Source organism: Bacillus sp. AR8-1 (genome assembly GCF_008042345.1).
Taxonomy (GTDB): domain Bacteria; phylum Bacillota; class Bacilli; order Bacillales; family Bacillaceae_G; genus Bacillus_A; species Bacillus_A cereus.
The window spans coordinates 200,947-316,289 of record NZ_QNUB01000017.1; the positions used below are offsets into that span (position 1 = coordinate 200,947).

Genomic DNA, 115,343 nt, shown 5'->3' on the forward strand with positions numbered 1-115,343 from the left:
GCTTCATGCATTTTTACAAGAAACGCAAAAGAATGTAACAGGTACAGTGCGTGTGAAATTATTTAAAGGTCATGCGATTGTAGAAGGACGTAAATCTGAATACTCTTTATACGATGAAAAATTAGCAACATATACTGCTCAAGATGAATTTAATCATGATGCAGCAGTTGGATTCATTTCATTATTCGGTTTACCGACGAAAGTATACAGCCAAGTGAATCAAAAGAAGGTGGAAGCGTGAGCAAACTTTGGGGCGGACGTTTTACAAAAGAAGCGGAAGCATGGGTTGAAGAGTTCGGAGCATCCATCTCCTTCGATCAACAATTAGTAAATCAAGATATAAAAGGAAGTATTGCGCACGTCACGATGCTAGCAAAGCAGGGCATCGTGACGAAAGAAGAAGCAGAGAAAATAAAGATAGGTCTTCAATATTTATTAGAAGAAGTGAAACAAAATAAATTACATTTTTCGGTTGAAGCTGAAGATATTCATTTAAATATTGAAAAGATGTTAATTGAAAAAATCGGTGAAGTAGGAGGGAAACTTCATACAGGCCGAAGTCGTAACGATCAAGTGGCGACAGATATGCATTTGTATTTAAAAGAAAAGGTAGAACATATTATAAAAGCTACAAAACAATTGCAAACTGTTCTTGTTCAACAAGCAGAAAATAATATTGAAACCATTATGCCGGGCTATACGCACTTGCAGCGTGCCCAGCCGATTTCATTTGCTCATCATATTCTTGCTTACTTTTGGATGTTAGAGCGTGATGTGAATCGTTATGAAGATTCATTAAAGCGTATTAATATCTCCCCATTAGGAGCAGGAGCGCTAGCTGGGACGACATTCCCGATCGACCGAGAATATAGTGCGGAACTTCTTGGGTTTAATGGAATCTATGAAAATAGTTTAGATGCAGTAAGTGATCGTGATTTCATACTGGAGTTTTTAAGTAACTCATCTATACTTATGATGCACTTATCACGCTTTTGTGAAGAACTTATTTTATGGAGTAGCCAAGAGTTTCAATTTATTGAAATGAGCGATCAATACGCGACAGGAAGTAGCATTATGCCGCAAAAGAAAAATCCGGATATGGCGGAACTAATCCGTGGTAAAACAGGCAGAGTATACGGTAATTTATTCAGTTTACTTACAGTAATGAAAGGATTACCACTCGCTTACAATAAAGACTTACAAGAAGATAAAGAAGGAATGTTTGATACAGTCAAAACAGTAGAAGGATGCCTTCATATTATGGCGGGCATGCTTGAAACGATGACTGTAAACAAAGAAAAAATGGGGCAAGCTGTGACGCAAGATTTCTCCAACGCAACAGAAATTGCCGACTACTTAGCAAACAAAGGACTACCATTCCGTCAAGCTCATGAAATTGTTGGGAAGTTAGTGCTACATTGCACACAAAAAGGAATTTATTTATTAGATGTCCCGCTTGAAACATATCAAGAAATGAGCTCTTTATTTGAAGAAGATTTGTATGAAGTTCTTTCACCATATGCGGCTGTAAAGCGTCGTAACAGTGCTGGTGGGACAGGGTTTGAACAAATCAAAAACGCTTTGGAGAAGGCGAAGGGGTTAGTTGGAGAGTTTGTTAGAAGTTGATTGATTTTATAGGGAAGAAGGTACGCTAATCTTGATGGAGAGAAGCTTACCTTCTTTTTTTTATAGCCCAAAATTAATCATACTTATGTCGATCTTCCGTAATTCGAATATACTCAATATCCATCAAATCACGAAGCAATGCCCCATTACTTAGTTCAACGCCATGTTTCTCTTTAAAATGAGTGCGAATCGTATCTAGCATTTCAATTTCTTTTCCGTTCACGTCTAAAATAATGCGTTCAGAATCATCCATATAGCATCCTCCTTTTTTACACATATATATTTTGTCCGTCTATTTCTAAAAAATGTATGTTAACGTAATGTTAGGAAATAAGAAAGGGATGAAAAATGAGACGTATTTATTTTATAGGGCTAATTTTGTACACGCTAATTGTATTGCATGTTGCATTCCCAAACGTATTTTCATTTGGAAATGTAGAAACAGTACATGTTGCGATATTTATCTTTTCTCTATTTGTAGTAGATTGCTTTATTTCTATATGGCTTTCGAAAAGAAAAGATATACAAGGTAAAAAAGAAATGGAATGGAAAAAGAGAAAACGTTCATTTTGGATGATGACGTACTGTTTGTCTTTAGTGCTTACTGCTGCTTTTTTTAGTGAGCATATTCCATTAGAAAGATTAAATATTGGATTTGGAGCGTTCGTATTCGCATACTATTTTTTTATGCACTTTCTTCCTTATATGAAAGAAAAGCGAGGAGAAGAGGAAGACCCACTTGTAGAAGAAGCGAGAGAACAAGAGTATAAGAGAATAGAAGGGGATATAAAGAAACTTGGAGAACAAAAATGGTATTTAAAATCAAAAATCATATATGTTCTTTGTTTCATTACGCCGCCAATTGGCTATTTGTACGTCTTCTTACTTCGTAAAAAAATGACAGAAGATGCAAAGCAAACGTATTTAACAGTTGCGACAATCATGATGGCATTATGGTCTTTGAAGTTTCTGCCGCCTTATGTATTGGCAATTACCGTTGTTGTCGTAGCATGTCTTGTGTTTATAGTGAAGTTGATAAAATGAAAAACACCAAGCCTATGTGGACTTGGTGTTTTATCTGTAAATTAAAGATCACCTTGCTCCTCATCACCACGAACAACAAGGACATCGCATTTCGCATAGCGAATAATATGTTCAGAGACGCTACCGATTAGGAAGCGTTCAACAGCATTTAAACCAGTCGCACCACACATAATTAAATCTACTTTATGGTTTGGAGCGATTTCTTTTGAAATTTTAGATTTAGGATTACCAAATTCTAATACAGTTTCAATTTTTTCAAGACCAGCTTCAAGCGCAGTTTTTTTGTAGTCTTCTAATAAGTCTTCTGCAAATAGATTTGCACGTTCAGCAATTGCACGGCTATAAGCCTCTACTGCTGAGTACGCTTTTACATCAACGATATGAGCGATTGTTAATGTTGCATTGTTGCGCTTTGCGACTTGAATTGCTTTTTTAAAGGCTTTTTCTGCTTCTTTAGAACCATCCACCGCGATTAAAATATTTGTATATGTATTATTCATAGTAAATTCCTCCCAATCTGTTTTATAACTGTTTACAACTTAATTATAAAACAAATTTTGGTAACGTGCTTGCCAGAAACGTTACAGAATTTTGAAAACTCTGTTTCAATTCATTTTAGTTGTAATTGGAGCGAGAACTTGTTACATATGAAGTATAGCAATTTAAAAGGGGGCAGTTTTGTGAGACATGCGCTCATTACAGCCGGTACGAAAGGTTTAGGAAAGCAAGTAACAGAAAAGTTATTGGCTAAAGGCTATTCAGTAACAGTAACGTACCATAGCGATATCACCGCTATGGAAACGATGAAAGAAACATATAAAGATGTGGAAGAGCGTCTACAATTCGTGCAAGCAGATGTCACGAAGAAGGAAGATTTACATAAAATAGTAGAAGAAGCGATGAGCCGTTTTGGCAAAATTGACTTTTTAATTAATAATGCTGGTCCATATGTATTTGAACGAAAAAAGTTAGTTGATTATGAAGAAGATGAATGGAATGAAATGATTCAGGGAAATTTAACAGCGGTATTTCATTTATTAAAACTTGTCGTTCCGGTCATGAGAAAACAGAACTTTGGCCGTATTATTAATTACGGATTTCAAGGGGCGGATAGTGCACCGGGATGGATTTATCGTTCAGCTTTTGCAGCGGCGAAAGTAGGACTTGTTTCATTAACGAAAACAGTTGCTTATGAAGAAGCGGAGTATGGTATTACTGCGAACATGGTATGTCCTGGTGATATTATTGGCGATATGAAAGAGGCGACTATTCAAGAAGCACGTCAGCTAAAAGAGCATAACACACCGATTGGTAGATCTGGAACAGGTGAAGATATTGCAAGAACCATTTCGTTTTTATGTGAGGACGATTCCGATATGATTACCGGTACAATTATTGAAGTGACTGGTGCAGTGGATGTTATTCATAGACATCGATAGAATAAAATAAGATGAAGTTTCAAATAATTGGACAGTTTATCCATTGTGCTGAGAGGTGCGGATAATACTGTCTTTTAATATAAAATTAAATCTATCGGAAAACTTGTATTATTTTTTGTCAAATATTGAGATATTATGTTAAAATATATGAGCGTAGAAAGCGCTTTAAAAAATGATTCAGGGGTCATTTCATAACTCAAGGGGGAACTAATCATGCGTATCGGTATTCCAACAGAAATTAAAAACAATGAAAACCGTGTGGCAATGACGCCAGCGGGAGCAGTACATTTAGTACAAAATGGTCATGAAGTTTTTGTTCAAAAAGGAGCAGGTTTAGGATCTGGTTTTACGGATGAAGAATACGTACAAGCTGGTGCGAAACTTGTAGAAACTGCTGAAGAAGCATGGAATCAAGATATGGTTATGAAGGTAAAAGAGCCAGTAGCAAGTGAATACGGCTATTTCCGTGAAGGTTTAATTTTATTCACATACTTACACTTAGCTCCAGAACCAGAATTAACGAAAGCATTAATCGATAACAAAGTTGCATCAATTGCATACGAAACAGTACAATTAGACAATCGTTCTTTACCATTACTTGCACCTATGAGTGAAGTAGCTGGTCGTATGTCTGCACAAATCGGTGCACAATTCCTTGAGAAAAACAAAGGCGGTAAAGGTATTTTACTTGCAGGCGTTCCAGGGGTAAAACGCGGCAAAGTAACAATCATCGGCGGTGGTCAAGCTGGTACAAATGCAGCTAAGATTGCAGTAGGTTTAGGTGCAGATGTAACAATCATTGACTTAAGTGCAGAACGTCTTCGTCAATTAGATGATATTTTCGGTAACCAAGTAAAAACATTAATGTCTAATCCATACAACATTGCAGAAGCTGTTAAAGAATCTGACCTTGTTATTGGAGCAGTATTAATTCCAGGTGCAAAAGCGCCAAAACTTGTAACTGAAGAAATGATTCAATCAATGGAACAAGGTTCTGTCGTTGTAGATATTGCGATTGACCAAGGTGGTATTTTCGAAACAACTGATCGTATTACAACTCATGACAACCCAACTTACGAAAAACATGGCGTTGTTCATTATGCAGTTGCTAATATGCCAGGTGCGGTTCCACGTACGTCAACTCTTGCATTAACAAACGTAACAGTACCATATGCAGTACAAATTGCTAACAAAGGCTATAAAGATGCTTGCCTAGGCAACTCTGCATTATTAAAAGGTATTAACACATTAGATGGATATGTAACATTCGAAGCAGTTGCAGAAGCTCACGGCTTACAATACGCTGATGCGAAAGAGTTACTTGAAAAAGCTCCTGCTTTATCATAATAGAAATACATTTGAGACCTTCCTTTTCATAAGGAGGGTCTTTTTTATATGGGGAAATAACATGTGAATAATTGTTATTTATTGGTGTAAATCGATTTTTATTATGATAATTTAGAATTATATAATAAAAGAGGGGATTCAATGGGGAGTAAAAAAAGGAAGCAAAAGCAAGCTAAAAGACAAAAGTACATAAAGAAAAAACAGAAACAGAACATACCTTTTTCACAAAAAGTAGTCATTATGATAGAAAAAACATTCCGGTATATTTGTATGGCTCTGTATGTAATTTTGTGTATGTATTCATTTGGAGTGTTTTACAGTTTTGGGATAACTCCCAATATTATTGAGAGCATTCTAGAATTTATACTTGTTGTAATAGAATTAGCCTTATTCGTTATACTCTTTGCTACAGTATGGCCTAGTCATGAAAGTAAAAAAGATAGAAAAAGAAGCAAAAAATCTTCATACACTTCAAGCACATCAAGTGGATTCGGTCACTACAGTAGTAGTGATTGTAGTAGCTCAAGTGATGGTGGAGGTTAAGTTAATTTTTCAGAAGAACGACTAACGAAAGGATGGGATGAAATATGGAAACTGTGAACTTAATAGAATTAACAAAAGACATTCAAGATCAACATAAAAACTTCGTCGTTTCAAATATAAACAGTCATTGTTTACGAATCGCTGTATTTACTGGTGAATATGATTGGCACTATCATTCTAATTCGGATGAATTATTTATTGTGCTAGAGGGAGAATTACTTATTGATTTTGAAGATGGAGAAACAGCGGTTTTAAAGCCAAAGGATTCTATTTTAATTCCAGCATGTACGATTCATAGAACGAGAGCATTAAAGAGAACGGTAAATCTTTGTTTTGAACATATAGAGGCTGATACGATTAAAGTGGAGCAATTATGAAAAAATTATCTGTAGCCGATTATAGAAAAGTTCTTCCGGTTTTAGAAGGTAATACAAGAACGACGACGTTTGCTTATGCGGTATGTGATCAAATGATAGATGGTGAGGTTTTTATAAACGGGCAATTAACAGCAGGATTAATTATTACAGCTAATGGTATCTATTATTTATTTGGTGATACGGATGATCAAAATTATAACGAAGAGTTATTTTCATATTTAAAAACGGCTATTGAAAAAACAGAGAAGAGATTTACACTGTTCACTTCGAGTGAAGAGTGGGAAATGATGATAGAAGAGCGTTTTAGTAATGTACTTCGGAACATCCCGCGAATGAAATTTCAAAGCGTAACCTTTGAAGAGAGTCAACGAGATTTTAACAAAAATACATATGAAGTGAAGCGTATTGATAGAAGAGATATAGAGCGCAGCAGTGAATTTAAAGAGGAGTACTACAAAGAGTATTGGGGATCAAAAGAAACGTTTTTGAACAGTGGTTTTGGATTTTGTATAGAACAAGATGGGATAATTGTAGCTGAATGTGTCTCAATATTTAGCGGGAATGGTTTTGCTGAAATAGATATTGCAACACATGAAGCGCATCAAGGGAAAGGATTAGCTCAAGCTGTTGCGACAAGGTTCATTGAACATTGCATGCAAAATGACATTATACCGAGCTGGGATTGTTATGTAGACAATATTCCTTCGCGAAAATTAGCTAGTAAATTAAGTTTTTATCATCCAATAGAATATAGTTTGTTTGTACGTAAGAAAACGGGGGAATAAAAATGAATGTAGAATTAACAAGATTTAAAGTTAAGCCTGGTAAGAGTCATCGAGTAGATGAATGGATGCAGCTTCTTAATGACAATTTGAAAGAAGTGCTTTTGACATTAAACGACGAAAAAATGTACGTTGAGACAATTTTCCGGGAAATAAGAGATGGAGAAGAGTACTTATATTGGTATTCTGTGCAAGGAGAAGGTGGTATTTTTGTCGAAAATTCGCATCATGAAATTGATAAAAAGCACTTAGCATTTTGGTATGAATGTATCGATGAAGAAGCACCGTCTATTGATATGAAAACAGAAGTTGTTATGATTCAAGATGTTGTGAAGGAAGCGATGAAATAATAGAATAGTATTTCAGAGAAGCGCATCAAAATGGATGTGCTTTTTATTATGAAACAATTTATAAAAGCTGCATTTGGATGTCTTTAAGTGAAAATAAAGAGGGATACTGAGAATATTTTAGGATAAACTATAAAGTGAAACTTTAATCAGTGTGGGGTTCATCCCCCATCTAACTTCTTGCTTCCGCTGAATTTTGATGTGAGGTCTTACTGCCCGTTAATGCGGGATAAAGAAATAAAAAACACCAAACCCAAAGACCTACCAATATACGGTATAGTCGTAACAGGAAAAACAGAGGATTTACAAAGTTTACAAGGGTCACCGTATATTAAGGCTGCTGTAAGAGGTGTAACAGTTGAGAAATATTGATTACAAGTAATTAATGTGAATAATCAGAAAATTTATGTTATAATATGGGAAAAGGAGGTTTATATGAGGCAAATACATGGAGCAATTTATATTTACATAACAATGTTTTTCGTGGCGATATCCTATGGGTTGGGGCACGTGTATTCGCATCCTATACTAACTTTTTTAAGTGGAGCATGTATGGCGTTTGCGCTTCTTGTCCACCTTTTCTCAGTTTGGATCGTGAAATTTCAATTAAATATTAGTGAAATAGAAGAAGGCACTTTTTGAGTGGCCTTCTTTTTTAATAATATTTTGGAAGCTCTTGTAGCAATTTTTCAATTTCGAATTCGGTTTCTTCACATATAGAAAGTGTGCGTAGTCTGAAAAATAAGCTACGTAAGAAAGATTTTGTATTTCCATATAAAAACTCGTACGATTCAATAGGTAGTGCTTGTTTTTGGACCAGTAATTGAGCTACTAAGTCACGAAGGGCTAATATGAGTATTTCTTCTTTTAGGCCATTTTGCAGCATTGCGACAATCGGATAAACGAGACGCTCGTCTTCTTCATATTTGTAGTAAATAGAATGGACACAAACTTTGTTTAACAAAGTTTTTAATATCTCTTCGTAATGTAAAGTTTCTAGTTTAGGACTATGAACAAGCGCCTCAAATGTATCGGAAGCATGTGCGATACTATGTGCCCAGCCGTGGTCTTGCACATATCCGCGGAAATCATGTTCATTGTTCATATATAGAATTAATTGATCTTTTACAGTTAAAATATCATTCTGTGATAAGAAATTATGAGTTGTATCTGCATCTATAATGAGCGCAATTAATAAGGTCGTAAATGCACGAGTAAATACAGCATCTTCATCATCTGAATGAATCTTATACAATAAATATTTTTCACCGATGCTTTCTAATAATAGTTTCTGTAATTGTGTGTGTGAAAGGTAGCGATTTTTGATGAGATGATAAAAAGTAGAGTAGATGAGTTTGTCCCTTAAGTAGCTATCAGTAACACCGATATGTTCAAGCATACTGGAACTTAAAGAATCAATATGAAGTGTGTTATCTATGATGTAATTATTATTACGAATTTTTTCTAACTGTTGTTGTAACATATAAACCCCCTGTTTTAGAAAATTCTGTATTTTTATAATATAATAAGAGGAAGAAATAGACAATAAATAAGTGCATTTGAATGGAGGGGGCATTATGAAGAGAGCATTATTCTTTTTTATTAGTATTTTCTTTTTAGGAAGCTGTTCCATTTCGTATGTTAATTTTTCTAGCGAGAGCAAAAGTTGGACTGGACAATATAAAGGGCGTATTAAGGATGACAGTGAAGATGGAAAGACAGAATTTAAAAACTTAGAGATTGCTATTAATGGAGCCTTTAGTACAATGACACAAACGTCAGAAGTTCATAAAGGAGCAAGGGTTGAAATAAAATCTTCTTGTGTAAGTTGTGCACCTCTATCTAAAGATGAACCGATAGAAGTTGTAATTAAATGGGATGATAAGTATGAGGAGAAGATGGTGTTAAATTTGAAATAGCCTAAAGTAAGGAGTTAAAAATGAATAGGCATGTGAAAATTGTTATGTTTTTAAGTGTATTTCTAGTCATATTATCAGCTTGTACTACAAAACAAGTAGAGCAGGTAACGGTAAAAGAAGTCCCTAAAGAAGGGTATATCATATTAAGAAATGACACGGTATTTTTTGCCGATGATAAAACGTTTGAAACAAAAGTAGAGTTGCAAAATTATATAGAACAACAAATGAATAAAGAGCATCCATCGCATATAGTCTTGAGCTTTAAGGACAAAGACGCATATAAACAGTTAAAAACAGGGGATAAAATAAAAGTATGGTTTTCTCAAATACTTGAAAGCTATCCAGCAAGAATGATTGTAGAGAAATTTGAAATAGTAGAGGAATAAAAAAAGGCAGCATTCACGCTGCCTTTTTATTATTTTACAAATTGTAATTCTTTCGGGAATTTCGTTAAAATTTCTGATCCGTCTTTTGTAATGTAAATATCATCTTCAATACGAACGCCACCTACGTTTGGTACGTAAATACCAGGTTCGATTGTGAAGACCATACCTTCTTTTAATGGAGACTCGTTACCAGCTTTTACATCTGGATATTCGTGTACGCTAATTCCAAGTCCATGACCAAGTCGGTGCGGGAAGAAGTCTCCGTAACCTGCATCTGCGATAACAGAACGAGCAGCGTTATCGATTGCGCCAAGTGTAACACCTGGTTTACATGCTTCAACTGCTTGTAGTTGTCCAGCAAGTACAGTGTTGTAAATGCGAGTTTGCTCTTCAGAAATCTCACCGAATGCTACTGTACGTGTAATATCAGAGCAATAACCTTCAATGATTACACCTAAATCAAATAGTACGAAATCACCGCGCTTCATTTTGTTTGCGCCAGGAATACCGTGTGGAAGAGCAGAGTTTGCACCCGCTAATACCATCGTATCAAATGACATCTTATGTATGCCTTTTGTTTTTAATTCGTGTTCAATAATTGCTAATACTTCTAGCTCGCTACGGTTTTCTTTAATTGCATTTACACCAACTTCAACAGCGTAGTCCGCCATTTTAGCTGCTTCGCGTAAAATAGAAAGTTCTTTTTCATCTTTAATTAAACGAAGTTCGCGAACTTTCTCCTCAGCTGATTTGAAAGCTGCATTTGGGAATAATTTCGTTAATTCTTCGTAGCGCTCTACGTTTAAATGTTCTTTTTCAATTGCAACTGCATTTGCATTGATGCCGCGGTCTTTAATTGCTTTTGCAATCATATCCCATGGTCTGTCAGTATCAGTAAATCCGATAATTTCATGTGCCCAGCCAGCGTTACGTGCTTGACCTTCTTCCATTTTAGGACAAATTAAAATAGGTTCTTTTTCTTGGAATACAAACATACCAAGTAATCTTTCATGCGGTTCACAGTGGAAGTTCGTCATGTAGAAGACGTTCGGTGTAGAAGTTAAGAACGCAGCTTCTACGTTTTTTTCTTTTAGCCATTGCATTAAATTTTCTAATCTAGCATTCATCGATTGGCACCCCCGAGATATTTAATTACAAATATAACTTTAACTCGGAAGAAAGCGTTATGACAAGTAAATAGATGTTAGAAAAGACAGGGAATTGAAAAATCATGTAGAATAAAAAGTGAGAATGTGAATAGGGGAGGAATGTAATAATGAAAGTATCTTATCATGGGCATTCAGTTGTGAAAATTGAGGCGAATGGAAAAGTTATTTTAATTGACCCGTTTTTAACAGGTAATCCGAAAACAGATTTAAAAGCTGAAGATGTAAAAGTGGATGCAATCCTTTTATCGCATGGACACGGTGATCATGTTGGAGATACAGTAGAACTTGCGAAGAAAAATAATGCAGTTGTTGTAGCGCCATTTGAACTAGCAACATTTTTAAGTTGGCAAGGTGTAAATACACATCCGATGCATATTGGTGGTTCACATGAATTTGACTTCGGAAAAGTGAAGTTTACACAAGCATTCCACGGCTCTAGTTATATTGATGAAGCAAATAAGACGATTACATATACAGGTATGCCAGCAGGTATTTTATTTACAGCAGAAGAGAAAACAGTGTACCACGCAGGAGATACTGCACTATTCTCTGATATGAAGTTAATTGGGGAATTAAATAAAGTTGATCTAGCATTTTTACCAATTGGTGATAATTTCACAATGGGACCAGAAGATGCTGTACTAGCGGCAAAATGGATTAATGCGAAAACTGTTGTACCGATGCATTACAATACGTTCCCAGTTATTGAACAAGATCCATATCAATTTGTAGAAAAGCTACAAAATTGTACAGGGAAAGTATTAGAAGCTGGAGAAAGTATTACACTATAGAAAAGAAACCCTTCATTTGAAAAGAAAAGTGAAGGGTTTTTACGTGTGTAGAACAGCTTTTAATGCTTGTATTTGTTTTGGTGATTCTTTTCTTTTGGTACGTGGTTGTTCAGGTGTTTCATTCAATTCCATTGCAACTTTTTTCCCATCTACGAAAGCTAAAAATACAGCACCTACAACCTCTAAAAATTTTTTCATCATGTGTCCGCTCCTTTGTTTTATTTCTTGTCTTCATTGTATAGGGAATCAAGTGGGCGAACTATCGAATGAGATGACAATAGCATTACATTGTTGTAATAGAATGACTGGTGGAATGTAAGAGTCATTTTGTTATAAAAAAAATAGTACAGGTATGCAAAGAGAGAGTGTAACAGTTTTGAAAATATAGTATACTGAAAGTACAACACATGAAGAATTTAGGGAAAAGAAAGTATGGTGAAACCATTTGGCTACCAAGCATAACCAAATTTTAGAACATATTAATAGCCTGCCAGTAGGCCATAAAATTTCTGTAAGACAAATTGCGAAAGATTTGAGTGTAAGTGAAGGGACAGCTTACCGTGCAATTAAAGATGCAGAAAATAAAGGGTATGTTAGTACAATTGAACGTGTCGGAACAATTCGAATTGAACAAAAGAAGAAAGAAAATATCGAAAAACTGACATATGCAGAAGTCGTTAACATTGTCGACGGTCAAGTACTTGGGGGCAGAGAAGGACTACATAAAACATTAAATAAATTTGTAATCGGAGCTATGAAATTAGAAGCGATGATGCGCTATACAGAAGCTGGGAATTTACTCATTATTGGTAACCGTACGAATGCACATCAATTAGCGCTAGAAACTGGAGCCGCTGTATTAATTACGGGTGGATTTGATACGGAAGATCATGTGAAGAAATTAGCAGACGAATTAAAGCTGCCGATTATTTCAAGTAGCTACGATACATTTACGGTCGCAACGTTAATTAACCGTGCAATTTATGATCAACTGATTAAGAAAGAAATTGTACTTGTTGAGGATATTTTAACACCAATTGAAGAAACGTTATATTTAAAGCCACATGATACAGTACAGCAATGGCATGCATATAATGAAGAGACAATGCACGGAAGATATCCAATTGTCGATGAAAATAAAAAAGTGCTAGGAATCGTAACTTCAAAAGACATGATCGGTGTAGCGAAAGAAACACCAATTGATAAAGTAATGACAAAACACCCAATTACAGTGAATGGTAAAATGTCTGTCGCAGCTGCGGCACGTATGATGGTGTGGGAAGGAATTGAATTACTTCCTGTCGTTGAGGAAGGAAATAAACTGCAAGGTATCATTAGCCGTCAAGATGTACTTCAGGCACTGCAAATGATTCAACGTCAGCCACAAGTTGGAGAAACAATTGATGATATTGTAACGAATCAATTTATGACGCCAAAAGAAGCGAAAAATGAGCATCTATATCAATTTTCAGTGACGCCGCAAATGACAAACTCAATCGGAACGTTATCGTACGGTGTATTTGCAACAATTGTGACAGAAGCGACAAATCGCGTCATTCGTGCGCAAAAGAAAAGCGATTTAATTGTTGAAAACTTAACGATTTATTTCGTAAAGCCGGTTCAAATTGATAATGTTGTGTCCGTTCATCCGAAAGTATTAGAAATTGGGCGTAAATTTGGTAAGGTTGATGTAGAGGTGCATCATGAGGGCAATGTCGTTGGAAAAGCATTACTTATGGTTCAGTTAATTGATAAATAAAAAGATGGAACAAATCGTTTTGATTTGTTCCATCTTTTTTGTTGTTTTAAATTTGAAAGGCATGATTTTAGATGAGAGTTTTAGTGAAATATGTATGGGGTGGAGTGGAAAAGTAACGCAATAAAAGACAGAATAGTAATTTAATTTGGTTGTATATTGTGTTATGATTATATTGTAAGAAAATGGATTTGTGAAAGGTGGTATACATTATGTCGTCAGCCGTACTCTTTTTTGGTAGTATCGCACTATTTTACTTTCTTGTAATGATACCGATCCAATATTTATATTTACAAGGTTTACATGAAAAAAAGGAAAAGACAGGATTATCTCAGCGAGAGCTATATGAAAAAATGTCTTTTGGAGAAGAACAATTACATTTTCACGTACAAGGTAACCCATTTAATATACCATCTGCGTTTGTCGCATATATGATTTTAAAAGTTAGAGGACGTAAAAAAGCATCACAATTTTGATGCTTTTTTACGTTGTTTCATAGACTTCTGCTTCTTTAACTGCTAATGGTAAGAAATGTTTGTATTGGCGAAATCCATTAAATACACTTGCACTACCAAATAGAACGAATAAGATACCAACGATAATACGAGCGGTTGAAAGTTCTAAAAAGAATTGGTTTATCCCGAAGAATAAGACGAATGAACCGAGTGCCATTGCGGATTTTCCAGAGAGCCAACCTTTCTCCATTGGGCGGTTTGTACGAAAGTATTTTGTTTTGTAGAAGAGATACAACATAAATGAGACGATAATACAGAAGACTAATACTGGCATAATGAACACTCCCATCGTTTTATGAAAAAAATAGTGGAGAAAAAAGAAAAATCTAAACTTTCTAACTTTTATTATAAAGCAATTGTTCGCATGTATGAAATACTTTCCGTTATAATGAGAGATAAAGTGAAGAAGTTGATTAAAAAGGAGATTATACATATGCATGAGCAAATTTTAGGAGCAATTAAAGAGTTTGATACAATTATTATTCATCGCCATGTGCGTCCGGATCCAGATGCATTAGGTTCACAGGGTGGCCTTGGTACAATTCTAAAAGAATCGTTTCCAGAGAAAAATATTTATACGGTTGGGTACAATGAACCGTCGTTAGCATACTTACGAGTAATGGATGATATTGAAGATAGTGTATACGAAAATGCGCTTGTTATTGTTTGTGATACTGCGAATCAAGAACGTGTTGACGATCAACGCTATACAAAAGGGAAGATGTTAATTAAAATTGATCATCATCCAAATGAAGATCCATATGGAGATATTACGTGGGTAGATACGACAGCGAGTTCGACAAGTGAAATGATTTATGAGTTTTATAACTATGGAAAAGATAAAGGATTAAAAATAACAAAAGAAGCAGCCCGCCTTATTTTAGCAGGAATTGTTGGAGATACAGGTCGTTTCTTATTCCCAAATACGACAGCAAAAACACTTCGTTACGTAAGTGAGCTTGTTGACATGGGTGTGAAATTCACAGATTTATACAATGAAATGTATAAGACAAAAGAAAAAATTGCTCGTTTAAACGGTTATATTTTACAAAACTTTACGATGGTAGAAGAAGGAGCAGCTTACATTAAATTAACGAAAGAAGTATTAGAAGAATTTGATGTACTTCCTTCTGAAGCATCTGGTGTTGTTGGAGCGCTTGGCAATATTGATGGATTAAAGGCGTGGGTTCTATTTTTAGAGGAAGACGACGTAATTCGTGTTCGTCTTCGTTCAAAAGGACCAGTTATAAACAAATTGGCAATGCAATATAACGGCGGAGGACATCCGATGGCTTCTGGTGCCAAGGCATCTTCTTGGGAAGAAGCGGATCGTCTTTTTGCTGATTTACGTGAGATTTGTAAATAAGGGACTATATGTTAGAACGAAAAGAAGGAGCGGCGCTAAAGCCCTCCTTCTTTATTTTTCCTTTTCTATAGTAATGCTAATTTCAAGCACTGTATCAAAAGATATTGTATCGACTTTAAAACGGTATAGTCGATCGTAATGTTTGTACGTTTTGTTTTCGATTACCTTTTTGAGTAGGTCTTTATTTTTTGCGATACTTTGAATGTTTTTCGTTAAAAGATGCTGGAGATCATTATGGATAGATGTAGTCATATTTTCGAGTGTAAGATTGTCTAAATCGTATTTTTCTCGATTGATAAGTTTTATTTTAATCTCTTGAATGGTTAAGAGCCGTTTGTTTTCAGTGTTCAATTTTTCTTGATCTTCGAGAAGGACGTGGAGCTTTGCTTCTTGTTTTTCTATAATTTCTCTTTGTTCTGCTATTTTACTAGCTTGTTCTTCTTGAAAAACACCGTATATGTACAAAAAAATAAACCAGCTCAACACGCCTCCAACAGCAGCACCAGCTAATACTAAGTACCATCTTTTTGCTGTATTGGCACTTGGTACTCTCATACATGTTCCTGCGTTAGCCATTTAATAATAATGAGACCTGTTTGCATACCACCAGTTGCGAAAAAAATAAGGAGAATTTGTTTTACGATATCTTTCATATCTCCGCCAAAGAAACTTCTTTCAAAGCTATAAAAGGTATCGAATGTTCCACCAATTGCTGCAACGAGTGCCCAAATTCTTAAATTTTGGGCGAATTGATTAATGTAAGTTAGAGCTGGTTTTCCGATGAGAAACGCACCAAATCCACCAATTAATGAACCGCCAAGTATAACCCCAAAGGCAATAAAATAACTAATAATAAGCAGAGAGAAAAAAGTATGTTCTCTTACATCCATCGTCATTCCCCTTTCTTCTTCATATATATGGACAAAGTATAAGAAGTATGTTTTGATTTCCGCTTTCCTCATCACCTATAATAAAAGTAGTCAAATAGGTAAAGAGAGGGTACAACAGTGAAGTTTGTGCATTTACAATGTCAAACCGTTTTTAGTTTATTAAAAAGTGCTTGTAAAATTGATGAGCTTGTAGTCAGGGCGAAAGAACTTGGTTTTTCATCGCTGGCTATTACGGATGAAAATGTTATGTATGGCGTTATTCCGTTTTATAAAGCATGTAAGAAACATGGTATACAGCCTGTTATTGGATTAACCGCTTCTATTTTTAGTGAAGAAGAAGAAAGGTCTTATCCACTTGTATTACTTGCTGAGAATGAAATAGGCTACCAAAATTTATTAAAGATTTCTAGCAGTATTATGACAAAATCCAAAGACGGTATTCCTAAGAAGTGGCTTGCGCATTATGCGAAAGGATTAATTGCTATTTCACCAGGTAAAGATGGCGAAATTGAGCAATTATTACTAGAAGACAATGAGAGTCAGGCTGAAGAAGTAGCTCGCACATATCAAAATATGTTCGGCCATTTTTATATGAGTTTGCAGCATCATGCGATTCAAGATGAGTTGCTTTTACAAGAGAAAATACCTGAATTTATTAGTAGGGTTAATATTCCAGTCGTTGCAACAAACGATGTGCGCTATATCAATCAAAGTGACGCACTTGTTCACGAATGTTTACTATCTGTTGAAAGTGGAACGAAAATGACTGATCCAGATAGGCCGAGGCTGAAAACAGATCAATATTATTTAAAGTCATCGGATGAAATGGAAGCACTATTTTCCCATGCGCCGGAAGCAATCCAAAATACAATGAAAATTGCAGAGCGTTGCCAAGTAGAAATACCGTTCCATGTAAATCAACTTCCGAAGTTTCCTGTTTCGTCTAATGAAACGAGTGATATATACTTGCGTCGTGTTTGTGAAGAAGGTTTACGGAAACGATATGGTGCGCCGAAAGAAGTGCATATAAAGCGTTTAAATCATGAATTAAATGTTATTTCTCGTATGGGATTTAGTGATTATTTCCTCATCGTATGGGATTTTATGAAGTATGCACATGAAAATCATATTTTAACAGGACCAGGTCGTGGATCGGCAGCTGGTTCACTCGTCTCATACGTATTAGAAATTACAGATATTGATCCGATTGAATACGATCTATTATTTGAAAGGTTTTTAAATCCTGAACGTGTGACGCTTCCCGATATTGATATTGATTTTCCAGACGTAAGACGTGATGAGATGATTCGCTATGTGAAAGATAAATACGGTCAGCTCCGTGTTGCGCAAATTGTAACGTTTGGTACGCTTGCAGCAAAAGCGGCAATTAGAGACATTGCCCGCGTAATGGGGCTTCCGCCGCGAGATATTGATATATTTTCAAAACTTATCCCATCAAAGCTTGGTATAACGTTAAAAGATGCATATGAAGAATCACAATCACTTCGTGAGTTTATACAAGGGAATCTTCTGCATGAGCGTGTGTTTGAAATCGCAAAACGTGTAGAAGGTTTACCACGTCATACGTCTATTCATGCGGCTGGCGTTATTATGAGTCAAGAACCGCTAACAGGCAGTGTAGCAATTCAAGAAGGACATAACGATGTTTATGTTACGCAATATCCAGCCGATGCGCTAGAAGAACTTGGGTTGCTTAAGATGGACTTTTTAGGATTACGTAATTTAACGTTACTTGAAAATATTATAAAATTTATCGCGAACAAAACAGGGAAAGAAATCGATATAAGAAACTTACCTCTTCAAGATGAAAAGACGTTCCAATTATTAGGGAGAGGGGATACAACAGGTGTATTCCAGCTTGAGTCAGGTGGTATGCGAAATGTACTTCGCGGGTTAAAACCGAATGAGTTTGAAGATATCGTAGCTGTTAACTCATTATACAGACCGGGACCGATGGAACAGATACCGACCTTTATTGAATCGAAACATGGAAAAAGAAAAATTGAATATTTACATCCGGATTTAAAGCCAATTTTAGAAAGAACATACGGCGTCATTGTATACCAAGAACAAATTATGCAAATTGCATCGAAGTTAGCAGGGTTTTCGCTTGGTGAAGCAGATTTACTGCGCCGTGCAGTGAGTAAAAAGAATCGTGATATTTTAGATCAGGAACGTAAGCATTTTGTCCAAGGTTGTTTGCAAAACGGTTACGATGAGACGTCTGCTGAGAAAATTTATGATTTAATTGTAAGATTTGCGAATTACGGTTTTAACCGAAGTCACGCTGTAGCTTACAGTATGATCGGATATCAGCTTGCCTACTTAAAAGCGAACTATACGCTGGAATTTATGACGGCACTATTATCAAGTGCAATTGGAAATGAAGATAAAATTGTACAGTATATACGAGAAACGAAGCGAAAGGGTTTTCATGTTTTGCCGCCGTCTCTTCAAAAAAGTGGTTACAACTTCCAAATAGAGGGGAATGCGATACGTTACAGTTTACTTTCGATTCGAAATATTGGAATGGCTACAGTGACGGCATTATTAGAAGAACGAGAGAAAAAAATGTTCGAAGATTTATTTGAATTTTGTCTCCGTATGCCGTCAAAGTTTGTAACAGAGCGCAATTTAGAAGCTTTCGTCTGGTCGGGATGTTTTGATGATTTTGGTGTTTCGAGAACAAATTTATGGAAAAGTCTTAAAGGGGCGTTGGAGTACGCAAATCTCGCGCGTGATTTAGGGGATGCTGTTCCAAAATCAAAATACGTACAAGGAGAAGAGCTATCTTTTATTGAACAACTAAATAAAGAGAAAGAAGCACTTGGCTTTTATTTATCAAGTTATCCGACTGCGCATTATGTAAAGTTATCAAAAGAATTAGAAATTCCATCTCTCGCTCAGGCGATGCGACACAAGAAAAAAGTACAAAGAGCTATTGTGTATATAACAAGTGTGAGAGTGATTCGTACGAAAAAGTTTCAAAAGATGGCATTTATTACATTCTGTGATCAAAATGATGAAATGGAAGCGGTCCTCTTCCCGGAAACGTATATACATTTCTCGGATAAGTTACAAGAAGGAGCAATTGTTTTAGTTGACGGCATGATTGAGCTAAGAAATCATAAGCTGCAATGGATTGTAAATGGACTATATCCGCTAGAGGAAATGGATGTTTATGAAGAAAAGAAAGATGCATCTGTTTACGTGAAATTGCCGTCTCAGTATGAGAAAAAGCTTTTAAATCAGGTTACGAAAATATTGTTCGACTATTCAGGTTTTGCGAAAGTACTAATTTATTATGAAAAGGAACATAAAATGGTACAATTATCTCGAAGTTTATCGATTCATCCAAGTGAAGAATGTTTAGGAGCACTTCGTAAAATTGTCGGGGAAGAAAATGTAGTTGTGAAAATATAATGGACAATTTCCCTACACTTCGATTATTATAGTAGTAGTGTTCGTGGTCAGACCACTTGGAGAAATTGATATCAGCAAGAATAATTTGAGGAGAGTGGATAGTTTGTCAACACTTCGTGAAGAAGCACTTCACATGCATAAAGTGCATCAAGGAAAATTAGAAACTGTATCAAAAGTAAAAGTAGAAAATGCAAAAGATTTAAGTCTTGCATATTCTCCAGGGGTTGCAGAACCTTGTAAAGAAATTTATGACGATAAAAGTAAGGTATATGAATATACGATGAAGGGAAATATGGTAGCAGTTGTGACAGATGGAACAGCTGTACTTGGTCTTGGTAACATTGGACCTGAAGCATCTCTTCCAGTAATGGAAGGTAAAGCTGTATTATTCAAGAGCTTTGCTGGTGTAGATGCATTCCCAATTGCCTTAAATACAAACGATGTAGATAAAATTGTTGAAACTGTAAAATTAATGGAGCCAACTTTTGGCGGCGTTAACTTAGAAGATATCGCAGCACCAAACTGCTTCATTATTGAAGAGCGTTTGAAAAAAGAAACAAATATTCCTATCTTCCATGATGATCAACACGGAACAGCTATCGTAACAGTAGCAGGTCTTGTAAATGCACTGAAATTAGTTGGAAAGAAAATGTCTGACATTAAAGTTGTCGCAAATGGCGCAGGTGCAGCAGGTATTGCAATTATTAAACTTTTATATCGCTATGGTGTACGCGACATTATTATGTGTGACCGTAAAGGGGCAATCTATGATGGTCGTCCTACAGGTATGAATCCGGTGAAGGATGAAGTTGCAAAATATACAAATAAGAATCGTATAGAAGGTTCTTTAGCTGATGTTGTACAAGGTGCGGACGTATTCATTGGTGTATCTGCAGAAGGTGCATTAACGGAAGAGATGGTTCGTACAATGAATGACAATGCGATTATTTTTGCAATGGCAAATCCAGTTCCAGAAATTATGCCAGAATTGGCAAAAGCAGCGGGCGCAGCTGTTGTTGGAACAGGTCGTTCTGACTTCCCGAACCAAGTAAATAATGTACTGGCGTTCCCTGGTATTTTCCGCGGTGCACTTGACGTACATGCGACACAAATTAACGAAGAAATGAAGATGGCAGCTGTACAGGCTATTGCTGAGCTTGTAGCAGAAGACGAGTTAAATGCAGACTATATCATTCCGGCACCATTTGACGCGCGTGTAGCGCCTCAAGTAGCAGCTTACGTTGCAAAAGCAGCAATGGAGACAGGAGTAGCTCGCCGTCAAGTAGATCCAAATGAGATCGCTGAAAAAACAAAACAATTAGCGCTGATTGGTAAAGAATAAGCGAGGAATTTCCATTGACATCATCAAATACAAAAGTATATCTCGAAATTGTAAAAAAAATTCGTTCCATTATGGAAGAGGATGGATTGGTAGCGGGGGATCGTTTGCCGTCTGAGCGCGAGTTAAGTTCACGTTTAAACGTAGGACGTTCCTCTGTAAGAGAAGCATTGCGTGCTTTAGAACTGGTAGGATTGATTGAAACGAGACGTGGTGAAGGGACGTTTATTCGAAACTTTTATGATAACGGTCTTGTACAATTAATTGCTCCGTTCTTACTGCAAGATGAGAAAACAATTCGTGATTTATTACAAACAAAACGATTGCTTGAGAAAGATATGATTCGAATTGTATGTAATTTACCGAAAGAAACGTTTTCTAAAGTACTAAGTAGATTACACCAAGTACTTGAAGAAAATGAAAGCTCAATCCCAACGCTTCATCAAACGTTCTTTAAAACACTTATTGAACAAGTCGATAATTATTTACTATATCGCATTTGGATGATCGTAAATGATTACGTAGCAACTCTTTCTTGTAAAGTTTCAAGAGATTCTATCGATATGTATAGAAAGCTTTATGCTACTTTGGAAGAAAAACAAGAAAATGATGCACTAAAAATTTACGATGAATTAGTAGAGAATATACAGTTTCACTCGTAATGTATAAAATTTGTCGAAATGACCATGACACGTTATGACAAACATTCTACCGCGTAGCGGTTAAAGTTAAACGTAAAGAGTGAGGTTATTAGACAGATTGAGAAGATAAGGCTAACATCAAACTTTGGTGTTAGCCCCATTTTCTTCTTACGCTAACCTTAGCTCTCAACGAAGGGGGTCAAATTGTGCTAAGAGATTTATTCGTGAAAAAGAAAAAGTACGCTGCAATACCTTCAGAACAAGTACGAAAAGATGTGCCAGATGGCGTTATGACAAAATGTCCGGAATGTAAAAAAATCATGTATACGAAAGAACTTCTAAAAAATTTAAAAGTATGTGTGAATTGTGGATATCATCATCCTATGAATGCATGGGAACGTCTTGATAGTATATTGGACGAAGGGTCATTCCGTGAGTATGACAAAGAAATGGTTTCATTAAATCCACTCGAGTTTCCAGGTTATGAAGAGAAACTAGAGAGCGATCGTAAGAAGACTGAATTGAACGAAGCGGTTGTAACTGGTGAAGGAACAATTGATGACATGCTTGTTGTTGTTGCAGTAATGGATTCTCGTTTTCGAATGGGGAGCATGGGCTCTGTAGTAGGAGAAAAAATCGCCCGTGCGGTTGAAAAGGCGTACGACTTACAAGTTCCATTTATTATCTTTACTGCTTCGGGTGGTGCCCGTATGCAAGAAGGGATATTAAGTTTAATGCAAATGGCAAAAACAAGCGTAGCTTTGAAAAAGCATAGTAATGCAGGAGGTTTATTTATTTCTGTTATGACTCACCCAACGACGGGCGGGGTTTCAGCGAGTTTCGCTTCACTTGGTGATTATAATCTTGCAGAACCAGGTGCACTTATCGGATTTGCTGGTAGACGTGTAATTGAACAAACGGTGCGTGAGAAACTACCGGAAGATTTCCAAACGGCAGAATTCTTACTAGATCATGGTCAATTAGATGCGGTGGTGCATCGTGATGATATGAGAGAATCGCTTCGCAAGATTTTAGAAGTTCATCAAGGAGGGGAAATGGCTGTATGGCAGAGCTAGAATTTGAAAAACCAGTTGTTGAGCTAAGAAATAAGATTCGTGAACTGAAAGACTATACGAAAAACAGCCAGATGGACTTCAGTGAGGAGATTCGTATTTTGGAAGAAAAGCTAGAAAATTTAGAGGAAGATATATACGGCAATCTAAAAGTATGGGACCGTGTTCAAATTGCTCGTCATGCAGAACGACCGACAACGCTCGATTATATTGAGCACTTATTTACTGATTTTTTCGAATGTCATGGAGATCGTCTATTTGGCGATGATGCAGCGATTGTCGGCGGCATTGCGAAATATAAAGGGATGCCTGTAACTGTAATTGGGCATCAGCGCGGAAAAGATACGAAAGAAAATATTCGCCGTAACTTTGGAATGCCTCATCCAGAAGGATATCGAAAAGCACTGCGTCTCATGAAACAAGCGGAAAAGTTTAATCGTCCTATTATTTGTTTCATCGATACGAAGGGAGCTTATCCTGGTAAAGCAGCTGAAGAACGTGGACAAAGTGAAGCTATTGCCCGCAACCTATTTGAGATGGCAGGTTTAACGGTACCAGTTATTTGTATCGTTATCGGTGAAGGCGGTAGTGGTGGTGCGCTAGGTCTTGGAGTAGGAGATTACATTCATATGCTAGAAAATTCCACTTATTCTGTTATTACACCAGAGGGTGCAGCGGCAATTCTTTGGAAAGATGCAGGAAAAGCAAAGGAAGCTGCAGAAGCAATGAAAATTACAGCAGCAGATTTGAAAGAATTAGGTGTAATTGATGAAATTATTCCAGAGGCAAAAGGTGGAGCTCACCGTAATCTTTTAAAACAGTCAGAAAATATAGACTTAATGATTAGAAAAACTTTTGAACAATTAAACGGAATTTCGAAAGATGAATTAATCGAAAAACGTTATGAAAAATATATGAAAATTGGGCAAGTTTCGTTTTCAAACGCTTCCATTGGGATAAAATAAGAAAAGCGTGCGTTCCTCTTCGCGAATGCACGTTTTTATTATGAAAAGACACATCTTCTCCATTGTGTTTTTATATTTTTTCGTGTTATTTTATTATAAGGCAAATAATCTTTATGAGGTGAGTACAAATGAAACGTATTGGTGTATTAACAAGTGGTGGAGATTCACCTGGTATGAATGCTGCCATTCGTGCAGTTGTTCGTAAAGCGATTTTCCATGATATTGAAGTATATGGTATTTACCATGGATACGCTGGATTAATTTCTGGTCACATTGAAAAATTAGAACTTGGTTCTGTTGGCGATATTATCCACCGCGGTGGTACGAAATTATATACAGCAAGATGTCCTGAGTTTAAAGACCCAGAAGTACGACTAAAAGGTATCGAGCAATTAAAGAAACATGGTATCGAAGGACTTGTTGTTATTGGTGGAGATGGTTCTTACCAAGGCGCTAAAAAATTAACTGAACAAGGATTCCCATGTGTTGGTGTACCAGGTACAATCGACAATGATATCCCTGGAACAGACTTCACAATTGGTTTCGATACAGCTTTAAACACTGTTATTGATGCAATTGATAAAATCCGTGACACAGCTACATCTCATGAACGTACATATGTTATCGAAGTAATGGGACGTCACGCTGGTGATATCGCATTATGGGCTGGTTTAGCTGATGGTGCAGAAACAATCTTAATTCCAGAAGAAGAGTATGACATGGATGATGTTATCGCTCGTCTGAAGCGCGGTAGTGAACGTGGTAAAAAACACAGTATTATCGTTGTAGCTGAAGGTGTTGGAAGTGCAATTGACATCGGTAAGCACATTGAAGAAGCAACAAACTTTGATACTCGTGTAACTGTATTAGGTCACGTACAACGTGGCGGATCACCAAGTGCACAAGACCGTGTATTAGCAAGTCGTCTTGGCGCAAGAGCAGTTGAATTATTAATTGCTGGTAGAGGTGGACGTTGTGTAGGTATTCAAGATAACAAACTTGTTGATCATGATATTATCGAAGCGTTAGCTCAAAAGCATACAATCGATAAAGATATGTATCAATTATCTAAAGAATTATCCATCTAATCGGCGTAATGTCAGATATTTGGGAACGGTTTCATAATTTTCGGAGGTGCAATATGCGTAAAACTAAAATTGTATGTACTATAGGTCCTGCTAGTGAAAGTATTGAAAAATTAGAGCAATTAATCGAAGCAGGTATGAACGTTGCTCGTTTAAACTTCTCTCATGGTAGCCATGAAGAGCACGGAGCTCGTATTAAAAACATTCGTGAAGCTTCAAAGAAAACTGGTAAAACAGTTGGTATCTTACTTGATACAAAAGGTCCAGAAATCCGTACTCACGACTTCGTAGACGGACAAGCTGAGCTTGTAACAGGTGCAGAAGTAGTTCTTTCTACTGAGCAAGTATTAGGTACTGCAGAGAAGTTCTCTGTATCTTATGCTGGTCTTTATGACGATGTAGACCCAGGTTCTCGCATTCTAATCGATGACGGTCTTATCGAACTAGAAGTAATCGAAAAAGCTGATGGAAACATCCGTACAAAAGTTCTTAACAGCGGAACTGTAAAAAATAAAAAAGGTGTTAACGTACCAAACGTAAGCATTAAGCTTCCTGGTATCACTGAAAAAGACGTAAAAGATATCATCTTCGGTATCGAGCAAAAAGTTGATTTCATCGCAGCTTCATTCGTACGTAAAGCGTCTGACGTATTAGAAATCCGTGAATTATTAGAAGAGCATGGCGCTCAATACATCCAAATTGTACCGAAAATCGAAAACCAAGAAGGTATCGACAACATCGATTCAATCTTAGAAGTTTCTGACGGTTTAATGGTAGCTCGTGGTGATATGGGTGTAGAAATTCCACCAGAAGAAGTACCATTAGTACAAAAACGTCTAATCAAAAAATGTAACGTGTTAGGTAAACCAGTTATTACTGCGACACAAATGTTAGACTCTATGCAACGTAACCCACGTCCAACTCGTGCGGAAGCAAGTGACGTAGCTAACGCAATCTTCGATGGTACAGATGCAATCATGCTTTCAGGTGAAACAGCTGCTGGTCAATATCCGGTAGAAGCAGTAACAATGATGGCTAACATTGCAGTACGTGTTGAAAAATCATTACAATACGAAGATATGTTCAAAAAACGTATTAAAGAGTTCACTCCAACAATTACAGATGCAATTAGCCAATCTGTTGCGCATACAGCACTTGCTCTTGATGTAGCTGCAATCGTAGCTCCAACAGAAAGTGGACATACTGCGAAAATGATCTCTAAATACCGTCCAAAATCTCCAATCGTAGCTGTAACATCTGACGAGCAAGTAGGACGTCGTCTTGCACTTGTTTGGGGTGTACAAGCATTTATGGCTGAGAAGCGCGCAGCTTCAACTGACGAAATGTTAGATACAGCAATTCAAACAGGTATGGATGCAGGTCTAATCGGCCTTGGAGATACTGTAGTAATTACTGCTGGTGTTCCAGTTGCTGAAACTGGTACAACAAACTTAATGAAAATCCACGTTGTTGGTGAAGAAGTTGCTAAAGGACAAGGAATCGGTCGTAAAGCTGCAAAAGGTAAAGTAGTTGTAGCAAAAACAGCTGCTGAAGCTGTAGCGAACGTAAACGAAGGTGATATCCTTGTTACAACAAGCACTGATAAAGATATGATTCCTGCAATCGAAAAAGCTGCTGCTTTAGTTGTAGAAGAAGGTGGCTTAACAAGCCATGCTGCTGTTGTAGGCGTATCAATCGGTATTCCTGTTATCGTTGGTGTAAACGGCGTAACAGCAACTTTAAAAAATGGCCAAGAAGTAACAGTTGATGCAGCACGCGGAATTGTTTATAATGGACATGCGGAAGTGCTATAAGTAATACGGAGAGAAGGATCGGAGTCCTTCTCTTTTTTTTACACAAAAACGAGATAGAGTTAGCTTAAAACGCCTAGAATTGCTTTTAAAAGCTGTTTGTTATGGGTTTTAATATGAAAGGGTATTATATTTCATATGATGTATATAGGCGTTGTGAGGGCGTTAAAAGTGAGTTGTGAGAGAGGTGTAGAACTATGAAGTGGTTACTATTCTTGTTTATTTTAATACCGGCGATTGAGATTACGGTCTTAATCGGATCAAGTCATGTAATAGGTTTATGGTCTACGTTCGCTATGATTGTATTTACAGGTGTAGTAGGTGTGTATTTGGCGAAAAGACAAGGATTTAAAGTGCTTGGAGAGATTCAATCTAAGTTGAATAGAGGGGAAATGCCAGGTGAGGCAGTACTAGATGGTATTTTTGTATTTGTAGGAGGTATTCTCTTAGTGCTTCCTGGTTATGTGACAGATGTGCTAGGGTTTATCTGCGTGATCCCTATTACGAGAGCTTTATTGAAGCCGCTTGTTATGAAGTGGATGGAATGGAAGTTTAGAAAGAACTCTACTATTATCATTCAGAAGTAGCGCTTAGATTATAACGATCTAAGTGCTATTTTTTTGTCTTGTAAGAGGGGAGGAACTTTCTGATTGAAGCTTTGCTTTACCGCGTTATTTGTGGGGTGTGGAATTTCTATCTCAAAGCTGGGATGCTCGTAAGTGTTTGATGTGGGGGGATGAACAAAACGTCCGCTTATTATATTTGCTATATAATTTTCGTTTGAACTCTTGTTGTGCTTCGATTAAACGTGTGATTTTTTAGTGCTATTAATTTGGATGAATAAGATGGTGCGAAATGCAGCCAAATTAAAGTTTTGCTTTTGTATATAAAGGAGCGATTGGTGTAAAGAATTCATATAAAAGGTGGTGATTGTTAGTTGAAGCCCTATTTTATGCTATTTTGTATATTTATTCATTTACATAAAAAGTAATAAATGTAAGTAATAATTATAGGTAAAATAGAATAAAAATGTATTTTTAGCTAGAATATGTGTTTTTTTATGCAAAAAAACAAGAGGATTATCCTGTTTCTGGGTAATTCTCTTGTTGCGTGTGAGTAGTGTGGAAAATAGGTAAAAGGAATAATCAGTGGGAATTTCCCACTGATTATAGCTTGATTTTTTGTATGAATTAGAAACTGTTATTTTGAAGGTGAACCTTTAATATATTTCCACAAGTCATGGAAGACATTAGCTTTGTGTAATGTATTAAGTAGTACTAAGGTGACTGGACCGATGATTAATCCTAAAAAGCCAAAAAGCTTAAAGCCGACAAATAGAGCGACGAGTGTTGCTAATGGATCGAGACCGATGTTAGATGAAAGTACTTTCGGCTCCATAATTTGTCTTTGGACAATCACGACGATGTATAAAATGAGAAGGCCAATGGCGAATCCGGTATCGCCAGTGAAAAATACGTATATAACCCACGGAACGAAGACCGCGCCTGTTCCTAAATAGGGTAGTAAATCTACAACTCCTGTAATAATCGCAATAGTAATGGCGTATGGTACGCGTAATATTAAAAGTCCGATCAGTACAATGACGGTTGTCATAGATACGAGTGTAAGTTGTGCTTTCACAAAACCAAACAAAGCTTTTCTTAAATCGACAAAAATAGTTTTTCCGTATCCATGTACACGATTCGGTAGCAAATTTCTTGCTTTCTGAGCAAGACGGTGCCAATCGTAACTAATGAAGAAAGTGGCTAATAAAATGAATACAAGGACAGTTAACGTTGTTGGCAGTGCACTAATGAAATTCGTTAACCCGCTTATAATGGCGGTTAAAAGTTCTTTCATTTGTGTTGTTGCTTCTGTTCCTAAGTTTTGGATGTTTTGTGTAATTGTATAGCGCTGTGGTTCTCCAAGATGATTAAATTTAGAGATTAAATCATCGTAGAGAGGCATAATATGATTAAGTGCAAATTGCTGAGCGAATGTAACGATATCTGGAAACTTTACTGTAACAAGTTGTAGTAAGTATGTTGTGGCAGATATTGCTTCAGTCACAAGATATGTAACAAGTCCAACGATAGCTCCAAATACGAGAATTAAGCTAACGAGTACTGCTAGTGCGCGAGGAAATTGTAGTTTTTGATTAAGGAAATTGACGACAGGATTAATCAAATAAGCAAATGCAAAAGCGATAATAAAAGGATAGATAAGCCCTGACATGTATAGTAATACATAGAACCCAGCTACCGTTGCTACAATGACAAATATGAGTCGCAATATCATATATAGTAAGTTTCGGTTCAAAGATGTATACCTCCCATTCCAATTTGGATTATCCTAATTCGTTCAACTTATAACGAGTGTGCCCCACTGATTAAAGTTTCACTTTATGTTATAGTGGAATGATGGATTTTTCCTGCTTTTTCAGTATGTGAGTGACTGTGAAAGCTTGGTGTTGATGCTTCTACTATATGGTAAAAACTTCATTTTCTCTTCTTTTTATTTTACCTGTTTCTAATTAGAAAAGAAAGAAGAGACGCCTGTTTTTTAAAATGTATACATGCTTAAATTTTTATGGTGAAAGTCTCAATTTATCATTTTAAAATACATAAAAAATGAAGTGATTCATGTTGAATAGGCATCGATATATCATGTATAACGATAGGTTTAAAGGTATTTTTGTTTGGAAATGAGTTCATTATTTTCAGAAAGGAAGTGCAAACATGATTAGTCAGTCAACGTTATTTTTATTCATACTACTTATTATAGGACTTATTGCGAAAAACCAATCGCTTACTGTGGCTATTGGTGTGTTATTTTTATTGAAGTTTACGTTTTTAGGAGATAAGGTCTTTCCTTATCTACAAACGAAAGGAATTAACCTAGGTGTAACGGTCATTACAATAGCGGTGCTCGTACCGATTGCGACGGGGGAAATAGGTTTTAAACAACTTGGAGAAGCAGCAAAATCTTATTATGCGTGGATTGCTTTAGCTTCAGGTGTAGCGGTCGCTTTGTTAGCGAAAGGCGGCGTACAATTGTTGACAACGGATCCTCACATTACAACTGCACTTGTTTTTGGGACAATTATAGCGGTTGCGCTATTTAATGGGGTTGCTGTTGGTCCGTTAATTGGGGCTGGAATTGCCTATGCGGTTATGAGTATTATACAAATGTTTAAATAAGGAATTTTATAGTAATATAAAATTTTTGAATTCTTTCTGTTCACAAAAGTCAGATAATTGTTTATAATAGGATTAGAAACTTTGAAAAGTTACATAACAGCAGAGACTTTAAACCATATAAGATATTGTTTTATGTTGTTTTTATCATAAAACTCTTCGGAATGTATTTTCCTCACTAACTTGTTGTTTTGAGCGTGAGGATTCGGGGAGACATTCACGCTCATGCTTTCCATGTAAACAATGGACAATAAGAGGGGAACATCGCAACAAATTTGCATGATCGTGCATTTTGCTTGCCTAAAGAGTGAACGGGCGTTCATAATTCATAAGGGGAGCAAATAGATATAAGGAGCAAGGTTGGGAGAATTTTCAGGAAAAGGAGAGAATGTCATGACTGTTATTCGAGGTTTAGAAGGGGTAGTAGCAACAACATCATCTGTGAGCTCTATTATTGATGATACATTAACTTATGTTGGGTATAATATTGATGATTTAGCTGAGAATGCTACGTTTGAAGAAGTAGTGTACTTATTATGGCACCGCAAGCTTCCTAATGAAAAAGAACTAGCGGAATTTAATGAAATTGTATCTGAATACTATAAAGTTCCAGGTGAGATTTTAACATATTTGAAACAAGTAGATTTAAAAATTGCACATCCGATGTCTGTTTTACGAACTGCAATTTCCATGCTATCATTATACGATGAGAGCGCTGAAATTATGGATGAAAAGTCCAATTATTTGAAAGCGGTTAAATTACAGGCTCAAGTGGGAACTTTAGTTGCTGCTTACGCGAGAATCCGTAAAGGTTTAGATATTGTTGAGCCAAGAAAAGATTTATCATTAGCTGCAAACTTCTTGTACATGTTAAATGATCGCGAGCCAAATGAAGTTGAAATTGAAGCTTTTGATAAGGCACTTGTACTTCATGCAGATCATGAGTTAAACGCTTCTACATTTACTGCACGTGTTTGCGTAGCTACACTGTCAGATGTATATTCTGGTATTACAGCAGCAATCGGTGCATTAAAAGGTCCTCTTCACGGTGGGGCAAATGAAAATGTAATGAAGATGTTAACTGAAATTGGCGAAGAAGAAAATGTAGAGTCATATATTCATAATGCTCTTCAAAATAAAGTGAAAATCATGGGCTTTGGCCACCGTGTGTATGAGCAAGGTGATCCACGTGCAAAACACTTACGTGAAATGTCTAAGAGATTATGCGTGCTTTTAGGAGAAGACAAATGGTATAATATGTCTATCAAAATTGAAGACATTGTAACAAAAGAAAAAGGTCTTCCACCAAATGTCGATTTCTATTCAGCTTCTGTATACCATTGTTTAGGAATTGACCATGACTTATTTACACCTATTTTTACAATTAGCCGTATGTCAGGCTGGTTAGCTCATATTCTAGAACAATATGAAAACAACCGTTTAATCCGTCCGCGTGCTGATTATAATGGACCAACGCATCAAGTGTATGTTCCAATCGCACAAAGATAAGCGAAAAACACTATTTCGATAGTGAAAATACGCTTTCAAAAGTCTGATTTTTTCGGAAAGATGTAATGATTAGAATATTTTAATTTGACTAACGGTTTGAACTGAGGGGTTATTCCCTCAGTTTCATACATATGAAATTTCAAACATGGGGGTTATCACATTGACGACAGGTGAAAAAATTACTGTAACTAATGGTGTTATGAATGTACCAAACAATCCGATTATTCCATTTATTGAAGGAGATGGAATTGGTCCTGATATTTGGGCAGCTGCATCTCGCGTAATAGAAGCAGCAGTTGAAAAAGCTTATGATGGTGAGAAGAAAATCGTTTGGAAAGAAGTGCTTGCAGGGGAAAAAGCATTCAACCAAACAGGCGAGTGGTTACCAGAAGAAACTTTAAATTTAATTCGCGAATATTTAATCGCAATTAAAGGTCCACTTACAACTCCAGTTGGCGGTGGTATTCGTTCTCTAAACGTAGCACTTCGTCAAGAATTAGATCTATATGTATGTCTACGTCCAGTTCGTTATTTTGAAGGTGTTCCTTCACCTGTAAAACGTCCGGAAGATACTGATATGGTTATTTTCCGTGAAAATACAGAAGACATTTATGCTGGAATTGAATATGCACAAGGATCTCCAGAAGCAGAAAAAGTTCTTGCTTTCTTAAAAGAAGCAATGGGTGTTAATAAAATCCGCTTCCCAGAAACATCTGGTATTGGTATTAAACCAATCTCAGAAGAAGGGACAAAGCGTCTGGTTCGTGCTGCAATTCAATATGCAATTAATGAAAAACGCTCTTCTGTTACATTAGTTCATAAAGGAAACATTATGAAATTTACAGAAGGTGCTTTCAAAAACTGGGGTTACGAAGTAGCGGAACAAGAATTCGGCGACAAAGTATTTACTTGGGCTGAATATGATCGCATTGTTGAAAAAGATGGTAAAGATGCAGCAAATAAAGCGATGGCAGACGCTGAAGTGGCTGGAAAAATCATCGTAAAAGATTCTATTGCAGACATCTTCTTACAACAAATTTTAACTCGTCCACGTGAGTTCGATGTTGTTGCAACAATGAACTTAAATGGTGACTATATCTCTGATGCACTTGCTGCACAAGTAGGTGGAATTGGTATTGCACCTGGTGCAAACATTAACTATGTGACTGGACATGCTATCTTTGAAGCTACACACGGTACAGCTCCAAAATATGCAGGTTTAGATAAAGTAAACCCATCTTCAGTTCTTCTTTCAGGTGTATTATTATTAGAACACTTAGGATGGAATGAAGCAGCGAAATTAGTAACAGATTCAGTTGAGAAAACAATTGCATCAAAAGTAGTAACATATGACTTCGCTCGCCTAATGGAAGGCGCAACAGAAGTGAAGTGTTCTGAGTTTGCTAATGAGCTTATTAAAAACATGGATGTAGCGATAATCAAAAACGCATAATTAAAACGGGGGGTAAATTATGACAATCAAACGCAAGAAAGTTTCAGTCATCGGTGCAGGATTTACAGGAGCAACAACGGCATTCTTATTAGCACAAAAAGAACTTGCAGATGTTGTATTAGTGGACATTCCACAACTGGAAAATCCAACAAAAGGGAAAGCGTTAGATATGTTAGAAGCGAGCCCAGTACAAGGTTTTGATGCTAACATTATTGGAACATCTGATTACGCAGATACTGCTGATTCTGACGTTGTCGTTATTACAGCAGGTATTGCACGTAAGCCTGGTATGAGCCGTGATGACTTAGTAGCAACGAACTCTAAAATTATGAAAAGTATTACGCGCGACATTGCAAAACATTCACCAAATGCAATTATTGTTGTGTTAACAAATCCAGTTGATGCAATGACATATTCTGTATTTAAAGAAGCAGGATTCCCGAAAGAGCGTGTAATTGGCCAATCGGGCGTATTAGATACAGCTCGTTTCCGTACATTCATCGCACAAGAATTAAATCTTTCTGTGAAAGACATTACAGGATTTGTTCTTGGTGGACACGGTGACGACATGGTACCTCTTGTGCGTTATTCTTATGCAGGTGGTATTCCGTTAGAAACGTTAATTCCGAAAGAGCGTTTAGAAGCAATCGTAGAACGTACACGTAAAGGTGGCGGTGAGATTGTAGGCTTATTAGGAAACGGTAGTGCATATTACGCACCAGCAGCTTCTTTAGTTGAAATGACAGAAGCAATCTTAAAAGATCAACGCCGTGTATTACCAGCTATTGCGTACCTTGAAGGTGAGTATGGTTATAGTGACCTTTACTTAGGGGTACCAGTAATTCTAGGTGGTAACGGAATTGAAAAAATTATTGAATTAGAACTTCTTGCAGATGAAAAAGAAGCGTTAGATCACTCTGTAGAATCTGTACGTAACGTAATGAAAGTTCTTGTTTAATAATTGAATAGTAGTGAAAAAGATTCGGGATTCCGAATCTTTTTCTACTATTTACCGAATTGTTTTTTTGAAATAATATGAAAACGCTATCATTTATAGTATCCTATAATGAAACTATAGATTTATACTATACATTGCCCTCATCATAGTAAATTTCGGATAAGGTATCGCTTTTAGTAGGATAATAAGGTGAAAAAATCGGAGGGGGTTGTAACATGTTAAAGAAAAAAATTCAAATTGGTCGTAAAATGGATGAAATTACAGTAGGAGAGAAATTATCTATCACTGAAAAAATTGAGGATAAAGATTTGTTATTGTACTTAGGGTTAACGAATGATGCCAATCCATTATATATTCAGCATGATTACGCATCCCAAACTCCGTATGAAAAGCCGATTGTACCAAGCATTATGCTAACGGGAATGATTACAACGGCAGTTACGAAATATTTACCGGGTCCAGGAAGTCATATTACTAGGAAGGACCTTACGTTCGTGAAGCATGTTCACCATTATGAAACGTTACAAATCCACTTTGAAGTTGTGGCTGTTTCTGAGGAGGAACATACAATTGATATGCTTGTATCTGCTCATGATGAAAAAGGAGAAACTGTTGTAAAAGGTTCGTTAACAGTCACGCCGCCTTTTAAATCTGTTTCCATTATGGAAAAAGCATTAGATAATTTTTAAAAGATGAAAATATGAATAGCGCTAGCATACCTTGAATAAGGATGCTAGCGCTATTTTTAGTTGAAAAATCCTTCTTTGAACCCTTCAGCAAATTCTGAGCACCCCGTTTTAATCGTATCCCAGCTCGGTACGTTAAAAGTAAGGAAACATGTTACTACTAAAGTTAAAATAGGTAGTAATAGTCGCATAATAGACCCCTTTTTATATTCGGATTATTGGATTAACAATATTTACTATATTATAATTTGATAATTTAAGTCAATGGAAGGAGTGATTCTTTAAGATGAGGTGGAAAGGAGAAAACGTTATCTTTGAAACGGTAAGAGAAGCTGAAGTGTGGGCAGACGGGGTTGCGAATGAAATGTACGGGAGAGTATTTGATGGATATGAAACACCGGATTATAAAATAGCGTATGCTCTTTCGTTTTTCCTAGCACAAAATCAAGATTTTATAGTTCATACGGAAGTGAGCTTTAAAGAAGAGAGAGTAATCTATAAAGTTTGGCAAAATCCTGTGTAGTTGCAGGTGAATCGTAATTACTTCTATTTTCTCAATTCTACACAAACGATCTCCATGAATAGACAATTATATTGAGAGGGACCTTGTTTTCTAGTATGATGAGAATAACGGGGAAAATACTAGGATGAAGAAGGTTTCAAGTCTATAACTTGGAGGAAAAGAATGAACAATCGTATTTTAGTAGTTGATGATGAGGAATTTATCTTAACTTTAATCGAATTTAATTTACAACAAGCTGGGTTTGAAGTTATAACAGCGATGGATGGAGAAATGGCGCTTCAAAAAGCGACAACAGAACGCCCAGATTTAATTATATTAGATTTAATGCTTCCGAAAATGGATGGTATGGAAGTGTGTAAAGAATTACGATTGCAGCGCGTTATGACGCCGATTTTAATGTTAACGGCAAAAGATGATGAGTTTGATAAGGTGCTAGGCCTTGAACTTGGGGCAGATGATTATATGACGAAGCCATTTAGTCCAAGGGAAGTTGTTGCTCGTGTGAAGGCGATTTTGCGCCGCACGAAATTACAACAAGAAGAACAAGTTGCAGAAGCGCCAGATGAAGATAGCATCACAATTGCAGAACTTAAAATTTTACCGGAGTTTTATGAGGCTTATTTCCAAGGAAGAAAGCTTGAATTAACACCAAAAGAATTTGAACTACTTGTGTATCTTGCGAAAAATAAAAGTCGCGTGTTGACTCGTGATCAATTATTAAGTGCTGTATGGAATTATGATTTTGCTGGTGATACGCGAATTGTTGATGTTCATATTAGCCATTTGCGCGATAAAATTGAACAAAATACGAAAAAACCGACGTACATTAAAACGATACGTGGTTTAGGATATAAATTAGAGGAGCCAAAAGGGAATGAATAAATTTCGTTCCAGGCTTCTTTTTACATTTGTTTCTCTTATTGTATTTATTTTAGTTGGACTAGGTTTATTGCTAGAAACTGTGTTTGAAAACTACTATATAGATCATGCTAAAGAGAGAATGGTAAAAGAGACAGAGTATGTTGCGGCGTTAGCAGAAGAGCAAGGTTTTGATAATGTCTTAAAAAATCCATACGTATTTGAAAAGTTAGAAGAAAAAATACCAGCTTCTATCGTATTTGTGGATGAAAAAAAGAAAGTTCAATATAGAAAAGGACAAGAATTGGCATTTAGTCCAGAAACGATTAAAGAACTTTCTTCGGAAGTGGCAAAACAACGAAGTAAAGTGATTACGAAAGAGACAGATCGAAAGAATGAATTTTATCATACGGTGTTCGTTCAAGATGTAGAAGGAAAACAAGGATACGTTTTGGTGAAAAGTACAATCGATCCTTTAAGAGACGTACATCAAAAAACGTGGGGATTATTAATTATCGGATTTGTTATTGCTTGTCTCGTAGTTGTATTTTTAGGTATGAAAATTACAGGGCAATATATTAGGCCGATTGAATCGGTTACAAAAGTTGCAATTGAATTGGCAAAGGGTAATTATAAAGCACGTGCATACGAAAGTCATTCGGATGAAACAGGAATGCTGAGTAAAGCGATTAATATTTTAGCTCGTAACTTACAAGAGATGACACTTGAACAAGAAATGCAGCAAGATCGTCTGCATACGTTAATTGAAAATATGGGAAGCGGAATGATTTTAATTGATAGCCGCGGGTATATAAACCTTGTAAACCGCTCTTATAAGGAAACTTTCCACGTAACAGATGAAGAATATTTAGATCGCTTATATTATGAATCGTTTCATCATACAGAAATTATTGAGCTTGTAGAAGAAATCTTTATGACAGAAGTGAAAGTGCGTAAACAAATGTTATTGCCACTTGGAATTGAGCGGAAGCATTTCGAAGTATATGGAGCGCCGATTATCGGGACAAACCATGAATGGAAAGGGATTGTTCTCGTATTCCATGACATAACAGAGTTAAAGAAATTAGAACAAATGAGAAAAGACTTTTTAGCGAATGTTTCTCATGAATTAAAGACACCGATTACTTCTATTAAAGGTTTTTCAGAAACACTCTTAGACGGAGCGATGGATAATAAAAAATTCTGCGAACATTTCTTGCACATTATTTTAAAAGAAAGTGAGCGCATGCAAGGATTAATTGAAGATTTATTAGATTTGTCAAAGATCGAACAACAAGGATTTAAATTAAATATGGGAACCGTTGACATGAAGGGGCTGCTTGAAGATATTCATATGGTGCTTGATAATAAAGCAGGAGAAAAAGAAATCTCTTTACAAGTGAATGTATTAAAACGTGCTTCTGTTATTGGAGATCCAAGTCGTTTGAAACAAATCTTTATTAATTTAATAAATAACGCGATCGTATATACACCGGCTGGAGGCGTTGTTTCAGTAGAGTTAGCGGAAGATAAGTATAATGCTTATATAAAAGTATCGGATACTGGAATTGGTATTAGTAAAGAGGAAATTCCGCGTATTTTTGAACGCTTTTACCGAGTGGATAAAGCGAGAAGTAGAAATACTGGTGGTACAGGCCTCGGATTATCAATTGTAAAGCATTTAGTAGAGGCGCATCACGGTACAATTACAGTGGATAGTGAAGTTGGGGAAGGGACAACATTTACAGTTGTTTTACCAAAATCAGCAACTGAAAAATAGGATGAAGGATGTTTACAATATATTAACAATGGCTTAATTAAATATTAATAAAGCTCTGTTAATATAATACATGAAAACCCCTTCATCCAAGGAGTAATTTTGGACGAGAATAGTTAAGCTGTTCTCGTCACTTCCCTTTATGCCAATATAAGTCTGTTTTATATATGAAAGAAAATAACCGTTATTTTTCTTCTCTCTATTAGTCATGTTAATATAGAGAGAAGAAAGGAACGGTTTTTTTCTGTGAAAAAAATCATTTCAAATTTGTATGGGGAGGTTTCAATTTTGGAAAAAAAGGTCGTATTAGTAGATGGTAATAATATCGCGTATCGTGCTTTCTTTGCACTACCGCTTTTAAATAACGACAAAGGTATACATACGAACGCAATTTACGGTTTTACAATGATGTTAATGAGAATATTAGAGGAAGAAAAGCCAACTCATATGTTAGTGGCGTTTGATGCAGGCAAAACAACCTTCCGTCATAAAACGTATAGTGAGTATAAAGGAGGACGTCAAAAGACTCCACCTGAATTATCAGAGCAGTTCCCGTTTATTCGTGAGATGCTGGATGCATTCAACGTACCGCGTTATGAATTAGAAAATTATGAAGCGGATGATATTATGGGAACGCTAGCAAAAGAAGCGAGTGAACAAGGAGCAAGTGTAAAAGTTATTTCAGGAGATAAAGATTTACTTCAACTTGTTTCTGATAACACGCTTGTATGTATTCCGCGAAAAGGGATTACGGAAGTAGATGAATATACGAAAGAAGCTTTATTTGAAAAATATAACTTATCACCAAAGCAAATTATCGATATGAAAGGTTTAATGGGAGACCAATCAGATAATATTCCGGGTGTACCAGGAGTTGGTGAAAAAACGGCGATTAAATTGTTAACACAGTTTGGAACGGTTGAAGAAGTGTATGAAAATCTAGATCAAGTAAGCGGGAAGAAATTAAAAGAAAAACTAGAAGAAAATAAAGAACAAGCTCTTATGAGTAAAGATCTTGCGACTATTATTACAGATGCACCGATTACAGTTCATGTGGATGATATGGCGTATAAAGGATATGAAGCAAGTGATGTGATTCCAATGTTTGAGAGTTTAGGATTTACATCTCTTTTAAATAAATTAGGCGTTACGCCAGAAGAAACAGCTCCAGCTGAATTAGATGATATTACATTTGATATTGTGGAAGAAGTTACAGAAGAAATGCTTCAGCAAGATAGTGCACTTATTGTTGAAGTGCAAGAAGATAATTATCATAAGGCGGACATTCAAGGCTTTGGTATTCAAAATGAAAATGGTTGCTACTTTATTCAGAAGGATATTGCTCTTGCATCGGATGCATTTAAAGCATGGCTTGCAAATGGAGAAATGAGAAAGCATACATTTGATGCGAAGCGAGCAATCGTTGCACTGAAATGGAATGGGATAGATATGCAAGGGATTGACTTTGATCTATTAATCGCTGCTTATTTACTTGACCCGGCTGATACAGATAAAGATTTCCGTACTGTAGCGAAAATGAAAGAAACGCATGCTGTGAAATCAGATGAAGAAGTTTACGGAAAAGGTGCGAAGCGTGCTGTTCCAGAGTTAGAAGTAGTAGCGGAGCATGTGGCTCGTAAAGTGCATGTATTATATGATGTAAAGCAAACATTCGTTGAAGAGTTAAAGAAGAATGAGCAATATGAACTGTTTACAGAGTTAGAATTGCCACTTGCGCGTGTATTAGCTGATATGGAAGTAAAAGGTGTAAAAGTTGATACGGAGCGTCTTCGTAATATGGGAGAAGAACTCGCAGGTAGATTAAAGGAAATGGAACAGGAAATTTATAAGCTTGCGGGAACAGAATTTAATATTAATTCACCGAAGCAGCTTGGTGTAATTCTGTTTGAGAACTTAAACTTACCGGTTATTAAAAAGACGAAAACAGGTTATTCTACGTCAGCTGATGTATTAGACAAGCTTATGGATCGCCATGAAATTATTCCAAACATTTTACATTATCGTCAATTAGGGAAGCTAAATTCAACTTATATTGAAGGTTTACTGAAAGTTGTACATGAAGATTCATCTAAAATTCATACTCGCTTTAATCAAGTGTTAACGCAAACAGGTCGATTAAGTTCAACGGATCCGAACTTGCAAAATATCCCGATTCGATTAGAAGAAGGAAGAAAGATTCGTCAGGCATTTGTTCCATCAGAAGAAGGTTGGATTATGTATGCGGCTGATTATTCACAAATCGAACTTCGTGTATTAGCTCATATTGCAAATGATAAAGGGCTAGTTGAAGCATTCCAGCATGACATGGATATTCATACGAAAACAGCTATGGATGTATTTGGCGTTGAAAAAGATGAAGTAACTTCAAATATGAGACGACAAGCGAAAGCTGTTAACTTCGGAATTGTGTATGGTATTAGTGATTATGGTCTTTCACAAAACTTAGGAATTACAAGAAAAGCAGCAGCGGAATTTATTGAAAAGTATTTAGAAAGTTTCCCTGGTGTACAAGAATACATGGAGGACATCGTAAAAGATGCGAAACAAAAAGGATATGTGGCTACATTATTAAATCGTCGCCGTTATATTCCAGAAATTACGAGTCGTAATTTCAATTTACGTAGCTTCGCTGAGCGTACAGCGATGAATACACCAATTCAAGGTACTGCAGCAGATATAATTAAAAAAGCGATGATTATTATGGCAGATCGTTTAGAAGAAGAAGGATTACAAGCGCGTCTTCTTCTGCAAGTACACGATGAATTAATATTTGAAGCACCAAAAGAAGAAATTGAAAAATTAGAGCAGCTTGTACCTGAAGTAATGGAGCATGCAATTGAACTCGCAGTTCCGCTGAAAGTTGATTATTCTTACGGTCCAACTTGGTACGACGCAAAATAAGGAAGTGATGAAATGCCTGAATTACCAGAGGTTGAAAACGTCAGACGGACACTTGAAAATCTTGTGACAGGAAAAACGATTGAAGATGTTATTGTTACTTATCCAAAAATAGTGAAACGACCGGATGATGCAGAAATCTTTAAAGAAATGCTAAAAGGCGAGAAGATTGAAAATATAAAGCGAAGAGGAAAGTTTTTGCTTCTATATGTAACAAATTATGTTATTGTTTCACATTTGCGTATGGAAGGTAAGTTTTTACTACATCAAGAGGATGAGCCGATTGATAAACATACGCACGTCCGTTTCTTATTTACAGATGGAACTGAATTACATTATAAAGATGTGAGAAAGTTTGGTACGATGCATCTCTTTAAGAAAGGTGAAGAGATGAACCAAATGCCTCTTGCTGACTTAGGTCCGGAGCCGTTTGATGCTGAATTGACACCACAGTATTTACAAGAAAGATTGCAAAAGACAAATCGTAAAATAAAAGTTGTGCTATTGGACCAGCGTCTTTTAGTAGGGCTTGGAAATATATATGTAGATGAAGTTTTATTCCGTTCTCAAATTCATCCGGAACGAGAAGCTTCGTCTTTGACAATAGAAGAAATTGAGCGAATTTATGAGGCTACCGTTACAACGCTAGGCGAAGCAGTGAAGCGTGGCGGAAGTACAATTCGAACGTATATCAACTCACAAGGGCAAATTGGTTCGTTCCAAGAACTCCTAAATGTATACGGAAAAAAAGGAGAACCGTGTGTAACTTGCGGTACGATATTAGAAAAAACAGTTGTTGGCGGAAGAGGAACGCATTACTGCCCAATTTGTCAGCCGAGAATATAGAAAAGAGATAACATCGGATAGGCATTTGTCATATACATACAGCAGAGCTATGTATAAGGGAGGAGCTTACCGATGTACCTTTATTTATCTCTTATTTTATTAGCTTTTACATTAAGCTTAGATAGCTGTAGTGTAGGGCTAACATATGGTTTAAGAAGCGTAAGAATTCCACTAAGATCAATTATAATTATCGGAATGTGTTCAGCGGCTGTTATGCTTGTTTCAATGGGAATTGGACATATGATCGCGAAAGTATTTTCACCTGTTATCGCAACGCGTATCGGTGGGCTTGTTCTTATTGGAATAGGGATTTGGGTATTGTATCAATTTTTTCGAAGTGAGAAAAAAGAAGAACCGAAGCAAGAGGAGAAGGTCTGGAAATTAGAGATTGCCTCGCTAGGGCTAGTGATTCAAATTTTACGGAAACCGACTGTAGCAGATTTTGATAAATCAGGCACCATTTCTGCAGGAGAGGCATTGCTTCTTGGTATCGCTCTTTCTGTAGACTCATTTGGTGCCGGAATTGGTGCATCTTTATTAGGGTATGCACCTGCTATGATGGCGATATTAGTTGCAATTATGAGTTCTTTGTTTTTATTTATTGGAATGAAACTTGGAACGGTTTTATCGAATATGAAGTGGTTACAAAAATTTACATTCCTGCCTGGGGTATTACTCATTATAATTGGAATTTGGAAAATGTAAGTATGGGCGTGGAACATTGGTTTCGCGCCTTTTATTATGAGGAGGATTATTATGACAGTAGTAATTGGATTAACGGGAGGCATTGCAAGCGGAAAAAGTACGGTATCAGAAATGTTTCGTGAGCTAAGTATACCAGTTATTGATGCAGATGTTATTGCAAGAGAAGTTGTAGAACAAGGAAAACCAGCATATAACAAAATAGTAGAAGTGTTTGGAGCGGAAGTGTTACAACAAGATGGGGAACTAGATCGTCCAAGATTGGGAAGCATCATTTTCTATAATGAAGAAAAACGATTGCAGTTAAATAAAATTGTGCATCCTGCAGTGCGTGAGGAAATGAATAGGAAAAAGGAAATGTACATAAAAGAAGGTATGCAAGCGGTTGTGTTAGATATTCCTCTCTTATTTGAAAGCAAATTAACAAGTCTCGTTGACCGCATTTTAGTTGTAGCGGTTAAGCCGCATACGCAATTAGAACGTTTAATGAAACGAAATAACTTTTCAGAAGAAGAAGCAACAGCTCGTATTCAATCTCAAATGCCGTTAGAAGAAAAAGTGAAAAATGCAGATGAAGTGATAAATAATGATGGCACAATTATGGGAACGAAAACACAATTGCAGGTAATTTTAAAGAAGTGGAACATTATTGACTAAAAAATTGTGAAATTAATGAAAATGCTTAGTGACATATCTCCTTTTTGTGTTATACTATTATTGGGATTGGAGATAAATAGTATAACGCATTCAAGGGGGATAACATATTATGACTCGTGTGGCAATTAATGGATTTGGACGTATTGGGAGAATGGTATTTCGTCAAGCAATAAAAGAAAGCGCATTCGAAATTGTAGCAATCAATGCAAGCTATCCATCTGAAACGTTAGCACACTTAATTAAATATGATACAGTTCATGGCAAGTTTGACGGAACAGTAGAAGCATTTGAAGATCACTTATTAGTTGATGGAAAAATGATTCGCCTTTTAAACAACCGCGATCCAAAGGAATTGCCTTGGACAGATTTAGGTGTTGAAGTTGTAATTGAAGCAACTGGTAAATTTAATTCAAAAGAAAAAGCAATTCTTCACGTTGAAGCTGGAGCGAAAAAAGTTATTTTAACAGCGCCTGGTAAAAATGAAGATGTAACAATTGTAGTTGGTGTGAACGAAGACCAATTAGATATTACAAAACATACTGTTATTTCAAATGCATCTTGTACAACAAACTGTTTAGCGCCTGTTGTGAAGGTGTTAGATGAGCAGTTTGGAATTGAAAACGGTTTAATGACGACAGTTCACGCTTATACAAATGACCAAAAAAATATTGATAACCCACATAAAGATTTAAGAAGAGCACGTGCTTGCGGACAATCAATCATTCCGACAACGACAGGTGCTGCGAAAGCGCTAGCAAAAGTTCTTCCGCACTTAAACGGAAAACTTCATGGTATGGCACTTCGTGTACCAACACCAAACGTGTCTCTTGTTGACTTAGTAGTAGATGTAAAACGCGATGTGACAGTTGAAGCTATTAATGATGCATTCAAAACTGTTGCAAACGGTGCGTTAAAAGGTATTGTAGAATTCAGCGAAGAGCCTTTAGTATCTATCGACTTTAATACAAATACACATTCAGCTATTATCGATGGTTTATCTACAATGGTAATGGGTGATCGTAAAGTGAAAGTACTTGCTTGGTATGATAACGAGTGGGGCTACTCTCGTCGTGTTGTAGATCTTGTAACGTTAGTTGTTGAAGAGTTAGCGAAACAAGAAAATGTGCAACACATTTAAGTGAATAAGGGAGGAGAGGGCAAGGCAATATTTGCCCTCTTTTTTTATTTTTTTCTGAAAAGGAAAAAAATTATATAAGTATATTTTAAAAAGTGGACATACCACGAAACGTTGTGATTACTGCATTTGTGAATCGTTTATTTTTTTTAGGGAAAAGTAAAGAGGAAAATATGACAGAAAATCGAAAAAACTGTTGTTGCAAAATGAAAATAAACAAAGTATACTAACACTCGTAAACTTAAGAGCTGAGGTACGTAGTCACTACTTAAAGGGTTAGGACCTCTCTGGACTAACTTTCCCCCGTGGTAGTGGAGCAAGCCAAATTGCAAATTAGTTTTCAATTCGAACAGTTAGAATAAATTTACAAGGGGGAACTGTAGAATGGATACTATGGATACGATGGGTCGTCACGTGATCGCTGAACTTTGGGATTGCGATTTCGACAAGCTTAATGACATGCCGTATATTGAACAATTATTTGTGGATGCAGCACTAAGAGCTGGTGCTGAAGTGCGTGAGGTTGCTTTCCATAAATTTGCACCACAAGGTGTAAGTGGAGTAGTAATTATCTCAGAATCACATTTAACAATTCATAGCTTTCCGGAGCACGGTTACGCAAGTATTGATGTTTATACTTGTGGGGATCGTATTGATCCAAATGTTGCTGCAGAATATATTGCAGAAGGTTTAAACGCGAAAACGCGTGAGAGCATCGAGCTTCCTCGAGGCACTGGTAGCTTCGAAATTAAGCAGAGAGAAACAAAAGCTCTTTAAAAAAGAACATAATTGATTTAAAATGTAAAGAGGTGTATAATGCACCTCTTTTTTAGTTTATAAAAAAGGAAAAATATAACGTACTCGTTAGTTGAATACATTGGACTCTTGCAAATGAGGTAGTGCCCTATATACCATCTTATTTTTAAGTATGAGATGATAAAGTGATGCGCTGAAACTTAAAGTGGTAAGAGAGTTAGAATGAGTTATATAATATTGTATATATATTTTAGGTGAATTGAGTAGAGAAAAATAAAGAGTATAGTGTAAAGGAGTGAATGAATTGCGTTGTCCATCCTGTTCTCATAATGGTACAAGAGTGTTAGATTCGCGTCCGGTAGACGAGGGGCGCTCTATTCGAAGAAGAAGAGAGTGTGAAAGTTGTTTAAGTCGCTTTACGACCTTTGAAAGGGTAGAAGAGTCACCTCTTATCGTTGTTAAAAAAGAAGGCACACGAGAAGAGTTTAATAAAGAAAAGATTTTACGCGGTTTAATTAAAGCGTGTGAAAAAAGACCAGTATCTTTAAGACAATTAGAAGAAGTAACACAAAGCGTGGAACGTGAACTGCGTAATTTAGGTATATCAGAAGTGAAAAGTGATATGATTGGTGAAATTGTTATGGAAGAACTTCGCGATATTGATGATGTTGCTTATGTACGTTTTGCTTCTGTATATCGTCAATTTAAAGATTTAAATGTATTTATTGAAGAATTAAAAGATATACTGCAAAAAGAAAGAGAGTAGAAGTTGTATTTTATTCTCTTTACATACCGTAAGTAATAGGATAAGAGAGCTAGAAGCGAAAGCTAATAGCTCTTTTTCACTAAGAATTTATATAATGAAGATAGAAGGAATGAAGTAGAGGATAGATTGGATGAGAGAAAGGAAAAGCAAGAATGGAAAAACAGTCATGGATGGAGCTATTGCCGATTGATCGTTATAAAGTAAGTGCGAAAGGGCTACTGCATAATTACGACCGAAAAGTATTAACGATGTTGTATCAGCCGTTAATAGGTAGTAGAGCTTTTAGCTTATACATGACACTATGGGGGGAGCTAGAGCAAGATCGTGTATTTGGAAAAGAGAATACACATCATTCCCTTATGGTGACTATGCAAATGCAACTTCCTGAAATATATGAGGAACGAGTAAAGTTAGAGGCAATTGGGCTTTTGAAGGTATATATTAAGAAAGAAAAAGATATTCGAATGTTCATATATGAGTTGCAACCACCTTTATCTCCGAAGCAGTTTTTTGATGATATTGTTTTAAGTATCTTTTTATACAATCGATTGAGTCGGACAAAATATAATCAAGTAAAGCAATATTTCTTAGAAGAAGAATTTGATTTTGCTTCTTATGAAAATGTTACGCGCTCTTTCAATGATGTGTTTGGTTCGTTTAATCCAGGACAGCTTGAGCATGCGCAAGAAGACCTTCGTATTCCAAAAACGACAACTATGCCAAGTAACGAGAAGGGAGACGCTCCGAAAGTTTGGAATGATTTCTTTGATTTCTCTTTATTTGTAGATGGATTGTCCGCTCTTGTTCCTAAAAAGGCGATTACAGATCAAGTAAGAGACTGCGTTATAACACTTGCTTACGTGTATGGTGTAGATGTGTTATCGATGCAAAATATCGTTCTTGGTGCGGTGACAGAGATACAAACAATTGATATGGAAAGGCTTAGAAAAGGAGCGCGCGATTGGTATCAATTTGAAAATGGTCAAGCATTACCGGTACTAAGTGAAAGAGTACAGCCTCATGCTGCACGTACGATGAAAGAGAAAGAGCCTTCATCACAAGAGGAGATGTTAATAAAGCAGCTAGAGGAAATCTCGCCAAAACAACTATTGAAAGAGATTTCTGGTGGTGCAGAGGCAACGAAAGCGGACTTGCAAATCGTTGAAGATGTCATGATTAATCAAAAATTGACACCAGGAGTTGTGAATGTACTTATTTATTACGTTATGCTACGCTCAGATATGAAACTTGCGAAAACGTATGTCGAGAAGATTGCTGGGCATTGGGCACGTAAAAAGGTCGGTACAGTAGCGGACGCGATGGCGTTAGCGAAAGAAGAGAACCGTCAATATCAAGAGTGGGCTGAGACGAAGAAAAAAGGCCGTACGGCGAAGAAAACGGTACGAAAAGAAATGGTGCCAGATTGGCTTAAGGAAGAAGAGCCGAAAGAACAAGAGAAAGAAACGGCGAAGAAAGATGTAAGTGTAGAAAAAGATGCAAGTACGCTAGAAGATGAACGAAAACGATTAGAAGAAGTGTTAAAAAAATATAAGCGTGATTAATAGAAGAGAATGAACGCTCTTTGAGGTGAGAAAATGGAGCATATTCAAAATTCATTTACAAAATTAATGGAAAATGAAAACTTTAAAAATAGATATGAAGTATTAAGGGCAGAAGTAATGGCGCACCCGCGTGTAAAAGAATTTATTGACGAACATAAAGGTGAAGTAACGACTTCTATGATTGAGCGCAGTCTTGTGAAGTTATATGAATATATTGGACAAAGTGTAGGTTGCGTAGATTGCCCGGATTTAGGTGCATGTAAAAATATGCTGCAAGGGTATGAGCCAAAGCTTGTTATTCAAGGGAAAATGATTGATATTCAATACGATCGCTGCGTTAGAAAAGTAGCATATGACGAGAGAAAGAAATATGAAAAACTCGTTCAAAGTGTATATATGCCAACGGATATTTTACAGGCAACTATGGAAAACTTAGACCCTTCTGATTTAAATGCACGTATCGATGCAATTGGCGCAGCGAATGAATTTTTAAGTACATATGAACCAGGTAAAAAAGCACAAGGTTTATATTTGTACGGTAAATTTGGTGTAGGAAAAACGTACCTTTTAGGAGCAATTGCGAACGAGCTTGCTCGAAAGAAAATAAGTTCGATGCTCGTATACTTCCCGGAATTTTTACGTGAAATTAAAAGTTCGATTCAAGATAATTCGATTGGCGAAAAGATTGATGCGGTTAAACGCGTACAAGTTTTAATGTTAGATGATATCGGGGCAGAAGCGATGTCGAGCTTTGTGCGTGACGATGTGCTTGGTGCAATCTTGCAATTCCGTATGTTAGAAAACTTACCGACGTTCTTTACGTCTAATTTTGATTTTAAACAATTGGAACATCATTTAACGTATACACAACGTGGTGAGGCTGAAGAAATGAAGGCAGCACGTATTATGGAACGAATTAAATATTTAGCCAAACCAATTCCAATTGGTGGGAAAAACCGTCGTCATAAGTAAAAGAGCAAGCTGAGAAGCTTGCTCTTTTGTATTATAGTGATATTTTCTTTTCAAATATGAGATCGAAATATTCAGGTTGTCCAGAACTGCCAATCGTAGGGGCAACAATCTGTACGAACCTCCAGTCATCTCTAGCATGTTCTTGAATAATTTCTTGGTAGTCTTCAGCTAGTTTTGAGCGAGTGAGCCCCCAATGAAATTCGACTTTTACGAATTTATATTCAAACATTCAGATACCTCCCTTTAGTAATAAGTAAAGTATACAATAAAAAAATTCATAGTAGCTTGTATCATTTTTTTCTCCCTCCCTTAATATATATAAAATTAGCAAGCCATATTGAGTGGATTTTCTAACGACAGGAAATGTAATTCTACTAAGAGTGAAATTCACGCGGGACGGACTCTTATAGGATTTGTAACGTATAGATACAGTCCTTTAGAGCAGGGATAAAAGGGGGGACAAAAGTGATTGAAATTTGCTTCGAAGAAAAAAATGATGCTATGCACGTATATAGACAATTGCTGAAAAGAGCGGAAGTATTATATAAGGAAACGAGTGTGTATTTACAGGAACAAAAAGTGGTGATTCACATACCAGTACGTGAATCAAATTATATTGAAAAGATCTTATTGCCGGTAATGGTGTATTTTATTGTGAATGTGAAACAAAATGAGTGGATTTATACGATCTTAAAAGAAAAGTTTTTTTATGAAGAACAAGAAGAGTGTCATCAAATATTGCACATGGCACATGAGATTTTAAAGGGAAGAAGAAAAGGGGTAGCTCAGGATTTAACGCGTAACGCATTTGAGTCATATATTAAGTCTTCTTTAAATAATTGGCTTTGTGATCCGCTCTCATTCTCGTTTTCATCATATATCCGTTTTCGTCTTCGTACATATAGGGAAATGGTGGCTAAACTTGCGGAAGTGGCAATTGATGAATATAAGATGGAGCAAGAATACCAAATGTTCATTGAGACGCTTCGGCAACAAGTAAGTAGCCGTAAATCACGCTTGTCCTGCGTGCATCTTATTTTTGATGAAAGCTTTATCTTTTATGATGATAAAGGAAGACGTTTAAAACAGGAGAAGTTGGTCCAATATATAGATGAGGAATTATTAAAGCAAAATGATGTATATATTGATACGAAAGTAATTGCGCCGCTTCTTTCTATTTCGCCCAAAAAGATTTATTTATATACGAAAGAACAAGACCATAATATGATTATTACTTTGCGAAATGTGTTTCAAGAACGGGTCCAATTACATGGATTACATGATTTTGAGCGCAATGTGAAAAATTTAAAAAATAAAGGTAACGCCCTTGATTTTCTAAGTTTTTGAGCATATAATTACCTACATAAATGAAATATATCGAAATGTCATGATGAGGACATGAGTAGTTTTCTACGATTTTCAGAGAGGGAAGCCTTAGGGTGTGAGCTTCCTAGTACGGGATTATTACTTACCACCTCTAAACTTTAGCAGTGAACGGTTTTTCTAGTAATTGCTAACGGACAACACCGTTATGTTGAACTTGAGCAATTAACAATTATGTTAATTGGAACAAGGGTGGAACCACGAATTCAACACTCGTCCCTTTTTACGGGATGAGTGTTTTTTATTTTGAGAAAAAGAGGAGTGACCAGTGATGGCAGATGTAGTTAAAATTACTTTCCCTGATGGAGCTGTGAAGGAGTTTCCAAAAGGCGTAACAACTGAAGAAATCGCAGCTTCTATTAGCCCAGGCTTAAAGAAAAAAGCTGTAGCTGGAAAATTAAACGATGAGATGATCGATCTTGTTACACCAATCGAAGAAGATGGTGCAGTTTCTATTATTACATTAGATTCTGAAGATGGCTTATATATTTTACGCCATTCAACAGCCCACCTTTTAGCACAAGCGTTAAAACGTTTATATAAAGATGTTAAGCTTGAGCTTGGCATTGGTCCAGTAATTGAAAATGGCTTCTATTACGATATCGATATGGAAGAAGCAATTACAGTTGAAGACTTCAAGAAAATCGAAAAAGAAATGCAAAAAATCGTGAACGAAAACTTAGAAATCGTTCGTCATGAAGTACCACGTGCAGAAGCACTTCGTCGCTTTGAAGAAATTGGTGATGAGTTAAAATTAGATTTAATTAACGATCTTCCAGAGGATGCAGTTATTTCAATCTATGAGCAAGGCGAATTCTTCGACCTTTGCCGTGGTGTTCACCTTCCATCTACAGGGAAAATTAAAGTGTTTAAATTATTAAGCGTTGCAGGTGCTTACTGGCGCGGCGATAGCAATAATAAAATGTTACAACGTATTTACGGTACTGCATTCGTTAAGAAAGCAGAATTAGATGAGCACTTACGTATGCTTGAAGAAGCGAAAGAGCGCGATCACCGTAAATTAGGTAAAGAATTAAAACTATTTACTAATAGCCAAAAAGTAGGACAAGGTTTACCACTTTGGTTACCAAAGGGTGCAACAATTCGTCGTATTATCGAGCGTTACATCGTTGATAAAGAAGCAAGCTTAGGCTATGATCACGTATACACTCCAGTATTAGGAAGTAGAGAGTTATATGAAACTTCTGGTCACTGGAATCACTACCGTGATGGCATGTTCCCATCAATGGAAATGGATAATGAAGAATTAGTTCTTCGTCCAATGAACTGTCCTCACCATATGATGGTTTATAAAAATGATATTCACAGCTACCGTGAATTACCAATCCGTATTGCGGAACTTGGAACAATGCACCGTTATGAAATGTCAGGTGCGTTATCTGGATTACAACGTGTACGCGGAATGACTTTAAACGATGCGCACATTTTCGTTCGTCCAGATCAAATTAAAGAAGAGTTAAAACGTGTTGTAAACTTAACTCTAGAAGTGTACAAAGATTTCGGTTTAGAGAACTACTCATTCCGTCTATCTTATCGTGATCCAGCAGATACTAAAAAGTATTATGCGGATGATGAGATGTGGGAAAAAGCACAAGGTATGTTAAAAGAAGCTATGGATGAAATGGGTCTTGATTACTATGAAGCTGAAGGTGAAGCGGCATTCTACGGTCCAAAACTTGATGTTCAAGTTCGTACTGCTCTTGGAAAAGACGAAACACTTTCAACTGTACAATTAGACTTCTTACTTCCAGAACGCTTTGAATTAACTTATGTTGGCGAAGACGGTAAGCAACATCGTCCAGTTGTAATTCACCGTGGTGTTGTATCAACTATGGAACGCTTCGTAGCCTTCTTAATTGAAGAATACAAAGGTGCATTCCCAACTTGGTTAGCTCCAGTTCAAGTACAAGTAATTCCAGTTTCTCCGCAAGTACATTTAGACTATGCGAAGAAAGTACAAGACCAATTGCGTCGTGCTGGTATCCGTGTTGAATTAGACACTCGTGAAGAGAAGATCGGTTACAAAATCCGTGAAGCACAAATGCAAAAAATTCCGTACATGCTTGTAGTAGGTGACAATGAAGTAACTGAAAACGGCGTAAACGTACGTAAATATGGTGAACAAAAATCAGAAACAATCGCATTAGATGCTTTTGTTGACATGATTAAAGTAGAAGGAAAACGATAAGAAAAAGCCGCGGTATACCGCGGCTTTTCTTTGTAATATAAAAGAGAAAAACTAGAAAAAATAACCATGTAACACTTATCATAAAAAAGTATTGCAAGTATGTTAGTTGTTTGTTACAATATTTCTTGTTGTTAGTAAAACACATCGCGTCTTCTTGACAGACGTCATGTCCTATGATAAACTCATCAAGGATAATAGAATATTGTTTTGTGGAACAAGTAGAAGCACCCGCTTCTCACCTGATGGACGCATTCGCAGTTAGCAGGTAAATGTATTTCTTACTTAAGATTTTACAAGTGTGGGTGTCGTATGCCCGCACTTTTTTTGTCGGGTTCTATGACTACAAAATATGTTCTGAGAAAACCTTGGAGGTGGCTTACTATTAGCAAGGATATGATGATTAACGAGCAAATTCGTGCACGTGAAGTACGTTTAGTTGGCGCAAATGGCGATCAACTTGGAATCAAGTCTCGTAATGACGCTTTAGACTTAGCTGCAAATCTTAATCTTGATTTAGTATTAGTTGCTCCAAATGCGAAACCGCCAGTATGCCGCATTATGGACTACGGTAAATTCCGCTTTGAGCAACAGAAGAAAGAAAAAGAGCAGCGCAAAAATCAAAAAGTAATTAGCATGAAAGAAGTTCGTTTAAGTCCAACAATTGATGAACACGACTTTAACACAAAACTTCGTAATGCTATCAAGTTTTTAGAGAAAGGCGACAAGGTTAAAGCGTCAATTCGCTTTAAAGGACGTGCCATTACTCATAAAGAAATCGGTCAACGTGTTTTAGATCGCTTCTCAGAAGCTTGTGCTGAAGTTAGTACAGTTGAATCTAAGCCTAAAATGGAAGGACGCAGTATGTTCTTAGTTTTAGCACCGAAAAACGATAAGTAATAGATAGAGGAGGAAATACCTATGCCTAAACAAAAAACTCATCGCGGCGCTGCAAAGCGTTTCAAAAAGACTGGATCAGGTAAACTGAAACGTTCTCACGCTTACACAAGCCATTTATTCGCTAACAAATCTACAAAAGCTAAACGTAAACTACGTAAAGCTGGTGTAGTAAGCGCTGGTGACTTCAAACGCATTCGTCAAATGCTTGACAACTTAAAATAAGTTCGGCTGATATATAGAACAATTAGGAGGTAATATTATGCCAAGAGTAAAAGGTGGTACAGTTACTCGTCAACGTCGTAAAAAAGTAATTAAATTAGCAAAAGGTTACTACGGTTCAAAAAATACATTATTCAAGGTTGCTAACCAACAGGTTATGAAATCTCTAATGTATGCATTCCGTGACCGCCGTCAAAAGAAACGTGACTTCCGTAAATTATGGATTACACGTATCAACGCAGCAGCTCGTATGAATGGTCTTTCTTACAGCCGCTTAATGCACGGTCTTAAAAATGCTGGCATCGAAGTTAACCGCAAGATGCTTGCTGACTTAGCTGTTCATGACGAAAAAGCTTTCGCTGAATTAGCAACAGTTGCAAAAAACAACATTAACTAATTAATTAGTTGAAACCTTAGAAGAATTTTCTTCTAAGGTTTTTTGTTTGTGTTCAGAGAGAAGTTTGAAGTTCTAAAGATTAACGGATGTGTTGTTATCGATATGACAAAATCAACGTAAAAACTATAGCGATATAGAAGAATATACATATGAAGTCAGGAGAATCCTCCTGGCTTTTTTTAATTATGCACGTTTGGAAAGAAGAGTATCTTTCCTAGCCGAAACGACACTGCTATAATGGAAAGATGATATGGAACTTTCATCAGATGAACAATTTAAGAGTGATGACTGAAACGTATTTGCAAATTAAGGACAAGCTATTTTATAAAGAGGTAGATAGCTGACTTATTCATAAGAACTGAAACATAATAATGAACTTTGAGATGAAACAACATTGTTGCGTAAAATGCGATGTTGGAGGAGGACAATAGAATGGACTTACTACAACTATTTAAATTACAAAAAGAATTAGATGACCGTATTGCAAAAGAACATGACTTACAACCGAAAAAATTGTTAAAAGAAAAAATGTTAGCTCTTCTTGTAGAAATTGGTGAACTTGCAAATGAAACACGTTGTTTTAAATATTGGAGCAACAAACCAGCTTCGGAACGTGAAGTAATATTAGAAGAATACGTAGATGGTTTGCATTTTATTTTATCAATCGGAATTGATTTAGGTATTGATAAAAACTTCTTATTCTATAAATGTGCACAAACGAATAAAACACAAGTGGAAATTTTCTTAGACACATATGCGAAAGTAATTCGTTTTACAGATCAACCATCTATTACAAACTATATTGAATTATTTACGAGCTATCTTCGACTTGGACAAGCACTTGAATTTGAGCAAGAAGAGATTGAAAAAGCATATTTAGATAAAAATGAGGTAAATCATCAGCGTCAAACACAAGGATACTAATTTAATTTTTGAATATTTCAATTTAATTATTGTATAATGAATTGACTGAAGAAAAAGGAGGGTGTTGGCAATGACAAAATTAGACGCGACATTGACAATGCTAAAAGAATTAACGGATGCACGTGGTATTGCTGGTAACGAACGTGAACCACGTGAAGTAATGAAGAAATATATCGAGCCGTTTGCGGACGAACTTTCTACTGATAATTTAGGGAGTTTAGTTGCGAAAAAAGTAGGGGAAGAAAACGGCCCGAAAATTATGGTTGCAGGTCATTTAGATGAAGTTGGATTTATGATTACACAAATCGATGAAAAAGGTTTCCTTCGCTTCCAAACGGTTGGTGGCTGGTGGTCACAAGTTATGCTTGCACAGCGCGTGACGATTGTAACGCGTAAAGGAGATGTAACAGGTGTAATTGGTTCAAAACCACCGCACATTTTACCTCCAGAAGCTCGTAAAAAGCCAGTTGAAATTAAAGACATGTTCATCGATATCGGTGCTTCTAGCCAAGAAGAAGCGATGGAGTGGGGCGTACGACCAGGAGATCAAGTTGTACCGTACTTTGAATTCCAAGTGATGAAGAACGAAAAAATGTTACTTGCAAAAGCGTGGGATAACCGAATCGGTTGTGCAATTGCAATTGACGTATTAAAACAACTAAAAGATGAAAAGCATCCAAACGTTGTATACGGCGTTGGAACTGTACAAGAAGAAGTTGGTCTTCGTGGCGCAAAAACATCTGCGAATTATATTAAACCAGATATCGCGTTCGCAGTAGATGTTGGTATCGCTGGAGATACACCGGGTGTAACGTCAAAAGAAGCGCAAAGTAAAATGGGCGATGGACCACAAATCATTTTATATGATGCTTCTGTTATTGGACATACAGGTTTACGTGATTTCGTAGTTGATGTTGCTGATGAATTACAAATCCCGTATCAATATGATTCAGTAGCGGGCGGAGGAACGGATGCGGGTGCGATTCACATTGCTGTAAATGGTATTCCTTCTATGGCAATTACAATTGCAACGCGCTATATCCATTCTCATGCGGCAATGTTACATCGTGATGATTATGAAAATGCAGTGAAGTTAATTGTAGAAGTTATTAAACGTCTTGATAAAGAGGCTGTACATAACATTACATTTAATTAATAGAAAAAGCGAAGGAGATTCTCCTTCGCTTTTTTATGTTTTAAAAAGGCCGTTCTAATCCCGCTGCAGTATGAGCGCCTAAAATAATTAAACGAGTTAATTGCATCGCCATAAAATGCGGGGTATATATCATTCCTCTTTTAAGCCATGACATAATCATCCCTAGATGGGCACCAGTAACATAACTAATGAGAATATCGCGTGGAACCATTAGTTTTTCATCGTTAGGTTGTGAAATAGAGAGGCTTAATGTTAAATGCGTTTGAATTGCTTTCATCATCTTATACGTATAGTTTCCGGCAGCTTTATCACCAAGCATGACGTTATAGAAGTTAGTGTTTTCTGCAATATGTTCGAACAAGGCCAAAAAACTTGGATGTGGCGAATCAAATGTTAATTGGAAATCTTCTTTATTTCTATTTCTCGGTTTAATTACTTCAGTTAGCTTTTCTAACATTTCTTCAATGCTTTTGTCTAGTAAGTCATATTTATCGTGGTAATGGCTATAAAATGTAGCGCGGTTTACAGGAGCGCGTTCTGCAATATGTTGAACAGTAACATTTTCAAAACCTTTTTCGCCTACTAAAGCGACAAAAGCATCCTGTATGAGTTGTCTCGTCCGTTTTACACGTGGATCATTTGTATTTTTAATAGACATTTTTATTTCCCCTCGTTTAATTTTCTGTACTTAAACAACATATTGGTATTATATTGTTGTTTAAACGACATTTCATACGTAAATTGTCGGTTGTAGATTCAAAATAATTATTTATAATTATAAACGATAGTCCTTCAGAAATCAGCACCGCTCGCAGGTAGATAAATTTCAATTTACGCTGCAGATGGTGTGATTTTTTTGTTAAAAGGTTAATATAATTAACAATTAAACAATCTAAACAATAAGGACATAAATAGTTTAGAAAAAAATTATATGCGATATAAGGAGAGGAATGCAATGAATCAGTTTCGAAGAATGGTAATTATCAACATTATCACATTAATTGTACTAGTTGGCGGCGGTATTGGCGGTTATTACTATTACAATCAAACGGAAAATTACTTAAAAACAGACAATGCAAAGATTGATGGAAAGGTAATTCCGGTTGCTTCACCAGTAGCAGGTAAACTAACTGACTGGAAAGCTGAAGTAGGAAAAAATTATAATGAGAACGATAAATTAGGTACTGTTACTGTAGCGGCAGCTAATGGAGAACAAACAGTAGATGTAACAATTCCACAAAATGCAACAGTTGTACAATCAAACGCAACAACAAATGCTTTCGTTGGAGCAGGTAGCCCGATTGCTTATGCATTTGATATGAACAATTTATGGGTAACAGCAAACATTGAAGAAACAGATGTTGATGATGTTCAAAAAGGTCAAGATGTAGATGTGTATGTAGATGCATACCCAGATACAACGTTAACAGGAAAAGTAGAACAAGTTGGCTTAACAACAGCGAATACATTCTCTATGTTGCCATCAAGCAACGCAACAGCGAACTATACGAAAGTAACACAAGTAGTACCAGTTAAAGTTTCTTTAGATCATAGCAAATCAGTAAATATTGTTCCTGGCATGAATGTGACAGTTCGTATTCATAAGTAAGGGGGAGATGAGATGTCCTCAATTGTAATTGCAGGATATGCACTATTTTGTATAATCGTCTTCTTCCTTGTAAATCGTCTTTTACGAAAGAAAAAAACGAAAATGGGAGAAGAACAAGTCCCAGCCGTAAGTAAAATAGAAGTAAGTAAAGTTGAAACAGAAGAGAAAGAAATTGAACGAAAGCAAGAATCGGAAATTTCTAATGTAGTTGAGTTAGAAACAGGAAAGCAAGAAGAAGTAAAACAAGAAAAAGAAGTGCCGAAAAAACAAATGTCTATGCCTGTAGAGAATGTGAACGTAAAAGCAGTTGTAGCTGTATTAATTCTCGGCATGTTCGTTTCTATTTTAAACCAAACAATCATTAACGTTGCATTACCTCCGTTAATGAATGAATTTAATGTATCAACTTCAACAGCACAATGGTTAATTACAGGCTTCATGCTTGTAAATGGTATTTTAGTACCGATTAGTGCCTTTTTAGTTTCACGATTTACGTATCGTAAATTATTCGTAGCAGCAATGTTATTCTTCACGGTAGGATCTATCATTTGTGCTACTTCAGGAAACTTTACAATGATGATGACAGGTCGCGTAATTCAAGCAGTTGGTGCGGGTATTTTAATGCCGGTTGGTATGAATATCTTTATGACGTTATTCCCGCCTCATAAACGCGGAGCGGCGATGGGATTACTAGGTGTAGCGATGATTTTAGCGCCAGCTATCGGACCAACTGTAACAGGTTGGGTGATTGAAAACTATAGCTGGAACTTAATGTTCTATGCGATGTTTATTATTGGTTTAATTATTACGTTCCTATCTTTAAAATTCTTTACACTAGCTCAGCCAGTGTCTAAAACGAAATTAGATATATTCGGTGTGGTTAGTTCAAGTATTGGACTAGGAAGCTTATTGTACGGATTTAGTGAAGCTGGAAATAATAGTTGGACTAGTGCAGAAGTCATTATTTCACTTGTTATCGGTGTAATTGGTTTAGCGTTATTTATTTGGAGAGAGTTAACAACGGACAATAAAATGCTTGATTTACAAGTATTTAAATATCCAGTATTTACTTTTACTTTAGTAATTAACGCAATCGTTACGATGGCATTATTCGGAGGTATGTTATTGCTTCCAGTATATCTGCAAAACATTCGTGGCTTTACGCCAATTGAATCTGGTTTACTACTTCTTCCAGGATCATTAATTATGGGGATCATGGGACCAGTAGCGGGTAAATTATTCGATAAATATGGCATTCGTCCATTAGCGATAATTGGATTGGCAATTACGACGTATGCGACATATGAATTTACAAAATTATCGATGGATACACCGTATAGCGTTATTATGACGGATTATATTATACGTTCAATTGGTATGTCATTCATTATGATGCCAATTATGACAGCTGGTATGAACGCGCTACCGATGAAATTAATTTCTCACGGTACAGCAACGCAAAATACGTCAAGACAAGTAGCTGGTTCAATCGGAACAGCGATTTTAATCACACTTATGACGCAACAAACAACTGCTCACGTAGCAGATTACGGCAACATGTTAACAACATCAAACCCAATTTTAGTTGATAAAGTACACGGCATGGGTCAAAGCTTAGCGGCCTTAGCTGGATCAGCTCAAGCAGGAGACGCGATGAGCACACAACTATTATATGGACAAATTTCAAAGCTATCTGCAATTAACGGTATTAACGATGCCTTCTTAATTGCAACGATACTTGCAGGGATTGCTTGGGTGTTATCGTTCTTCTTACCATCAGGCAATAAACAAAATAGAAAAGCAGGGAATTAATTTCCCTGCTTTTTTGTCTTTTTAAAGAGTGAGATATAAAAAATGATAACCAGTTACGGAGCACAGCCCTGCTAGAAACAAAATTATCCCCATAGAACGAATACTTGACATGTGTCTGCCGCTTATAATAGCTAATAGTCCAGCTAAAGAGAAGAAGCACCAATATAAAGCTCCAGAAATTGGAACCATCCCCTCTAAATCTATTCCAGAACCTATACAAACGATAGGAACAACGATAAGTAATATGCTAATTAAACCAGCTATAATAGTGAGTGATTTATGATATTTAATACCATAAATAATTAAAAAAATACCAACGATAAATGCGCATAACATTAAAGTAAGAGCTAAAATCATCCAAGTTAATATTCCAAACACTTCTGTATTACCTCCGATTTGTAGGTTGCTAAAAAATATTATATATAGAATGAATCACCTACAGACATGAGCTCCCAGAAGATAACACCTAATATTCCAATGGTAAAAATAATGAATCCCATATTACGTATACTTTTAATTTTGGCTTGTACTCCACTTACCCCTGCTAATAATCCAGTTAAAGAAAATAGGGTCCAGTAAAGAGCAGTTGGAATCGGGAAAATTGTATCGATATGAATCCCTACACTTAAAAGAACAAAAGGTAGTGTGACAAAGGATAGGCTAAGTAGCCCCATTAAACCAACGAGTAATTTCCGATATTTAATCCCTGTTACTATTAAAAAAATACCACCAGCAATCCCGCATAGTAAGAGAAGTGGCGTGAAAAGCATCCAAATAATACTGAACATATGTAAACTCCTTTATGTGAATTAAGTTATATTTTACTACATGAGGTTTATTTTGGATATTATTAATGAGTATATATAAATTGAAGGAAATGGGTAATAACGATACGGATTATCAAAAACGTAACCGTAGAAGGGTTTGAAGTTATGATAAAAGAGTAAAGAGAGGTATCGCGATGATACCTCTTTTTAACTCAAGAATGCCAACATGTTATTCATAATATGAAATAACATAGCTGGAATAATGGACTTTGTTTTTTTACATAAAATGGCCATTAATAATCCCATAAAGAAAGTAATTACCATTACCCCAAGTGAGTATGTATGAGCGATACCGAAGAAGAAACTTGTTACGATGGCTGCAATCCAAAATGGAAAGCGTTCTGAGAAGAAGCGAAGTATAAAACCACGGAAAATAAGTTCTTCAAAAATGGGTGTGAATATTGCAAAGCTGAGAAGTAATAATATTTGATATTGCTTAAAGACGTCTAAGCTTAGTGCGGAAGATTGCTGCTTTGTTGCGTCTTGGAACACATAATTTAACAAGATGTAATTGAGTAGGATGTTGATAACGAAGAAAAGAAGTAAGTATACGTATGTGCGCCATTCTTTCAGTGTTTTAAAGTTAAAAGATTTTAGTAGTAATTTTTTTGCGGGTTCGAATTTAAAAATGAAGAATAACAATACAGCTAGTTGTAATATGGTACTTGCAGTATTTGCAATAGATTCATACAGGGCAACTTGTTTTTTATCTGTAAGACCTGCTGTATAAATTGTTAATGGCATTGCGAGGAACACAGTAATAAGTCCAGTTCCAAAAAAGGCGAATAAAACAGAGCTAATAAATTGTCCCCATGACATCGAGTGTTTTTGTTCATTAGAAAGCTGTGTAGCGGGTTGCATTTGTAAAATCACCTCTTTTATATTTGTATATTTAATTATAAAGTAAAATGTTTTTGAATGTAATATTTAAATATTACATATAAAGTGAAACTTTAATCATTGGGGAGGTTCATCCCCCACTGATTATCAGCCCTCACCAATCGGGCTTTTACGGGCAGTTGATTCCCCACCTAACTTCCTCGTCTTTGCTGAATTTCGAGGTGGGGGTCTTACTGCCCGTTAATGCGGGATAAAGGTTTATTTTCCATAAAATAATAAAAGAGGTATCACCCTGTAGTGATGCCTCTTTCTCATTGATAACTATGTTCTGCCTTGTTATTCAATTTGGCTTGCTCTATTTGCAATTCACGCTCTACCAATCGATCTAATTGCTGAATAGCTTTAAGTGCTTTTTCATAAGAAATCGTTCTATAATGATGAGCTCCGCCTGGTTCTTCATCTGCTTCGTCTGCCCATTTAATAATGCTTTGAAGAGATGTTCTTTCAATTTCTTGTTCCACTAAGAAAGAATCTGTATGCAGAAGGATTGCGATAGAAATTTCTTTTGCTAGTTTTGGATGTTCTCCCAATCTAATAAGTAATTTATGTGCTCTTTCTGCGCCTTTAATTGCATGGATATCATTCTTTTTATATAAGTCATAGTCCCATTCGCCGCCTGTGTACCACGTATGATGTCCGATATCATGAAGGAAACCGGCTTTTGTCGCAGCATCGACTGAGGCGTGGTGCTTTTTAGCTAAGTGAAACGCATGGTAAGCGACAGCGATCGCGTGGACCATTCCGGAACGGTTTACGTATTTTTGTGTAATGTGATGTTTAAAAACTTGTTCAAGCGTAATACGGTGCATAAAACATTCACTCCTTTTATCTAATGATGTATACGAAGAAAAATCGATCGGTTTAAATGTATTTTGAACATTGTACTCCATCATAGTTCGTTAGTAAAGTAGAAATGTTTAGGAGAAGAAAAATTTTTTTCGTAAAAAAATCACCTTAGCTTATGCGAAGGTGATTTTCAAATTGCTTATTTTTTTAATCCTTGCTCTAGTGTTTCTAACATTTCGTGCTTTTCATTTTCATCAGCGTTTTTCCAAATGACTTCAAATAAGACGCCAAGACCTGGAAGCATTTTTTCTTCACCGCTTTGAATTGCATCGACAATTGTTTCTTGTAATTGATCTTGTGAATTACCAGATACATTCGCTAATACGGCACCGCGTAAATTAAAACTCATTGTTTTCACCTCTTCTTCAGAATTGAAACTGACGTTAGTTTTTGTTCTTTTTTATGTAAATATGTATGAAAAATAGGCTATAATGATAAGACAAGAAGAGAGGGAAATACATATTATGAAAAACATTGATTCAGTACAAAATCCGCGTGTAAAGCAGTGGAAAAAGCTGCAAACGAAAAAAGAACGCGATAAAAAAGGTTTATTTTTTGTAGAAGGATTTCACTTAGTCGAGGAAGCTTTGAAGGCAGGAATTGTAACAGAACTTATCGTTTCAGATCAGACAGACCTTCCGAAAGATTGGACAGTTAATGATGTGGAAATGTATATCGTGCCTGAGGCGATTGTAAAAATACTTCGTGAAACAGAAACGACGCAAGGTGTATTTGCTGTTTGTGAGAAGCATGAGAAAGAAGTAGCTCTTACTGATGGGAAATTCCTTTTATTAGATGGCCTGCAAGACCCAGGTAATTTAGGAACAATTATTCGTACAGCTGATGCAGCTGGTATTCACGCCGTTGTGCTTGGAGAAGGTTGTGTTGATGTTTACAATAGTAAAGTACTCCGCTCTACACAAGGCTCTATTTTCCACTTACCAATTGTAAAAGGGAACTTAGAAGAATGGGTAGACAAGTTAAAAGAAAATAACGTTCCTGTATATGGAACAGCTCTTGAAAATGGAGTTCCGTATGGTGAAGTAACGCCGGCGGGCAGTTTTGCATTAATTGTAGGAAATGAAGGAAATGGCGTACGCCAAGAAATTCTTGCAAAAACGGATCAAAACTTGTATATTCCGATTTACGGCGGGGCAGAATCATTAAATGTTGCGGTTGCAGCAGGGATTTTAACGTATTATTTGCAAAGCCCGGTTGCGAACAAATAAAAAACTTCTTATAATAAGTTGAAGTACATTATATTAAAAGTTAAATAACGAAAAACGTTGATAGAGAAGAGTAGCTTACAAAATCGCCATATAGGGAGAGAGTGCCGTAGACTGAAAGCATTCTTATGGTAGACGGAAGTGAATTCACCTCTGGAGTTGACGCCAGGACCATGTATATGTAAAGGCGTTCCGGTCAGAATTGATCGTTATAACTAATGAGTGGGCAGACTTGTTCTGTCAATTTAGGGTGGTACCGCGAATTTACCTCGTCCCTTTTTGGGAGCGAGGTTTTTTTATTTTTAAAATTAGGAGGGTTCCAAAATGGAAGCACGTTTAAAAGAGCTAAAGCAAAAAGCGTTAGAGCTTATTGAAGAAGCGAAAGAGCTAAAGGGCTTAAACGACGTACGCGTAGCGTATTTAGGAAAAAAAGGTCCAATTACAGAAGTATTACGCGGCATGGGGAAATTATCAGCAGAAGAGCGTCCACGTATGGGAGCATTAGTGAATGAAGTACGTGAAGCGATTCAAACGCGTCTAGAAGACAAAATTAGCAACTTAGAAAAAGCAGTAATTGAAGCGAAATTAGCTACGGAAACAATTGATGTTACATTACCAGGTCGTCCTGTTGAAACAGGTTGTCACCATCCGTTAACAGCTGTTGTTGAACAAATTGAAGATGTATTCATCGGTATGGGTTATGAAGTAGCTGAAGGAACAGAAGTAGAAAAAGACTACTACAACTTCGAAGCACTAAACTTACCGAAAGATCACCCAGCACGTGACATGCAAGATACATTCTACATTACAGAAGAAACGTTACTACGTACACATACATCTTCTGTGCAAGCACGTACGATGGAAAATAATAAAGAAAAAGGCCCAATCAAAATCATTTGTCCTGGTAAAGTGTATCGCCGCGATGATGATGATGCGACGCATTCACATCAGTTCATGCAAATTGAAGGCCTTGTAATTGATAAAAACATTCGTATGAGTGACTTAAAAGGTACACTGCAAGTATTCGTGAAAAAGATGTTCGGTGAAGATCGTGAAATCCGTCTTCGTCCAAGTTTCTTCCCATTCACAGAGCCATCTGTAGAGATGGATATTTCTTGTATGATGTGTCATGGCAAAGGTTGCGGCACTTGTAAAGGAACTGGCTGGATTGAAATTCTAGGCGCAGGTATGGTTCACCCGAACGTACTTGAAATGGCTGGTTATGATTCAAAAGAATATCAAGGTTTCGCATTCGGTATGGGCGCAGAGCGTATCGCAATGTTGAAATACGGCGTAGATGACATTCGTCATTTCTATACAAATGATGTACGTTTCTTACAACAATTCAAACGAGCGTAAGGGAAGGAGAGGATAAATATGTTCGTATCATATCGTTGGTTACAAGAGTATGTAGATATTAAAGATGTAACAGCACAAGAACTAGCAGACAAAATCACGAAAAGTGGTATTGAAGTAGAAGGCGTTGAAGTATTAAATAAAGGTGTAAAAGGTGTTGTAGTTGGTCACGTATTAGAATGTGAAAAACACCCAGAAGCTGATAAATTAAGCAAATGCTTAATCGATATCGGTGAAGAAGAGCCAGTTCAAATTATTTGTGGAGCTGCTAACATTGCAAAAGGTTTAAAAGTACCAGTTGCAAAAGTTGGTGCTGTACTTCCTGGTAACTTCAAAATTAAAAAAGCAAAACTACGTGGTGAAGCTTCTCACGGTATGGTTTGTGCTCTTCAAGAGCTTGGCATTGATGGAAAGTTAGTTTCAAAAGAATATGCAGATGGTATCTTCATCTTCCCAAGTGACGCTGAAGTTGGTGCAGATGCACTTGAAATTTTAAACTTACACGATGAAGTACTTGAGCTAGGTTTAACACCAAACCGTGCAGATTGCTTAAACATGTTAGGTGTTGCATATGAAGTGGCTGCTATTTACGGCCGCGAAGTAAAACTTCCAGCTATCGAATTACAAGAAACAGCAGAAAAAACTTCTGATTATATTTCTGTAAGTGTAGAAGCGAAAGAAGAAAACCCATTATACATTGCAAAAATGGTTAAAAACGTAAAGATTGGTCCATCACCAATGTGGATGCAAACTCGTCTTATGGCAGCTGGCATTCGTCCAATTAGCAACGTAGTTGATATTACAAACTACATTTTAATGGAATACGGTCAACCGTTACATGCATTCGATTACGATAAATTAGGTTCAAAGGAAATCGTTGTTCGTCTTGCAAAAGAAGGCGAAAAAATTGAAACGTTAGATGATCAAGAGCGTACATTACAAAGCCACCACCTTGTAATTACAAACGGAACAAAAGCCTTAGCTGTTGCTGGTGTAATGGGCGGAGCGGATTCTGAAGTTACAAATGAGACAGTAAACGTTCTAATTGAGTCTGCATACTTTGCAGGTCAAACAGTGCGTCGTACATCAAAAGACTTAGGTCTTCGTAGTGAATCAAGTGCACGTTTCGAAAAAGGAATCGACCCAACACGTACATTTGAAGCAATTCAACACGCAGCTGCTTTAATGGCGAAATATGCTGGCGGTGAAGCGCTTGAAGGTGTAGTAGAAGCTGACAACTTACAAGTACAAGAGCGTACAGTATCTGTTACTGCTGAAAAAGTAAACCGTGTATTAGGTACAAATATTTCTGCGAGTGAAATGGGTACAATGTTTACAAACTTGAAATTCCCATTCACAGAAGTAGAAGGAACATTCCATGTAAATGTACCAGCACGTCGTCCTGATATTACAATTTCAGAAGACTTAGTAGAAGAAGTGGGCCGTCTATACGGTTATGACCACATTCCAGTTACATTACCTTTTGGAACAATGACTCGTGGTAAATTAACATCAGCACAAACGAAACGTCGTAAAGTACGTCGCTTCTTAGAGGGTGCTGGTTTATATGAAGCAATCACGTATTCATTAACAAGCGCTGACAAAGCGAAACAATATATGGTTGAGCCAAACGAAAAAGCACCTGTAAACCTTGCGCTTCCAATGAGCGAAGAGCGCAGCCAACTTCGTTTAAGCTTAGTGCCACAATTGCTAGAAGCAGTTTCATACAATGTTGCTCGTAAAAACGACAGCGTTGCTTTGTACGAAGTAGGTTCTATCTTCTTACCAACAGAAGCAGGAGAACTTCCGAAAGAAGAACAACACCTTGCAGGTGTTATGACAGGTCTTGCTCTTCACCATGCATGGCAAGGTGAGAAGAAAGTAGTAGACTTCTTCGTTGTGAAAGGTGTACTAGAAGGACTATTCGACGTACTTGGCGTTTCAAACCAAATCACATATGCACCAGCAAAACGTGAAGGTATGCACCCAGGCCGTACAGCTGACATCGTATTAGATGGCGAAGTAATTGGCTTCATCGGTCAATTGCACCCAGAAGCAGAAAAACAATTAGATGTGAAAAATACATTCGTATTTGAATTATCTCTTGTAAAAGTATTCGGTGCAGACGCTGAAGAAACTTACTACTCAGCAATTCCACGTTTCCCATCTATGACACGCGACATGGCTGTTGTAGTAACAAAAGAAACAAAAGCTGGTGAAATGAAGCAAGTTATTGCTGAAGCTGGCGGAGAACTTCTGAAAGACGTAACATTATTCGACTTATACGAAGGTGAAAAAATGGAAGAAGGCAAGAAATCACTTGCATTCTCTATGACTTACTTCGATGCAGAACGTACGTTAACAGATGAAGAAGTAACAGAAGCGCATAACCGTGTATTAACAACGGTAGAAGAGAAATTTGGTGCGGAGTTACGTAAGTAATTAGAAAATTGCCGGATTCATTCCGGCAATTTTTTTTATTGCACAATCGTCGACAGATGTCGGTAAGTCGATATATTACAAAAATCGCTTATATATTTTCTGGCATCTTGCATCTTTCTCTCGAATGTAGTACATTAATTTTAGTTTAACAAAATGAAAGACGATGATAAGGAAAAGTAGTATATACTATAATCCAAAGCGAGTCAGGGGCGGTGAGAGCCTGATGAGGCGGTATATGTGAAGAACACCTTGGAGTTGCTAACCGAAATTGAATCTTGTATTCAAGAGTAGACTTAGACGGGAATCCGGCCTGTTACAAACCGGGAAGTATGTATTACATACGAGTTAAAGTTGGTCTTTATGACAAATTGGGTGGTACCGCGAAGTTTAACCTTTCGTCCCTTTATGGATGAAAGGTTTTTTTGTATTTAAATATATCAGCAAAGGAGAATTTCACTATGGAAAACACATTAGTAAAAAGTCTGTATAGAGATACAGAAAAGTATGCAGGTCAAACAGTACAAGTATCAGGGTGGATTCGTAACTTACGTGATTCAAAAGCATTTGGTTTCATCGAATTAAACGACGGTAGCTTCTTCAAAAGCGTTCAAATCGTTTTCGATACAGAATTAGAGAACTTTAAAGAAATTGCAAAGCTTCCACTTAGCTCTTCGGTGAAAGTAGAAGGTAAAGTAATTGCAACGCCTGGAGCGAAGCAACCATTTGAAATTAAAGCAGAAAAAATTGATATCGAGGGCTTATCAGATTCTGATTACCCACTTCAAAAGAAGCGTCATACGTTTGAATACTTACGTACAATCGCTCACTTACGTCCAAGAACAAATGCATTCTCTGCAACGTTCCGCGTACGTTCTATCGCAGCATTTGCGATTCACCAGTTCTTCCAAGAGCGTGGATTTGTACATGTTCACACACCAATCATCACTGGTAGTGATACAGAAGGTGCTGGCGAAATGTTCCGCGTAACAACGCAAGATTTAAACCACGTATCAAAAGGTGAAGACGGACAAGTTGATGAGTCAAAAGACTTCTTCGGTAAAGAAACAAACTTAACAGTAAGTGGACAGCTGAACGCTGAAGCGTATGCATTAGCATTCCGTGATGTATATACATTCGGACCTACATTCCGTGCGGAAAACTCAAACACAACTCGCCACGCTGCTGAGTTCTGGATGGTTGAGCCTGAGATTGCATTCGCTGAGTTAGGCGATGTAATGGATCTTACAGAAGATATGCTGAAATATGCAATGAAATATGTATTAGAGCATGCACCAGAAGAGATGGACTTCTTCAACAGCTTCGTTGATAAAACAGTTCTAGAGCGTATGAACAACGTGATTAACTCTGACTTCGGCCGCATCACATATACAGAAGCAATTAAAGTACTTCAAGAATCAGGTGCTGACTTCAAATACCCAGTAGAATGGGGTATTGACTTACAAACAGAGCATGAAAGATACTTATCAGAAGAGATCTTCAAACGCCCTGTATTCGTAACTGACTACCCGAAAGACATTAAAGCGTTCTACATGCGTATGAATGAAGATGGAAAAACAGTAGCTGCTACTGACCTTCTAGTTCCTGGCATCGGCGAATTAATCGGCGGAAGTCAACGTGAAGAAAGAATGGACGTTTTAGTAGACAGAATTAAAGAATTAGGTATGAACGAAGAGGACTACTGGTGGTACTTAGAACTTAGAAAATACGGCGGTACAAAACACGCTGGATTCGGTCTAGGTTTCGAGCGCTTCCTAATGTACATCACTGGTATGGCTAACATCCGTGACGTAATTCCATTCCCAAGAACTCCAGGTTCTTCTGAGTTCTAAAATATGAAAAAAGCGAGAGGATTTCCTCTCGCTTTTTTGTTTGCATAGTTTATGACCCCGTAGCAAAAAGTAACGCGAAGGGGTGAATATAAATGAGTAAAAAAGTGAAAAAAGATCATTCAAGGTCAAGCCTTGGTTCTCCAGAAGTAGAAGGACAAGGAACGACGACACATGAAACAGGTTCACATAAAGTACCTTCATCAAATAAGAAGCAGAAACGAAGCTAACATAAAAAAGGAGAGTCTTGGCGACTCTCCTTTTTTCATGTATTACATCTTCTTATCGTTAATTTCTTTTGTAATGTTATCGACATCTTTGTCTAATCGATCGAAATAGAAAAACCACAGTAAACTCATGAACACGTAATAGATGACCATCACGCCAAGATTATCAGATATATTTTCGAATGTGGATTTAGTAGTGAAAAAAGCTCCCCAAATGGTAGAAATAGTGAAGTAAGAAAGTGGGCCTACGAGGTGTACGAAAACATATAATATCTTTTTAACTTTTACAGCGTTCATATGAAAAACCTCCTTTTTCTAATCATACATTCAAGTTCCTCACAGAAGTGTTGTAGTTTTGCTGGATTATGTATTAACGAGCGAGCATCGTGTTTCCCGATAAATTTTCGAATCCGAAAGTTTAATAAGAAAGATCGGCCATAGCGCTCTATTAAATCGTTGAACGCTCGTTGTTCACTTAATAGCTGAATGTTTTCCCTAATTTCAAACTGTCTTTCGTGTGGATCGCCTAGTAAAATATTTAGAATCATTTGTATAAGTAGCAATGTGGATCTCCTTCTGTGTTAGAATAATCTGTATATTATAATTATAACAAAACTATAAGGACAATAGTAGGGTGAAACAAAAAACAGGAGTTTGTAGGCTCCTGTTTTTGTCGATACTATTTTAATAAGCGAAGCGCCTTCTCCGTATTAGCGAAATGCAGTTTCACAAACTCAGGTAATCGTTCTTTACCAAGCTTTTGAATTAATTTAGCAGCAGCGATATCAACTTGTTTACCAGCACCTTTTGGAAGTGGCATACCAGCTTTTTTACTTAGTTCGTCAAACTGTTTTACGAATGAGTAGCGAGCTAAAATAGAAGCAGCGGCTACTGCTAAATGGACGCTTTCACCTTTCGTAGCGAAATAAACATTTTCACGCTGTACCTGTTTTTGTTTTGCTAAATATTTATAGTATGTATCAGGTTGTGTGAATTGATCGATTAAGACGCCTTCAGGTTTTGTAGGTGCCATTTTAGCTAATAAGTTTGTAATAGCTTTATTGTGTAGTAAAGCTTTTAACTTACCTTGGTTGTTTCCTTTATCAAATAGCTCGTTATATTTTTCATTATGAAGGACAAGGGAGCTGTAAGGAACAACGTGTAGAAGTTGTTTCGCAATGGCAGTAATTTGATCGTCATTTAAGTTTTTAGAGTCTTTTACACCAAGTTCTTTTAGTAGTGGAATTTGCTTTGCATCCACATATACAGCAACGACTGTCATCGGTCCAAAGAAATCTCCCGTACCAACTTCATCAGACCCTACAATAGACATTGTACCGATGGAAGCGGGCGGCGCATAACGATGGGAATCGACAGATTTTTTTACAGCTGTTTTCGGTGTTTGAGAGACAGTTTGCCAACGAGAAGCTTCTGCTTCAGCGCGGCCTCCTTGGAACATTACTTTTCCAGATTTATACGCTGTAATTGTGCAAGATGGTACCTTTGCCATGAAGATTCCGCCTTGTGGAATTTTTGGGCTAAGCGAATGTTTATATTGTTGTTTCATGTCTTCAATTACTGTAGAATTTGTTTGAATTACGATAGAATTTGACATAATGGTCGCCCCTTTTTTTATATTGTTATTTTTATCATATCGGATTGTTCTTTCTGTTTCCATATTATGAAGGTTCATGGTATGATAAACTTTAGGATTCTGTACGTGATTGGAGGCCGGTGAGTTGTCACAACAAAAGGGAAAGAAAAGTCGAATTAATGTAGAAATCTATGGTCAGCAATATTCAGTTGTTGGCGATGAAAGTACAAGTCATATCCGCATGGTAGCAGCGATTGTGGATGATAAAATGCGCGAACTCAATGCCAAGAATCCTTCGCTTGACACGAGTAGACTAGCGGTATTGACGGCGGTAAACGTCATACACGATTACATAAAATTAAAAGAAGAACATGAGAAATTGAAAGAAAGTATGACAAAAAAAGGAATGGAATAACATGATTGATATTATTATCATTTTACTGCTTGTTATGGGATTTTTCCTCGGTTTACGCAGAGGGTTTATTCTGCAACTTGTAAAGTTAACAAGCTTTATTATCGCATACCTTGTTGCATACTGGTACTGTAAAGATTTAGCGCCAGCACTTGCGAAATTTATTCCGTATCCATTTGATAAAAACGTATCTGTTCCAGAATGGATTGATGCAAATAATATTGAGACAGTATTTTATCAAGCGCTTGCGTTTATCATATTGTTTATTATCACTAAAATTGCACTTTCATTACTTGGTAATTTGTTAAATATGTTTGCAGAAATACCGGTTTTAAAGCAAGTAAATGCGTTTGCGGGGGCAATCCTCGGATTTTTAGAAGTATATATTATTTTGTTTGTCTTAATTATCATTGGAAATATTCTTCCGATTGAACAAGTACAAACACCATTACAAAAATCATCAATTAGCAAAATAATTGTAGACGATACACCGATTCTATCTGAAAAGGTGAAGGAACTATGGCAGACAGGTAGCAGAGTATAACTTCTCTTTTTTCGGAAAGAGAAGTTTTTTTCTATGAAAGAAAGGCGGGGCAATGATGAAAGTAAATAAAAAACAAGTTATCAAATTATTAGAGACAATCGGGCTTTTTATGGAACTAAAGGGTGCGAATCCATTTAAAATATCTGCATTTCGTAAAGCGGCAGCAGCATTAGAAAGTGATGATCGTAGTCTTTCTGAAATTGAAGATTTCACAAAGATTCCAGGAATCGGAAAAGGAACAGCAGCCGTTATTCAAGAATATATAGAATCGGGAACATCTGAAGTATTACAAGAACTTGAGAAAGAAGTACCAAGTAGCTTATTGCCGTTATTAAAACTACCAGGACTTGGTGGTAAAAAGGTGGCTAAGTTATATAAAGAACTTGGTGTTGTTGACATGGAATCGCTAAAAGCTGTTTGTGAGGAAAATAAAGTACAGGCTTTAGCAGGTTTCGGTAAGAAGACAGAAGAGAAAATATTAGAAGCAATCGATCAAGTAGGCTCTCGTCCAGAGCGTTTACCAATTGCGATGGTATTGCCTATTGCCGGGGAAATAGAGGAGAAATTGTCGAATATTGCTGAAGTCATTCGTTTCTCTCGCGCTGGTAGCTTACGCCGTGTTCGTGAGACAGTGAAAGATTTAGATTTTATCATTGCAACGACAGAACCAGCAGCGGTACGTGAGCATTTACTACAATTCGATAATATGATTGAAGTAATCGCAAGTGGAGATACAAAAGTTTCTGTCCGTCTTCAATATGAATATGATATTTCAATCGATTTTCGTTTAGTAAAACCAGAAGAGTTTATTACAACTCTTCACCATTTCACAGGATCAAAGGACCATAACGTAAAAATGCGTCAAATCGCAAAAGATAAAGGCGAGAAAATTAGTGAGTACGGTGTAGAGAACTTGGAAACAGGTGAAGTGAAAACATTTGAGACTGAAGAAGACTTCTTCGCTCATTTCGGTCTGCCATTTATTCCGCCAGAAGTGCGTGAAGATGGAAAAGAAATTGAATTAATTAAAGAGTATCCGAACTTAATTCAGTTTTCCGATATACAAGGTGATTTACATATGCATACAACTTGGAGTGACGGTGCTTTTTCTATTGAAGAAATGGTACAAGCGTGCCGTGCTCGTGGATACAAGTTTATGGCGATTACTGATCACTCGCAATATTTGAAAGTAGCGAATGGTTTAACGAAAGAGCGTCTTCGTGAGCAAGCGAAAGAAATTGAACGTATGAATGAAAAGTATCCAGACATTACAATTTTACGCGGAATTGAAATGGACATTTTACCAGATGCCTCTCTTGATTTTGATGATGAAGTATTAGAAGAATTAGACTATGTCATTGGAGCGATTCACTCTAGCTTCTCACAAGACCGTGAAACGATTATGAAGCGTCTGCGTACTGCACTTGAGAATAAACATGTCACAATGATTGCCCATCCGACAGGACGTCTTCTCGGGCGCCGTGAGGGTTATGATGTAGATACAGATTTATTAATTGAACTCGCAAAAGAGACAAATACAGTTTTAGAATTAAATGCGAATCCGAACCGTCTAGATTTAAGCGCGAAATTATTAAAACAAGCACAAGATGCTGGTGTAAAAGTAGCGATTAATACGGATGCTCATACACTTGAAATGTTAGAAGATATGGAAACAGGTGTAGCTGCAGCACGTAAAGGTTGGATTCAAAAAGATAACGTGATTAACACATGGGATATTGAACGTTTATTAGACTATATTAAACGTAATAAGTAACACAAGGGGGACCTGCAACATGTTAGAAAGAACGTTGCGTGTATTAGAATACAATAAAGTAAAAGAACAATTACTTGAACATACAGCCTCTTCACTTGGCCGTGATAAAGTGAAGAATTTAGTGCCGAGCACTGATTTTGAAGAAATTGTAGAAATGCAAGATACAACGGATGAAGCAGCGAAAGTCATTCGTTTAAAAGGTAGTGCACCATTAGGTGGCATTACGGATATTCGCTCGAATGTGAAGCGTGCAAAGATTGGAAGTATGTTAAGCCCAAGTGAACTACTTGATATTGCGAATACGATGTATGGTAGTCGTAATATGAAACGTTTCATTGAAGATATGGCTGATAACGGTGTCGAGCTTCCGATTTTAGAAACTCATGTCGCTCAAATTGTATCTTTATATGAGTTAGAAAAGAAAATTACAAATTGCATCGGTGATGGCGGTGAAGTAGTCGATAGTGCGAGTGATAAACTGCGTGGTATTCGTACTCAAATTCGTACTGCGGAAAGCCGTATTCGTGAAAAGTTAGAAAATATGACGCGTTCTTCAAACGCGCAAAAGATGCTGTCTGACTCGATTGTAACAATTCGTAATGAACGTTACGTAATCCCAGTAAAACAAGAATACCGCGGCGTATATGGCGGTATTGTTCACGACCAATCTGCTTCTGGACAAACATTATTTATTGAACCACAAGTAATTGTAGAATTAAATAATGCACTACAAGAAGCACGAGTGAAAGAAAAACAAGAAATTGAACGCATCTTATTAATGTTAACAGAAGAAGTGGCAGTAGAAGCCGATATCGTTTTATCAAACGTAGAAGTAGTTGCAAATCTTGATTTCATCTTTGCGAAAGCTTTTTATGCGAAACGAATTAAAGCAACGAAACCAATTGTAAATAACGAGCGTTATATGGATTTAAGACAAGCTCGTCATCCGCTAATCGATCCAGAAATTATTGTGCCAAATAACATTATGCTAGGTAAAGATTTCACAACAATTGTTATTACAGGACCGAATACAGGTGGTAAAACAGTTACGCTGAAAACAGTTGGTATTTGTGTATTAATGGCGCAATCTGGTCTTCACATTCCAGTAATGGATGAGTCAGAGATTTGTGTATTTAAAAATATCTTTGCTGATATCGGTGATGAGCAGTCGATTGAACAAAGCTTAAGTACGTTCTCCTCACATATGGTGAACATTGTAGATATTTTAGAAAAAGCTGATTTTGAAAGCTTAGTTTTATTTGATGAATTAGGTGCTGGAACAGACCCGCAAGAAGGTGCTGCACTAGCAATTTCGATTTTAGATGAAGTATGTAACCGCGGTGCTCGCGTTGTTGCTACGACGCATTACCCAGAATTAAAAGCATACGGATACAACCGTGAGCAAGTTATTAATGCGAGTGTTGAGTTTGATGTAAATACATTAAGTCCAACTTATAAATTATTAATCGGTGTACCAGGTCGCAGTAACGCCTTTGAAATTTCGAAGCGCCTTGGATTATCTGATCGCGTTATTGACCAAGCACGTAACCATATTAGTACAGATACAAATAAAATTGAAAATATGATTGCGAAGTTAGAAGAAAGCCAGAAGAACGCAGAGCGTGACTGGAACGAAGCAGAGGCACTTCGCAAACAATCTGAGAAACTTCATCGTGAGTTGCAACGTCAAATTATTGAGTTTAACGATGAGCGTGATGAAAAACTATTAAAAGCGCAAAAAGAAGGGGAAGAAAAAGTCGAAGCTGCGAAGAAAGAAGCAGAAGGTATTATTCAAGAACTTCGTCAATTGCGTAAAGCACAGCTTGTAAATGTGAAAGACCATGAGCTTATTGAAGCGAAGAGCCGTCTAGAAGGAACAGCGCCAGAGCTTGTGAAGAAACAAAAAGTAAACGTGAAAAACACTGCGCCGAAACAACAGTTACGCGCAGGTGATGAAGTAAAAGTATTAACGTTCGGTCAAAAGGGTCAATTACTTGAAAAAGTAAGTGATACAGAGTGGAGCGTACAAATCGGTATTCTGAAGATGAAAGTAAAAGAATCTAACATGGAATACATTAACACACCGAAGCAAACAGAGAAAAAAGCAGTCGCAAGTGTGAAGGGTAGAGATTACCACGTTTCATTGGAACTTGATCTTCGCGGTGAACGTTATGAAGATGCAATGATGCGCGTTGAAAAATATTTAGACGATGCCCAGCTTGCAAGTTATCCTCGTGTATCAATCATTCACGGTAAAGGAACAGGAGCGCTTCGCCAAGGTGTACAAGATTACTTGAAGAAGCACCGCGGCGTGAAGAATTACCGTTACGGTGACATGGGCGAGGGAGGCCTAGGCGTAACAGTTGTCGAATTAAAATAGCAAACAACGAAACAAAGGGGAAACCATTATATGTTTATGGACAAACTTGCAAAAGTATTGTTAGCTTGTTGTGGAATATTTTTGGTGATTGGGGTTATTTATTTAGTTGTTTTTGCGAAGTGAAAAAGCGTCAATCGTGGCATAATGATATTGCCATAGATTGACGTTTTTATTATATATGAAAAGGAACAAAACATGAAAATCAACCAATACATAAGCGAAGCAAAATCATGCTCAAGACGTGAAACAGACCGCCTTATTAAAGCTGGACGCGTGGCTATTAATGGCGAAATATGTACGCACGGTGCACTTGTGAGCGATGGTGATGTTGTAACGATTGATGGACAGGTTATTGCGAAAGAAGAGAAAGAAAAGGTGTATATCGCATTTCATAAACCAGTCGGAATTACTTGTACAGCAGCTGATCATATTGAAGATAATATTATTGATTATATCAATTACCCAGAGCGAATCTTTCCAGTTGGGCGATTAGATAAAGCATCAGAAGGACTTATTTTATTAACGAATGATGGCGCGATTGCCAATCAAATTTTACACGGTGATCACGAACACGAGAAAGAATATGTTGTCACAGTCGATAAACCTTTTACGGACTGGTTTATTGATGAGATGTCCAGCGGTGTAAAGATTAAAGATGGTATGACGAAGCCGTGCAAAGTGACGAGAGTCGATCAATCAACATTTCGTATCGTTTTAACGCAAGGAATGAACAGGCAAATTCGTAGAATGAGTCGTGCTTTCGGATTTACTGTAATAAAGCTAAAGCGAGTGCGCATTATGAATATAGAGCTAAATGAGCTTGGAGTAGGAAAATGGCGGAACATTGCAACTGAGGAATTAGAGATATTAAAAGGGCAGTTATAGGGAGGAAAAATTTTCTCCCTATATTTTTTTGTCAGAAAAAATAAAACTATTGATTTTTTAAAAAATAGCCCATATAATAAAAAACAACAAGTTTCGACAAGATATTTTATAAAAGTAATGATGAGGACATGAGTTGTATTTTACGATTCTCAGAGAGGGGAGCCTTAGGCTGTGAGCTTCCTAATACGAAAAGACAAGCTTACCACCTCTAAACTTCAAGAGTGAACTGCATACATGATGCATTGTAATTCTTGACGGATAAAACCGTTATCAATTTACACGAGCTATAAAATGAGCTTATTTTGCTATAAATTCATTTTATTAGAATAAGGGTGGAACCACGATTTCAACACTCGTCCCTTTGTTAGGGACGGGTGTTTTTTGCGTTCTTTTACGGGGAAGTATGCTTGAAAGAGGATATGTGACGGATTTTAATTCAGAATATTTTGTCAATTGATTATTTTAGGAGGTTAGTAGAAATGAAGTCATCTTTAAAGTTTTCAGAGATGTTTGCAATAAGTTTAATGTTATTTGCACTGTTTTTTGGTGCAGGCAATATGATTTTTCCACCAGCGTTAGGGCAAGGTGCTGGAACGGACGTATGGATCGCGCTGTTTGGTTTTATCGTAACAGGGGTTGGACTACCTTTATTAGGAGTAATTGTTATAGCTTTAAAGGGAGATATTAATGAGCTAGCAGGACGTGTACATCCTATATTCGCACTTGTTTTTATCACTGCAATTTATTTATGTTTAGGCGTATTCGTAAGTGTGCCGCGTACAGGAACAGTAGCTTATGAGATGAGTGTTGCACCGTTTTTACCAAGTGAGATAGCTGGTCAGTCATATCCACTTGTTATCTTTACACTTATTTTCTTTGCAGTCACTTTCTATTTAGCTTTAAATCCTTCGAAATTAGTGGGGCGTATTGGTAAAGTGCTAACTCCAATACTATTAGCTGTTATTGCAATTATCGTAGGTAAAGCACTTATTACACCAATTGGAGAATTTGGTGCACCGACAGAAGCGTATAGTGCTCCTCTCTTTAAAGGATTTATTGATGGATATTTAACTTTAGATGGACTTGCAGCACTGGTATTCGGAAATGTTGTAATTCATGCGTTAAAAGAAAAAGGCATTACAAATAAAAATAGTATTGCAAAAGTAACAATCTTTGCAGGATTTATTGCAGCGCTTGGTTTACTACTTGTGTATTTAGCGCTTGCGTATCTTGGAGCTTCTAGTGTATCGCTTGGAATGGGCGCAAACGGAGGAATTATTTTAACAAATGTCGTGAATCATTTATTTGGTAGCTACGGAACTTTATTACTAGGGATCGCAATTACAGCAGCATGTTTAACAACTTCTGTAGGTATTGTTGCAGCTTGTGGTGATTACTTCTCTTCCTTATTACCAAAGCTTTCTTATCAAAAAGTCGTTTTTATTTTCTGTGTATTAGCATTTATGGTAGCAAACCTTGGGTTAACTCAGTTAAATGCATTAGCATTACCAATCTTAATCGCCATTTATCCAATTGGAATCGTACTTATCGTATTATCACTTGTTGAAAACTACGTTCGTCTTCCATTAGCGATGTATGTGGGCGGGATTGTAGGAGCATTTGCAATAAGTTTCTTTGATGGGTTACACAATGCAAACCTTCAAATTGCAGCGCTAGCACCTATTTTAGATAAGATTCCATTATATAGTGTAGGAATTGGTTGGTTAGTTCCAGGCATAATCGGTATAGGATTTGGTTATATAGTTTCTAAGTTTCAAAAGCAGGAAATTGCTGTAGAAAAATAGAGAAAAGAGGCTTTCTATAATAGAAAGTCTCTTTTTTTGTAGAAAAAGCCATATATAGAGAAATTCAGATATTAAAAATTTTATACGTAATATAGTTGACAAAAAATTTATGAGTAGGCTAAGATTGACTTAGTTGTGGAAATATTGGAAGGGAAGTGAGGGAAAAGGGGTTTCTATAACTAAAGTGTTGTTAGGGGGAAGAGGTGAAAGAAGAGGAGAAGAGATAGTTTATTTTTTTTGATTTATATTGAGAATGATAATCAATAAATGAGTTTTGTAATTTTTTCTCAGTTTCTATGCCTTCATATAAGGAATAGGGTGAGATATTATTTTTAACATTCAATGAGAATGATAATCAATAATGCTTATGTTACATAAAAGAATGCTAATTAAATAATAGGTAGAAGAGATTATTTTTTTCTTATAAATTGAGAATAATTATCATTTTCAAAAAAGTGAAGTGAAAGATAACCAAGGAGGAAACAAGAAAAATGAAAAAGGTTTCTGTATTACCCGCTTTTATTATAACGTTCGTATGTATGCTAGCTTTTCTTGTAATGCCATACGGGAATGCATCAGCAAAACTAGCTGATGGTACTTACGATATTAATTACGTAATTCAAAAAGCGGAAAATGATTCAGCTTCAATGGCAAATGACTATTTTGAAAAGCCAGCAAAATTAATAGTGAAAAACGGTGAGATGAGAGTACAAGTTCCGATGAATCATAGTGCTTGGATTACAGAATTTAAAGCACCAGAGAACGGGAATTTTGTTGATGCGAAAGTTGTTAGTAAAGATGAATCGGCAGATAAAAGAACAGTAGAGTTTAAAGTAGATGATTTATCCAAACCAGCAGCTGTAAAAATTCATGTTGTTGTACCAAATGCAAACTATGACCACCACTACACAATTCGTTTTGCTTTTGATGCAAATGTAAAAGCTGTAGGTGGCGATAACGGCGTAGCTGCTACAACAAAAAATAATGATCAAGCGAAAACAGATACACAAGTAAAAGAAGAGAAAACAAAAGTAGAGAGTAAGGAAACAGCTAAAGAAGCGAACAAAGAAACAAAAAATGAAAATGGAAAAGCTGAAAAAACAGATAACCCAAAAACAGGCGATGAAGCACGTATTGGATTGTTTGCAGCGTTAATTCTTATTTCAGGTGCTTTCTTAATTCGTAAAGTGAAATTGAGTAAATAAATCTTTTGAAGGGTGATGAATATATGTTTAAACAATTTAAAATGATTATTGCCGTATTTGCTGTTTTATTTACATTTATCGCAACACTAGGTTTACAAGATGCAAAGGCTGCTACAAAACTAGCTGATGGAAAATATAATATTGTTTTTACTGTATGGAAAGGCGATAAAGATGAATCGTCTAGAATGAATAGTTATTTTGAAAGCCCAGCAACATTAACAGTTAAAAATGGAAAACAATATGTTTCATTTAAAGTGAAAGATAGTGCTTCTATTAAAAGTTTCCAAGTAGAAAAAGATGGTCAATTTGTAGAAACAACCGTGTTAAGTGAAAACAAAAAAGATAATACTAGAGTTGTAGAATTTGAAGTTGCTGACTTGTCAAAAAAACTAAATGGCAAGGTGAAAATTAATATTCCAATTATTAATTATAATGCTTCGTATGATATTCGCTTTGTATTTGATGGGAACAGTATTAAATAATTTTCAAAAGGGAGAGTCGTTCCATTGAACAGGTATACAAAAATTATTGTTGCTATGTTTTTAATGATATTTACATTCGTATCAACATTACAACCACTTGCAGTTCAAGCAGCTACCAAGTTGGCTGACGGTGAATATTCAATTGGCTTCAAAGTTTTAAAAGATACATCAGATGAAGAATCGATGATGAATCAATATTCAGTAAGTCCGGGAACTTTAAAAGTGAAGGATGGGAAAAAGAAAGTATCCTTTACATTAACGAATAGTTCATGGATTACGAAGTTTGAAACAGAAAAAGCAGGTAAGCTAGTTGCGACAAATGTAATTAGTGAAGATAAAGAAAAAGACACAAGAGTAGTAGAATTTGATGTAGAAGATGTAGAGAAGGTATTAAATGCAAAAGTAAAAGTAGATATTGATTTTTTAAATTATCATCATGAGTACGACGTTCGTATTGCATTTGATCAAAATAGCATTACACCAATTCATGTAGAAAAACCAAATGAAAAAGAGGACCCAGCTAATAAGCCAGATCCAAATGAAACTACCGATCCAGGTCAGAAGCCCGACCAAAAGCCTGACCCAGATCAACAACCAAATTCTAACACAATTAAAGATGGTGCGTACAGCATTCCATTTAAAGTATTAAAAGATCAAACAGATGAAGAATCTAAGATGAATACTTACATGGTAAATCCAGGAGTATTAAAAGTAGAAAACGGTAAGAAAAAAGCAATTGTAACACTAAAAAGTAGCTCATTAATTAAAAATTTCCAAACGGAAAAAGATGGCGCATTTGTTGATGCAAAAGTAGTGAGTGAGGATAAGGAAAAAGATACAAGAGTAGTAGAGTTTGAAGTAAACGATTTATCTAAAAAACTAAATACAAAAGTATTTATCGAAATGGCATCAAGAAATTATAAGCAAACGCATGATGTACAACTTTTATTTGAACAAGATAAACTTGAACAAATTAAAAATGAAGAGAAACAACCAGAAGTAGAAAAACCGGAAGTAGAAAAACCAGAAGCAGAAAAACCAGAAGTAGAAAAACCGGAAGCAGAAAAACCAGATGAAAATAAACAACCAGATGCTGAAACAATTAAAGATGGTGAATACAGCATCAATTTTAAAGCATTAAAAGATCAAACAGACGAAATTTCAATGATGAACACATATACAAAAAGTCCAGGTGTGCTAAAAGTAAAAGATGGTAAGAAGTATGTATCATTTACGTTAACGAACAGTTCTTGGATTACAAAATTTGAATTTGAGAAAAATGGTTCGTTTGTTGATGCAAAAGTAATAAGTGAAGATAAAAAAGCTGATACACGCGTAGTGGAAGTAGAAGTACCAGATTTATCGAAAAAGTTAAATGCAAAAGTAAAAGTAGATATCGATTCAATGAATTATCACCATTTTTACGATATTCAATTTGCATTTGATAAAGGTAGCATTAAGCCGTTAGATAGCCAAGGCGGAAACAACAACCAAGGCGGAAACGACAACCAAGGCGGAAACAACAACCAAGGCGGAAACGACAACCAAGGCGGGAATGACAACCAAGGTGGGAATGGAAACCAAGGTGGAAATAATAACCCGAAAGTAATAGTTGATCCGAAAAATTTAGTAGATGGCCAATATGATATTACATTTAAAGTATTAAAAGATAAAACAGATGAGATTTCAAAGATGAATGACTATGTTGTAAATCCAGCGAAATTAATCGTAAAAGATGGTAAAAAATACATTGAGATGACGCTGAAAAATAGTGCGTGGATTACGAAATTCCAAACGGAAAACAAGGAACTATTCGCTGATGCGAAAGTAGTAAGCGAAGATGAAAATGCAAATACGCGAGTAGTACAGTTTGAAGTAGAAGATCTATTTAAAAAATTAAACGCAAAAGTAAAGGTAGACATCGATGAGATGAACTACCATCATTTCTACGATGTACAAATTCAATTTGATACAAATAATATCGGCGCGTTAGGAACTATTAAAGAGGAACCGAAAAATGAACCGAAAAATCCAGTGACTACACCGAAAGTAGATAATGTAAAAACAGTAGGTACTCCTGATTTTAACCGAAATGCAGATGGTCAGAAGAAAAAAGAAGATACAAAAAATGATTCGAAAAAAGAGAAAAACTCAAAAACTGCAGATACAGCACAACTTGGTTTATACATGGTGTTACTGCTAGGTTCACTTGCTTTACTAGTTCGTAAATATAGAGCAGGTAGATTGTAATTTTTGGAGTCTTGATGCATGTTCGCGTGCATCAAGACTTGTTTCATATTGTATGGAAGGGAGTGGTGATTGAGAGTGAAGAAAATCGTAAGTGTACTAATGGCTATCATTTTGTTAATGAGTATAGCCGGGTGCTCATCACCAAAAAAAGAAACAGCAAAGCAGGTAAAGAGTGAGAGTAAGGAGCGCGTTGTTGCAACAACAGTGGCTGTTACTGAAATTATGGATGCGTTAGAAGTAGATTTAGTCGGCGTTCCAACAAGTTCTAAAACTTTACCGAAGCGATATAAAGGTTTACCTGAAGTTGGGAATCCAATGAGTCCAGATATGGAAAAGGTAAAGTCATTAAAGCCTTCAGAAGTGTTATCTGTGACAACACTTGAATATGAATTAAAGCCAGTTTTTGATGATGTGGGTATGAAAGCAAACTTTTTAGATTTAACGAGTTTAAAAAATATGCAAAGTTCTATTAGCGATTTAGGTAAGAAATATGGACGTGAAAAGCAGGCTGAAGCAGTAGTAACTAAGTTAGATAAAAAGGTTGCTAGCATTCAAAAGGAAGTAAAAGGAAAGAAAGAACCGACAGTGCTTATTTTATTAGGTGTGCCGGGCAGTTATTTAGTAGCAACAGAGCATTCTTATATTGGAGATTTAGTGAAACAACTAGGTGGTAAAAATATTGTGCAAGGTGAACAAGTAGAATATTTAGCTTCTAATACAGAGTATTTAAAGAAAGCTGATCCAGATATTATTTTACGAGCAGCTCATGGTATGCCTGATGAAGTTGTAAAAATGTTTGATAAAGAATTTAAAATAAATGACATTTGGAAACACTTTGCTGCGGTTAAAAATAACCGTGTTTACGATTTAGAAGAGCGTTTATTTGGAACGACAGGCAATTTAGTAGCAATTGAAGCGTTAGATGAATTGAAAAATATGATGTATCCGTGATGCATTTTAATATAAAGGAAGAGCAGAATGAATAAAAAAACTTGGAGTTTCCTCATTGTTACTGCATTGCTCATTGTTATGACATCATTGTCAGCGATGAAAGGGAGTTTAGAAGTAGGTATTGTTGAACTTGTGCAAGGGATATTTACAGGTGGGAATGAAGATGTTGAAGTCATTAAAGATTTACGTTTCCCGCGTATTATTATTGCGCTGTTCACTGGAGCGGCTCTTGCTGTTTCAGGGGTGCTTTTTCAAGCTGTTATGAAGAATCCACTCGCTGATGCTGGGGTAATCGGTATATCTTCAGGAGCTAGTTTTATGACACTCGTTATTATTACATTGTTCCCGCAATTCTTTTTCTGGACACCCGTATTCGCCTTTTTAGGTGGTGCGTTTGCGTGTTATCTCGTTTATTCGTTTTCATGGAAGTCAGGGTTAAGCCCGCTTCGCATTATTTTAATTGGTATTGCCATTAATGCGATGTTTACTGGATTAAATGAATCATTCGTTACGATTTGTGGGTATTTTATTAAGAGTATTAAGCAAACGACGACTTCTAACATAACAATGAAGACGTGGGGCGATGTAGAAATAATGGTGACTTATGGAACGATTGGTCTTATTCTTGCTCTGTTCGTAGGAGCTTGGTGTAACTTATTATCGCTACAAGATAAGACTGCGAAAAACTTAGGCTTGCACGTGACGAGAGTTCGTCTTATTATTTCTGCCATTGCAGTACTCTTAGCGGCAGTATCAACAGCGATTGCAGGTGTTATTGCTTTTGTAGGATTACTAGTTCCGCATATTTCAAGACAATTAGTCGGTTCAGACCATAAAGTATTAATTCCATTTTCTGCTCTTGCAGGCGCGTTATTAATTTTGACGGCGGATACGATTGGAAGGTTAATTGTGCCACCTAACGAAATTCCAGCAGCAACAATTATGGCGGTTATTGGTGGTCCATTCTTAATATTCTTGCTTAGAAAGAGTGATAAAGTTCATGGAAATTAAAAATGTAACCTTTTCATACGATAACGTAACAAATCGTTTAAAGTCTGTTAGTAGTGAAATAGAAATTGGGAAAATTACAACAATCATTGGCCCGAATGGATGCGGGAAATCAACATTACTTAGTGTCATGTCTAGAAATCACGTTCCTAGCAGTGGAGAAGTAATACTTGATGGGAAAGCGATTAGTGAATATAAACCGAAAGAGTTTGCTAGAAAGCTAGCAGTTGTCCATCAACAAAATGAGGCTCCAGCAGATATTACAGTGGAAAAGCTAATAAGCTTTGGGCGTATGCCATATAAAAATATTTTCTCTCCGCAAACAGATGAAGATAGAGAAGCGATAGAGCGCGCACTAGTATGTACGAATTTACAAAGTAAGCGTGATAAGCCAATCTATGCTTTATCTGGTGGAGAGAGGCAGCGAGTTTGGATCGCAATGACATTAGCTCAAAATACACCAATGCTTTTCTTAGATGAACCGACAACATATTTAGATATTTACTATCAGCTAGAAATATTAGAGTTAGTGAAAGAGTTAAATGAAGTGTATGGGCTAACGATTGTAATGGTATTACATGATATTAATCAAGCCATTCGTTATAGCGACCATATTATCGTTATGAAAGATGGAGAGATCATTACGAAAGGTAATCCTAATGATGTAATAACAGAAGAAATGGTTAAAGCAATATATGGTGTAGATGTCATTGTAAAGCAGGATGAAGATACCGGATTGTACATGGTACCTATGGGAATCTAAAGGCTGAGCATAATCCGTTTTGAGGTGATAATTTGAATAGCAAGAAAGGACGGAAAAAGAATTCTTTTTTTCAACGCATACTTACAATTGCGTTTTTAGGAATCTTTTTCTATTCAATGTATGAGTTGGGCGGGATTTTCATGGATTATTATGAAAATCGTAAAGTAATGGCTGAGGCACAACATATTTATAAAAGAAGTCCAATGGAAGAAAAATCGGAAGACGGAGAGGTACGTAAACAGTTTCAGGATCTCCAGAAAATTAATCCAGAGATAGTCGGATGGATTACGATGGATGATACACAAATTAATTATCCAATCGTTCAAGCAAAAGATAATGAGTACTATTTATTTCGTAATTATAAAGGTGAAGATATGAGAGCGGGCAGCATTTTTATGGACCATCGTAATGATGTGAAATCTCGAAATCGCAATACGATTTTATATGGTCATCGTATGAAAGACGGTTCTATGTTTGGTAGTTTAAAAAAGATGTTGGACGAAGACTTTTTCATGTCCCATCGTAAATTATATTACGATACATTATTTGAAGGATACGACGTTGAAGTTTTTTCAGTATACACGACAACAACGGACTTTTATTACATTGAAACGGATTTTGAAAATGATGCAGCATATACATCGTTCTTAAAGGAAATTCAAGAAAAATCACTGTACAAAACGGATACGGAATTGACGGCTAATGATGAAGTTGTAACACTTTCTACTTGTGACTATGCGCTTGATCCAGAGGCTGGAAGGCTAGTTGTACACGCAAAATTAGTAAAAAGAAATTAAAGAAAAAAGTATAGAATATGAGAAGTGATAGATAACGCTTCTCATATTCTATACTTAAAAAAAGAACTGTTTTTACTGTGCTGCAGCCATTGGCATACGTACAACTTTTACATCATAGTAAGCAATTTTATTATCAAGAATATATTCTGGCATCCCGCCTTGATGTGAGTGAGCATCTTTAAATGCGGCGCTCTTTGTCCAACCTTGGAAATCTTCTTTTGCATTCCAGCGAGTGCTAATTGTTACTTCATCATAATCAACTGTATTTTGCGTTAAAAGAACTTCTAGACCTAAAAAGCCTGGCATCGTTTCAACTTTACCTACTTTATTAAAACGCTCAATTAATTTATGTCCATTTCCCTTTGTAATTTTAGCTGTATTTGTAACAATAATCATGTTTATTCCTCCTATAAATGTAGCTATATTTTCAAGAACTCATATACATTAAATGATAATGAAAATCATTATCAATGTCAATGGTAAATGTGAAATATATAATTTTTTTCTATTATTTTGGACAGTGAGAGTTCCATTTCAAAACGTAGTAAATATGTGGCGGTTAAGTGCGAGAATGAGCGAGTTGTACTAGCAAAGCAATAATATGGTATAGTGAAACGAGGCTGTTTTTTCAGGCTCGTTTTTTAAATGCTTCCTATAGAGAAAGCATGCAAATGGAAAGGAAGTTATTATATGCGATCAGAAGTAACTATAAAAATAAAAACGAAATTTATAAAAGAAATTAAAAGTGGATACCCACTTATTTTAAAAGATGCAATTCAAAATTTAAACGATGTTCGTGAAGAAGGGACAATCATCAAAGTAGTAGATGAGAAGAACAACTTTGTCGGAAAAGGTTATTATGGAAAACAAAATAAAGGATACGGCTGGATTTTAACGAGAAAAGAGAGTGAACAAATTAATCAATCTTTCTTTGAAAGTAAAATCAAATCTGCCTTACATAAACGAAAACAATTTTATAAATCAAGTGATACGACAGCATTCCGTGTGGTGAATGGTGAAGGTGATGGTCTTGGCGGATTAATTATTGATTACTATGACGGCTACTACGTAGTAAGTTGGTATAGTGAAGGGATTTACACTTTCAGAGATGAGATTATAGCAGCTCTTCAAAAAGTAGCAAACTTTAAAGGCATTTATGAGAAAAAGCGTTTTGATACGAAAGGGAAATACATTGAAGGTGATGATTTCGTAGCAGGAGAGCGCGGTGAGTTTCCACTTATCGTAAAAGAGAACGGTGTGAACTTCGCTGTTTATTTAAATGACGGGGCAATGGTTGGTGTATTTTTAGATCAACGTAACGTTCGAAAACAAATTCGTGATAAATATGCAAAGGGAAGAACAGTGTTAAATATGTTCTCTTATACAGGTGCTTTCTCTGTATTTGCAGCGCTGGGCGGAGCGAGTAAAACGACGAGTGTTGACCTTGCAAATCGTAGTTTAAGTAAAACAATTGAGCAGTTTAGTGTCAATGAAGTTGATTATGAAGCACAAGATATTATTGTAGAAGATGTATTTCTTTACTTCAAATATGCAGCGAAGAAAAAGATGAAATTTGATATGGTCGTACTTGATCCTCCAAGCTTCGCCCGATCAAAAAAATATACATTTAGTGCAGCAAAAGATTATAAAAATTTATTAAAAGAAACAATTGCTATTACAGAAAATAACGGTATTATCGTTGCTTCTACAAATTGTAGCGCATTCGATATGAAAAAGTTTAAAGGCTTTATCGATACAGCCTTTAAAGAAATGAATGGCAAATATAAAATATTAGAAGAACATTCTTTACCAGAAGATTTCCGTACCATTGATCAGTTTAAAGAAGGAGACTACTTAAAAGTAGTTTTCATCGAGAAAATTAAAGGTTAATAAAGAAAAGGAGCTCGAGTTTACTTGAGCTCCTTTTCTTATTGAACGATATTTTGTACTCTACCGACTTGCCCGTCCTGCAATCGTACTTTAATGCCATGCGGATGGGAAGGGGATTTTGTTAAAATATCTTTTACAATTCCACGTGTTAATTTGCCTGTTCGTTGATCTTGTTTTAATACAATATCAACTTCAAGACCGGGCGCGATATTAGAACGTTTTTGTCCGTTCATTTACACACCTGTACGTCTACGTTGGTTGTTTGCTTTCTTCGTTTGTTGGTTTTGTAATTTTTTCGTTTCTTGGCTTTGGTTTTTGGCATTCTGACCATTACCGTTACCTTGCTTTTTCTTTGCAAGTTGTTCGCGCATTAAATCAGCTAAGCTTACTTTTTTATTTTCTGACATGATAAGTCTCCTTTATATAAAGTTAATTATGAACAATCGTAGTGAATTTCATCATATCATTGTTAAGGAAGGAAGGGAAGTTGGTTTGAAAATTCATATAATTGTTTCCAGTCTGTAGTAGTTACGATACAATTGGATTGTTAACGTTTGTAAAAAGGGGATAGACATATGTCACATCATATTTTATTAGTTGAAGATGATATCTCAATTCAAGAGATGGTGGAAAAGTATTTAATAAAAGAGGGCTTTCAAGTAACAATTGCGTCTGATGGAGAAGAAGGTGTGAACACATATTTAAAAGGTTCATTTGATTTGATTATCCTTGACATTATGATGCCAAAGCTAGATGGCTTAGAGGTTGTACGAATCATTCGTGAAAAAAGTGCAGTTCCGATTTTAATGATGTCGGCAAAAGATACAGATGTTGATAAAGCTGTTGGATTAGGACTTGGAGCAGATGATTACATTTGTAAGCCGTTTTCTATGATTGAATTGGCTGCACGTGTAAAAGCAGGTATTCGGAGGTCTACGAAATACTCGGCTACAGAAACAATAGAAAAAATGATTCAAATTGGTGATTTAACAATTGATCCAATTAATTTTACAGTTGAAAAAAACGGGAAGCCTCTCAAACTTACTTTAAAAGAATTTGAGATTTTAAAGCTATTCGTAAAGAACCAAAATCGTGTATTTACAAAAGCGCAAATATATACGTTAGTTTGGAATGAAGAGTATTACGGTGATGATAACGTTATTAATGTTCATATGAGAAGATTGCGTGAGAAAATCGAAAGTGATCCATCTAATCCAGAATATATTAAAACGTTATGGGGCATCGGCTATAAGTTGGAAGTGATGTAATATGGTCAATTTGTTAATAGGTATTATTTTTATATTGTTATGTGTTATTTATATGCAATATAGAATGAGAAAAAATAGTAGTAAAAATTTACGATACACATATGAAAAGTTAGAAAGTATTGTAAATGACAAAACAGGCGAGACGTTACTCGTTATGACAGATGATCTAGAATTGCAAAAATTATTAGTGGCAATTAATCAATTATTAGATGCAAAACAGAAAACGAATGCAGATCATGCAAAAGTAGAAATTTCGATGAGAAAAATGCTTTCAAATATTTCGCATGACTTGAAAACACCACTAACAGTTATTCTTGGATATACAGAAATGTTAAATAAGGATAAAACGATAAATAAAGAAGAACAACAAATATTACTTGAAAAAGTGCATATGAAAACACTAGAAGTGATGGAGTTAATTCATAAGTTTTTTGACTTGGCAAAATTAGAATCTGGTGACAAAGCAATTGAAATGACAAAAGTAAATATGAATGAAGTTTGCCGCGAGAAGATTTTATCTTTTTATGATTTAGTGACGACGAAAGGTTTTCAGGTTCATATTGATATACCAGAAAGAAATATATACGCACTTGGAAATGTAGAAGTATTAGGTAGGGTATTGAATAATTTAATATCAAATGCGATTACATATGGAGACGATGGAAAGGCACTTGGTATGACGTTAAGAGATGATGAAACGAGTGTGTATATAGACGTATGGGATAAAGGAAAAGGGATTGATGAATCTCATATTGATAAAGTATTTGAGCGTATGTACACACTTGAAGATTCAAGAAATAGATTGTACCAAGGAAGCGGTCTAGGATTAACGATTACGAAACGGCTTGTGGAAGCGATGGACGGAAAAATTCACCTTTCTAGTAAACCGTATGAAAAAACAATTTTTACAATTGTATTAACAAAGATGCAGTTTTAGCTTGTAGAGCAGTAGATTCTACAAGCTTTTTTTCAGCGTAAGGAATTTGTAAGAAACGGGTAAGAAAAAAGAGATTTTCGTTGTCTATTATAGAAATATAGAGTATTGCGAAAGGGGAAAGTAACATGACATATATATTAAAAACAAACCAGTTAACGAAAGTGTTTAAAGGGAAAGAAGTTATTTCCGGTGTTAACATGCATGTGAAAAAAGGAGAAATTTACGGTTTTTTAGGACCAAACGGTGCTGGTAAAACAACGATTATGAAAATGATTACAAATTTAATAAAACCGACGAGTGGTGATATTGAAATCTTCGGTGAGAAATTAACAGATACATCTTATGAAGTATTAAAAAGAATGGGGACAATTATTGAATACCCAATCTTTTATGATAAATTAACGGCGAAAGAAAACTTAGACCTGCATTGTGAATATATGGGCTACTACGATAAAAATGCAATTGACCATGCTTTACATTTAGTGAAACTACAAGGGATAGATAATAAAAAAGTAAAAGATTTTTCATTAGGAATGAAACAACGACTCGGTATTGCAAGGGCGATCGTGACAAAGCCAGAATTGCTCATTTTAGATGAACCAATTAACGGTTTAGATCCAATTGGTATTAAAGAGTTACGAGAATTATTTAAAATGCTCTGCAAAGAATACGGTATTACATTATTAGTTTCTAGTCATATTTTAGGTGAGATGGAACTAATGGCCGATACAATTGGTGTGATTCAAAATGGAAAACTAATAAAAGAAGTTTCAATGAAGAGTATTAACGGAAAGCAAACAGAGTACATTGAAATCACTGTTCCTGATGTGAAACGTGCAGCTTATATTTTAGAAGATAAACTTGGTATAAAAAACTACAAAATAATGAGTGGAACCATGATTCGTGTGTATGATACGTCAGCGTCTCAGCAGGCCATTTCAAAAGCACTTATTATGAACGATGTGGAAATTGAAAGTATTAATAAGAAACATAGTTCCTTAGAAGAATATTTCTTAAATGTAATGGATGGAGAAGGTATTCATGCTTAATGGACTGTGGCTGAACCTGGTAAGTGGATTTATCGTAATGCTAATAAGTGGAATTTTATATTATAGAAAACCAGAGCGGAAATGGTTGTTAATTCTACTAGTGATAGGAATGTTAAGCTTCGTTACTGCTGGAATTAGAATGTTAGCTGCATAAAGACAGTTATATAAAGAATGGAGGAGTGGTTTGTATGCTTAGATTAATGAAGCTCGAATGGAAGAAACATAAATTATCTAGTTACTTTAAAGGGGTAGCAATTTGTATTATAGCAATTTTCGCTGCAGTAAGCCTTATGGCATTGGGAATGAAAGCCGAGGAAGACATGCTCTTCTCTGACTTCACACAGAATATGGCTTTAGTAAATATTTTTATTAGGATAACATTCATTATTTTTAGTTCGGTCATTTTATCACGTTTAGTAATTGATGAGTATAAGAATAAAACGATACAACTATCATTTATGTATCCGCTTCAAAGGAAAATGCTAATGAGTGCGAAATTAACAATTGTTTTTTGTTTTTGTTTTGTGAGTACCATTATCGCGACTTTCATTATTAGTTTGCTTGTTTATTTTGTGAGTCCAATGATGGGACTGATTGAAACACCAGCTACGATAGGTGAAATAATAGCTATCGTTCCAGGTACTATTATAAGTGCATTTATGATATCTGGTATAAGTTTAATTCCTTTGTTTTTTGGAATGAGAAAGAAATCGACACCGACAACGATTACTTCGGCAGTAATAATTGGTATGCTGATTAGTGGTAACTTTGGACCTGGAAACGGTCAAGTAAGTATGTTTGATTTTATAGCTATCCCAATCGTGCTCTGTTTATTAGGAATTTTCATTAGTTATCTATCGTTTCGTAAAATCGACAAGATCGATGTGGCGTGAAGCAAGCTTAAAACAAAAAACGAACTGGGGTATGAATGGTGAAAAAAATAATAGTAATTGCAATATTATTCATTACAATTGCTAGTGCGGTTTTTGGTTTTAAGGTGTTTCAGGGGAAAGATTTTAAGAAAGAAAAGTCTTTTGAAATCAATAATATAAAAGAAATAGAAGTAGACAATGAAAATTGGAATCTTGAATTTAAACGTAAAGACGCTAATAAAATAGTAATTTCCGCTCAAGGTGAACAAGTAGATAAAGAGATAGATCCTGTCAAAATAGAAAATGATGAAAATAAAATTATGATTAAACAAAAACAAAAGATGAACAGATTTTTTAATGGTTTCACGTTTAGGAAGAAAAATAGTATATCTATAGCTATTCCGAAGAAAGAAATAGATAAAATTGTAGTAAATAATAAATCGGGTGATGTGAAAATAAGAGATATAGTAGTAAAAAGCATCGTGACAAAAGGAAAATCTGGAGATGGAATGATTACAGGGTTATCGGCAGAGAAGGGTGAATTTACATCCGAAAGCGGAGATTTAATGTTAAAAGATAGTTCATTACAAGAAGTAAATATAACTTCCACTACTGGAGATAATTATGTAAAAAATGTAAAAAATGAAAATATGAACATCAATTCAACATCTGGGGAAGTATTACTGAAAGATATGACAGAAGGAAAATCATTATTTGTAGAAACAGAATCAGGGGATATTGGCGTACGGTATAAAGGTGTCCCTACATCATTGAAGCTTATGGCTAAAAGTAATTCGGCTGACGTAATAGTGGATTTAAAAGGACTTAAGAAAGATAAAAATACAGACAAAATAAAAGTAGGAACGATTGGTGATGCAAAAAATGAAGCGAAGATTTTAAGTGAAACAGGAGTCATTTATATTGATTAAGTCCAAGGAGGAAGGAGGAATATCATGCTACGTCTTATGAAGTTAGAATTGAAGAAATTTAAGTTTGGATGGTATGTGAGGGGAGCAGTTATTGCAAATATTATTATACTGGCATTATTAATCTTTGTTAGTTTCATTGCACAAATAGAAGGAGATCCAGAAATAAGAGATCCGCAGATGATTTTGTTAATGGCTAGTACAGTAGTAAGAGCAACATTTATTATTTTTGGTAGTGTATTAATAGCAAGGTTAATAATTGGCGAATATAAAAATAAAACAATACTACTCATGTTTTCTTATCCCATTAACCGAAAGAAAATGATGGCTAGTAAGTTGGCTATTACAGCGATAGTAACATTTATAACAGTTATTGTATCTAACATTTTAGTAGTAGGAATCTTCTTTGGGATAGATAGTTGTTTTTCAATTCTTCCTAATTCATTCACAGTAGATCAATTGGTGCAAGAAGGAATAAAACTAGTTCCTTTAGCCATTGCAACTGCGGGGATGAGTTTAATCCCATTATATTTCGGAATGCGTAAACGTTCAGTACCAACTACAATTGTTTCATCTCTTATCGTTGTCTCAATTGCAATGAATACCAACCCAGAGTTTCCTACAGCAACTTTACTTCCCCTTCAACTAGCATTGGCGGCAATTGGAGTTGTGATTGCGTATTACGGCATTAAAAATATAGAGAAGGAAGATATAACTGTATGATAAGAATATGTGAAAAAGAGTTGGCGTTACACCAACTCTTTTGTGTATATGTACGCTTCGTTACTACTCTGTAAATTTAGAGTGTGTGCTTAAATACTTTTGCACGTCTGGAGAAATGTTAAAGTTATTAGGACTTTTATATTCGATAGTAAACTCGCCGTCGGTACTTGTTTCAAAGGAGATTGCATAGCTATTCATTTTAGCATCGTAAGAAGTATTTTTGACTTCTGCATCTAGATTAAAATATTTTGTAATATACTCTTTTGAGTCCGTAATTGCTGCTTGTTTTCCCCAAGGGGTACCATAATAGGTGAAATAAAGAGATACACTAATAACTCCAATAAGAGAAGTTATTAAAATAGTTCCCATAGCTATTTTTTTATTTTTTGTATTCAATTTGGTTACTCCTCTTCGTAATATGTATTCATTTTAACCTATATATTCCATAAAACAACCATTTTAAAAAATAGTTTCACATGAAACAAGTTACAGAAAAAGACAAGATATGTAAACATCTTGTCTTTTTTGTCGTTACATTTTAGGAGCTTCCATTCCAGCCGCAGCCCATTCTTCTTTTGCGGGGCCATATACGCCAGGAACTGTTAAGCCAGCTTGTCGCATTAAAACCGTCATTTGTCCGCGGTGGTGATTTTGATGATTAATGAGTGTCATTAAAAATATAGAATTCGGCATAGGGCGACCAAAGAAGTCATTAATAGTAGCTAAGTCTTTATCAGTCCATTTACTTTGAAGTGTTTCAACAAAAGCCGCGTTTACTTTACGGTATTCATCTGCAATTGTTTTTGCAGAAGTTGGAACAGGATAATCTTTCAATTCTCCTTCAAACTTTAGCCCTGTGCCAGATAGTATAACAGGAATTGCCGTCACGATGTGCCAAGCAACTCTACCTAACGTCCAGTGCCCAGGTGCAATTTCTTGTGATAAAGATGCATCGGTTAATGAATCAAGCATTTTCTGAGTAGACTCTGCTTCGTATGTCCATGATTGCAAGAAGCCGTCAATAGTTTGGTACATAGTTATCCCTCCTATTTTTGTTCATAGATTAAATTCGTGAGAGAGACGTTATTCCCTCTATGTATTGAATCTTCCCTGTGAAAAATTCTTTTAGTAGTAAATAAAACCGATTAATGCGCTTTTAAGAGTTCATTTTAGGAAGGGTTTGAATGGAGATATTTTTGTAAAAAAAGGTAATATTTTGATATAATTGAATAGTGTTCTATAAATTAGGATTTAGGGAGTGGGGAAATGGATAGCGAGTTAAAAGAAATTATTGAGCAGTTTCAAAAAGTTTTCACTCAATATTATAAACATTTTTTAGAATTTTATAGTGCGAAAAAACAAATGGATAATATTTATAATGTAGCACACCCCGAATTAGTAGAGGATTCAATTAAATTACAGGTGTTTTTTTAAAAATTACCACAACAAATTCAACAGAGATTGTTAGAAGTTGATTTTGAGGTTTTTATGCATTGCAATAATGTAGTCGATTTTTATTCATTACGAGAATACTTATATGAGAATAAAAAATTTTATACTATAGCAACATTAGTAGAGCGAATTGATGCTGAACTTAAGTTGGCTGTTCAAATTGTGGAAGCGGATGTGCTAGATTTTTATGATATGTTACCAAAAAGAAATCTTAACTTTTATAGAAAAGAGAAGTATGTAAGTTTACTTGAGGAACATGATGGGATAGAGAACGTCCCAAATAACCCTATTGATGAAAGAGAAGAATTACAGTATAAAAATAATGAAGATATGTGGCAACAAAAATTTGAGCATATAGATGAGAGCGCATCTAAAGATATGTTAAAACAGTATAATGAATATGTTGATAAAGGTAATGAGTCAATTGAAAAAACTACGAAGTTTGTAGGAAATGTTTCTCCTATTTTTTCTTCTATTTCTAGATGGGTTATTGAATTAGTTAAAAATAGTTAGTGATTGAAAGGAGATAGTTTGTATACTAAAAAATTTAATTTAAATATAATTTTCAACAGAGATATATTGAATATATGTGTAAAAAGGAGGCTTCTAACAAGAAGCCTCCTTTTTAATTAACTTTCTTCCCACTTTTCCTCATCAACCATAAGAAATAAGGTGCTCCAAGTACAGCAACGACAAGGCCAGAAGGAATTTCTTTCGGATATGCGATTGTACGTCCAAGTAAGTCAGCAACAGAAAGAAGGATTGCTCCAAATAGTGCTGAACAAACGAATAGTCTTTGATGGTTCATACCAACAACAATTCTTGCTAAGTGAGGTGCGACAAGGCCTAAAAAGGCAATTGTACCGACGGCAGCGATATTTACTGATGCAAGTAGTGTCGCTAGCACAATTAGAGCAAGACGTGTTTTATTTACTGGTTGCCCAAGTCCAGTTGCTAAATCGTCTCCCAGTACGAGAACGTCAAGTTGTTTTATTAAGAAAAAGATAATGAATACAAGAATTAGAGATGGATATAGAATGATATTTTCTAAGTGATTCCACCCTCTTGCATACGTACTGCCAGATAACCATGTTAAAGCAGCGGCAACATTCAAATTGGCTCTAACGATAAAGATTTGAATAATTGCTGAGCCAAGTGCAGAAATACCAATCCCTATTAAAGCAAGAGCTGTGGGGCTAAACCCTGATTTCCATGAGAAGAAGAGGACAATTCCTACTGCAAGTAGTCCACCAATAAATGCACCAATTGGTAGGAAGAAACCAGGAAGTGCAGGAAAGACATACATAACAGTTAAAGCACCGACACCAGCTCCCGATGAAATACCAATAATAGAAGGATCGGCAAGTGGGTTTCGTAATATACCTTGGAAAACAAGCCCACTTATTGCAAGGCATGCACCAGCAATAGCGGCAACGAGCATTCTTGGTAAACGAAGATTCATCATCATATTTTTGTCAAATTGTGTTAATTGACCTGATATAACATTAGTAATGCTTTCGATATAAGCGTTACTACCGATTGTAACACCAAGAGCAATCGTCACAATACAAAGTGTGATAGATATAATGATGACCTTTTTATAAGAGTAATAGCGGGAACTAGCTCCAGCTGCATTCGCACCGTTATCATTCATATATTGTTTCGACTTCATCATTCGATAAACTAAGTAAATAAGCCAAGGAGATCCAATCATTGCTGTGACTGCCCCAACAGGAAGTTCTGCACCGGTTGGATCTATTAATCTACCGACAACATCTGCTCCAAGCAATAATACTGCCCCCCATAAGAAAGAAGAGAGAAGAAGAGTAAAGTGTTGACGGTATCCGATAAGGCGCATTAAATGAGGTGCAACTAAGCCGACAAATCCAATTGGTCCAACAACAGTAACAATTACTGCTGTTAAAAAGATTGCAGCAATGAAGGCGATAAGACGTGTTATTGCTGTTTTTTCACCAAGAGAAACAGCAACATCATCACCAAGTAAGAGAATGTTGAGTTTACGAGATATAAATAGTAAAACTAGGAAAGAAATAATGATAAATGGAAAAGCAAATTGAACGCCATCCCAGTTATTTTGAATAAGAGATCCAGCTCCCCATAAAAATAAACCAGCTGTTTCATTTTCATAGAAAAGCTGCATCGTTCCGGTAAAGGCAGAGAGCATTAATGTAACGACCATACCAGCTAATGCCATTCTAAGTGGGGTTCCCTTTTTTCCACCAGAAATACGGTATACAAATAAAGCAGTAATAGCACCGCCGATAAATGTGAACAGAAGCGAATTAATTTGCAAGCCTTTCGGTAAGAAAATTGTAGCCGCTACTAGAAAGAAATATGCGCCAGAGTGAATACCCATTGTACTGGATTCAGCAAGTGGATTTTTCGTTAACGTTTGTAAAATAACCCCTGATGCAGCAAGAGCACCTCCAGCTAAAATGGCAATTACAGCTCTAGGTAATCGAAGCATGATTAAAGTTTGATGTTCTAGCGATTGGTTCGGTGAGATAAGAGCATTAATAATCATACTATAGGAAATGTTTGCTTGACCTTGTCCGATATGAATAAAGAAAAGGAGGAGCAAGAGAGCTGCTCCTCCTCCGAATACAAGACTTGCTCGAAGTGTATGTTGTAAGCTATTCATCGTGTAATCACTTCTTCGCTGTCATTACATCTGCTACTTGTGTTGCTAAAGATGTTGCAGACTCAGGACCACCGAAAATCCAAGTGTCGCCTTTTAATTTATACATTTTGTTTTCTTTTTTGAACTTTAATTCTTCCCAAGCAGGGTTGCCTTTTAGTTGCGTGTCAAAAATGTTATCTTCATCCGCTACAATGTAAATGAAGTTTGAATCTTGTACACTTTGTAATGATTCTACAGTTGTTTGTTTGAAACCATCTGGCTCAGATTTTCCTGCTTCAAAAGTATTTGTTAAACCTAATTTTTTTGTAACTTGTAAAGCTAAAGAATTGTCAGTTAAGATACGGAACGTTGGTACGTTTTTAGCAGTAAATGCTTGTGCCATTGCGATGTTTTTATCTTTTAAGTCTGCTTTCTCAATTTTTGCTTTTGCATCAGCGAATGCTTTATCCATATCAGCTAATACTTTTTTACCTTCTTCTTCGTTTCCAACTGCTTTTGCAATTTGTTTAAATGTTTCTGTCATTTCAGCAAAGTGATCATTATTGCTTGTTGATGGATCAAACATAACTGTTGGTGCAATTTGCTCTAATTCATTTTTAATTGCTTTACCACGGAATGAAGCTGTGATAATTAAGTCTGGTTTTAAACGGCTAATTTCTTCTAAGTTTGGTTGTTGACGTGTCCCTACATCTACAACATCTTTACTTGGTTTTGTTTTTGTATTTACCCATTTATTATAATTCTTAATGTCTGCCATCCCTATTGGCTGAACACCAAGTGCTAATAAGTCTTCTGAATATACCCACTCAAGTACAACTACTTTTTTCGCTGGTTTATCTAACTTCGTTTCGCCTTCAGCGTGTTTAATTGTTATAGCTTGATTTTTATTGTCCGCTTTTGTTTCTTTTTTCTCCTCTTTTTGCTGTCCGCATCCAACAGCGAATAGAAGAACTACTATGAAAATACTGAGAATTTTCTTCATCTTCTGCCCCCAAATTAAGTGTTTTTTGTAACTAGTACCATAAGTGAAAATGGTTATCAATTACAACACCCAAATCATACTATGAGGGTATTTTAAGTGTCAATATATTTTTAAAATTTTGACGAAAAATAACGAATTATACGGATTTTTATATATTATAGTCGCTATTTATGAAGAATAAGCCTCTTTACTAAAAATATTGGCGAATGTGGAAAGTTTAAATGGGAAAGTGGCTGTGTACGATAGTGTAATGTGTATTGTTAATAGTCTGTGGAGATAAGGCGAAAGTACAAGCAAAAGGAGAGTGAATCGCATGTAATAATTACTAGAATGTATGGAGGAAATCTGTGTTTTATCCCCGACTAGGCAAAGTATTTCTTTGTTATTTAGATAGGTGTTTTTTAAGTCGGTGATTGCGCTAAAAAGATCGAATGTAAAGGAAGTGATCAACATGTCTTCATGGAGCAATAACGTAAATGGATATTGTGGGTGTAATAATCAAAATGGTGTACATGTTGATTCATGCTGTTTTAGTTGCGATGGGACAGTTCCTAAGGTTGGTCCAACCGGTCCGACGGGAGCAACAGGAGCAATAGGTGGCACAGGCCCAACGGGGGCGACAGGAGTAACAGGCGACACAGGTCCAACGGGAGCGACGGGAGTAACAGGCGATACAGGGGCAACGGGTCCAACAGGAGCGACAGGAATAACAGGAGCAACAGGCCCAACGGGAGCGACAGGAATAACAGGAGCAACAGGCCCAACGGGAGCGACAGGAATAACAGGGGCAACGGGTCCAACGGGGGAGTAACGGGAGCAACGGGTCCAACGGGGGCGACAGGAGTAACGGGAGCAACAGGCCCAACGGGAGAAAAACGAACAACAGCAACAGGAGTAACAGGAGCAACAGGCCCAACGGGAGCAACAGGCCCAACAGGAGCAACGGGTCCAACGGGGGCGACAGGAGTAACGGGAGCAACGGGTCCAACGGGAGCGACAGGCGATACAGGTCCAACAGGAGCAACAGGCACAAGTGTAACGGCAACATACGCATTTGCAAATAATACGTCGGGTACAGCAATATCGGTACTACTAGGTGGAACAAATGTCCCGCTTCCAAACAATCAGAATATTGGTCCAGGTATTACAGTGTCTGGGGGGAACACAGTATTTACGGCTGCAAATGCAGGGAATTATTATATTTCATATTCAATTAATATAACGGCTGCATTATTAGTTAGTTCACGAATTACAATTAATGGGGCACCGCTTGCTGGGACTATTAATTCTCCTGCATTAGCAACGACATCATTTAGTGCGACAATTATTACGACTCTTGCGGCGGGGAGTGCAATTAGTTTGCAATTATTTGGTTTGTTAGCTGTTGCGACATTATCAACAACTACCCCAGGAGCGGTATTAACAATTATAAGATTAAGTTAATGACAAACTCTCTTACTCTTTTAAGATTAAGAGAGTTTCTACATATAATAAGAAGTTAATGAAGTAAAGCATAGTTATACAAAAGTCAGAATATTATGATTGTAACGCTATGGTGACTATAATATAATGAAAATAACCATCATGAATGAACATTCATTTATTTTTTATGTATTTGAAGGGGGAATGAAGGTGGAAAAACCATGGTTGAAAAGTTATCCAGAGGAAATTCCGAGTACGATTTCTTATGATATTCAGCCGCTTCATAGATATGTAGAACAGATGGCTTCTCGCTACCCAGAAAAGAAAGCGCTTCACTTTTTAGGGAAGGATATTACGTTTTCGGACTTCCATGATAAGGTGAAGCGGTTTGCAAATTATCTTCAAAAGCTCGGTGTGGAAAAGGGTGATCGAGTTGCTATTATGTTGCCGAATTGTCCGCAAGCTGTAATTGGTTATTACGGTACATTACTTGCGGGAGGTATCGTAGTACAAACCAATCCACTGTATACAGAAAGGGAATTAGAATATCAGCTTCATGACTCGGGAGCAAAAGTAATACTTTGTCTCGATTTAGTGTTTCCAAGAGTAACGAATGTTCAATCTGCTACAAAAATTGAGCATATTATCGTAACTCGTATTGCAGACTTTTTACCATTCCCTAAAAATCTATTGTATCCATTTGTGCAGAAAAAACAGTCGAATTTAGTTGTGAAAGTATCAGAGAGTGAAACGATTCATCTTTGGAATTCAGTAGAAAAAGAAGTGAATACGAATGTTGAGGTGCCTTGTGATCCTGAAAATGATCTAGCTCTTTTACAGTACACAGGAGGAACAACCGGATTTCCGAAAGGAGTTATGTTAACGCATAAAAACCTCGTCTCTAACACGTTAATGGGAGTTCAATGGTTATATAATTGCAAAGAAGGAGAAGAAGTCGTTCTTGGGGTTCTTCCATTTTTCCATGTTTATGGTATGACAGCTGTTATGAATTTAAGTATTATGCAAGGATACAAAATGGTCCTTATTCCAAAGTTTGATATGAAAATGGTTTTTGAAGCGATTAAGAAGCATAAAGTGACATTGTTTCCAGGGGCACCAACTATTTATATCGCTCTTTTAAATAGTCCGCTTTTAAAAGAATACGATATTTCTTCTATTCGTGCTTGTATTAGTGGATCAGCACCACTGCCAGTAGAAGTACAGGAAAAGTTCGAAAAAGTTACAGGTGGTAAACTAGTAGAGGGATATGGTTTAACAGAATCCTCTCCGGTTACACATAGTAATTTTTTATGGGAAAAGCGAGTGCCAGGTAGCATCGGAGTTCCGTGGCCAGATACAGAAGCAATCATTATGTCGCTTGAAACTGGTGAGGCATTACCGCCAGGAGAAATAGGTGAAATTGTAGTGAAAGGCCCTCAAATTATGAAAGGATATTGGAATAAGCCAGAGGAAACAGCGGCTGTATTGCAAGATGGCTGGCTCCATACAGGTGATGTTGGCTACATGGATGAAGATGGATTCTTCTATGTAAAAGATCGCAAGAAAGATATGATTGTCGCGAGTGGATTTAATGTGTATCCTCGTGAAGTTGAAGAAGTATTATATGAGCATGAAAAAGTGCAAGAAGTAGTGACAATTGGAGTTCCAGATCCGTACCGAGGAGAGACAGTTAAAGCATTTGTTGTGTTAAAAGAAGGTACGGAATGCTCTGAGGAAGAATTAAATCAGTTTGCACGTAAATATTTAGCGGCTTATAAAGTGCCGAAAGTATATGAGTTTAGAGATGAATTGCCGAAAACGACAGTAGGGAAAATTTTGCGCCGTGTTCTAATAGATGAAGAGAAGAGAAAGAATGAGGATGAGCAAACGGGCTAAGGCCCTTTCTTTTTGAAAAAATAGGATTGACACTTTTCTAAATAGTCAGTATTATAAGAATATGAATGACTATTCATTCAGTCATCTTCTTGAAGGGGACAGTAAAGTGAAGAAAAATAGACCGAAATACAATCAAATTATTGATGCGGCAGTCATTGTGATTGCGGAGAATGGGTACCACCAAGCGCAAGTTTCTAAAATCGCAAAGCAAGCTGGGGTAGCTGATGGCACGATTTATTTATATTTTAAAAATAAAGAAGATATATTAATATCCTTATTCCAAGAGAAGATGGGAGAATTTGTCGAAACAATTCGTCAAAAAACAGCAGGAATTGAAAGCGCTGTATCGAAGTTATTCATGTTGGTAGAAACGCACTTCTTGCTGTTGTCGCAAAATGATCCGCTTGCTATCGTTACGCAATTAGAGCTAAGGCAGTCCAATCAAGACTTGCGCCTTAAAATAAATGAAGTATTAAAAGGCTACTTACAAGTTATGGATGAGATTTTAGAGACTGGTATAAAACAAGGTGAATTTCAAGCAGATTTAAATGTTCGCGTGGCAAGACAAATGATCTTTGGAACAGTAGATGAAGTTGTGACCAATTGGGTAATGAGCGATCATAAGTATGATCTGGTCGCACTTTCAAAAACGGTACACGGGCTACTTATTGCAGCTTGTGGTTATCGTCAATAATGGGAGGGATCATGTTGAAATTCCTATCTGTAAGAGTTGAAGATCATATCGCGGTGGCGACGTTAAATCACGCACCAGCGAATGCGATGTCTTCACAAGTTATGCATGACGTTACTGAATTAATTGATCAAGTGGAAAAGGATGATAACATTCGTGTTGTTGTTATTCACGGTGAAGGACGTTTCTTCTCAGCAGGAGCAGATATTAAAGAATTTACATCTGTTACTGAAGCGAAGCAAGCAACAGAATTAGCACAACTTGGACAAGTTACGTTTGAGCGTGTTGAAAAATGTTCAAAACCAGTTATTGCGGCAATTCATGGAGCGGCACTGGGCGGCGGCCTTGAGTTTGCTATGTCTTGCCACATGCGCTTTGCAACTGAAAGTGCAAAACTTGGTTTACCTGAATTAACACTTGGATTAATTCCTGGCTTTGCAGGTACACAGCGCTTACCACGTTATGTTGGGAAAGCGAAAGCTTGTGAAATGATGTTAACAAGTACACCAATTACTGGTGCAGAAGCATTAAAGTGGGGACTTGTTAACGGATTGTTCTCTGAAGAATCATTTTTAGATGATACGCTTAAAGTTGCAAAACAAATTGCTGGAAAAAGTCCAGCAACAACTCGTGCTGTACTAGAGTTATTGCAAACGACAAAATCGTCTCATTACTATGAAGGTGTACAACGTGAATCACAAATTTTTGGTGAAGTATTTACGAGTGAAGATGGAAGAGAAGGTGTAGCCGCATTTTTAGAAAAGCGTAAACCTTCATTTAGTGGCAGGTAGTTCAATTATTTTTTTAATATAAATTAACAGAAAATTAAAATTGATAGAATCTTTCTGAAAAACAAGGGGGTAAATGGAATGAACATCTACGTACTCATGAAACGAACATTTGATACAGAAGAAAAAATCGTAATTAAAAACGGTGCAATTTACGATGGCGAAGCGGAATTCATCATCAACCCTTACGATGAATATGCAATTGAAGAAGCAATTCAAGTAAGAGACGCACAAGGTGGAGAAGTTACAGTTGTAACAGTCGGTGGCGAAGATAGTGAGAAAGAACTTCGTACTGCATTAGCAATGGGCTGTGATAAAGCGGTATTAATTAATATTGAAGATGATGTAGAAAATGGTGACCAGTTCACGACAGCAAAAGTACTTGCTGAATATTTAAAAGATAAAGATGCAGATTTAATTTTAGGCGGAAACGTTGCAATTGATGGTGCATCTGGACAAGTAGGGCCACGCGTAGCTGAAGCGTTAAATATTCCATATGTAACGACAATTACAAAACTTGAAATTGACGGTACAAATGTGAAGATTGAGCGTGATGTTGAAGGTGATACAGAAGTGATTGCAACTTCATTACCAGTTTTAGTAACAGCACAGCAAGGTTTAAATGAACCTCGTTACCCATCGCTTCCAGGTATTATGAAAGCGAAGAAAAAGCCACTAGAAGAATTAGAATTAGATGATTTAGATCTAGAAGAAGATGATGTGGAAGCAAAGACAAAAACAATTGAAATCTATTTGCCTCCTAAGAAAGATGCAGGAAAAGTGTTACAAGGCGAGCTGCAAGATCAAGTAAAAGAACTTGTATCGTTGCTCCATACAGAAGCGAAAGTAATCTAATAAAATACGAAATTATATATGCAGGAGGGAAAATCTATGGCTCGTAAAGTATTAGTAATGGGTGAAGTTCGTGATGGATCGCTACGTAACGTTTCGTTTGAAGCGGTAGCAGCAGCAAAAACAATTGCAGAAGGCGGTGAAGTAGTAGGTCTTCTAATTGGAGACAGCGTTGCCTCTTTTGCAAATGAATTGATTCATTACGGTGCAGATCGCGTTGTGACAGTTGAAAATGATAAATTAAAATCATATACATCTGATGGTTATGCACAAGCGTTTTTAGCTGTACATGCTGAAGAAAATCCAGAAGGTATTGTCTTTGGACATACGGCACTTGGTAAAGATTTATCACCAAAATTAGCAGCGAAGCTTGAAGCTGGTTTAGTTTCTGACGTAACTGCTTTAGAGGTTGAAGGTGGAAATGTTATCTTCACTCGTCCAATTTACTCTGGTAAAGCATTCGAGAAGAAGATTGTAACAGACGGCATCTTATTTGCGACAGTGCGTCCAAATAACATTGCAACTCTGGAAAAAGATGAGTCTCGCAGCGGTGACGTATCTTCTATTACAGTTGATGTGAAAGATTTACGTACAATTATTCAAGATGTTGTCCGTAAAACAGCAGAAGGTGTGGATCTTTCTGAAGCGAAAGTTATTATCGCTGGCGGACGCGGTGTGAAGAGTGAAGAAGGATTTAAACCATTAAAAGAGTTAGCTGACGTACTAGGCGGCGCTGTTGGGGCATCTCGTGGTGCTTGTGACGCTGAATACTGTGAGTACTCATTACAAATTGGTCAAACTGGTAAAGTTGTTACGCCAGACTTATACATTGCATGTGGTATTTCTGGTGCGATTCAGCATTTAGCAGGTATGTCTAACTCAAAAATAATCGTTGCGATTAATAAAGATCCAGAAGCAAGTATCTTCAAAGTAGCTGACTACGGTATTGTTGGTGACTTGTTCGAAGTTGTACCTCTTTTAACAGAAGAGTTTAAAAAGTTAAAAGTACATTCATGATTTAAGTACCCTTGAGTTCCAAGTGAAGTACCCCTATATATAGAAAAAGGTGAGAGATCCCCTGTCTCTCATCTTTTTAGTATTTAATCCATATTTTTATATAGTATAAAGGAACATTTTTTTGTTACAATACATAACGATACATATTATTCGCCACGTATATAAGTTAATGATATACTCTTGGTAGAATATACTTGAAGGAGGAAATAAAATGGCAATTGTAAACGCAAATGACCAAAGCTTCGCAGCTGAAACTAGCGAAGGTGTTGTATTATTAGATTTCTGGGCACCTTGGTGTGGACCTTGTAAAATGATCGCTCCTGTATTAGAGGAGATCGATGCAGAACTAGGCGAAAAAGTAAAAGTAGTAAAAGTAGATGTTGATGAGAACCAAGAAACTGCTCGTCAATTCGAAGTAATGAGCATTCCAGCTCTTTTCGTATTAAAAGACGGTAAAGTAGTTGATCAAACGTTAGGTTACAAACCGAAAGAAGCGTTAGTAGAATTAGTTTCTAAACATTTCTAAAATAAAAAAGCTACCAGTTGGTAGCTTTTTTTATTTTCTTTTTTACAGTCTTTCCGTTACAATAAAAGAACGTATGTTGGGTGTTTGAGCATAGTATGTTTTCAAGGGAAAATAAAAATGCTAAGTATGTAGAAATGGAGGGAGACGAGTGCACGAACATTTGAAAGAGAAGTTGGCTATTTTACCAGATCAACCTGGTTGTTATTTGATGAAAGATAAGCAAGGAACGGTTATATATGTTGGAAAGGCAAAAGTGCTTAAAAATCGTGTGCGCTCGTACTTTACTGGTTCACATGATGGGAAAACACTGCGGCTTGTAGGAGAAATTGTTGATTTTGAATATATTGTAACCTCTTCGAATTTAGAAGCACTTATTTTAGAGTTAAATCTAATTAAAAAATATGATCCGAAATATAATATTCAATTAAAAGATGATAAAACATATCCTTTTATTAAAATTACGGCGGAGAAGCAACCGCGCTTACTCATTACTCGAAATGTAAAAAAGGATAAAGGAAAGTATTTTGGTCCTTATCCAAATGCACAATCTGCTCATGAAACGAAAAAACTGCTAGATCGTATGTATCCACTTCGGAAATGTACGAATATGCCAGATAAAGTTTGTTTGTATTATCATATGGGTCAATGCTTAGCGCCGTGTGTGAAAGAAGTGACGGAAGAACAAAATAAAGAAATTGTAGATGAAATTATTAAGTTTTTAAATGGTGGACATAAAGAAGTTCGTTCAGAATTAGAAGTAAAAATGTATGAGGCCTCAGAGAAACTAGAGTTTGAACGTGCAAAAGAGTTGCGTGATCAAATTGCTCATATTGATGCGATTATGGAAAAACAAAAGATGATTATGAGTGACTTAGTGGATCGTGATGTGTTTGGATATGCAGTGGATAAAGGATGGATGTGTGTTCAAGTTTTCTTCGTTCGAAAAGGAAAGCTAATTGAACGTGATGTTTCTATGTTTCCAATTTACGATGAACCAGAAGAGGGCTTTTTAACGTTTATCGGCCAATTTTATGAAAACAGTAGTCATTTTAAGCCGAAGGAAATTGTCGTTCCAGGAAGTATAGACTCGGAATTAGTAGAGCGCTTTTTAGAAGTAGAAGCGACACAGCCGAAACGTGGTAAGAAAAAAGACCTTGTAGAATTAGCAAATAAAAACGCGAAAATTGCTCTTGAAGAGAAGTTTTACTTAATTGAACGTGATGAAGAACGAACGATTAAAGCAGTAGATCATTTAGGGAAGCAGCTTGGGATTGAAACGCCGTATCGTATTGAAGCGTTTGATAACTCAAATATTCAAGGAACAAATCCTGTTTCTGCAATGATTGCTTTTATCGATGGGAAACCGGCGAAGAAAGAGTATCGAAAATATAAAATTAAAACGGTTCAAGGGCCAGACGATTATGAGTCTATGAGAGAAGTTGTGAGGCGCCGTTATACAAGGGCCCTTAAAGAAAATTCACCTTTACCTGATTTGATTATTATTGATGGAGGAAAAGGCCATCTAGCGGCTGCAAGTGATATTCTAGAGAATGAGCTCGGATTATATATTCCGATGGCAGGTCTTGTGAAAGATGATAAACATAAAACCTCCCATTTAATTATTGGGGACCCACCGGAACCTGTGATGCTTGAGAGAAATAGCCAAGAATTTTATTTATTGCAGCGTATTCAAGATGAGGTGCATCGATTTGCGATTACATTCCATCGTCAATTACATGGGAAATCTGTCATTCAATCAGCATTGGATGACATTCCAGGAATAGGTGATAAACGGAAAAAGGTATTGTTAAAACATTTTGGTTCATTAAAGAAGATGAAAGAAGCTTCTATAGAGGAATTTGTCGAAGCGGGTATGCCGAAAAATGTCGCGGAGACGATTTATACGTATTTAACAGATAAGAAGACGTTGTAGTTTACAACGTCTTCTGTTTTTTGGTATAATTTCTGAAGATTTAAAATAAATGCATCTGAATGAAAATACAAAAAAGTCAACTAAACTGATATGTCTAGTTGACTGTAGGTAATGCTTACACTTCAATGAGATCTTTTATATCCCATTTTACAAGAAATGTAATAGAGTCAGAACGTTTTTTCTTTTCTTCGTATGACTCTGCAACGACGTTCCGTTGCTTTTGAATTTGTTCAGCGATGAATCCAGCTTCTAGTTGATAAGAAGAATGTCGTTTTTGTTTTTGACGTTCTGCAATGAGTGTGCCTTTAAGTTGGAACTGCATTTCACGACGCTTATGTTCAATAATGCTTAAAGTGCCCCAGCCAGCTTTTTCAAAGAACTGAATGACTTCTTCAATTGTTTCTAGCGGATATTTTCTTGCAAGGTTTCTACCAGACCAGTATAAAATACCATCTAAATCGTTGCCGATTAAATCAGGTAGTAATTCTTCACGTAGCAATTCATAAGCGAAGGCGTTCAATGAAACATCTTCTAAAGATGTTATATCGATTGTATTTTTACTCACAATATTCCCCTCTTTCTATAGGGATTATTATATAACATTTTTCATTTATAAAAACAGATTTTTCTTTAGGGAAATCTGAATATCTAAGAAGAAAAAAAGAATTGCCAAATTATATGCAAATTATGTATACGTTTTCTTGACGCTTCGACAAAAATAGGGGTAAAATGAACTTGTTATCAAATTATGCTGAAATATTTCGAATAATTTTTTCAGTTTTTCTTATGCCAATAGTGAAAAAACATTATTGTTATAAATTAATCTGAAAACAGCAGTCAAACATTCAAGGGGGTAATGGGGACATGAAAGGCCGCGAGTATACGTTTCGTAAGTGGCACTCATTAATGGGGGTCATCCCGGTTGGTGTCTTTTTGACGCAACATCTAATTGTAAACAACTTTGCAACAAGAGGAGCAGAGGCTTTTAACAAAGCTGCAGGCTTTATGGAGCTCCTTCCATTCCGGTATGCGCTAGAAATTTTCATCATCTTTTTACCGATACTGTACCATGCTATATATGGCTTATATATTGCATTTACAGCTAAGAACAATGCGGTTTCTTACGGTTATTTCCGTAACTGGATGTTCGTTTTCCAAAGAATTTCAGGTATCGTTACGCTGATTTTCATTTCTTGGCACGTCTGGGAAACTCGTATTCAAGCAATGTTAGGTAAAGAGGTAAACTATGATATGATGGCAGATATTTTAAACAATCCAGCTATGTTTGCATTCTACTTAGTTGGTGTTGTTTCAACAATTTTCCACTTTGCAAATGGACTATGGACATTCTGCATCAGCTGGGGAATTACAGTATCTCCACGTTCACAAAGAATCTCTACTTATGTAACATTAGCTATTTTCTTAGGTCTATCTTATGTAGGTGTGAGTGCATTATTAGCGTTCATCGATCCACAGCTAGCAAATCAGTAAGGAGTGGGAGAGCATGAAAGGGAAACTTATAGTAGTCGGCGGTGGCTTGGCTGGCTTAATGGCAACGATTAAAGCGGCAGAAGCAGGAGTAAATGTTGAACTGTTTTCTTTAGTACCAGTAAAACGTTCACATTCTGTATGTGCTCAGGGCGGAATTAACGGTGCCGTAAATACGAAAGGTGAAGGGGATTCTCCATGGATCCACTTTGACGATACAATTTATGGTGGGGACTTCTTAGCGAACCAACCACCAGTTAAAGCAATGTGTGAAGCAGCACCTGGTATCATTCATTTAATGGACCGTATGGGTGTTATGTTCAACCGTACGGAAGAAGGACTTCTTGATTTCCGTCGATTTGGTGGAACGCAACATCACCGTACAGCATTTGCTGGTGCAACAACTGGACAGCAATTACTTTACGCATTAGATGAGCAAGTACGTCGTCACGAAGTAGCAGGACTTGTAACGAAATATGAAGGCTGGGATTTCTTACGAGCTGTTGTTGATGATGAAGGTGTGTGCCGAGGAATCGTTGCACAAGACTTACAAACTATGGAGATTAAAAGTTTCGGAGCTGATGCCGTGATTATGGCAACAGGGGGCCCTGGTATCATTTTCGGAAAATCAACAAACTCCATTATTAATACAGGTACAGCAGCTTCTGCTGTATATCAACAAGGTGCATATTATGCAAATGGTGAGTTCATTCAAATTCACCCAACGGCAATTCCTGGAGACGATAAATTACGTCTTATGAGTGAATCTGCACGTGGTGAAGGTGGACGTGTTTGGACATATAAAGATGGTAAACCATGGTACTTCTTAGAAGAAAAATATCCGGCTTACGGAAACCTTGTACCTCGTGATATCGCAACGCGTGAAATCTTTGATGTTTGCGTAGAGCAAAAACTAGGTATTAACGGTGAAAACATGGTGTACTTAGATCTTTCTCATAAAGATCCGAAAGAACTAGATATTAAACTTGGTGGAATTATTGAAATCTATGAGAAATTTACAGGGGATGATCCTCGTAAACTACCAATGAAAATCTTCCCAGCTGTTCACTATTCAATGGGTGGACTATGGGTTGACTATAAGCAAATGACTAGTATTCCAGGTTTATTTGCAGCAGGTGAGTGTGATTATTCTATGCACGGTGGTAACCGCCTTGGTGCAAACTCACTATTATCAGCAATTTACGGTGGTATGGTAGCAGGACCAAACGCAATTGAATATATGAAAGGTCTTTCTAAATCATCAGATGCTGTTTCATCTACTGTATATGAGCAAAATGAATTAATCGAAACAGAGAAATTTAACAATATTTTAACGATGGATGGTAATGAAAATGCATATGTTCTTCATAAAGAGCTTGGAGAATGGATGACAGATAACGTTACAGTAGTTCGTGAAAATAAAAAGTTATTAGAAACAGATGCGAAAATTGAAGAGTTAATGGATCGTTACAAACGTATTAACATTAACGATACAGCGAGATGGAGTAACCAAGGTGCTTCATTTACACGTCAACTTGCAAATATGTTTGAGTTAGCACGTGTTATTACAATTGGCGCATATAACCGTAATGAGAGCCGCGGGGCGCATTACAAACCTGAATTCCCAAATCGTGATGATGCAAACTTCTTAAAAACTACTATGGCAAAATTTGAAGGAGAAGGAAATGCACCAGCATTCCATTACGAAGACGTTGATGTTTCATTAATTAAACCACGTAAACGTGATTATTCTTCAAAACATGATGTAGCTGCTAAGGGTGAAGAGAAGGGGGATAAACAACATGTCTGAGAAAACAATCCGCCTCATCATTACGAGACAAGATGGACCAGATGCACAAGAGTTTGACCAAGAGTTTGAAATTCCATATCGTCCTAATATGAATATTATTTCGGCGCTTATGGAAATTCGTCGTAATCCTGTCGATTCAAAAGGAAACCAAACAACTCCGATCGCATGGGATATGAACTGCTTAGAGGAAGTATGCGGTGCATGTTCGATGGTTATTAACGGAAAGCCACGTCAATCATGTACGGCTCTTATTGACCAATTAGAACAGCCAATTCGCTTAAAGCCGATGAAGACATTCCCAGTTGTACGTGATTTACAAGTTGACCGCAGTCGCATGTTTAATGCTCTAAAACGCGTTAAAGCTTGGATTCCAATTGATGGTACGTATGACTTAGGTCCAGGACCAAGAATGCCTGAGAAAAAGCGTCAATGGGCTTATGAGCTTTCAAAATGTATGACATGTGGTGTTTGCTTAGAATCATGTCCAAACGTAAACAGTAAGTCTGACTTTATTGGACCAGCGCCGTTATCACAAGCTCGTTTATTCAACTCACATCCAACGGGTGAAATGCATAAAGCAGATCGCTTACGTGCAATTATGGGAGATGGAGGACTAGCAAACTGTGGTAACTCTCAAAACTGTGTGCAATCATGTCCGAAGGGTATTCCTTTAACAACTTCAATTGCGGCATTAAACCGTGATACAACAATTCAATCGTTCAAAGATTTCTTTGGTAGCGATAATAACTATTAATAAATATTGCCTCTTCATTTTGAAGGGGCAATATTTATAACTATATTTTTCAGTTTATTCTGTTTTTTGGCAGGAAGGGGAGATAGCGTTGAAGAGAATTTCTTATATTGAAGACTTCGAGAAATGGGAAAGTGGTTTTTCATTTTACAATCCTGTAAAGGTTCGTTTTGGTGAAGTAGATATGTTTGGACATGTAAATAATGTCGTTGCTTTTACTTATTTTGAAGAAGCTCGTATCGCGTTGTTTAAAGAACTTGGATTTATGCAAGAGTGGACACATGCATCATCAGAAACGATGATCGTTGTTGCGGATTTACAATGTAATTTTATTAAGCAAATATATTTTGATGAACAGTTGAAGGTGTATGTAAAGGCAGGATCGGTTGGGAACTCTTCTTTAGATCTACATTATATGGTGAAGAATGCAGAAGGAGAGGTTTGTTTAGTAGGTCGTGGAATGATGGTTCAAGCGTCGAAAAAAACAGGAAGAGGCGAACCATGGCCTGAAGAATGGAAGAAGAAATTACTACAATGATAGAGTGAAAGAAAAATAAGAGAGCAATTTGCTCTCTTATTTTTTGTCTTCCATCGCTTCTTCTAATGTTAAGTGATGTTTATATAGGTATGTAGCGTATGGATTACCAACGTAGCGTAAGTGCCATGGTTCATATGCATATTCTGTTGTATCTGTTTTATCTTCTAAGTAACGAATGACAAAGCCGAATTCATGAGCGTGTTCCGCGACCCATTTTCCTTCTGCTGTCTCCCCGAAAATAGGCTCTAATTGAAATTTAGCTGTTTTTGAACTAATATCCATTGCTAAACCCGTTTGGTGTTCACTCGTACCAGGAATTGCGCTTACTGAATTAGCCTCAGCTTTTCCTTGACGTCTAACGTATGTATCATGCAACGATTTTTGGCGTTTGTATGAACGATAACCAGATACAGCTGTAAGATCAAGCCCTTCTTTTTTCGCAGCTTTGAACATGTTTTCAAGTGCCTCCGCAGCATCTTTGCGTAGCAATGTTTTTTCTTTATCTTTTGGACTAGAAAATGGTACGTTTGGTCTCGTTAAGTCTTCAGGAATGTATCCATCTGGTAGTTTTCGATGTTTATTAATTAAGACAAGATTAGATTTTGGATTTGTTACAACTGAAAAGTCATTGTCTATTTTCTTTGCATTATGATCAGCTTTTGGAAAAGCAGGAATCTCTTCTTTTGGGTGGTTAGTATGTTTTTGACTTTCGACAGCTTTCGCTTCATTATGTAGTGGTGATTTAGAACCAAAGTAAGTGAAAGATGTGATACCGATTACAATAGTAGTGGCAGAAATAATTATTATCTTTTTCATAATGCCTTGTAATCACAGTCCCTTCTTAATAAAATGTGTATCGTTTTTTTTTATTATAAGTCTAGTTTGTTGGAAAAGGAATATAAGAGTCATAACGTAATAGAAATGCAAAGAAAATGTCAGAAAATGTGTGAATTTGTAGTATTTTTTTATATAATTCATTTCTTATCTTTCATGAATTGCATTTTTTATGTAATATATATACATAAGAAGATGTAGCGATTATCGAGAATAAAGAACTTCTTGTATAGACTAGGAGTGAATGGGAATGGATTTTGCAACAATTATTGGACTTGTTTTAGGATTTTTAGCAGTGGTAGTAGGGATGGTCGTCAAGGGCGCTGACGTAACAGCCTTATTAAATCCTGCCGCAGCATTAATTATTTTTATCGGTACATTTGCTGCAGTATGTATTGCATTTCCGATGAATCAACTAAAAAGGGTTCCAAAACTATTTAAAGTTCTTTTTGGTTCAAATAAAAAGGATTTAAGTTATGAACAGTTGCTAGAATTATTTGTTCATTGGACATCTGAAAGTAGAAAATACGGTATTTTGTCTTTAGAGCAACAATTAGACAAAATTCAAGATGAATTTCTTTTGCGCGGTATGAAATTTGTGATTGATGGCGTATCCGCAGAAGATTTAGAGCAGATTTTGGAATCTGAATTAGAGGCAATTGAAGAAAGACATGCAAAGGGAGCTGCTATTTTTTCACAAGCTGGTACGTATGCACCGACATTAGGAGTTTTAGGTGCTGTTATCGGTCTTGTAGCTGCGCTTGGTAACTTAACTGATATTGAAAAGTTAGGTCATGCTATTTCGGGTGCGTTTATTGCAACGATTTTTGGTATTTTTTCAGGTTATGTATTATGGCATCCATTTGCAAATAAGTTAAAGCAAAAATCTTCAGCTGAAATTGAGAAAAAACGTTTAATCATTGATTGTTTATTAATGTTACAAGAAGGTACATATCCGTTTATTATGAAGAACCGCATTTTAGGTGCACTTTCTGCAACTGAGCGTAAAAAGTTAGAAAAAGGAGCAGAAAAAAATGCGGAGTAAGAAAAATAGAAGAGGCAAAAAGAAAAAACATGATGAGCATATCGATGAAACGTGGTTAATTCCATATTCTGATATGTTAACGTTGTTATTTGCATTGTTTATCGTTTTATTCGCAATGAGTAGTATAGATGCTGCGAAGTTTAAACAGATGGCAGTTGCTTTTCGAAGTGAATTAGCTGGGGGAACAGGTAACAAAGAATTTTTAAGTGATCAAAAGCCAAATGAGGAAAAAGAATTATCAGCAAGTAGCCTTGAGGCAGAACAAGCAAAAAAACAAGAAGAAGCTAGAGCTAAAGAAAAAAAAGAGATGGATGAATTGAAAGCATTACAAAAAAAGATTGATCAATATATTAATGAAAAACAATTATCCTCTTCTTTTCAAACTAAATTAACTGAAAAGGGATTAATGGTGACAATATTAGAAAATATACTGTTTGATTCGGGGAAAGCAGATGTGAAATTAGAATCTTTAGGGATTGCGAAAGAGATGTCTAGCTTACTTGTTTCAGCGTCACCTCGTGAAATTACAGTATCGGGTCATACGGATAATGTCCCTATTGCCAATGCGCAGTTTGCGTCGAATTGGGAATTAAGTACGCAGCGGGCAGTTAATTTTATGCAAGTATTACTGCAAAATAAAGAATTACAACCAGAAAAATTTAGTGCGATTGGATACGGAGAATACCGTTCAATTGCTCCAAACGATACACAAGAAGGAAAGGCAAAGAATAGACGTGTGGAAGTGTTTATCTTGCCTTTAACAGAGAAAGTAAAATAAAGAGGATGGCGAATGCCATCCTCTTTTATTTTACTTCAAATGATTTTAAGTTGTCGCGACGGATTTTATCTTTTTCTGCATCTGATTTTTTGAAATCATAATCATATAAAGCGCCTTCCCAATCGCCATACATTGGATTCGGGAAAATAATGAATTTCTCACCAAATTGTGCTTTTGAATCTTCTACTGTTTGGTTACGATCTTTTACAGATTTTCCATCAAAACCTGTGAAATCAGATAAGTTATCACCGAAGAATAAGACAATATCATGGGTTTGAGAAACGAGTTCACGGCGTTTTTCTTTTCCTTTTTCTTTCGGATCTTGTAGTAATATATGTTCTTTCGTTGCTTGAGGAGCACCTACACGCTCAAGATTTTTAATTGTTGCATCTAGTTGGTTCGTTTTACGATTTGAGATGTAGTAAATATCTACACCTTTAGACTCTGTATATTTTAAGAAATCAATTGCGCCTGGAAGGGCTTCAGCCTCAGCTTTATTAATCCAATCATCCCATTTGTAAGGATAGCCTTTGCCTGTTTTTACGCTCATTGCTTGATGAGGACTGTTATCTAAAACAGTTTCGTCTAAATCAAGTACGATAGCAGGTTTTTTCTCTGTCCCTTTTGCAAGAACTGCATCAAGCTTTAATTGACCGATATTGTACCCTTGGTAGTAAAGTGCTTTCGTTTCGCCAGCTGTTTGATACCATAAATCAGCCATTAATTGCTGTTCTGTTAATTTTACTTTCTCTTCTCTCGCCACTGTTTTCTCTGGTGTTCCTGAACATGCTACAAGTGATGTAGATAGAACCGCTACAGATAATAGAGTGGTAATGCCCCTCTTCATCTTCATATGTATCCTCCTTGATGTTAGAAAATCATTTTATATTATATATTAAAATATAATATTTTTATATGAACATTTGCATATTGTCTTTTGTATATATAGTAGTATGTCCTATATTAGAAAGATGAGCAAAATAATAATAGTTATTTTGACAATTTTTATTGTCGTAATGACAATTATAATTGACAAAAAGGGTTTTGTTATTTACAATTTTAACTAAATAGAACAAATGATGGATTAATGACGGTGTTTACATATAAGAGGATGAAGTGTAGTGCTATATTTTTTCTTGAATAAACATAGTCTTT

At 36.3% G+C, this 115,343-nt stretch carries 121 protein-coding genes, 2 pseudogenes and 5 other annotated features (1 of these 128 running past the window's edge); of the genes and pseudogenes, 93 read left to right on the forward strand and 30 right to left on the reverse strand.

Annotated elements, in window-relative coordinates:
• A protein-coding gene (locus DN400_RS12290; RefSeq protein WP_000412317.1) for an argininosuccinate synthase crosses the window boundary here: on the forward strand, positions 1–241 show its 3' portion. The gene continues 965 nt to the left of window position 1, outside the view; the window shows 241 of its 1,206 coding nt (coding positions 966–1,206); its start codon lies off the left edge, out of view; its stop codon occupies positions 239–241.
• Positions 238–1,626 (forward strand): argininosuccinate lyase, encoded by a 1,389-nt coding sequence (argH, locus tag DN400_RS12295; protein WP_065229430.1) that lies wholly within the window; start codon positions 238–240, stop codon positions 1,624–1,626. Before DN400_RS12290 ends, argH begins: the two co-directional genes overlap by 4 nt.
• A 73-nt stretch (positions 1,627–1,699) precedes the next feature.
• On the opposite strand, the gene DN400_RS12300 is transcribed toward argH, so the two are convergent.
• Positions 1,700–1,879, reverse strand: a complete 180-nt coding sequence (locus DN400_RS12300) for a hypothetical protein (RefSeq protein WP_000342760.1) — start codon at positions 1,877–1,879, stop codon at positions 1,700–1,702.
• A 95-nt stretch (positions 1,880–1,974) separates the two neighbouring features.
• On the opposite strand from DN400_RS12300, the gene DN400_RS12305 reads away from it, so the two are divergent.
• Positions 1,975–2,670, forward strand: coding sequence for a hypothetical protein (locus tag DN400_RS12305; protein ID WP_147801692.1), 696 nt, complete (start codon positions 1,975–1,977; stop codon positions 2,668–2,670).
• Between the two features lie 41 nt (positions 2,671–2,711).
• On the opposite strand, the gene DN400_RS12310 is transcribed toward DN400_RS12305, so the two are convergent.
• Entirely contained in the window at positions 2,712–3,170 is a 459-nt protein-coding gene (locus DN400_RS12310; protein ID WP_001066672.1) for a universal stress protein, read from the reverse strand.
• A 147-nt stretch (positions 3,171–3,317) separates the two neighbouring features.
• On the opposite strand from DN400_RS12310, the gene DN400_RS12315 reads away from it, so the two are divergent.
• From DN400_RS12315 to DN400_RS12350, 8 genes and pseudogenes are all read left to right on the forward strand, one after another.
• On the forward strand, positions 3,318–4,109 hold the full coding sequence (locus tag DN400_RS12315) for an SDR family oxidoreductase (RefSeq protein WP_002024902.1): 792 nt from the start codon (positions 3,318–3,320) through the stop codon (positions 4,107–4,109).
• A 213-nt stretch (positions 4,110–4,322) separates the two neighbouring features.
• Complete coding sequence (ald, locus tag DN400_RS12320) at positions 4,323–5,456, forward strand: alanine dehydrogenase (protein WP_147801693.1); 1,134 nt, start codon at positions 4,323–4,325, stop codon at positions 5,454–5,456.
• Between the two features lie 141 nt (positions 5,457–5,597).
• Positions 5,598–5,999 (forward strand): hypothetical protein, encoded by a 402-nt coding sequence (locus DN400_RS12325; protein WP_000534959.1) that lies wholly within the window; start codon positions 5,598–5,600, stop codon positions 5,997–5,999.
• A gap of 44 nt (positions 6,000–6,043) precedes the next feature.
• The gene (locus DN400_RS12330; protein WP_000450930.1) at positions 6,044–6,376 is read left to right on the forward strand and encodes a cupin domain-containing protein; all 333 of its coding nucleotides are present in this window, start codon (positions 6,044–6,046) and stop codon (positions 6,374–6,376) included.
• Entirely contained in the window at positions 6,373–7,161 is a 789-nt protein-coding gene (locus tag DN400_RS12335) for a GNAT family N-acetyltransferase (protein WP_000736718.1), read from the forward strand. Before DN400_RS12330 ends, DN400_RS12335 begins: the two co-directional genes overlap by 4 nt.
• A 2-nt stretch (positions 7,162–7,163) precedes the next feature.
• A complete protein-coding gene (locus tag DN400_RS12340) occupies positions 7,164–7,508 on the forward strand; it encodes a DUF6176 family protein (protein ID WP_001100204.1) in 345 nt (114 codons plus the stop codon).
• A gap of 228 nt (positions 7,509–7,736) precedes the next feature.
• Positions 7,737–7,877: pseudogene (locus tag DN400_RS12345) on the forward strand (anti sigma factor C-terminal domain-containing protein); the annotation flags it as partial.
• Positions 7,878–7,940: 63 nt separating this feature from the next.
• Positions 7,941–8,147 (forward strand): hypothetical protein, encoded by a 207-nt coding sequence (locus DN400_RS12350; RefSeq protein ID WP_001248905.1) that lies wholly within the window; start codon positions 7,941–7,943, stop codon positions 8,145–8,147.
• 13 nt (positions 8,148–8,160) lie between these two features.
• Here the strand turns inward: DN400_RS12350 and DN400_RS12355 are convergent, their stop codons facing one another.
• Positions 8,161–8,988 carry a DUF2785 domain-containing protein gene (locus DN400_RS12355; protein WP_016080089.1) on the reverse strand — a complete coding sequence of 276 codons (828 nt, stop codon included), beginning with the start codon at positions 8,986–8,988 and terminating at the stop codon, positions 8,161–8,163.
• Positions 8,989–9,082: 94 nt separating this feature from the next.
• Between DN400_RS12355 and DN400_RS12360 the strand changes: the two genes are divergently transcribed.
• A complete protein-coding gene (locus DN400_RS12360; RefSeq protein ID WP_147801694.1) occupies positions 9,083–9,424 on the forward strand; it encodes a hypothetical protein in 342 nt (113 codons plus the stop codon).
• A 20-nt stretch (positions 9,425–9,444) separates the two neighbouring features.
• Positions 9,445–9,810 (forward strand): DUF3221 domain-containing protein, encoded by a 366-nt coding sequence (locus tag DN400_RS12365; RefSeq protein ID WP_001079430.1) that lies wholly within the window; start codon positions 9,445–9,447, stop codon positions 9,808–9,810.
• 29 nt (positions 9,811–9,839) lie between these two features.
• Here the strand turns inward: DN400_RS12365 and pepQ are convergent, their stop codons facing one another.
• Positions 9,840–10,937 carry a Xaa-Pro dipeptidase gene (gene pepQ, locus DN400_RS12370; RefSeq protein WP_000994037.1) on the reverse strand — a complete coding sequence of 366 codons (1,098 nt, stop codon included), beginning with the start codon at positions 10,935–10,937 and terminating at the stop codon, positions 9,840–9,842.
• A gap of 149 nt (positions 10,938–11,086) precedes the next feature.
• Here pepQ and DN400_RS12375 point away from each other — a divergent pair, with 149 nt between their 5' ends.
• On the forward strand, positions 11,087–11,770 hold the full coding sequence (locus tag DN400_RS12375; protein ID WP_000868922.1) for a metal-dependent hydrolase: 684 nt from the start codon (positions 11,087–11,089) through the stop codon (positions 11,768–11,770).
• Between the two features lie 39 nt (positions 11,771–11,809).
• Here DN400_RS12375 and DN400_RS29435 read toward each other — a convergent pair whose 3' ends face one another.
• The gene (locus DN400_RS29435) at positions 11,810–11,971 is read right to left on the reverse strand and encodes a hypothetical protein (protein ID WP_000976017.1); all 162 of its coding nucleotides are present in this window, start codon (positions 11,969–11,971) and stop codon (positions 11,810–11,812) included.
• A gap of 244 nt (positions 11,972–12,215) precedes the next feature.
• Here DN400_RS29435 and DN400_RS12380 point away from each other — a divergent pair, with 244 nt between their 5' ends.
• Both DN400_RS12380 and DN400_RS12385 read left to right on the forward strand, forming a co-directional pair.
• Entirely contained in the window at positions 12,216–13,529 is a 1,314-nt protein-coding gene (locus DN400_RS12380) for a CBS domain-containing protein (protein ID WP_000201579.1), read from the forward strand.
• Positions 13,530–13,738: 209 nt separating this feature from the next.
• Entirely contained in the window at positions 13,739–14,002 is a 264-nt protein-coding gene (locus tag DN400_RS12385) for a DUF3949 domain-containing protein (RefSeq protein WP_000093046.1), read from the forward strand.
• 7 nt (positions 14,003–14,009) lie between these two features.
• Here the strand turns inward: DN400_RS12385 and DN400_RS12390 are convergent, their stop codons facing one another.
• Positions 14,010–14,315 carry a YtpI family protein gene (locus DN400_RS12390; RefSeq protein WP_001144766.1) on the reverse strand — a complete coding sequence of 102 codons (306 nt, stop codon included), beginning with the start codon at positions 14,313–14,315 and terminating at the stop codon, positions 14,010–14,012.
• 159 nt (positions 14,316–14,474) lie between these two features.
• On the opposite strand from DN400_RS12390, the gene DN400_RS12395 reads away from it, so the two are divergent.
• Positions 14,475–15,407, forward strand: coding sequence for a DHH family phosphoesterase (locus DN400_RS12395; RefSeq protein WP_000545129.1), 933 nt, complete (start codon positions 14,475–14,477; stop codon positions 15,405–15,407).
• Between the two features lie 51 nt (positions 15,408–15,458).
• Here DN400_RS12395 and ytrI read toward each other — a convergent pair whose 3' ends face one another.
• On the reverse strand, positions 15,459–15,962 hold the full coding sequence (ytrI, locus tag DN400_RS12400; protein WP_001265736.1) for a sporulation membrane protein YtrI: 504 nt from the start codon (positions 15,960–15,962) through the stop codon (positions 15,459–15,461).
• Positions 15,959–16,372, reverse strand: a complete 414-nt coding sequence (locus DN400_RS12405; RefSeq protein WP_002005839.1) for a YtrH family sporulation protein — start codon at positions 16,370–16,372, stop codon at positions 15,959–15,961. The genes ytrI and DN400_RS12405 overlap by 4 nt, the downstream gene beginning before the upstream one ends.
• Before the next feature lie 42 nt (positions 16,373–16,414).
• Here DN400_RS12405 and dnaE point away from each other — a divergent pair, with 42 nt between their 5' ends.
• The 8 genes from dnaE (at position 16,415) to DN400_RS12445 (ending at position 27,242) form a co-directional block, all read left to right on the forward strand.
• Positions 16,415–19,741 (forward strand): DNA polymerase III subunit alpha, encoded by a 3,327-nt coding sequence (gene dnaE / locus DN400_RS12410; RefSeq protein WP_147801695.1) that lies wholly within the window; start codon positions 16,415–16,417, stop codon positions 19,739–19,741.
• A gap of 133 nt (positions 19,742–19,874) precedes the next feature.
• Complete coding sequence (ystJ, locus tag DN400_RS12415) at positions 19,875–21,083, forward strand: NADP-dependent malic enzyme (protein ID WP_161114790.1); 1,209 nt, start codon at positions 19,875–19,877, stop codon at positions 21,081–21,083.
• Between the two features lie 14 nt (positions 21,084–21,097).
• A complete protein-coding gene (locus tag DN400_RS12420) occupies positions 21,098–21,742 on the forward strand; it encodes a FadR/GntR family transcriptional regulator (protein ID WP_000204444.1) in 645 nt (214 codons plus the stop codon).
• 185 nt (positions 21,743–21,927) lie between these two features.
• On the forward strand, positions 21,928–22,797 hold the full coding sequence (gene accD, locus DN400_RS12425; protein WP_000942856.1) for an acetyl-CoA carboxylase, carboxyltransferase subunit beta: 870 nt from the start codon (positions 21,928–21,930) through the stop codon (positions 22,795–22,797).
• Entirely contained in the window at positions 22,785–23,759 is a 975-nt protein-coding gene (gene accA, locus DN400_RS12430; protein WP_000818801.1) for an acetyl-CoA carboxylase carboxyl transferase subunit alpha, read from the forward strand. Before accD ends, accA begins: the two co-directional genes overlap by 13 nt.
• Positions 23,760–23,887: 128 nt before the next feature.
• Complete coding sequence (gene pfkA, locus DN400_RS12435) at positions 23,888–24,847, forward strand: 6-phosphofructokinase (RefSeq protein ID WP_000821158.1); 960 nt, start codon at positions 23,888–23,890, stop codon at positions 24,845–24,847.
• Between the two features lie 53 nt (positions 24,848–24,900).
• On the forward strand, positions 24,901–26,658 hold the full coding sequence (gene pyk / locus DN400_RS12440; RefSeq protein WP_001232667.1) for a pyruvate kinase: 1,758 nt from the start codon (positions 24,901–24,903) through the stop codon (positions 26,656–26,658).
• A gap of 194 nt (positions 26,659–26,852) precedes the next feature.
• The gene (locus DN400_RS12445) at positions 26,853–27,242 is read left to right on the forward strand and encodes an FxsA family protein (protein WP_000871631.1); all 390 of its coding nucleotides are present in this window, start codon (positions 26,853–26,855) and stop codon (positions 27,240–27,242) included.
• 613 nt (positions 27,243–27,855) lie between these two features.
• Here the strand turns inward: DN400_RS12445 and ytvI are convergent.
• Positions 27,856–28,974: a sporulation integral membrane protein YtvI gene (gene ytvI, locus DN400_RS12450; RefSeq protein WP_001081389.1), complete on the reverse strand. Its 1,119-nt coding sequence runs from the start codon at positions 28,972–28,974 to the stop codon at positions 27,856–27,858.
• A gap of 419 nt (positions 28,975–29,393) precedes the next feature.
• On the opposite strand from ytvI, the gene DN400_RS12455 reads away from it, so the two are divergent.
• The 5 genes from DN400_RS12455 (at position 29,394) to DN400_RS12480 (ending at position 34,461) form a co-directional block, all read left to right on the forward strand.
• Positions 29,394–29,855: a DUF441 domain-containing protein gene (locus DN400_RS12455; protein ID WP_000625507.1), complete on the forward strand. Its 462-nt coding sequence runs from the start codon at positions 29,394–29,396 to the stop codon at positions 29,853–29,855.
• Between the two features lie 357 nt (positions 29,856–30,212).
• Complete coding sequence (gene citZ / locus DN400_RS12465) at positions 30,213–31,361, forward strand: citrate synthase (RefSeq protein WP_147801697.1); 1,149 nt, start codon at positions 30,213–30,215, stop codon at positions 31,359–31,361.
• A gap of 160 nt (positions 31,362–31,521) precedes the next feature.
• Complete coding sequence (gene icd / locus DN400_RS12470) at positions 31,522–32,814, forward strand: NADP-dependent isocitrate dehydrogenase (RefSeq protein WP_000206893.1); 1,293 nt, start codon at positions 31,522–31,524, stop codon at positions 32,812–32,814.
• A gap of 19 nt (positions 32,815–32,833) precedes the next feature.
• Positions 32,834–33,772, forward strand: coding sequence for a malate dehydrogenase (gene mdh / locus DN400_RS12475; protein ID WP_065229425.1), 939 nt, complete (start codon positions 32,834–32,836; stop codon positions 33,770–33,772).
• A 215-nt stretch (positions 33,773–33,987) separates the two neighbouring features.
• Positions 33,988–34,461, forward strand: coding sequence for a MaoC family dehydratase (locus DN400_RS12480; RefSeq protein WP_065229424.1), 474 nt, complete (start codon positions 33,988–33,990; stop codon positions 34,459–34,461).
• Between the two features lie 56 nt (positions 34,462–34,517).
• On the opposite strand, the gene DN400_RS29875 is transcribed toward DN400_RS12480, so the two are convergent.
• Entirely contained in the window at positions 34,518–34,649 is a 132-nt protein-coding gene (locus DN400_RS29875) for a hypothetical protein (RefSeq protein ID WP_001238014.1), read from the reverse strand.
• 95 nt (positions 34,650–34,744) lie between these two features.
• Between DN400_RS29875 and DN400_RS12485 the strand changes: the two genes are divergently transcribed.
• The 12 genes from DN400_RS12485 to dnaI all read left to right on the forward strand — a co-directional run bounded on the left by DN400_RS12485 (position 34,745) and on the right by dnaI (position 47,931).
• Positions 34,745–34,981 carry a hypothetical protein gene (locus tag DN400_RS12485; RefSeq protein ID WP_053563568.1) on the forward strand — a complete coding sequence of 79 codons (237 nt, stop codon included), beginning with the start codon at positions 34,745–34,747 and terminating at the stop codon, positions 34,979–34,981.
• A 162-nt stretch (positions 34,982–35,143) separates the two neighbouring features.
• Entirely contained in the window at positions 35,144–35,863 is a 720-nt protein-coding gene (gene phoP / locus DN400_RS12490) for a two-component system response regulator PhoP (protein ID WP_001065220.1), read from the forward strand.
• Complete coding sequence (gene phoR, locus DN400_RS12495; protein ID WP_097997344.1) at positions 35,856–37,619, forward strand: sensory box histidine kinase PhoR; 1,764 nt, start codon at positions 35,856–35,858, stop codon at positions 37,617–37,619. Before phoP ends, phoR begins: the two co-directional genes overlap by 8 nt.
• A gap of 285 nt (positions 37,620–37,904) precedes the next feature.
• Positions 37,905–40,538, forward strand: coding sequence for a DNA polymerase I (polA, locus tag DN400_RS12500; protein WP_065229422.1), 2,634 nt, complete (start codon positions 37,905–37,907; stop codon positions 40,536–40,538).
• A gap of 12 nt (positions 40,539–40,550) precedes the next feature.
• On the forward strand, positions 40,551–41,381 hold the full coding sequence (gene mutM, locus DN400_RS12505; protein WP_001114474.1) for a DNA-formamidopyrimidine glycosylase: 831 nt from the start codon (positions 40,551–40,553) through the stop codon (positions 41,379–41,381).
• Between the two features lie 72 nt (positions 41,382–41,453).
• Positions 41,454–42,086, forward strand: coding sequence for a sporulation membrane protein YtaF (ytaF, locus tag DN400_RS12510; protein WP_000281743.1), 633 nt, complete (start codon positions 41,454–41,456; stop codon positions 42,084–42,086).
• Positions 42,087–42,137: 51 nt separating this feature from the next.
• The gene (gene coaE, locus DN400_RS12515; RefSeq protein ID WP_065229421.1) at positions 42,138–42,740 is read left to right on the forward strand and encodes a dephospho-CoA kinase; all 603 of its coding nucleotides are present in this window, start codon (positions 42,138–42,140) and stop codon (positions 42,738–42,740) included.
• 109 nt (positions 42,741–42,849) lie between these two features.
• Complete coding sequence (locus tag DN400_RS12520; protein ID WP_000198974.1) at positions 42,850–43,878, forward strand: glyceraldehyde-3-phosphate dehydrogenase; 1,029 nt, start codon at positions 42,850–42,852, stop codon at positions 43,876–43,878.
• Positions 43,879–44,268: 390 nt separating this feature from the next.
• Positions 44,269–44,652 carry an adenosylmethionine decarboxylase gene (speD, locus tag DN400_RS12525; RefSeq protein WP_002003660.1) on the forward strand — a complete coding sequence of 128 codons (384 nt, stop codon included), beginning with the start codon at positions 44,269–44,271 and terminating at the stop codon, positions 44,650–44,652.
• 283 nt (positions 44,653–44,935) lie between these two features.
• The gene (nrdR, locus tag DN400_RS12530; RefSeq protein ID WP_001203687.1) at positions 44,936–45,397 is read left to right on the forward strand and encodes a transcriptional regulator NrdR; all 462 of its coding nucleotides are present in this window, start codon (positions 44,936–44,938) and stop codon (positions 45,395–45,397) included.
• 152 nt (positions 45,398–45,549) lie between these two features.
• Positions 45,550–46,959 carry a replication initiation and membrane attachment family protein gene (locus tag DN400_RS12535; RefSeq protein WP_065229420.1) on the forward strand — a complete coding sequence of 470 codons (1,410 nt, stop codon included), beginning with the start codon at positions 45,550–45,552 and terminating at the stop codon, positions 46,957–46,959.
• A gap of 33 nt (positions 46,960–46,992) precedes the next feature.
• Positions 46,993–47,931 (forward strand): primosomal protein DnaI, encoded by a 939-nt coding sequence (gene dnaI, locus DN400_RS12540; RefSeq protein ID WP_065229419.1) that lies wholly within the window; start codon positions 46,993–46,995, stop codon positions 47,929–47,931.
• 31 nt (positions 47,932–47,962) lie between these two features.
• Here the strand turns inward: dnaI and DN400_RS12545 are convergent, their stop codons facing one another.
• On the reverse strand, positions 47,963–48,160 hold the full coding sequence (locus DN400_RS12545) for a DUF4177 domain-containing protein (RefSeq protein WP_000464454.1): 198 nt from the start codon (positions 48,158–48,160) through the stop codon (positions 47,963–47,965).
• Between the two features lie 236 nt (positions 48,161–48,396).
• Between DN400_RS12545 and ytxC the strand changes: the two genes are divergently transcribed.
• From ytxC to DN400_RS12580, 7 genes are all read left to right on the forward strand, one after another.
• Positions 48,397–49,278 carry a putative sporulation protein YtxC gene (gene ytxC, locus DN400_RS12550; RefSeq protein ID WP_000569629.1) on the forward strand — a complete coding sequence of 294 codons (882 nt, stop codon included), beginning with the start codon at positions 48,397–48,399 and terminating at the stop codon, positions 49,276–49,278.
• A 31-nt stretch (positions 49,279–49,309) separates the two neighbouring features.
• Positions 49,310–49,538: a binding site (T-box leader), on the forward strand.
• 47 nt (positions 49,539–49,585) lie between these two features.
• Complete coding sequence (gene thrS / locus DN400_RS12555; protein ID WP_065229417.1) at positions 49,586–51,523, forward strand: threonine--tRNA ligase; 1,938 nt, start codon at positions 49,586–49,588, stop codon at positions 51,521–51,523.
• Positions 51,524–51,733: 210 nt separating this feature from the next.
• Positions 51,734–51,854, forward strand: a sequence feature (ribosomal protein L20 leader region).
• Between the two features lie 62 nt (positions 51,855–51,916).
• Complete coding sequence (gene infC, locus DN400_RS12560; RefSeq protein WP_000973215.1) at positions 51,917–52,420, forward strand: translation initiation factor IF-3; 504 nt, start codon at positions 51,917–51,919, stop codon at positions 52,418–52,420.
• 21 nt (positions 52,421–52,441) lie between these two features.
• Complete coding sequence (gene rpmI, locus DN400_RS12565; RefSeq protein ID WP_001125945.1) at positions 52,442–52,642, forward strand: 50S ribosomal protein L35; 201 nt, start codon at positions 52,442–52,444, stop codon at positions 52,640–52,642.
• 37 nt (positions 52,643–52,679) lie between these two features.
• The gene (gene rplT / locus DN400_RS12570) at positions 52,680–53,036 is read left to right on the forward strand and encodes a 50S ribosomal protein L20 (RefSeq protein ID WP_001138362.1); all 357 of its coding nucleotides are present in this window, start codon (positions 52,680–52,682) and stop codon (positions 53,034–53,036) included.
• 432 nt (positions 53,037–53,468) lie between these two features.
• Entirely contained in the window at positions 53,469–53,960 is a 492-nt protein-coding gene (locus DN400_RS12575; RefSeq protein ID WP_000365050.1) for a dUTP diphosphatase, read from the forward strand.
• Positions 53,961–54,030: 70 nt separating this feature from the next.
• On the forward strand, positions 54,031–55,116 hold the full coding sequence (locus DN400_RS12580; protein WP_000163561.1) for a M42 family metallopeptidase: 1,086 nt from the start codon (positions 54,031–54,033) through the stop codon (positions 55,114–55,116).
• A gap of 40 nt (positions 55,117–55,156) precedes the next feature.
• Here the strand turns inward: DN400_RS12580 and DN400_RS12585 are convergent, their stop codons facing one another.
• On the reverse strand, positions 55,157–55,774 hold the full coding sequence (locus tag DN400_RS12585; protein ID WP_000023672.1) for a TetR/AcrR family transcriptional regulator: 618 nt from the start codon (positions 55,772–55,774) through the stop codon (positions 55,157–55,159).
• Positions 55,775–56,071: 297 nt separating this feature from the next.
• Between DN400_RS12585 and DN400_RS12590 the strand changes: the two genes are divergently transcribed.
• Both DN400_RS12590 and DN400_RS12595 read left to right on the forward strand, forming a co-directional pair.
• A complete protein-coding gene (locus tag DN400_RS12590; RefSeq protein WP_001071420.1) occupies positions 56,072–56,725 on the forward strand; it encodes an HlyD family secretion protein in 654 nt (217 codons plus the stop codon).
• A gap of 12 nt (positions 56,726–56,737) precedes the next feature.
• Positions 56,738–58,537, forward strand: coding sequence for a DHA2 family efflux MFS transporter permease subunit (locus DN400_RS12595; RefSeq protein ID WP_000095294.1), 1,800 nt, complete (start codon positions 56,738–56,740; stop codon positions 58,535–58,537).
• 21 nt (positions 58,538–58,558) lie between these two features.
• Here DN400_RS12595 and DN400_RS12600 read toward each other — a convergent pair whose 3' ends face one another.
• The 5 genes from DN400_RS12600 to sspI form a co-directional block, all read right to left on the reverse strand.
• Positions 58,559–58,915, reverse strand: coding sequence for an ammonia permease (locus tag DN400_RS12600; RefSeq protein WP_065229416.1), 357 nt, complete (start codon positions 58,913–58,915; stop codon positions 58,559–58,561).
• A gap of 38 nt (positions 58,916–58,953) precedes the next feature.
• Positions 58,954–59,325 carry a hypothetical protein gene (locus DN400_RS12605; RefSeq protein WP_000491395.1) on the reverse strand — a complete coding sequence of 124 codons (372 nt, stop codon included), beginning with the start codon at positions 59,323–59,325 and terminating at the stop codon, positions 58,954–58,956.
• Positions 59,326–59,511: 186 nt separating this feature from the next.
• The gene (locus DN400_RS12610; RefSeq protein WP_147801698.1) at positions 59,512–60,225 is read right to left on the reverse strand and encodes a CPBP family intramembrane glutamic endopeptidase; all 714 of its coding nucleotides are present in this window, start codon (positions 60,223–60,225) and stop codon (positions 59,512–59,514) included.
• 290 nt (positions 60,226–60,515) lie between these two features.
• Positions 60,516–61,073 carry an HD domain-containing protein gene (locus DN400_RS12615; protein WP_000554805.1) on the reverse strand — a complete coding sequence of 186 codons (558 nt, stop codon included), beginning with the start codon at positions 61,071–61,073 and terminating at the stop codon, positions 60,516–60,518.
• A 176-nt stretch (positions 61,074–61,249) separates the two neighbouring features.
• Positions 61,250–61,459 carry a small acid-soluble spore protein SspI gene (sspI, locus tag DN400_RS12620; protein ID WP_000009509.1) on the reverse strand — a complete coding sequence of 70 codons (210 nt, stop codon included), beginning with the start codon at positions 61,457–61,459 and terminating at the stop codon, positions 61,250–61,252.
• An 82-nt stretch (positions 61,460–61,541) separates the two neighbouring features.
• On the opposite strand from sspI, the gene DN400_RS12625 reads away from it, so the two are divergent.
• The 5 genes from DN400_RS12625 (at position 61,542) to DN400_RS12645 (ending at position 68,211) form a co-directional block, all read left to right on the forward strand.
• Positions 61,542–62,339: a TrmH family RNA methyltransferase gene (locus tag DN400_RS12625; protein WP_001986644.1), complete on the forward strand. Its 798-nt coding sequence runs from the start codon at positions 61,542–61,544 to the stop codon at positions 62,337–62,339.
• A 48-nt stretch (positions 62,340–62,387) separates the two neighbouring features.
• Positions 62,388–62,616 (forward strand) — a binding site (T-box leader).
• Between the two features lie 44 nt (positions 62,617–62,660).
• The gene (pheS, locus tag DN400_RS12630; protein WP_000388222.1) at positions 62,661–63,695 is read left to right on the forward strand and encodes a phenylalanine--tRNA ligase subunit alpha; all 1,035 of its coding nucleotides are present in this window, start codon (positions 62,661–62,663) and stop codon (positions 63,693–63,695) included.
• Positions 63,696–63,713: 18 nt separating this feature from the next.
• Positions 63,714–66,134 carry a phenylalanine--tRNA ligase subunit beta gene (pheT, locus tag DN400_RS12635; protein ID WP_000498194.1) on the forward strand — a complete coding sequence of 807 codons (2,421 nt, stop codon included), beginning with the start codon at positions 63,714–63,716 and terminating at the stop codon, positions 66,132–66,134.
• A 154-nt stretch (positions 66,135–66,288) separates the two neighbouring features.
• Positions 66,289–66,540, forward strand: a binding site (T-box leader).
• Between the two features lie 52 nt (positions 66,541–66,592).
• Entirely contained in the window at positions 66,593–67,984 is a 1,392-nt protein-coding gene (asnS, locus tag DN400_RS12640; RefSeq protein ID WP_065229415.1) for an asparagine--tRNA ligase, read from the forward strand.
• A gap of 92 nt (positions 67,985–68,076) precedes the next feature.
• A complete protein-coding gene (locus DN400_RS12645) occupies positions 68,077–68,211 on the forward strand; it encodes a YuzL family protein (RefSeq protein ID WP_000039592.1) in 135 nt (44 codons plus the stop codon).
• A 42-nt stretch (positions 68,212–68,253) separates the two neighbouring features.
• Here DN400_RS12645 and DN400_RS12650 read toward each other — a convergent pair whose 3' ends face one another.
• The 3 genes from DN400_RS12650 to rnhC all read right to left on the reverse strand — a co-directional run bounded on the left by DN400_RS12650 (position 68,254) and on the right by rnhC (position 69,823).
• Positions 68,254–68,505, reverse strand: coding sequence for a hypothetical protein (locus DN400_RS12650; protein WP_065229414.1), 252 nt, complete (start codon positions 68,503–68,505; stop codon positions 68,254–68,256).
• Entirely contained in the window at positions 68,502–68,771 is a 270-nt protein-coding gene (locus DN400_RS12655; protein WP_065229413.1) for a hypothetical protein, read from the reverse strand. Before DN400_RS12655 ends, DN400_RS12650 begins: the two co-directional genes overlap by 4 nt.
• 116 nt (positions 68,772–68,887) lie before the next feature.
• Positions 68,888–69,823, reverse strand: a complete 936-nt coding sequence (gene rnhC / locus DN400_RS12660; protein WP_000071572.1) for a ribonuclease HIII — start codon at positions 69,821–69,823, stop codon at positions 68,888–68,890.
• Positions 69,824–69,947: 124 nt separating this feature from the next.
• Between rnhC and zapA the strand changes: the two genes are divergently transcribed.
• The 13 genes from zapA to srtB all read left to right on the forward strand — a co-directional run bounded on the left by zapA (position 69,948) and on the right by srtB (position 85,058).
• A complete protein-coding gene (zapA, locus tag DN400_RS12665) occupies positions 69,948–70,217 on the forward strand; it encodes a cell division protein ZapA (protein ID WP_000082701.1) in 270 nt (89 codons plus the stop codon).
• 1 nt (position 70,218) lies between these two features.
• Positions 70,219–70,758 carry a CvpA family protein gene (locus tag DN400_RS12670; protein WP_000565409.1) on the forward strand — a complete coding sequence of 180 codons (540 nt, stop codon included), beginning with the start codon at positions 70,219–70,221 and terminating at the stop codon, positions 70,756–70,758.
• A 55-nt stretch (positions 70,759–70,813) separates the two neighbouring features.
• Positions 70,814–72,532 (forward strand): DNA polymerase/3'-5' exonuclease PolX, encoded by a 1,719-nt coding sequence (polX, locus tag DN400_RS12675; RefSeq protein WP_000867533.1) that lies wholly within the window; start codon positions 70,814–70,816, stop codon positions 72,530–72,532.
• Between the two features lie 19 nt (positions 72,533–72,551).
• A complete protein-coding gene (locus tag DN400_RS12680; protein WP_147801699.1) occupies positions 72,552–74,912 on the forward strand; it encodes an endonuclease MutS2 in 2,361 nt (786 codons plus the stop codon).
• 195 nt (positions 74,913–75,107) lie between these two features.
• Entirely contained in the window at positions 75,108–75,797 is a 690-nt protein-coding gene (locus tag DN400_RS12685) for a 23S rRNA pseudouridine(2604) synthase RluF (RefSeq protein ID WP_000700737.1), read from the forward strand.
• 108 nt (positions 75,798–75,905) lie between these two features.
• Positions 75,906–76,161 (forward strand) — a binding site (T-box leader).
• Between the two features lie 115 nt (positions 76,162–76,276).
• Positions 76,277–77,602 carry a branched-chain amino acid transport system II carrier protein BrnQ6 gene (gene brnQ6 / locus DN400_RS12690; RefSeq protein ID WP_000842650.1) on the forward strand — a complete coding sequence of 442 codons (1,326 nt, stop codon included), beginning with the start codon at positions 76,277–76,279 and terminating at the stop codon, positions 77,600–77,602.
• A gap of 491 nt (positions 77,603–78,093) precedes the next feature.
• Positions 78,094–78,807 (forward strand): heme uptake protein IsdC, encoded by a 714-nt coding sequence (gene isdC / locus DN400_RS12695; protein ID WP_023523143.1) that lies wholly within the window; start codon positions 78,094–78,096, stop codon positions 78,805–78,807.
• A 23-nt stretch (positions 78,808–78,830) separates the two neighbouring features.
• Positions 78,831–79,289, forward strand: a complete 459-nt coding sequence (locus DN400_RS12700) for an NEAT domain-containing protein (RefSeq protein WP_065229412.1) — start codon at positions 78,831–78,833, stop codon at positions 79,287–79,289.
• A 24-nt stretch (positions 79,290–79,313) separates the two neighbouring features.
• Positions 79,314–81,539, forward strand: a complete 2,226-nt coding sequence (locus DN400_RS12705; protein ID WP_147801700.1) for an NEAT domain-containing protein — start codon at positions 79,314–79,316, stop codon at positions 81,537–81,539.
• Between the two features lie 69 nt (positions 81,540–81,608).
• Positions 81,609–82,490 (forward strand): heme ABC transporter substrate-binding protein IsdE, encoded by an 882-nt coding sequence (gene isdE / locus DN400_RS12710; protein WP_065229410.1) that lies wholly within the window; start codon positions 81,609–81,611, stop codon positions 82,488–82,490.
• A gap of 27 nt (positions 82,491–82,517) precedes the next feature.
• Positions 82,518–83,501: a FecCD family ABC transporter permease gene (locus DN400_RS12715; RefSeq protein ID WP_001036841.1), complete on the forward strand. Its 984-nt coding sequence runs from the start codon at positions 82,518–82,520 to the stop codon at positions 83,499–83,501.
• Positions 83,491–84,261, forward strand: a complete 771-nt coding sequence (locus DN400_RS12720) for an ABC transporter ATP-binding protein (RefSeq protein WP_000403765.1) — start codon at positions 83,491–83,493, stop codon at positions 84,259–84,261. The genes DN400_RS12715 and DN400_RS12720 overlap by 11 nt, the downstream gene beginning before the upstream one ends.
• 32 nt (positions 84,262–84,293) lie before the next feature.
• Complete coding sequence (srtB, locus tag DN400_RS12725; RefSeq protein WP_001086119.1) at positions 84,294–85,058, forward strand: class B sortase; 765 nt, start codon at positions 84,294–84,296, stop codon at positions 85,056–85,058.
• Positions 85,059–85,130: 72 nt separating this feature from the next.
• Here srtB and isdG read toward each other — a convergent pair whose 3' ends face one another.
• Complete coding sequence (gene isdG, locus DN400_RS12730) at positions 85,131–85,454, reverse strand: heme oxygenase (RefSeq protein ID WP_000587818.1); 324 nt, start codon at positions 85,452–85,454, stop codon at positions 85,131–85,133.
• Positions 85,455–85,748: 294 nt separating this feature from the next.
• On the opposite strand from isdG, the gene DN400_RS12735 reads away from it, so the two are divergent.
• Positions 85,749–86,948 (forward strand): class I SAM-dependent rRNA methyltransferase, encoded by a 1,200-nt coding sequence (locus DN400_RS12735; protein ID WP_001255950.1) that lies wholly within the window; start codon positions 85,749–85,751, stop codon positions 86,946–86,948.
• 38 nt (positions 86,949–86,986) lie between these two features.
• Here the strand turns inward: DN400_RS12735 and DN400_RS12740 are convergent, their stop codons facing one another.
• The gene (locus tag DN400_RS12740) at positions 86,987–87,181 is read right to left on the reverse strand and encodes a YwbE family protein (protein WP_001014307.1); all 195 of its coding nucleotides are present in this window, start codon (positions 87,179–87,181) and stop codon (positions 86,987–86,989) included.
• Positions 87,182–87,355 carry a hypothetical protein gene (locus DN400_RS29440; protein ID WP_001293577.1) on the reverse strand — a complete coding sequence of 58 codons (174 nt, stop codon included), beginning with the start codon at positions 87,353–87,355 and terminating at the stop codon, positions 87,182–87,184.
• Between the two features lie 168 nt (positions 87,356–87,523).
• Between DN400_RS29440 and DN400_RS12745 the strand changes: the two genes are divergently transcribed.
• From DN400_RS12745 to DN400_RS12770, 7 genes are all read left to right on the forward strand, one after another.
• A complete protein-coding gene (locus DN400_RS12745) occupies positions 87,524–88,216 on the forward strand; it encodes a response regulator transcription factor (protein WP_000018029.1) in 693 nt (230 codons plus the stop codon).
• Position 88,217: 1 nt separating this feature from the next.
• Entirely contained in the window at positions 88,218–89,153 is a 936-nt protein-coding gene (locus DN400_RS12750; RefSeq protein WP_065229408.1) for a HAMP domain-containing histidine kinase, read from the forward strand.
• Positions 89,154–89,278: 125 nt separating this feature from the next.
• Entirely contained in the window at positions 89,279–90,202 is a 924-nt protein-coding gene (locus DN400_RS12755) for an ABC transporter ATP-binding protein (RefSeq protein WP_000221065.1), read from the forward strand.
• Positions 90,195–90,356 (forward strand): hypothetical protein, encoded by a 162-nt coding sequence (locus DN400_RS29445; protein ID WP_000931814.1) that lies wholly within the window; start codon positions 90,195–90,197, stop codon positions 90,354–90,356. Before DN400_RS12755 ends, DN400_RS29445 begins: the two co-directional genes overlap by 8 nt.
• A gap of 34 nt (positions 90,357–90,390) precedes the next feature.
• Positions 90,391–91,095, forward strand: a complete 705-nt coding sequence (locus tag DN400_RS12760) for an ABC transporter permease (RefSeq protein ID WP_000945210.1) — start codon at positions 90,391–90,393, stop codon at positions 91,093–91,095.
• A 35-nt stretch (positions 91,096–91,130) separates the two neighbouring features.
• Positions 91,131–92,003 (forward strand): DUF4097 family beta strand repeat-containing protein, encoded by an 873-nt coding sequence (locus DN400_RS12765; RefSeq protein ID WP_147801701.1) that lies wholly within the window; start codon positions 91,131–91,133, stop codon positions 92,001–92,003.
• A gap of 24 nt (positions 92,004–92,027) precedes the next feature.
• Positions 92,028–92,723 carry an ABC transporter permease gene (locus tag DN400_RS12770; protein WP_000945180.1) on the forward strand — a complete coding sequence of 232 codons (696 nt, stop codon included), beginning with the start codon at positions 92,028–92,030 and terminating at the stop codon, positions 92,721–92,723.
• A 63-nt stretch (positions 92,724–92,786) separates the two neighbouring features.
• On the opposite strand, the gene DN400_RS12775 is transcribed toward DN400_RS12770, so the two are convergent.
• Both DN400_RS12775 and DN400_RS12780 read right to left on the reverse strand, forming a co-directional pair.
• A complete protein-coding gene (locus tag DN400_RS12775) occupies positions 92,787–93,119 on the reverse strand; it encodes a YfjL-like protein (RefSeq protein WP_065229406.1) in 333 nt (110 codons plus the stop codon).
• Between the two features lie 135 nt (positions 93,120–93,254).
• Positions 93,255–93,758, reverse strand: coding sequence for a DinB family protein (locus DN400_RS12780; RefSeq protein WP_098015375.1), 504 nt, complete (start codon positions 93,756–93,758; stop codon positions 93,255–93,257).
• 231 nt (positions 93,759–93,989) lie between these two features.
• Here DN400_RS12780 and DN400_RS29450 point away from each other — a divergent pair, with 231 nt between their 5' ends.
• A complete protein-coding gene (locus tag DN400_RS29450; RefSeq protein WP_179953504.1) occupies positions 93,990–94,157 on the forward strand; it encodes a hypothetical protein in 168 nt (55 codons plus the stop codon).
• 54 nt (positions 94,158–94,211) lie between these two features.
• On the forward strand, positions 94,212–94,688 hold the full coding sequence (locus tag DN400_RS12785; RefSeq protein ID WP_147801702.1) for a hypothetical protein: 477 nt from the start codon (positions 94,212–94,214) through the stop codon (positions 94,686–94,688).
• 112 nt (positions 94,689–94,800) lie between these two features.
• On the opposite strand, the gene fhuB is transcribed toward DN400_RS12785, so the two are convergent.
• Entirely contained in the window at positions 94,801–96,837 is a 2,037-nt protein-coding gene (fhuB, locus tag DN400_RS12790; RefSeq protein WP_098850763.1) for a Fe(3+)-hydroxamate ABC transporter permease FhuB, read from the reverse strand.
• A gap of 7 nt (positions 96,838–96,844) precedes the next feature.
• Positions 96,845–97,819, reverse strand: a complete 975-nt coding sequence (locus tag DN400_RS12795; RefSeq protein ID WP_147801703.1) for an ABC transporter substrate-binding protein — start codon at positions 97,817–97,819, stop codon at positions 96,845–96,847.
• A 451-nt stretch (positions 97,820–98,270) separates the two neighbouring features.
• On the opposite strand from DN400_RS12795, the pseudogene DN400_RS29460 reads away from it, so the two are divergent.
• The 8 genes and pseudogenes from DN400_RS29460 (at position 98,271) to uvrC (ending at position 106,944) form a co-directional block, all read left to right on the forward strand.
• A pseudogene (locus tag DN400_RS29460) lies at positions 98,271–99,262 on the forward strand (BclA C-terminal domain-containing protein).
• Positions 99,263–99,451: 189 nt separating this feature from the next.
• Positions 99,452–101,137: a long-chain-fatty-acid--CoA ligase gene (locus DN400_RS12805; protein WP_000414744.1), complete on the forward strand. Its 1,686-nt coding sequence runs from the start codon at positions 99,452–99,454 to the stop codon at positions 101,135–101,137.
• 106 nt (positions 101,138–101,243) lie between these two features.
• Positions 101,244–101,831, forward strand: a complete 588-nt coding sequence (locus DN400_RS12810) for a TetR/AcrR family transcriptional regulator (protein WP_000742223.1) — start codon at positions 101,244–101,246, stop codon at positions 101,829–101,831.
• 11 nt (positions 101,832–101,842) lie between these two features.
• Positions 101,843–102,619, forward strand: coding sequence for an enoyl-CoA hydratase (locus DN400_RS12815; protein WP_000911291.1), 777 nt, complete (start codon positions 101,843–101,845; stop codon positions 102,617–102,619).
• Between the two features lie 78 nt (positions 102,620–102,697).
• A complete protein-coding gene (gene etfB, locus DN400_RS12820; RefSeq protein WP_001029028.1) occupies positions 102,698–103,471 on the forward strand; it encodes an electron transfer flavoprotein subunit beta in 774 nt (257 codons plus the stop codon).
• Positions 103,472–103,507: 36 nt separating this feature from the next.
• Complete coding sequence (etfA, locus tag DN400_RS12825; protein ID WP_000101946.1) at positions 103,508–104,485, forward strand: electron transfer flavoprotein subunit alpha; 978 nt, start codon at positions 103,508–103,510, stop codon at positions 104,483–104,485.
• A 211-nt stretch (positions 104,486–104,696) separates the two neighbouring features.
• Positions 104,697–105,011, forward strand: a complete 315-nt coding sequence (gene trxA / locus DN400_RS12830; protein WP_001018944.1) for a thioredoxin — start codon at positions 104,697–104,699, stop codon at positions 105,009–105,011.
• Positions 105,012–105,159: 148 nt separating this feature from the next.
• Positions 105,160–106,944, forward strand: a complete 1,785-nt coding sequence (uvrC, locus tag DN400_RS12835) for an excinuclease ABC subunit C (protein WP_000544300.1) — start codon at positions 105,160–105,162, stop codon at positions 106,942–106,944.
• 115 nt (positions 106,945–107,059) lie between these two features.
• On the opposite strand, the gene DN400_RS12840 is transcribed toward uvrC, so the two are convergent.
• Entirely contained in the window at positions 107,060–107,509 is a 450-nt protein-coding gene (locus DN400_RS12840; RefSeq protein ID WP_000042214.1) for a YslB family protein, read from the reverse strand.
• Positions 107,510–107,808: 299 nt separating this feature from the next.
• On the opposite strand from DN400_RS12840, the gene sdhC reads away from it, so the two are divergent.
• From sdhC to DN400_RS12860, 4 genes are all read left to right on the forward strand, one after another.
• Positions 107,809–108,435 (forward strand): succinate dehydrogenase cytochrome B558, encoded by a 627-nt coding sequence (gene sdhC / locus DN400_RS12845; protein ID WP_000678354.1) that lies wholly within the window; start codon positions 107,809–107,811, stop codon positions 108,433–108,435.
• 13 nt (positions 108,436–108,448) lie between these two features.
• Positions 108,449–110,242, forward strand: coding sequence for a succinate dehydrogenase flavoprotein subunit (gene sdhA / locus DN400_RS12850; RefSeq protein WP_000676743.1), 1,794 nt, complete (start codon positions 108,449–108,451; stop codon positions 110,240–110,242).
• On the forward strand, positions 110,235–110,996 hold the full coding sequence (gene sdhB, locus DN400_RS12855) for a succinate dehydrogenase iron-sulfur subunit (protein WP_001291830.1): 762 nt from the start codon (positions 110,235–110,237) through the stop codon (positions 110,994–110,996). Before sdhA ends, sdhB begins: the two co-directional genes overlap by 8 nt.
• A gap of 88 nt (positions 110,997–111,084) precedes the next feature.
• Positions 111,085–111,531: an acyl-CoA thioesterase gene (locus tag DN400_RS12860; protein WP_000822727.1), complete on the forward strand. Its 447-nt coding sequence runs from the start codon at positions 111,085–111,087 to the stop codon at positions 111,529–111,531.
• Positions 111,532–111,567: 36 nt separating this feature from the next.
• Here DN400_RS12860 and DN400_RS12865 read toward each other — a convergent pair whose 3' ends face one another.
• Entirely contained in the window at positions 111,568–112,347 is a 780-nt protein-coding gene (locus DN400_RS12865; protein ID WP_053563591.1) for a M15 family metallopeptidase, read from the reverse strand.
• A gap of 268 nt (positions 112,348–112,615) precedes the next feature.
• Here DN400_RS12865 and motA point away from each other — a divergent pair, with 268 nt between their 5' ends.
• Together motA and motB are read left to right on the forward strand one after the other, a co-directional pair.
• Entirely contained in the window at positions 112,616–113,410 is a 795-nt protein-coding gene (gene motA / locus DN400_RS12875) for a flagellar motor stator protein MotA (protein WP_000344862.1), read from the forward strand.
• Entirely contained in the window at positions 113,400–114,188 is a 789-nt protein-coding gene (gene motB, locus DN400_RS12880) for a flagellar motor protein MotB (RefSeq protein ID WP_001256741.1), read from the forward strand. The genes motA and motB overlap by 11 nt, the downstream gene beginning before the upstream one ends.
• 25 nt (positions 114,189–114,213) lie before the next feature.
• Here the strand turns inward: motB and DN400_RS12885 are convergent, their stop codons facing one another.
• A complete protein-coding gene (locus DN400_RS12885) occupies positions 114,214–115,041 on the reverse strand; it encodes a 5'-nucleotidase, lipoprotein e(P4) family (RefSeq protein WP_065229402.1) in 828 nt (275 codons plus the stop codon).
• Positions 115,042–115,343 lie beyond the last annotated feature (302 nt).

Excerpts from the sequence above, each read along its gene's own strand:
- DN400_RS12445 (WP_000871631.1), top strand. The coding sequence starts at position 26,853 with ATGAAGTGGTTACTATTCTTGTTTATTTTAATACCGGCGATTGAGATT.
- etfB (WP_001029028.1), top strand. The coding sequence starts at position 102,698 with ATGAACATCTACGTACTCATGAAACGAACATTTGATACAGAAGAAAAA.
- pheT (WP_000498194.1), top strand. The coding sequence starts at position 63,714 with ATGTTCGTATCATATCGTTGGTTACAAGAGTATGTAGATATTAAAGAT.
- DN400_RS12325 (WP_000534959.1), top strand. The coding sequence starts at position 5,598 with ATGGGGAGTAAAAAAAGGAAGCAAAAGCAAGCTAAAAGACAAAAGTAC.
- DN400_RS29445 (WP_000931814.1), top strand. The coding sequence starts at position 90,195 with ATGCTTAATGGACTGTGGCTGAACCTGGTAAGTGGATTTATCGTAATG.
- DN400_RS12680 (WP_147801699.1), top strand. The coding sequence starts at position 72,552 with ATGTTAGAAAGAACGTTGCGTGTATTAGAATACAATAAAGTAAAAGAA.
- DN400_RS12780 (WP_098015375.1), bottom strand. The coding sequence starts at position 93,758 with ATGTACCAAACTATTGACGGCTTCTTGCAATCATGGACATACGAAGCA.
- fhuB (WP_098850763.1), bottom strand. The coding sequence starts at position 96,837 with ATGAATAGCTTACAACATACACTTCGAGCAAGTCTTGTATTCGGAGGA.
- ytaF (WP_000281743.1), top strand. The coding sequence starts at position 41,454 with ATGTACCTTTATTTATCTCTTATTTTATTAGCTTTTACATTAAGCTTA.
- DN400_RS12765 (WP_147801701.1), top strand. The coding sequence starts at position 91,131 with ATGGTGAAAAAAATAATAGTAATTGCAATATTATTCATTACAATTGCT.
- DN400_RS12395 (WP_000545129.1), top strand. The coding sequence starts at position 14,475 with ATGCATGAGCAAATTTTAGGAGCAATTAAAGAGTTTGATACAATTATT.
- DN400_RS12785 (WP_147801702.1), top strand. The coding sequence starts at position 94,212 with ATGCATTGCAATAATGTAGTCGATTTTTATTCATTACGAGAATACTTA.
- DN400_RS12610 (WP_147801698.1), bottom strand. The coding sequence starts at position 60,225 with ATGCAACCCGCTACACAGCTTTCTAATGAACAAAAACACTCGATGTCA.
- DN400_RS12340 (WP_001100204.1), top strand. The coding sequence starts at position 7,164 with ATGAATGTAGAATTAACAAGATTTAAAGTTAAGCCTGGTAAGAGTCAT.
- sdhC (WP_000678354.1), top strand. The coding sequence starts at position 107,809 with ATGAAAGGCCGCGAGTATACGTTTCGTAAGTGGCACTCATTAATGGGG.
- DN400_RS12595 (WP_000095294.1), top strand. The coding sequence starts at position 56,738 with ATGTCCTCAATTGTAATTGCAGGATATGCACTATTTTGTATAATCGTC.
- DN400_RS12455 (WP_000625507.1), top strand. The coding sequence starts at position 29,394 with ATGATTAGTCAGTCAACGTTATTTTTATTCATACTACTTATTATAGGA.
- pyk (WP_001232667.1), top strand. The coding sequence starts at position 24,901 with ATGCGTAAAACTAAAATTGTATGTACTATAGGTCCTGCTAGTGAAAGT.
- DN400_RS12760 (WP_000945210.1), top strand. The coding sequence starts at position 90,391 with ATGCTTAGATTAATGAAGCTCGAATGGAAGAAACATAAATTATCTAGT.
- DN400_RS12520 (WP_000198974.1), top strand. The coding sequence starts at position 42,850 with ATGACTCGTGTGGCAATTAATGGATTTGGACGTATTGGGAGAATGGTA.
- DN400_RS12685 (WP_000700737.1), top strand. The coding sequence starts at position 75,108 with ATGAAAATCAACCAATACATAAGCGAAGCAAAATCATGCTCAAGACGT.
- DN400_RS12715 (WP_001036841.1), top strand. The coding sequence starts at position 82,518 with ATGAATAAAAAAACTTGGAGTTTCCTCATTGTTACTGCATTGCTCATT.
- DN400_RS12670 (WP_000565409.1), top strand. The coding sequence starts at position 70,219 with ATGATTGATATTATTATCATTTTACTGCTTGTTATGGGATTTTTCCTC.
- DN400_RS12585 (WP_000023672.1), bottom strand. The coding sequence starts at position 55,774 with ATGTCTATTAAAAATACAAATGATCCACGTGTAAAACGGACGAGACAA.
- DN400_RS12720 (WP_000403765.1), top strand. The coding sequence starts at position 83,491 with ATGGAAATTAAAAATGTAACCTTTTCATACGATAACGTAACAAATCGT.
- DN400_RS12355 (WP_016080089.1), bottom strand. The coding sequence starts at position 8,988 with ATGTTACAACAACAGTTAGAAAAAATTCGTAATAATAATTACATCATA.
- motB (WP_001256741.1), top strand. The coding sequence starts at position 113,400 with ATGCGGAGTAAGAAAAATAGAAGAGGCAAAAAGAAAAAACATGATGAG.
- DN400_RS12740 (WP_001014307.1), bottom strand. The coding sequence starts at position 87,181 with ATGAACGGACAAAAACGTTCTAATATCGCGCCCGGTCTTGAAGTTGAT.
- DN400_RS12310 (WP_001066672.1), bottom strand. The coding sequence starts at position 3,170 with ATGAATAATACATATACAAATATTTTAATCGCGGTGGATGGTTCTAAA.
- sdhA (WP_000676743.1), top strand. The coding sequence starts at position 108,449 with ATGAAAGGGAAACTTATAGTAGTCGGCGGTGGCTTGGCTGGCTTAATG.
- dnaI (WP_065229419.1), top strand. The coding sequence starts at position 46,993 with ATGGAGCATATTCAAAATTCATTTACAAAATTAATGGAAAATGAAAAC.
- DN400_RS12865 (WP_053563591.1), bottom strand. The coding sequence starts at position 112,347 with ATGAAAAAGATAATAATTATTTCTGCCACTACTATTGTAATCGGTATC.
- ytrI (WP_001265736.1), bottom strand. The coding sequence starts at position 15,962 with ATGAGAGTACCAAGTGCCAATACAGCAAAAAGATGGTACTTAGTATTA.
- rplT (WP_001138362.1), top strand. The coding sequence starts at position 52,680 with ATGCCAAGAGTAAAAGGTGGTACAGTTACTCGTCAACGTCGTAAAAAA.
- sspI (WP_000009509.1), bottom strand. The coding sequence starts at position 61,459 with ATGAGTTTTAATTTACGCGGTGCCGTATTAGCGAATGTATCTGGTAAT.
- rpmI (WP_001125945.1), top strand. The coding sequence starts at position 52,442 with ATGCCTAAACAAAAAACTCATCGCGGCGCTGCAAAGCGTTTCAAAAAG.
- DN400_RS29435 (WP_000976017.1), bottom strand. The coding sequence starts at position 11,971 with ATGATGAAAAAATTTTTAGAGGTTGTAGGTGCTGTATTTTTAGCTTTC.
- DN400_RS12535 (WP_065229420.1), top strand. The coding sequence starts at position 45,550 with ATGGAAAAACAGTCATGGATGGAGCTATTGCCGATTGATCGTTATAAA.
- DN400_RS12575 (WP_000365050.1), top strand. The coding sequence starts at position 53,469 with ATGGACTTACTACAACTATTTAAATTACAAAAAGAATTAGATGACCGT.
- DN400_RS12300 (WP_000342760.1), bottom strand. The coding sequence starts at position 1,879 with ATGGATGATTCTGAACGCATTATTTTAGACGTGAACGGAAAAGAAATT.
- DN400_RS12770 (WP_000945180.1), top strand. The coding sequence starts at position 92,028 with ATGCTACGTCTTATGAAGTTAGAATTGAAGAAATTTAAGTTTGGATGG.
- DN400_RS29440 (WP_001293577.1), bottom strand. The coding sequence starts at position 87,355 with ATGTCAGAAAATAAAAAAGTAAGCTTAGCTGATTTAATGCGCGAACAA.
- DN400_RS12605 (WP_000491395.1), bottom strand. The coding sequence starts at position 59,325 with ATGTTCAGTATTATTTGGATGCTTTTCACGCCACTTCTCTTACTATGC.
- DN400_RS12545 (WP_000464454.1), bottom strand. The coding sequence starts at position 48,160 with ATGTTTGAATATAAATTCGTAAAAGTCGAATTTCATTGGGGGCTCACT.
- DN400_RS12815 (WP_000911291.1), top strand. The coding sequence starts at position 101,843 with ATGTTGAAATTCCTATCTGTAAGAGTTGAAGATCATATCGCGGTGGCG.
- DN400_RS12735 (WP_001255950.1), top strand. The coding sequence starts at position 85,749 with ATGCGATCAGAAGTAACTATAAAAATAAAAACGAAATTTATAAAAGAA.
- rnhC (WP_000071572.1), bottom strand. The coding sequence starts at position 69,823 with ATGTCAAATTCTATCGTAATTCAAACAAATTCTACAGTAATTGAAGAC.
- brnQ6 (WP_000842650.1), top strand. The coding sequence starts at position 76,277 with ATGAAGTCATCTTTAAAGTTTTCAGAGATGTTTGCAATAAGTTTAATG.
- DN400_RS12755 (WP_000221065.1), top strand. The coding sequence starts at position 89,279 with ATGACATATATATTAAAAACAAACCAGTTAACGAAAGTGTTTAAAGGG.
- mutM (WP_001114474.1), top strand. The coding sequence starts at position 40,551 with ATGCCTGAATTACCAGAGGTTGAAAACGTCAGACGGACACTTGAAAAT.
- phoP (WP_001065220.1), top strand. The coding sequence starts at position 35,144 with ATGAACAATCGTATTTTAGTAGTTGATGATGAGGAATTTATCTTAACT.
- DN400_RS12390 (WP_001144766.1), bottom strand. The coding sequence starts at position 14,315 with ATGCCAGTATTAGTCTTCTGTATTATCGTCTCATTTATGTTGTATCTC.
- DN400_RS12350 (WP_001248905.1), top strand. The coding sequence starts at position 7,941 with ATGAGGCAAATACATGGAGCAATTTATATTTACATAACAATGTTTTTC.
- infC (WP_000973215.1), top strand. The coding sequence starts at position 51,917 with ATGATGATTAACGAGCAAATTCGTGCACGTGAAGTACGTTTAGTTGGC.
- thrS (WP_065229417.1), top strand. The coding sequence starts at position 49,586 with ATGGCAGATGTAGTTAAAATTACTTTCCCTGATGGAGCTGTGAAGGAG.
- asnS (WP_065229415.1), top strand. The coding sequence starts at position 66,593 with ATGGAAAACACATTAGTAAAAAGTCTGTATAGAGATACAGAAAAGTAT.
- pheS (WP_000388222.1), top strand. The coding sequence starts at position 62,661 with ATGGAAGCACGTTTAAAAGAGCTAAAGCAAAAAGCGTTAGAGCTTATT.
- DN400_RS12480 (WP_065229424.1), top strand. The coding sequence starts at position 33,988 with ATGTTAAAGAAAAAAATTCAAATTGGTCGTAAAATGGATGAAATTACA.
- DN400_RS12650 (WP_065229414.1), bottom strand. The coding sequence starts at position 68,505 with ATGAACGCTGTAAAAGTTAAAAAGATATTATATGTTTTCGTACACCTC.
- DN400_RS12645 (WP_000039592.1), top strand. The coding sequence starts at position 68,077 with ATGAGTAAAAAAGTGAAAAAAGATCATTCAAGGTCAAGCCTTGGTTCT.
- sdhB (WP_001291830.1), top strand. The coding sequence starts at position 110,235 with ATGTCTGAGAAAACAATCCGCCTCATCATTACGAGACAAGATGGACCA.
- pfkA (WP_000821158.1), top strand. The coding sequence starts at position 23,888 with ATGAAACGTATTGGTGTATTAACAAGTGGTGGAGATTCACCTGGTATG.
- DN400_RS12615 (WP_000554805.1), bottom strand. The coding sequence starts at position 61,073 with ATGCACCGTATTACGCTTGAACAAGTTTTTAAACATCACATTACACAA.
- pepQ (WP_000994037.1), bottom strand. The coding sequence starts at position 10,937 with ATGAATGCTAGATTAGAAAATTTAATGCAATGGCTAAAAGAAAAAAAC.
- DN400_RS29875 (WP_001238014.1), bottom strand. The coding sequence starts at position 34,649 with ATGCGACTATTACTACCTATTTTAACTTTAGTAGTAACATGTTTCCTT.
- trxA (WP_001018944.1), top strand. The coding sequence starts at position 104,697 with ATGGCAATTGTAAACGCAAATGACCAAAGCTTCGCAGCTGAAACTAGC.
- DN400_RS12385 (WP_000093046.1), top strand. The coding sequence starts at position 13,739 with ATGTCGTCAGCCGTACTCTTTTTTGGTAGTATCGCACTATTTTACTTT.
- isdC (WP_023523143.1), top strand. The coding sequence starts at position 78,094 with ATGAAAAAGGTTTCTGTATTACCCGCTTTTATTATAACGTTCGTATGT.
- DN400_RS12365 (WP_001079430.1), top strand. The coding sequence starts at position 9,445 with ATGAATAGGCATGTGAAAATTGTTATGTTTTTAAGTGTATTTCTAGTC.
- motA (WP_000344862.1), top strand. The coding sequence starts at position 112,616 with ATGGATTTTGCAACAATTATTGGACTTGTTTTAGGATTTTTAGCAGTG.
- DN400_RS12315 (WP_002024902.1), top strand. The coding sequence starts at position 3,318 with ATGAAGTATAGCAATTTAAAAGGGGGCAGTTTTGTGAGACATGCGCTC.
- DN400_RS12375 (WP_000868922.1), top strand. The coding sequence starts at position 11,087 with ATGAAAGTATCTTATCATGGGCATTCAGTTGTGAAAATTGAGGCGAAT.
- DN400_RS12485 (WP_053563568.1), top strand. The coding sequence starts at position 34,745 with ATGAGGTGGAAAGGAGAAAACGTTATCTTTGAAACGGTAAGAGAAGCT.
- DN400_RS12360 (WP_147801694.1), top strand. The coding sequence starts at position 9,083 with ATGAAGAGAGCATTATTCTTTTTTATTAGTATTTTCTTTTTAGGAAGC.
- accA (WP_000818801.1), top strand. The coding sequence starts at position 22,785 with ATGGCAGAGCTAGAATTTGAAAAACCAGTTGTTGAGCTAAGAAATAAG.
- DN400_RS12330 (WP_000450930.1), top strand. The coding sequence starts at position 6,044 with ATGGAAACTGTGAACTTAATAGAATTAACAAAAGACATTCAAGATCAA.
- DN400_RS29450 (WP_179953504.1), top strand. The coding sequence starts at position 93,990 with ATGGATAGCGAGTTAAAAGAAATTATTGAGCAGTTTCAAAAAGTTTTC.
- isdG (WP_000587818.1), bottom strand. The coding sequence starts at position 85,454 with ATGATTATTGTTACAAATACAGCTAAAATTACAAAGGGAAATGGACAT.
- DN400_RS12795 (WP_147801703.1), bottom strand. The coding sequence starts at position 97,819 with ATGAAGAAAATTCTCAGTATTTTCATAGTAGTTCTTCTATTCGCTGTT.
- DN400_RS12750 (WP_065229408.1), top strand. The coding sequence starts at position 88,218 with ATGGTCAATTTGTTAATAGGTATTATTTTTATATTGTTATGTGTTATT.
- speD (WP_002003660.1), top strand. The coding sequence starts at position 44,269 with ATGGATACGATGGGTCGTCACGTGATCGCTGAACTTTGGGATTGCGAT.
- DN400_RS12885 (WP_065229402.1), bottom strand. The coding sequence starts at position 115,041 with ATGAAGATGAAGAGGGGCATTACCACTCTATTATCTGTAGCGGTTCTA.
- DN400_RS12590 (WP_001071420.1), top strand. The coding sequence starts at position 56,072 with ATGAATCAGTTTCGAAGAATGGTAATTATCAACATTATCACATTAATT.
- mdh (WP_065229425.1), top strand. The coding sequence starts at position 32,834 with ATGACAATCAAACGCAAGAAAGTTTCAGTCATCGGTGCAGGATTTACA.
- ystJ (WP_161114790.1), top strand. The coding sequence starts at position 19,875 with ATGCATAAAGTGCATCAAGGAAAATTAGAAACTGTATCAAAAGTAAAA.
- phoR (WP_097997344.1), top strand. The coding sequence starts at position 35,856 with ATGAATAAATTTCGTTCCAGGCTTCTTTTTACATTTGTTTCTCTTATT.
- coaE (WP_065229421.1), top strand. The coding sequence starts at position 42,138 with ATGACAGTAGTAATTGGATTAACGGGAGGCATTGCAAGCGGAAAAAGT.
- DN400_RS12305 (WP_147801692.1), top strand. The coding sequence starts at position 1,975 with ATGAGACGTATTTATTTTATAGGGCTAATTTTGTACACGCTAATTGTA.
- DN400_RS12745 (WP_000018029.1), top strand. The coding sequence starts at position 87,524 with ATGTCACATCATATTTTATTAGTTGAAGATGATATCTCAATTCAAGAG.
- DN400_RS12580 (WP_000163561.1), top strand. The coding sequence starts at position 54,031 with ATGACAAAATTAGACGCGACATTGACAATGCTAAAAGAATTAACGGAT.
- DN400_RS12335 (WP_000736718.1), top strand. The coding sequence starts at position 6,373 with ATGAAAAAATTATCTGTAGCCGATTATAGAAAAGTTCTTCCGGTTTTA.
- ald (WP_147801693.1), top strand. The coding sequence starts at position 4,323 with ATGCGTATCGGTATTCCAACAGAAATTAAAAACAATGAAAACCGTGTG.
- polX (WP_000867533.1), top strand. The coding sequence starts at position 70,814 with ATGAAAGTAAATAAAAAACAAGTTATCAAATTATTAGAGACAATCGGG.
- DN400_RS12700 (WP_065229412.1), top strand. The coding sequence starts at position 78,831 with ATGTTTAAACAATTTAAAATGATTATTGCCGTATTTGCTGTTTTATTT.
- DN400_RS12625 (WP_001986644.1), top strand. The coding sequence starts at position 61,542 with ATGATAAGACAAGAAGAGAGGGAAATACATATTATGAAAAACATTGAT.
- etfA (WP_000101946.1), top strand. The coding sequence starts at position 103,508 with ATGGCTCGTAAAGTATTAGTAATGGGTGAAGTTCGTGATGGATCGCTA.